Consider the following 115343-nt stretch of genomic DNA (forward strand, 5'->3'; position numbering starts at 1 on the left):
CCATCTCCTCGTTGAGCAGGTCGATCTCATCCGCCTGCCGCGCCAGCGCGTCCGCGTCGACCGACCGCCCGCCATGCCGCGCGTGATCGGTAACGCCGAGATAGGACAAGCCTCGCCGCCGCGCCGCCTCGGCCATCTCGCGCAAGGCGTCGCGCCCGTCGCTGGCCCGGGTGTGGGAATGCAAATCCCCTTTCAACTGTTTCACGGAAACGAGCACAGGCAGATGCCCTTCGCGCGCCGCCTCGATCTCGCCACGATTCTCGCGCAGCTCCGGTGCAATGAAGGGCAAACCGACCGACGCGAACACCGATTCCTCGGTCTCCCCGGCAATCCGTTCCTCGCCCGCGTATACGCCGTATTCGTTGATCTTGAGCCCGCGCTTCAGCGCCAGCGTGCGCACCTCGATGTTGTGCGCCTTTGACCCCGTGAAGTAATGCATCGCCGCGCCATAGCTGGCCGGTTCCACCACGCGCAGGTCCACCTGCATCGCCAGCTCGCCCAGCTCGACACTCGCGCGCGTCGGCCCGTGCGAGATCACCCGCCGCACCTCGCCATACGCCACGAAATGCGCGGTCACTTCCGCCATGCGCATCGAGGCCGCCACCACATCGCCGTCGCCGACGGTCTCCTTCATGCGCCGGAAGCTCCCCGCCGCCTCGACCCGGATGACCGCCGGGTGCCGCGCCAGGTAGGCCAGCAAGGGCTCGACGATCTGCGCGGCCGTTGCGATCGAATAGCGCTGGGTCTTCGACAGCTGCGCCTGCACCGCTTCCAGGATTTTCTGCTCGGCCTTTTCCCCCAGCCCGCGAATCGTCCGCAACTGCCCTTCCTGCGCCGCCCGCAGCAACTGCTCCGGCGTATGGATGCCCCGTTCGTCATACAGCAGCTTGACCCGTTTCGGCCCCAGCCCCGGAATGCGCAGCAGCTTTTCGATTTCGGGCGGCAGCTCGCCCCGCAATTGCTCGCGCAGCGCGCACGTGCCGCCGCCGTGCACGATCTCGCTGATCTTGCCGGCCAAGTCCTTGCCGATGCCTGGCAGCTCGTCCAGGTCGCGCCCCTCATCGAGCAGGTCCTCGATGTCCGGCCCCAGCGTCTCGACCGTGCGCGCCGCATTGCGGTAGGCGCGGATCTGAAACGGATTGCCGTTCTCAATTTCAAGCAGGTCGGCAATTTCGCCGAACACCCTTGCGATATCGCTGTTATGGATATGCATCACCCCTCCTCGACGGTGCACCTATGCACGCAGCACCGGTCCAAGCGATAATGCCCCTGGCGGCACGCACTTTCAACAGGAGAACGGCATGAGCAGCACCCAATTCGACCACGTCTCAGTCATCAAGAAGGCCAATATCTTTTTCGACGGCAAATGCATCTCGCACAGCCTCGTCTTCCCGGACCAGACCCGCAAGACCATCGGCGTGATCATGCCGAGCACCCTGACCTTCGGCACCGACAGCCCGGAAGTGATGGAAATCATCGAAGGCAAATGCCGCGCCCGTATCGGTTCGGACGGCGAATGGAAGGACTACGCTGCCGGCCAGCAATTCCGCGTCCCCGGCCAATCGAGCTTCGAGCTGGAAGCCTTCGAACCGGTCCACTACGTCTGCCACTTCTCGAACCAGTAAGCAGGCCTAGCGCACGCGCCGCACCGGCGGCCCCGCATCGAATTGAGCCGCCAGCCGATCGAGTGCCGCCCGGTCCACGGTTTCGTGTTCAAGCAGCTCCTGCGCCAGCGCATCCAGCAGCGGACGCCGGTCCACCAAGGTCTGGCGTACCCGCTCATGCGCCTCGCTCAGCAATTGCTCAATTTCCTGATCGATTCCCTGCGCCGTCCTTTCGCTGTACGGCAAGCGCTCGCCCATGCCCGCCGGATAGAGCGGCGAGGTACTGGCCTGTTCGAAGGTCGCCAGTCCCAGTCGTTCGCTCATGCCATATTGCGTCACCATATGGCGCGCCATATCGGTCGCCATTTGCAGGTCGTTCTGGGCGCCGGTCGACATGTCGCCAAACACGATTTCCTCCGCCACCCGGCCGCCAAGAAACACGTCGAGGCGATCCAGCAGTTCGGTCTTCTTGAGCAGGTAGCGGTCCTCGGTCGGCAGCTGCTGCGTATAGCCGAGGGCCGCCACGCCGCGCGGGATGATCGAGATCTTCGCCACCCGGTCGGCGTTCGCCCGATATTCCGCCGTCAGCGCATGCCCCGCCTCGTGGAACGCGACGGTCTGCTTTTCCATCGGATTCATCACCCGCGTCTTCTTCTCCAGGCCGGCCACCACGCGGTCGGCGGCCTCGTCGAAGTCCTTGTCGTCGACCGCCTGCTTGCCGCGCCGCGCCGCCAGCAGGGCCGCTTCATTGACGAGGTTGGCCAGGTCGGCGCCCGCTAGCCCCGCCGTGCGCGCGGCAATATCGCCCAGCTTGATGCCCGGCGCCAGCGTCACCTGGCGCGTGTGCACCTCAAGGATTTTTTCGCGCCCTTTCAGGTCCGGCCGGTCCAGCGCGATGTGGCGGTCGAAGCGCCCCGGCCGCAACAGGGCCGGGTCGAGGATCTCGGGCCTGTTGGTCGCGCCGAGGATGATCACGCCCTTGTTGGTATCGAAGCCATCCATCTCGACCAGCAACTGGTTGAGGGTCTGCTCCTGCTCGTTGTAGCCGGCCGCCATGCCCGACACGCCGCGCGCCCGGCCCAGCGCATCGAGCTCGTCGATGAAGATGATGCACGGCGCGCTCTTCTCCGCCTGGGTGAACAGGTCGCGCACCCGCGCCGCGCCCACGCCGACGAACATTTCCACGAATTCCGAGCCGCTGATCGAAAAGAAGGGCACGCCGGCCTCGCCCGCCAGCGCCTTGGCCAGCAAGGTCTTGCCGGTGCCCGGCGCGCCGACGATCAGCACGCCTTTCGGGATCTTGCCGCCCAGCCGCCGGTAGCGCTGCGGATTCTTCAGGAACTCGACGATTTCCATCAGCTCTTCCTTGGCCTCGTCGATGCCGGCCACATCGTTGAACGTGACCCCGGTCTTGCTCTGCACATAGACCCGCGCCTTGCTCTTGCCGATGTCAAACAGCCCGCCGGCCATCATGCCCCCGCCGCCACGCTTGAGCATGCTGCTCCACAGCCAGACCAGCAACAGCACCGGGAACACCCAGGCCAGCAGCGTGCCCATCCATTCGCTGCGCGCCTCGCCGGTGTAACGCACGTGCTCGGCTTCGAGATCGGAGATGAGGTCGGGATCGTTGACCCGCACCGTGCTGAACGGGCAGCCGCCGTCCGCCGAGCACTTGAGCGTGTCCACTTTTTCTTTCGGCAGTACCGTGGCCAGCCCGTCCTTCTTGAGCGCCCCGCTGATGCTCGTGTCGGAAATCTGGACCTCGTTGATCTTGCCCGCATACAACAGCTGCTTGAACTCGCTGTACGCGATCGGCGTGTTGGCCGAGATGCCGGCGAAGCCCTGGAACAAGGCGAACAAGGTCAGCCCCAGCACCCAGTACCACATCATCGGCCGCAGCGGATTGCCGGCGGTGTCGCCGGGCTTGTTGTCCTGAGGCGTGCCGTTCATGCGGCCTCCGCGGAACGGTGCACCAGCACCGGCACGCTGCTTTCCAGCAGCACCCGGATCGTCTCGCTGCCCGGAACCTTCGACCGCCTGCCTTTCCAGCCGTGCAGGGCCATCAGGATCAGATCGCAGCCCAGGTCCTCGGCCGCGCGCGCGATCGCCAGCCACGGATCGGGTGCATGGATTTTCATGACGGTGGACGGGACATGCTCGACGGTGGCGGCGGCGGTGATTTCATGCAGGTAGTCGTCGGCCAGCTTGTCGAACAGCGTGCGCCGCCGCTGTACCAGATGCGGGGCATGCGCCTGCCACGCCTGCGCCGTGCTCGCTTGCACGACGACATGGATGCCGACCACCTCGGCCCCGCACTCCTTCGCCAGCCGGATGCCGCTGAGCATCGCCTGCTTCGACAAGGCGGAGCCATCGGTCGGCAGCAGGATTCGCTTGAACATGGTGCCTCCGTGCCGACAGGCCTGTTCCGCGCGAACCGGCGCGGAATGTTCCCAGTATGTACTCTATTTCAGCAGGAGGTCGCGCGTTTGATGCCTTCCGTATCGCTCACTTCCACTCGCCGCGCAGGGCCAGCACCTGCTCGTACAAGTATTCCGGCGTGGCCGAGTCCGGCGCGACCGGCTCGCCCACCGCCAGCGCCAGGCGCGAGCGGATGCCGCGCGCGAAGGAGCGCTCGAACACATTGCCGCGGTCGCGCGTGAACAGGCTGCCCCACAGGCCGCGCAGCGCCATCGGGATCACCGGCACCTTGCTGCGCGCCGTGATCTTGGCGATGCCGCCGCGGAATTCGTTCATCTCGCCGGTCGAGGTCAGTTTTCCTTCCGGGAAGATGCAGACCAGGTCGCCCTCATGCAAGGCCTTGGCAATGTCCACGAAAGCCTTCTCCATCAGCCATGGATCTTCCTTGGCCGGCGCGATCGGGATCGCCTTGGCCGTGCGGAAGATCCAGCCGAGGAAGGGCGTGGCGAAGATCCGGTAGTCCATCACGAAGCGGATCGGACGCGGGCTGGCCGCGACGATCACCATCGCGTCGACATAGCTGACATGATTGCAGACCAGCACCGCCGGGCCTTCCGCCGGGATCCGCTCCGAATCCACGGTCTTGATGCGGTAGGCCGTGTGGATCAGCATCCACGCCAGGAAGCGCATCAGGAATTCCGGCACCAGCGAGAAAATATAGATCGCCACGACCGCATTCAGCAGCGCTGTGGTCAGGAACATTTCCGGAATCGTGAAGCCGCGTCCCAGCAGCAGGATCGCCAGCCCGGCCGCCGCCACCATGAACAGCGAGTTCAGGATATTGGTGCCGGCGATGGTGCGCGCCACATGCTTGGGATCGCAGCGCGACTGGATCAGCGCGAACAGCGGCACGATGAAAAAGCCGCCGAAGATGCCGAGCAGTAGCAGGTCCGCGAGGATGCGCGCCACGCCCGGCTGGGCCAGCAGGCCCAAGGCATCCACGGCCACCGTGTTCGTGTAATGCTGGCTCGCAAAGTACAAGTCGATGCCGAACAGGGACAGGCCGATCGAGCCGAACGGCACCAGGCCGATTTCGACCTTGCGGCCGGACAGCTTCTCGCATAGCAGCGAGCCGGCGCCGATGCCCAGCGAGAACACGGTCAGCAGCAGCACGAACACGCTGTGGTCGCCATGCAGGTAGTCCCTCGCATAGACGGGAAATTGCGACAGCACCAGGGCCCCGTAGAACCAGAACCAGGAATTGCCCAGCATCGACAGGAACACCGTGCGGTTCTTGGAAGAGTACGACAGGTTGCGCCACGACTCGGCAAGGAAGTTGCGGCTGATCTTGAGACGCGGTTCCGGCGCCGGCGACGTCGGGATGCGCCAGCTCGCCGCCAGCCCCAGCAAGGCGGTAAACAGCGTCCCGCCCGCGATCAGCGCGATCCCTTCCGGGCGCGACACCAGCACCGCCCCCATGATCTCGCCCAGCAGGATGCCAACGAAGGTCCCCATCTCGATCACGCCATTACCGCCGATCAGCTCCTCCTGCGACAGGTGCTGCGGCAAATAAGCGTATTTCACGGGCCCGAACAGGGTCGAATGCACGCCCATCCCGACCACGGCCGCCACCAGCAGCCACAGGTGGTGGCCCATCCAGCCGATGCCGGCGAGCAGCATGATGCCGATTTCCAGCAGCTTGACGCTGCGCGCCAACCGGCCCTTCTCGACCTTGTCCGCGACCTGGCCCGAGGTGCCCGACAGCAGCACGAAAGGCAGGATGAACAGGCCGGGGATCAGGTTGTTGAGCAGCGAAGACGGCAAGCTGGTCCAGCTGGCCGCGTCGTAAGTCAGCACCACGATCAGGGCCGTCTTGAACAGGTTGTCGTTGAAGGCGCCGAGGAACTGGGTCCAGAAAAACGGCGCGAAGCGGCGCTGCTTCAACAGGGTGAACTGGCTGGGTTTGCTCATGCTTCGGCTCGCGGAAAGTGATTAGGCCGTAATCTACCGCAGTCGCCTTAGGCAAACAACAATATTACCCAACAACATGGTCCTGTCGCCGTTTCCGATACGGCGGGTTGCGCCGGATGATACCGGCCGTGTTGCGGACGGCATGGCGGGCGCGGGCGTGCGGAGAGCGTCCTTAGAATGAGGGAAACATCGGGGAGAACGGACATGAGCGATACCACCACCGGCGGCAGGATCGGGCCCCGGCCCGGCCTGAAGGGACGGCGCGCCTGGCTCATCGTCCTGACCGGTGCCGTCATGCTGGCCTTCGCCGCCAACTCCTTCCTTGCCCGTTTGGCATTTCGAACGACTGCCATCGATGCCGCGTCCTACACCACGGTCAGGCTGGTCGCAGGCGCGCTCACCCTCGCTCTCATCCTGCGCCTGCAAAAGGCGGCTCTGTCGCCGCCACCGAGCGCCTGGCCTTCGGCCGTGCTCCTGTTCATCTACGCCGCAGCCTTCTCGTTTGCGTACCGGGATATCGGTACCGGGGCCGGCGCGCTGGTCCTGTTCGCCTCGGCCCAGCTGGTGATGATCTCGTATGGCTTGCACAAGGGAGAGCGGACCAGCCTGCCAGGCATGCTGCTGGCATGCGCCGGAATGCTCGCTTTCCTGGCCCCGTCCACCTCGGCCCCGCCAGCCTTGGCGGCTATCCTGATGGCCATCGCCGGGGCCGCCTGGGGCGGATTCTCGCTGCTGGGCAAAGCGGCGGACTCACCGATGGGCATGACCACGGCGAGCTTCCTGTGGACGGTGCCGCTCGCCCTCGCCCTATCGCTGGTGCAAGGGAGCCATCGCAACCTGGACTGGTCGGGCGCACAGTATGCCGTGGTCTCGGGCAGCATCACGTCCGCGCTTGGCTACGCGCTCTGGTACTGGGTGCGCGTCCGCATCACCGCCATCAGCGCGGGCGCGGTCCAACTCTGCGTGCCGCTGTTGAGCGCCATGCTCGGCTGGATCTTCCTCGGCGAAAAACTGGCGCCAGAACGCCTGGTTTCCGGCCTGGCCGTATTGAGCGGCATTGCGTGGGTCACCGTCGCGGCCAGGAAAGCCGGACCGCGCTGAGCCACTCCAGATCAGGCCTTGTGCACCATCAGCCGGTACATCGGCCCGATCGCCAGCACCACGACCACCATGCGCGCGACATGGAAAGCCGTCACCACCGGCACGCCCAGGTTCAGCACCCGCGCGGTCAGCGCCATCTCGGCGATGCCGCCCGGTGAAGTCGCCAGCACGGCGGTCGCCCACGGCAGGCCGGCAAGCCGCGCCACCACGAAGGCGAAGCCCGCAGCCAGCAGCAGCGCCAGCGCCGAACACAGCGCCACCGACGCCAGGAAACGCGGCGCCGTGTGCACGAAACGCGGCGTGAAGCGCGTGCCCAGCGAAATGCCGATCAGGAGCTGGCCGGTGCGGATCGCCCATTCCGGCAGGCGCGAAAGATGGACGCCGAACGCGGTCAGCACCAGCGCCACCGCCAGCGGCCCGATCACCCAGGCATTGGGAATGCCGCGCCGCTTGAGCAGCAGCGCACCGCAGGAGGTAAGAACAGCCAGCAGCGCCAGCCCCGGATACCACACTTCGCGCGCCGCCGGCACGAAGGGAATCAGGTCGCCGTGCGCATGCAGCGCCCGCACCGCGAACGGGATCGTCCCGGTAACGATCATGATGCGCAAGCTGTGGGCCGCGGCCACGCGCTCGACCAGCGCGCCGTGGCGCTCGCCCTGCACCGCCATCTCGGACGCGCCACCGGCTGCCATCGCGAAGAAGGCGGTGGCTTCGTCCGATCCGGTCAGGCGCCGCAGCAGCCAGGCCCCGGCCGCGCCCAGCGCCAGCGCGAACGCCACCGCCAGCGCGATCCAGCCGGCGTAATGCGCCAGCACCGCCAGCACCGGCCCGGAAAAATACAGGCCCAGCGCGGTGCCGATCGCCCACTGCCCCGCCTCGCGTGCCTGCACCGGCGCGGCCAGGCGCGCGCCCAGCATGCAGGCGATCGCGGTGCCGAACAAGGGCCCGATCAGCCAGGGCAGCGGCGTGTCGAGCCAGATGCAGGCCAGCGCCGCCGCCAATCCAAGCAGCAGCGCCGGTACGAAGTGACGCAGCATGAACTAACTCAGAATGCCCAGAGCTTCTCCGCCGGCATGCGCAGCCAGTAGCTGCCCGCGTCGAGGCGACGCGCCGAGTAAGCGCGCAGCTTGACGTCGCCGCGGCCAAACAGGCACTCCCAGCGGTCGCCGAGGTACATGCTGGTGATGAGCTCCATCTCCAGCGCGTTCTCGACCGCGGTGGCGCTGGCCGACACTTCCTCCAGGCGGATCAGCGCCGTGACATCGTCGCCCAGCTGCGCGCCGCGCGCGGTGCCCGCCAGCTCGGCGCCCTCCACCGCCAGGCGCACCTGATTGCCGTCGCGCCGCACCACACGCGCCTTGAGGCGGTTGTTGGAGCCCATGAACTCGGCGGTGAACAAGGTGTTCGGCGCCTGGTACATCTCCTGCGGCGTGCCCTGCTGCTCGATCTTGCCGTTGTTGAGCAGGAGGATGCGGTCCGAGATCGCCATCGCCTCGGCCTGGTCGTGGGTCACCATCAGCGCCGACAGGCCGAGCCGCACGATCAGCTCGCGCAGGAAGGCGCGCGCCTCCTCGCGCAGCTTGGCGTCGAGGTTGGACAGCGGTTCGTCCAGCAGGATCACCGGTGGGTTGTACACCAGCGCGCGGGCGATCGCCACGCGCTGCTGCTGGCCGCCGGACAGCTGGTGCGGGAAGCGCTGGCCGAGGTGGCCCAGGCCGAGCTGGGACAGCACGTCCTGCACTTTGGCCTCGATCTCGCGCGCCGCCACCTTGCGCAGGTTCAGGCCATAGGCCACGTTGTCGAACACGGTCTTGTGCGGCCACAGCGCGTAGGACTGGAACACCAGGCCCAGGTTGCGCTCCTCGGCCGGCAGCTCGCGCCCGGCGGAGCCGTCGAACACGCGGCGCTCGCCGATGTCGATGGTGCCGGCGCGCGGGCTTTCCAGGCCGGCCACCGCGCGCAGCAGCGTGGTCTTGCCGCTGCCCGAAGGGCCGAGCAGCGCCACCACTTCGCCGCGCTTCAGGTGCATCGACACACCTTTCAGGATCTGGTTGGCGCTCGGGCCGGTGCCGTAGTCGAGGTGCAGGTCGTTGACGGTTAAAACGTTCATATTGAGTCTCTTGATGTATTTAGTCGTGCAGCTTGACGCCAAAGCGCAGTGCGATGCCAAGGCCGATGGCCACCAGCGTGATGTTGATGAACGAGAGCGCCGCCACCAGGTCGGTCGAGCCGCCGGCCCACAGTGACACCAGCATCGCGCCGATCACTTCGGTGCCGGGCGAGAGCAGGTACACGCCGGTCGAATATTCGCGTTCGAAGATCAGGAAGATCATCAGCCAGCCACCCAGCATGCCGTACTTGATCAGCGGGAGCGTGATGTCGCGGGTGACGCGGCCGCGCCGTGCGCCGACCGCGCGCGCCGCCTCTTCCAGTTCCGGGCCGACCTGCAGCAGCGCGGTCGACACCATGCGCATGCCGTACGCCAGCCACACCACCGAATACGCCAGCCACAGCGCGAAGATGGTCGAGCGCAGTTCGCGCAGGGCCGGGATCAGGTGCGCCGACAGCCACAGGGCGAATGCGTTGTCGAGGCCTTTCAGGATGCCGTCCAGCCAGCTCGGCACGAACAGGAACACCCACAGGAAGGACAGGCCGGCCAGCAGGCCCGGAATCGCACGCGGCACCAGCACGCTGTAGTCCAGCAGGCGGGTCACGCCGTCGTTCTTGCGGTGCATCGCCAGCGCGATCGCGGTGTAGCACACCACGGCCAGCGCGCCGCCGACCACGCCGATCAGCACCGTGTTGAGGATGCCGCGCATCAGCGACGGCTGTTCCATGATGTCGCGGAAGTGCTGCAGCGTCAGCACGTCGGCCAGTTTCACGCCCTCGCCCCAATATTCGACAAAGGAGCGCAGCACGATGCCGGAGATCGGCACCACGATCGTGAACATCAGCCAGGCGCCGATCACGGCGAACGCCAGCCACTTCCAGCGGCCCAGCGGCAGCGGTTTCTGGCGCGCGCCCTTGCCCTTGATCGCCACGTATTTGTTGGCCGACTTGAGCAGCCAGCGCTGCATCATCACCAGCGGCATGGTCACCATCACCAGGCACACCGCCACGGCGGCCATCAGGTGGTAGGACGGGGTGCCCAGCTTGTTGGTCAGCTTGTACAGGTAGGTCGCCAGCACCAGGTGGCCTTCGGGGTCGCCCAGCACCAGCACCAGGCCGAACACCTCGAAGCCGAGGAAGAACACCAGCACGCCGGCATAGGCCAGCGCCGGCATGATCATCGGCAGCGACACGTTGAACATCACCTGCCACGGCGAGGCGCCGGTGACGCGCGCCGCTTCCTCCACGTCCGAGCCCAGGCTCTTCAGCGCCGACGAGGCGTACAGGTAGACGTGCGGCACGTGGGTCAGGCCGGCGATGATCACGATGGCCGGGAACGAGTACACGTTCCACGGGATGAAGCCGAGGATCTGCTTGGCCCAGGTGGAGTAGAAACCGACCGGTCCCATCGCCACCACGTAGCCGAAGCCCATCACCATCGGCGACACGAAGATCGGCACCAGCAAGAGCGGCGCGATCCAGCCGCGGCACGGAAGGTCGGTGCGGATCATCAGGAAGGCCAGCATGCCGCCCAGCGGCACCGCGATCGCGGCCAGGCCGGCGGCCAGGATCAGGCCATTGCGGAAGGCGACGCGGAAATCGGGGTCGTCGAAAATGAAGCGGTAGGCGTCCAGGCCGAGCTCCTTGTTCGGCATGAAGAACGGCGCCGACAGGAAGCTCTGGTAGAAAATCAGGAACAGCGGCAAGAAGATGGCCAGGCACGTAAGCGCGACAACCAGCCCGCGCGGCCAGTTCAGGCGGCGCGATAAAGACAGCGTAGACATGGGACTATCCGATGAGGGTTACTTCACAGCTTGCAGCCGGGGAGGCGCCAGCACCTCCCCTATCGTCATTCCCGCGCACGCGGGAATCCCGTTTCGCGCCGCAGCTACGCACGCAAAATGGGGCCCCGCGAGCGCGGGGACGACGGCAACATTACTTCTTGCCTGCCGTTTCCTTCCACTGCTTCAGGAAGGCCATGCGGTTGGCCGGCGCCAGGTACTGCAGCAGGCTCTCGTTGACCGGCAGCGGCTTGACGTTCTTCTCGCCGATCTCGTGGATCAGCTCAGCCGAGGTGGTCTCGCCCTTGACGTCCGCGCGGATCGCGTACAGCTTCGAGTCGTTGGCGATGATGGTCTGGCCGCGCGCCGACAGCATGTAGTCCAGCCACAGCTTGGCCGCGTTCGGGTTGCGCGCGTTCTTGTTGATGAACTGGACGCGCGACAGGATCAGCGTGTAATCCTTCGGCATCACCACGCCGACCGACGGATCGGTCTTGGCGCGCACCAGCGCGTAGGAGCCGAGCACGTTATAGCCGATCAGGTTCTCGCCCGACGAAATCCGCTCCAGCATGGTGCCGGTGGACGACTGCACGCGCACCTTGGCCACGCCGAACGCGTTCTCCAGCGCCGCGAACTGCGGGAAGTCATGGGCATCCTGGGCCATGAACATGAAGCCGACGCCCGACTTCTCGATGTCGTAGGTGGTGACCTTGTCGCGGAATTTTTCGGTGGTGATCAGCTTGGCGAAATCGGCGTGCGTCTTCGGCACTTCGGCGCCGGTGACCAGGCGCTTGTTGTACACGATCGCGGCCGGCTCGAAGGTGGTGCCGTAGGCCATATCCTTCCACATCGCCCAGCCCGGGATCTTCGGCGCTTCGACCGATTTGTAGGCCATCGCGTAGCCGTCGGCGGCCAGCTTCATCTGCAGGTCCATCGCGGACGACCACAGCACGTCGGCGGTGGCGCCGCCGGCGGCGGACTCGGAGATGAAGCGGTTGTACACCTCGGTCGAGTTCATGTCGTTGTACTCGACCGTGATGCCCGGGTACAGCGCGTTGAAGTCCTTGATCAGCGGCTGCGCGGCCTTGCTGTCGGTCGCGCCGTAGATCACCAGCTTGCCTTCCTTCTTGGCCGCGTCGACCATTTTCTGGTAGGTTGCCGGATAGCCGGCCGGCACCTGGGCCAGCGCGCCTGCGGCGGCGCCGGCGAATGCCACTGCCAGCGCGATGCGGGCGATTGCAAAATTCTTGTTCATGTCGTCTCCTTGGTTTTTTGGGGATACCGGTCAGCGCAGCAGGTTGAACTGCTTGGCCTGCCGGTTGTAATCGTTGATTGCCTTTTTTACGTATTGCGTCAGCGCGTCGCCGGTCACCGAGAACGGGTACAGCCCGGACTCGGCGCGCAGCTGCGCGAACTGCGGCGTGCCTTCCATCTGCTCGAATGCCTTCACCCAGCGGCGGTAGTCGGCGTCGGACACGCCCGGCCCCATCCACACGCCGCGGATCAGCGGCCACACCACGTCCACGCCCTGCTCGCGCGCGGTCGGGATATTCGCCAGCACGCCCGGCAGCCGGTGTTCGGCCAGCACCGCCAGCACCCGCACCTTGCCCGGGCCGGCGTACAGCGTGGCCTCCGAGGTGTCGCCCGAGATCACCTCGACGTAGCCGGCGGAGAGCGCGGTGAACTCCTCGCCACCGCCTTCCAGCGCGACGAAACGCAGCTGCTTGGGATCGACGCCCGCGTGCTGCGCCACCATCGCCACCTTCAGCCAGTCCTGGCTGCCGACCGTGCCGGACACCCCGATCAGCACCTGGTGCGGATCGGTGCGCAACGCCTGCATCAGGTCGGCCAGCGTGTGGAACGGCGAATCGGCGCGCACCGCGATCATGCCGTAGTCCGCGCCCAGCGCCGCCACCCAGCGCACGTCCTCGGCGCGCGCCTTGCCGAACTTGCCCTGCGCGAGGTTGAGCAGCGAGCCGCCCGAGAACGCGACCAGGGTGTCCGGCTCGGCGCGGCGCTGCCCGACCATCGTGTGCCAGGCCACCGCGCCGATCCCGCCCGGCATGTAGGTCAGCTTCATGTGCCCGCCGTGCCTGGCCTCCAGGCCCTTGCGGGCCAGCTTGCAGGTCAGGTCCATCGCGCCGCCCGGTTTCGACGGGACGACACATTCCGGCTCGCCGCCATGCGCGAGCGCGCAGGCGGCCAGCAGGGCCAGGGGGATATGTTTACGCAGCTTCATACCGGCCATGATAGACGGATCGGGCTGGACCGCGTGCTCAGAAGCGGTGCTGGATGCCGGTGGTGATGCCGGTCTGCGACGTGCCGAAGCCGGCGTCGTCGCGCGACAGGCCGACCAGCTGGCCGTTCTTGCCGCTCACGTGTGCCGCCGCCAGGTACAGGTCGGTGCGCTTGGACAGCGCGTACATCCCGCGCAGCACGTACATGGTCGGATCGGCATCCTTCCCGGCCGCGACGTTCTTCACGTTGACGTGGTAGACCGCGCCGGTCATGGTCCACGGGCCGATGTAGCGGCTCACGCCACCCCAGTAGGTATCGGCGCGCACGTCGGCGGTCGCGGCCTTGCCCGACACCAGCTTGTAGTCCCGCATGCCGAGGCTGAAGCGCCAGTCCGCGTTCTTGTAGTCGGCGGCCAGGTGGTAGGCGGTGGTCTCGTCGCGGTTGCCGGTGGCGACCACGGTGTTGCCGTTGATGCTCTCGTACGAGGCCATGATGCCCAGGCCATTCGACTCGTAGGCGCCGGCGACCGCGTATTTACGGCTGTCGGCCGCGCTGCCCTGCTGTTCGCCCAGGCCGACGGTCGCGCCATAGCTGAACGAGCCGGTCTTGCCCGAGTATTTGATCAGGTTGTCGAAGGCGGTGGTCATACCGTATTTCGACGGGCCGGTGGCCGAAGCCGAGGTGGCCCACGAGTAGTTCGGCGCGAAGCCCATCGGGTCGTACTTGATGACGTAGTCGTACACCGTGGTGAAGGAGCGTCCCAGCACCACGCGGCCGAACGAGCCATCGAGGCCGACGTAGGCCTGGCGCTTGAACAGCGCGCCGTCCTGCGCGCCGGTGTCGAGGAACACGCCGCCTTCGAGCCCGAACACCGCTTTCAGGCCGCCGCCCAGGTCTTCCTGGCCCTTGAAGCCCCAGCGCGAGGTGTTTTTGCCGCCCGAGATCACGCGCGTCATGCTGTTGCCCTTGGCGTCGGCATTGGTCAGGTACTCGACCCCGGCATCCATCAGGCCGTAGACCTGGACATTGGTTTGGGCGTGAGCGTAGCCGGTGGCGGAAAGTGCTGCCAAAACGGCAAGCGCAAGCGACTTGTGCTTCATAGTGTCTCCTGGTGTTGTGGTTATGGTTGTGTTGCTGCGTTATGAACTATATGGGCCGCTTCCTTTCAATCGGCTTTCAGCGGGTGGGCGGATGTGCAGCGGCAGGGGGCTGTGCGTACGGCCCGATTTCGTCTTACACTGCCGGGATGCGTATCCTGTTAGTCGAAGACCACCTCGAGCTGTCGCACTGGCTGGCCAAGGCCCTCCGTGACGCCAACCTCACCGTCGAATGTGCCCATACCGGCGCCGATGCCGATGCCCTGCTCCACACCCAGGACTACGGCCTGGTCATCCTCGACCTCACCCTGCCCCGCATGGACGGGCTGGACGTGCTGCGCCGCCTGCGCGCCCGCGGCGGCGCGCGTGGCCGCACGCCGGTGCTCATCCTCACCGCGCGCGGCGGGCTGGAAGAACGGGTGCAGGGACTGAACCTGGGCGCCGACGACTACCTGTCGAAGCCGTTCGAGCTGGCCGAGCTGGAAGCGCGCGTGAAAGCCCTGCTGCGGCGCAGCCAGGGCAGCGAGGCGCAGCCGGTGCAGCGCTGCGGCAAGCTCAGTTTCGATACCGTCTCGCGCATGTTCGAATACTGTGGCGAGCCGCTCGCTCTGACCCCGCGCGAACACGCGGTGCTGGAAGCGCTGATCTCGCGCCCGGGCCGCGCGCTGTCCAAGGAAAAGCTGTTCGACGAGGTGTTCGCGCTGGACGATGACGCCAACCTCGACGCCATCGAGCTGTACATCCACCGCGTGCGCAAGAAGCTCGACAAGCGTCCCGACGGCGGCGCCGCCATCGCCACGCTGCGCGGCATCGGCTACCTGCTGCAGGCGCGCGACGAGCCGAAATGACAGCCCCCGCCGTCCGCTGGTTCGCGCGCCCGGCGCAGGCCGCCCCGCTGGGCAGCCTGCGCAACCAGCTGCTGCGCTGGCTGCTTGGACCGCTGATCGTGCTGGTCGCGCTGAACACCTTCTCGCTCTACCACGACGCGGTGGAGGCGGCCGACATGGCCTATGACCGCTCGCTGCTGGCGTCCACCCGCGCGCTGGCCGAACGGGTCTCGGTCCACGACGGCAAAGTGGTGGCCGACGTGCCCTACGTCGCCCTCGACAGCTTCGAGACCGACACCCTCGGCCGCATCTATTACCGGGTCGGCGGCCTGCACGGCGAGACCGTGTCAGGCTACGACGACCTGCCGGCGGTGCCGCCCAACGTGCCGCGCTCGGAACTGTATCCGGCGCTGGTGCGCTTCTACCACGCCACCTACAACGGCGAGGAGCTGCGCATCGCGGCCCTGCTGCAGCCCGTGTACGACGATTCGATGCGCGGCATCGCCCTGATCCAGGTCGGCGAGACGCTGGACGCGCGGCGCGCGCTGTCACGGCGGATTTTGGTGAGCACGCTGGCGCGCCAGGCGATCCTGGTGCTGGCGGTGGCCACGCTGGTGTGGGTCGCCGTGCGGCTGGTGCTGCGCCCGCTGATGCGGCTGAAGGACGAATTCGGCACGCGCCCGCTGTCCGACCTGTCGAACGTCGACCAGGCGCTGGTGCACAAGGAAGTGCGGCCGCTGGTCGCCACGCTGAACGGCACCATGGCGCGCATGCAGAACCTGGTGGCCAGCCAGCGCCGCTTCATCGCCGACGCCTCGCATCAGCTGCGCACGCCGCTCACGGTGCTCAAGACCCAGGCCGAGCTGGCCCTGCGCGCCAACGATCCCGACGCGATGCGCGCCATCGTGCAGTCGATCGCCGGCACCACCGACTCCGCGGTCAATCTCGCCAACCGCCTGCTGACGCTGGCCCGCATCGAGCATGGCGGCCAGGGCGACATGGCGCCGGTCGACCTGCCGGCGGTGGCGCGCCAGGTCGGGCTCGAACTGGCGCTGCCGGCGGTGCAGAAGGATATCGATCTCGCGCTCGATGCGCCGGAGCCGCTGTCGGTGACCGGCCAGGCGATGATGCTGCACGAACTGGTCAGCAACCTGGTCGACAATGCGATCCGCTACACGCCGGCCGGCGGCAGCGTGCTGCTGGCGGTGCGCGCGGTGGCGGATGGGGTGCTGCTGGAAGTGACCGACTCCGGCCCCGGCATTCCGGCGGCCGAGCGCGACAAGGTGTTCACGCCCTTCTACCGCTCCGGCGCGACGATGGAGGCCAATCCCAACGGCACCGGCCTCGGGCTGGCGATCGTGCGCGACATCGCCACTTTGCACGGGGCGCACATCACGCTGGCGGAAGGCGATGGCGGACCCGGGCTGAAGGTGGGCGTGCTGTTTGCGACGTAGCTTCGGCCGATACCCTGCGCCGCACCTGCCGGTACGGGAATTCCCGGTCCTGCGCCAAAGGCGAGCTGGCGCAAAATGAACCAGGAACATTGCTCAATAGTCCGCCCGAAAAACCGCCTTGAGCCGCCTCAACCGAGGCCGCGAACAAGCTGATGGTGCAGTGCAGCGCGTATAGAATGCGCGCATGAATTCGCCCAACCTGCCCCCACTTCTCTACGGTACGGCGCCTGATGCGCTGTTCGACCAACAAGAGCGCGACTTGCTCGCGCACATTACTGCCGAACTGGACGAGGATGTGCTCGTGCCACAGCAGGTAGTGGATGAGTTTGCGACGGAATTTTTGCGGGAGTTGGCGAGACCCCCGAAGTAAGTGGGCTGCAAGCAAAATGGGGTTCCCGCCTGCGCGGGAACCCCATTTCTTCAACCGGAACCACAAGCCGGGAAATGATACAAAAACCGGGCCGAAGCCCGATTTTTTGAATCACATCAGCTCAAGCTCTCCAGCCTGATGCGCACCACCTTGCCCTCCACCGCAGGCATCTGCTCGAACTTGGCAATCGCCGCGTCGACCAACTTCTCGCTGGTCTGGTGGGTGATGATGATGATGTCGGTGCGCGTCTGCAGCTCGCCCGGCTCCTTCTGCAGCACGGCGTCGATCGAGATGCCGGCATCGGCCAGGATACGGGTCAGGTCCGCCATCACGCCCAGCTGGTCCTTCACGTACACCCGCAGATAGTAGCTCGAGCGGATCTCCGACATCGGCAGCACCGGCACGTCGTTCATCTCGTCCGGCTGGAACGCCAGGTGCGGCACGCGGCAGTACGGATCCACCGTGGCCAGGCGCGTCACGTCCACCAGGTCCGCGATCACCGCCGACGCCGTCGGCTCCGAGCCCGCGCCCTTGCCGTAGTAAAGCGTCGAGCCCACGGCATCGGCCTGCACCAGCACCGCGTTCATCGCGCCCTCGACGTTGGCGATCAGGCGCCCCGCCGGGATCAGGGTCGGGTGCACGCGCAGCTCGATCCCTTCGACGCCGTCCACCACCGAGCGCCGCGTGATGCCCAGCAGCTTGATGCGGTAGCCCAGCTGCTCGGCGTAGCGGATGTCCTGCGCCTGCAGGGTGCTGATGCCTTCCACGTAGGCTTTATCGAACTGCACCGGGATGCCGAACGCGATCGACGACATGATCGCCAGCTTGTGCGCCGCGTCCACGCCCTCGATGTCGAAAGTCGGGTCGGCCTCGGCATAGCCCAGCGCCTGCGCCTCCTTCAGCACGGTGGCGAAGTCCAGGCCCTTGTCGCGCATCTCGGACAGGATGAAGTTGGTGGTGCCGTTGATGATGCCGGCCACCGACTCGATGCGGTTGGCGGTCAGGCCCTCGCGCAGCGCCTTGATGATCGGGACGCCGCCCGCCACCGCCGCCTCGAACGCCACCATCACGCCCTTTTCGTGGGCGGCGGCGAAGATCTCGTTGCCGTGCTGCGCCAGCAGCGCCTTGTTGGCCGTGACCACGTGCTTGCCGTTGGCGATCGCGCGCAGCACCAGCTCGCGCGGCAGCTCGTAGCCGCCAATCAGCTCGACCACGATGTCGATCTCGGGGTTGTTCACCACGGCGAACGGATCGTTCACCACTTCCACGTTCGGGCCGACGATGCCGCGCGCGCGTTCCAGGTTGCGTGCCGCGACCATCGCGATTTCGATGCCGCGGCCAGCGCGGCGGCGGATGTCTTCCTGGTTGCGCTGCAGGACGTTGAAGGTGCCCGCGCCAACGGTGCCCGCGCCAAGCAGGCCTACTTTGATCGGTTTAATCATTTTCTCTATTCTTCACTCAGGCGCGCGTTCCGTGGCGGCGCCGGTAGCCATCGAGGAAGCGCGCGATGCGGCCGCAGGCGTCCACCAGGTCGTCCGAGTTCGGCAGGAACACGAGACGGAAGTGGTCCGGTGCGATCCAGTTGAAACCGGTTCCTTGCACCAGCAGCACCTTCTCCTCGGCCAGCATCTCGCAGATGAACTGCTGGTCGTCGGCGATCGGGTACACCTTCGGGTCGAGCCGCGGGAACATGTACAACGCGGCCTTGGGTTTGACGCAGCTAACACCCGGGATCTCGGTCAGCATCTGGTGCGCGAGGTCGCGCTGGCGGGTCAGGCGGCCGTTTGGCGCCACCAGATCCGCGATGCTTTGATAGCCGCCCAGGGCAGTCTGGATCGCAAACTGGCCGGGTACGTTGGCGCAAAGGCGCATCGAGGCCAGCATGTTCAGGCCCTCGATATAGTCTTTCGCGTGCTTCTTCTCCCCAGATACTACCATCCAGCCGGCCCGATAGCCGCAGGAGCGGTAATTTTTCGACAGGCCGTTCAGCGTCACGAACATCACGTCGTCCGCCAGCGAGGCCATCGAGACGTGGGTTTCGCCGTCGTACAGGGTCTTGTCGTAGATCTCGTCGGCGTACACGATCAGCTGGTGCTGGCGTGCCAGTTCGATAATCTCCAGCAGGATCTCGCGCGGGTACAGCGCGCCGGTCGGGTTGTTCGGGTTGATGACCACGATCGCGCGGGTGTTGGGCGTGATCTTCTTGCGCATGTCGGCGATGTCGGGCAGCCAGCCGGCCTGCTCGTCGCACACATAGTGCACCGGCGCGCCGCCGGCCAGGCTGACCGCCGCGGTCCACAGCGGGTAGTCCGGCGCCGGCACCAGCACCTCGTCGCCGCTGTTCAGCAAGCCCTGCATCGCCATCACGATCAGCTCCGAGGCGCCGTTGCCGAGGTAGATGTCGTCGATGGTCACGTTGGAGATGTTCTTCTCCTGCGTGTAGTGCATCACCGCCTTGCGCGGCGCGAACAGGCCCTTCGAGTCGGTGTAGCCGGCCGCGCCGCTCATATTGCGGATCATGTCGCGCACGATTTCGTCCGGCGGATCGAAGCCGAACACGGCCAGGTTGCCGATATTGAGCTTGATGATCTTGTTGCCATCCTCCTCCATCTTGCGCGCCAGGTCCATGGCCGGGCCACGGATTTCATAGCAGACGTCGTCGAGCTTGGAGGATTTGAGGATGGGGCGCACGGTCGGGTTCCTGTTTCGGTGGGGGATATGCTGCAATGCGAGAAAACCCATTCTGCCTAAACAGTCCAGTTTAAGCAACAGCCAAGCGCCCCAAACCCGGACCGGGTCTCCGTGCCCGACAGTGCGGACTCGGCCCATTTGTGGCATCCTAACGGCCTTCACACTAAGGCAAACCCGAATGAAGCTGCACTCACAGGACAACCCGTCGCTCCAGACGGTGACCGGCTACGACCAGGCAGGCGTCGAGATCAACGCCAAACGCTACGAATACAGCGTGCTGGTGCTGCCGGAGACCGCGCCGCGCCCATGGCCGGTGGCGCGCTTCGAAGACCTGACGGAAGAACACTTTGCCGCCATCGAGCACGACCAGCCGGACGTCGTCATCCTCGGCACCGGCGAGCGCCAGCGCTTCGTGCACCCGAAACTGATCAAGGCCCTGTCCGCGCGCCGCGTCGGCGTCGAGAGCATGGACAGCCACGCCGCCTGCCGCACCTACAACATCCTGATGGGCGAAGGCCGCAAGGTTACGCTGGCCCTGATCATTGAAGGCGCGAAGGCCGCATGAACGACCTGCACCGGAATAAAAAACTCCTCTGGGCCCTGCTGGCCGCTTTCATTCTTGTCATGCTGTGGGCGCTCGACGCCCGCACCCTGGTCCCGCCCGACGAGGGCCGCTACGCCGAAATGGCGCGCGAGATGTTCGCCAGCGGCGACTGGATCACCACCCGCCTGAACGGCATCAAGTACTTCGAGAAGCCGCCGCTGCAAACCTGGATGAACGCCCTCACCTTCGCCGTATTCGGCCTGGGCGACTGGCAGGCGCGCCTGTGGACTGGCCTGAACGGCATCCTCGGCGTGGTGCTGGCCTGGTACACCGGCCGCAAGCTGTTCGGCGAGCGCGTCGGCTTCTACGCCGGCCTGGTGCTGGGTTCCTGCTTCTACTGGGCGGCCTGCTCGCAGATCGATTCGCTCGACATGGGCGTCTCGGGCATGATGACCATCGCGCTGTGCTCCCTGCTGCTGGCGCAGCGCAACGACGCCACGCCGCCGGAGCGCCGCAACTGGATGCTTGTCTGCTGGGCCGGGATGGCGCTGGCGATGCTGGCCAAGGGCCTGATCGGCATCATGCTGCCCGGCGCGGTGCTGGTGCTGTACACCTTCATCGCACGCGACTGGAAGATCTGGACCCGCCTGCACATCGGCAAAGGCCTGCTGCTGTTCTTCCTGATCGCCGCGCCCTGGCATGTGCTGGTCGGCCTGCGCAACCCGGAGCAGCCGCACTTCTACTTCATCCACGAGCACTTCGAGCGCTTCTTCCTGAAGGAGCACCACCGCGAAGCGGCCTGGTACACCTTCTTCGTGCTGCTGGCCGCCGGCTCGGTGCCCTGGCTGGGCGTGCTGGCGCAAAGCCTGGTGCTGGGCGCGAAGCGCGACAGCGGCACCGACCTGGCGCCGGGCCCGTTCCGCCCGCGCCTGATGCTGCTGATCTGGCTGGTCTTCATCGTCCTGTTCTTCACCAAGTCGAACTCCAAGCTGCCCGGCTACATCCTGCCGGTGTTCCCGGCGGCCGCGCTGCTGATCGCGAATTACCTCGACGTCGGCAGCCGCCGCGGGCGCATGGCCACCAGCGGCCTGACCGCGCTGCTGGGCGTGGCCCTGCTGGCCACGGTGCCCTTCATGACGCGCTTCGCCAAGCACGCCGGCGAGGACGTGCTGTTCGGCGCCTACCAGCCCTGGGTGCTGGCGGCCGGCTTCGTCGCCACCCTGGGCGGCGTGCTAGGCATGGTCTACGCGCGCCAGATGAAGCGCGACCTGATGGTGCTGGTGCTGGCCGTGGCCAGCTTCGCCTCGACCGAGCTGCTGATGGCCGGCTTCGAGCCGATCGCCAGGGCCAGGGCCGGCGTCAACCTGATGCCGCAGATCGCCGCGGAACTCAAGCACGACGCGACGATCTATTCGGTCGGGATCTACGAACAGTCGCTGACCTTCTACCTGCGCCGCCCGGTGGTGCTGGTCGACTACTGGGACGAATTCACCTTCGGCCTGCAGCAGGAGCCGCAGCTGTCGATTCCGACAATCCCGCAATGGGTGGCCACATGGCGCGCCGACGCCGCCGCCGGCAAGCATGACCTGGCCATTATCCGCGACGACATCGTGGCCGACCTGAAGAAGCAGGGCGTTCCGCTGCGCGTGGTCGCCGCCGACTCGCGCCGCATGGTGATCGCAAACTATTAATACGATATGAATCTTTCCACTTTCGCTTTCATCATCACCGGCGTGCTGCTCAACGCGATGGCGCAGCTGCTGCTCAAGGCCGGCACCAACGCCCTCGGCGGCGCGATCCACCTCACGGCCGAGAACTGGTTCCAGACCGGTATCAAGGTCGCGACCCAGCTGCCCATCCTGGGCGGCCTGGCTTGCTACGCGATCTCGCTGGTGGTGTGGATCATCGGGCTGTCGCGCACCGACGTGACCATCGCCTACCCGATGTTGTCGTTGGGCTACGTCGTCAGTGCCTTCGGCGCCTGGATGTTCCTCGGCGAGGCGGTCTCGCCCCAGCGCCTGCTGGCGATCGCCGTCATCATGCTGGGCGTCGCCCTGCTGGCGCGGACCTGAATGGCAAGCCTGATAAAATGCGCGGTTAGCGTTGTGAAATTACAAAATTCCGACCAGAAAGCTTAAACACCGCGACCGACCAAACGAAAGAGAACCAATGACTGCCGAGCTGCCTTTCCTGCCCTTCTCGCGTCCCACGATTGACGAAGAAACCATCGCCGCGGTCGGCGAAGTCCTGCGTTCCGGCTGGATCACCACCGGCCCGAAGAACCAGGCCTTCGAGGCGCAGCTGTCCGAATACTTTGGCGGCCGCCCGGTCCGCACTTTCAACTCCGGCACCTGCACCATGGAGATCGCGCTGCGCATCGCCGGCATCGGCCCGGGCGACGAAGTGATCACCACGCCGATCTCCTGGGTCGCCACCGCCAACGTGATCATCGAATGCGGCGCCACCCCGGTGTTCGCCGACATCGACGAGCGCACCCGCAACATCGACCTCGACAAGCTGGAAGCCGCGATCACCCCGCGCACGAAAGCCATCATTCCGGTCTACCTGTCCGGCCTGCCGGTCGACATGGACCGCCTGTACGCCATCGCCGCCAAGTACAAGCTGCGCGTGGTCGAGGACGCGGCCCAGGCCATCGGCTCGCAGTGGAAGGGCAAGCGCATCGGCTCCTTCGGCGACTTCGTCTCGTTCAGCTTCCAGGCCAACAAGAACATCACCACCGCGGAAGGCGGCTGCCTGGTGCTCAACAACCTGGAAGAAGCTCGCCTGGCCGAAAAATACCGCCTGCAGGGCGTAACCCGCAGCGGCATGGACGGCATCGACGTCGACGTCCTCGGCGGCAAATACAATATGAGCGACATGATGGCCGCGATCGGCCTCGGCCAGATGAAGCGCCTGGCCGAGTTCACCGCCCACCGCGCCAAGGTCGCCGAGCACTACTTCAAGTGCTTCGGTCCCGATTTCGAAGCGCGCACCGGCGCCCAGCTGCCGATCCAGGCCTTCGGCACTTCGAACTGGCACCTGTTCCAGATCATCCTGCCGGACCGCGGCCCGGGCACGCGCGCCGAGTTCATGACCCGCATGCAGAAGGAATTCAACATCGGCACCGGCTACCACTACGCGCCGATCCACCTGTTCACCATGTACCGCGAACGCGGCTTCAAGGACGGGCAATTCCCGGTCGCCGAAAAGATCGGCCGCCTGACCGTGACCCTGCCGATGTTTAACACCATGACCAGCGCCGACGTCGAGCGCGTGGTCGCCGCCGTCAACGGAATCCTGGCCAAATGAACGTGCTTGCGATGAAACCGGAGCTGTCCGTCGTCATCCCGGTCTACAACGAAGAGAAGGGACTGGAAAAGCTGTTCGAACGGCTCTACCCGGCGCTCGACAAGATGGGCATCGAGTACGAGGTCGTGTTCATCAACGACGGCAGCCGTGACAACTCGGTCTCGATCCTGGCCGAACAGTACCGCAAGCGTCCGGACGTGACGCGCGTGATCCTCTTCAACGGCAACTACGGCCAGCACATGGCGATCCTGGCCGGCTTCGAGCAGACCCGCGGCGACATCGTCGTCACGCTCGACGCCGACCTGCAGAACCCGCCGGAAGAGATCCACAAGCTGGTCGAGAAGATGCGCGAGGGGCACGACTACGTCGGCTCGATCCGCCGCAAGCGCCAGGACAGCGCCTGGCGCACCGTCGCCTCGAAGGCGATGAACCACCTGCGCGAGCGCATCACCAACATCCACATCACGGACCAGGGCAATATGCTGCGCGCCTACGGCCGCAACGTGATCGAGCTGGTCAACCAGTGCGGCGAGGTGAACACCTTCGTGCCGGCGCTGGCCTACAAGTTCGCGCGCAAGCCGACCGAGATCACCGTCGAGCACGAGGAGCGCGCGGCGGGCGAATCGAAGTATTCGCTGTACAGCCTGATCCGCCTGAACTTCGACCTCGTCACCGGCTTTTCGCTGGTGCCGCTGCAGGTGTTCTCGCTGCTCGGCATGGCGCTGTCGTTCTGCTCGGCGCTGCTGGTCATGATCCTGCTGGTGCGCCGGTTCATCCTCGGCGCGGAAGCGGAAGGCGTGTTCACGCTGTTCGCGATCGCCTTCTTCTTCATGGGCGTGATCCTGTTCGGGATTGGCCTGGTCGGCGAGTACGTGGGGCGGATCTTCCAGCAGGTGCGTGCACGGCCGCGCTACGTGGTGCAGACCATCCTGCAAGGCCAGCCAAGGCGCGACGGGCTCGATCTCGACGAAGGCGAGCACGTGACGCTCGAAAAGCGCCAGGTGGGCCGATAGCACCACTAGCTTTTGAACGTCGTCCCCGCGCAGGCGGGGACCCATGCTGAGCGTCCTGTCACGCGGTCTATGGGGTGAACAGGGCCGGGGGCCCTGTTCACCCTGCGCGGGGACGACGGTTTTAAGGGTAACTAATGAACGATAAAAAACGCGCAGTCGTCTTCGCCTACCACAACGTCGGCGTGCGCTGCCTGAAGGTGCTGCTGGCCGGCGGCGTGGACGTCGCGCTGGTGGTCACGCACCAGGACAGCGCCACCGAGAACATCTGGTTCGAATCGGTGATCTCGGTCTGCGAAGCCGAGGGCATCCCCTACATCACGCCGGACAGCGCAAAAGGCGAGGGCCTGCTCGCGCAAGTGAAAGCCGCCCAGCCCGACCTGATCTTCAGCTTCTACTACCGCCACATGCTGCCGGCCGAGCTGCTCGAGATCGCGCCCGCCTATAACATGCACGGCTCGCTGTTGCCCAAATTCCGCGGCCGCGCTCCGGTCAACTGGGCGGTCCTGCACGGCGCCACCGAAATCGGCGCCACCCTGCACGAGATGACGGTCAAGCCGGACGCCGGCGCCATCATCGCCCAGACCGCGGTGCCGATCCTGCCCGACGACACCGCCCACGACGTTTTCGGCAAGGTCGAAGTGGCCGCCGAAATCACCTTGTGGCGCGTGTTGCCGGACCTGCTGGCCGGCGCCGCCCCGCGCACCATCAACGACCTGGCCAGCGGCAGCTACTTCAGCGGCCGCAAGCCGGAAGACGGCCGCATCGACTGGAGCAAGCCTGCCAGCGAGGTCTACAACCTGCACCGCGCCGTCGCCCCGCCCTACCCCGGCGCCTTCACCGATATCGGCGGCCACCGCTACATTATCGAAAGAGCAAGATTGGCGCGCCGCCCGCTGCCAAGTTTGCCACCGGGCTTGGCGGTGGTGGATAATGCTGTCTTTGGCGTTTGCGGCGACGGCCGCGCGCTGGCCATCACCAGCCTGCTGGCAGATGGCGCCCCGATCACCCCGAGCGAGCTGTCATCCCGGCTGGCCAAGGCCACGAATTCGTAAAGAGATCACACATGAAAAAAGTCCTCATCCTCGGCGTCAACGGCTTCATCGGCCACCACCTGTCCAAGCGCATCCTCGAGACCACCGACTGGCACGTGTACGGCATGGACATGCAGGCCGACCGCATCGAAGACCTGCTGGCCAACCCGGCCTACCAGTCGCGCATGCACTACTTCGAGGGCGACATCACGATCAACAAGGAATGGGTCGAGTACCACGTCAAGAAGTGCGACGTGATCCTGCCGCTGGTGGCGATCGCCACGCCGTCGACCTACGTCAAGCAGCCGCTGCGCGTGTTCGAACTGGACTTCGAAGCCAACCTGCCGATCGTCCGCTCGGCCGCCAAGTACGGCAAGCACCTGGTGTTCCCGTCGACCTCGGAAGTGTATGGCATGTGCCACGACGAGGAATTCGACCCGGAGAACTCGGAACTGATCTGCGGCCCGATCAACAAGCCGCGCTGGATCTACTCCTGCGCCAAGCAGCTGATGGACCGCGTGATCTGGGGCTACGGCATGGAAGGCCTGAACTTCACCCTGTTCCGTCCGTTTAACTGGATCGGCGCCGGCCTCGACTCGATCCACACGCCGAAGGAAGGCTCCTCGCGCGTGGTCACCCAGTTCTTCGGCCACATCGTGCGCGGCGAGCAGATCTCGCTGGTCGACGGCGGCCACCAGAAGCGCGCCTTCACCTACATCGACGACGGCATCGACGCGCTGATGAAGATCATCGAGAACAAGAACGGCGCGGCCACCGGCAAGATCTACAACATCGGCAACCCGACCAACAACTACTCGATCCGCGACCTGGCCGGCATGATGATCGACCTGGCCAAGGAGTACCCGGAGTACGCCGAAGGCGCGAACAAGGTCACCATCACCGAGACCACCTCGGGCGCCTACTACGGCCAGGGCTACCAGGACGTGCAGAACCGCGTGCCGAAGATCACCAACACCTGCGAAGAGCTGGGCTGGGCGCCGAAGACCACCATGGCCGATGCCCTGCGCGGCATCTTCGATGCGTACCGTGGCCAGGTCGCCGAAGCCAAAGCCCTGATGGACTAAGTTGGCGCCGCTCCTCGTCCTCAAGATCGACGTCGACACCTATCGCGGAACGAAGGAAGGCGTCTCCAATCTCGTGCGCATGCTCACGGCGCACGGGGCCCAGGCCACCTTCCTGTTCTCGCTCGGGCCCGACCACACCGGCTGGGCCCTGCGCCGGGCGCTGCGTCCCGGCTTCTTCAAGAAAGTCTCGCGCACTTCGGTGGTCGAGCACTACGGCTTCAAGACCCTCATGTACGGCACGCTGCTGCCGGGACCGGACATCGGCGTGCAGGCGGCAAGCGAGATGCGCGCCGCGCGCGACGCCGGCTTCGAATGCGGCATCCACACCTGGGACCACGTGCTGTGGCAGGACAATGTGCGCGGCCGCGACGACGCCTGGACCGTGCGCATGATGAGGAAGGCTTCGGCGCGCTACGCCCAGGTCTTCGGCGAAAAGCCGCACACCCACGGCGCCGCCGGCTGGCAGATGAACCTGCACGCCTTCGCCGAACACGAGGCCATGGGCTACGCCTACGCCTCCGACGGCCGCGCGCTGCTGAACGAGGATGGCTCGCTGGCGCAGGCCGGCGCCGGCCCCTACCGCTTCCCGGGCAGCCGCTGCGTCCAGATGCCGACCACCCTGCCGACGCTGGACGAGCTGCTCGGCCGCGAGATCAATGGCACGACCATCAGCACCCAGAACATCGCCGCCCACCTGCTCCGATTGACCGAAGGTGCGAGCCGCGATCACGTGTACACTTTGCACGCAGAGCTTGAAGGCCAAAAACTCGCCCCCATATTCGAACAGCTGTTGACAGGATGGAAAGCCCAAGGCTACCAGCTGGCGTCGATGGCGCAGTACTACGACAAGATCAAGAACGCCTCGCTGCCGGAGCATCCGGTGCGCTGGGGCGAAGTACCGGGCCGCTCAGGCGAACTGATCGTCCTGGATACGTCCAACTAGGCGCGGCCCGCGAGGCGCGCCTCGACAAGCTAGAGGAGTGTTCCGTGGCCGCACAAAGCCCAACCGCAACTGCCACCGCCGACATCGCCAATTTCAGCGCGCCGATGACCGGCGGCCAGACTTTCGAATTGCTCGGCCGTCCGGCCAGGTACACCGTCCTCTATTTCTACCCGAAGGACAACACGCCCGGCTGCACGACCGAGGCGATGTCTTTCCGCGACAACTATGATGCCTTCCGCGCCCTCGGCGTCGAGATCTACGGCATCAGCCGCGATTCGCTGCGCTCGCACGAAGGTTTCAAGAGCAAGCTGGGCCTGCCCTTCGCGCTGATTTCCGACCCGGACGAAACCGTGTGCAATCTCTTCGGCGTCATGAAGATGAAGAATATGTATGGTAAGCAAGTCCGCGGCATCGAACGGAGCACGTTTGTATTTGACGCTAGTGGCCGATTGGTGAAAGAATGGCGTGGCGTGAAAGTCAATGATCACGTCAGCGAAGTGCTGGAATTTTTGCAGGGCCAGCCCTGACACGGACGGCCCGTTTGGTTGCTTAACCTGTTGGTGCGTATCCGTCATTTTGAGTCGACACCTGCGTTTCACTGCATCTTTCCAATCTGGCAGCTTGCCGGTCCGGACATCGTCCGGCGCCGGCGCCGCCCCAACTTTTTTCCCAAGTAGCATCAAAACCGGCCAGCGGCGCCGTCGCTTTGCGTCGCCTTCAAAGACATTTTTAGATTGAGAAACTGATGCCACTGCCCAAAATGCCCAGCAAGCCAGCGACCCTGCTGGCAGTCAAGGATTATCCCAAGGCCGAGCCCGGCAAACCGAGGCTGACGGTCGCGTCCGCCAAGGCCGACAATGATGTGGAGGACCTGATCAGCGGCGAAGCGGTGCCCGCGCCCAAGGCGGGCGCGCGCAAGAAGGCCGCCCTGCTAGCCAGCCCGCCGGCTCAAGCGCCCGTTGCGCCGCCACCGGCGCCAGTCGCCAAGTCCACCCGCCCGGGCAAGGACGGCGTCGTCGCCAAGCTCAAGGACAACGACAACGGCCAGCCGCATCCGGCCAAGCACAAGCCGGTCGAGATCAACATCAAGTCCAGCGCCAGCCAGAAGGCCGACAAGGCCGGCGCGACCAAGGTCTTCGTGCTCGACACCAATGTGCTGATGCACGACCCGACCAGCCTGTTCCGCTTCGAGGAGCACGACGTCTACCTGCCGATGATGACGCTGGAGGAACTGGACAACCACAAGAAGGGCATGTCCGAGGTCGCCCGCAATGCGCGCCAGGTGTCGCGCACGCTGGACGCGCTGATCGCCAACGTCGGCGACCATGAAATCGAGTCGGGTATCCCGCTGGCCAAGCTGGGCAACAAGGACGCCAAGGGTCGGCTCTACTTCCAGACCAAGCTGAACGCCGCGGCGCTGCCGGAGGGCCTGCCCTCGGGCAAGGCCGACAACCAGATCCTGGGGGTGGTGCGCGCGCTCGAAGCGGACCAGCCGGGCCGCGCCATCGTGCTGGTGTCCAAGGACATCAACATGCGCATCAAGGCCCGTGCGCTGGGCCTTCCGGCGGAAGACTACTTCAACGACCATGTGCTCGAAGACACCGACCTGCTGTACTCGGGCATCGTGCAGCTGCCGGACGACTTCTGGGACAAGCACGGCAAGAACATGCAGTCGTGGCAGGAGAACCGCAACGGCACCTCGGCCACCTACTACCGCGTGACCGGGCCGCTGATCCCCTCGCTGCTGGTGAACCAGTTCGTGTACTTCGAGCCGCGCAACGGCGAGGCCCCGTTCTATGGCCAGATCAAGGAAATCAACGGCAAGACCGCCGTGTTCCAGACCCTGCGCGACTACAGCCACGCCAAGAACAGCGTGTGGGGCATCACGGCGCGCAACCGCGAGCAGAACTTCGCGCTGAACCTGCTGATGAACCCCGAGGTCGACTTCGTCACCCTGCTCGGCCAGGCCGGCACCGGCAAGACCCTGCTGGCGCTGGCGGCGGGCCTGGCGCAGGTACTGGAGACCAAGCTGTACAACGAGATCATCGTCACCCGCGTCACCGTGCCGGTGGGCGAGGACATCGGCTTCCTGCCGGGCACCGAGGAAGAGAAGATGTCGCCGTGGATGGGCGCATTCGACGACAACCTCGAAGTGCTGATGAAGTCCGACAGCGAGGCCGGCGACTGGGGCCGCGCCGCGACCCAGGACCTGATCCGCTCGCGGATCAAGATCAAGTCGCTCAACTTCATGCGCGGCCGCACCTTCGTCAACAAGTTCCTGATCATCGACGAGGCGCAGAACCTGACGCCGAAGCAGATGAAGACCCTGGTCACGCGCGCCGGTCCGGGCACCAAGATCCTCTGCCTGGGCAATATCGCGCAGATCGACACGCCCTACCTGACCGAAGGTTCGAGCGGCCTGACCTACGTGGTCGACCGCTTCAAGGGCTGGGACCACAGCGGCCACGTGACCCTGGCGCGCGGCGAACGCAGCCGCCTGGCGGATCACGCGAGCGACGTGCTGTAAGCATCGGCCGTTCAAACAAAAAGACCTGTGCGCCGCAAGGCCACAGGTCTTTTTTTTGTTGTGCGAACCACCACCGTTCGCAACACAAGAGAACGTCGTTCCAGCGTGCGCGGGAACGACGTTCAGGTATGAATCGGCGCGCGCCGATCAACGCACAATGCAATCCGTCGCCTGTCCCTGCCCCGGCCCGTTGCTCGCGGTCGGCCCGCCACTGCCCGTGTTGAACGACGGCGGCGGCACGAACTGGATATTCGGATTGGACGGCACGATCACCGGCGGCTGGTTCACGCTCGGCACATAACCGAACTGTCCGGCCTGGAAGCCCAGCGAGCCCCCCGAGTTGGTGACGATGATCGCGCCATCGGTCACCTGCAGGTGCAAGCCCGGCGCCAGCGGCGGCGGCGAGGAGAGAGGCGGCGTCGGCAAGGCTGCGCCTACGCTGCCCGGCTTGGGCGTCGAAGCATCGGCGCCAGGATTGTTGAACAAGCCCGTGGACGCACTCGCCGGCGGCGGCGGCACATACTGCGCGATGAAGGTCGTGCCGCGGATACCGATCGTCGCGTTCGGCGTCTTGAGCGCGAACTTCTCCTTGTTGCGCTTGCCCAGCAGGCCGGTCACCGAGCGCACCCCGCCCGCGACCAGCTCCAGGTGCTCGGCGTCGTCATCCGGCTTGCCCTCGTCGTAGGCGTAGTGCTCGATCTTGAAGGTCGTCCCCGGCCGCAGCGTGATCTGGCCGTTGTCGACGAACTTGATCTGCGCGTAGGTGTTCTTCTCGGCCACCAGCGTGTCGCCGTTCTCGACTTCCGACTTCACGGCCAGCACCTTCACCGCGCCGTTGGCCTTCTTCGCCACCAGCGGACCTGACAGGTGCGTCACCGTGCCCACCGCCTGGGCCCAGGCCAGGCTCGCAAAGCCCAGCAGCGCGGCGAACAGGAGCGCCTTAATTGCAGTACATTTTGGTCGCTGGCTTCTCATTCTTCGCTCCGTTGTTCTCGCTGGTCGCCGGGCCGGTCTGCTTATCGGACTTCTTGTCGGCCGCCGCGTTGTCGCTGCTGCTGGTCCCGCCGCCACCGCCGCTGCTGCTCGATGACGTCACTTGCGAGACGCTGGAGTTCACCAGCGTCACCGTGGTCTGCGTCGCCTGCGTCACCGGGGTGGTCTTGCTGTCGGCGCCGCCGGACGGCGCCGGGTTGAAGACCTGGCAGGTCGGGTCGCTCGGGTGCGTGCTGCAGAAGTCGGGCTTGGGCAGCACCGCCGAGCAGCCTTCCAGGTTCGGGTTGGCCGCGCATTGCTCGAGCTTCGGCAGCACCACCGCGCAGCCCTGCAGGGTCGGGCTGGCCGTGCACTGCGCCAGCGTCGGCAGCACCACCTGGCAGCCGCTCACCGACTTGTCGGCGACGCACTGCGACAGGGTCGGCAGGATGCCCACGCAGCGCGCGTCGTTCGGGCTGCCCAGGCAGAAGTTGAAGGTCTTGCCGATCACGGCCGAGCAGCCCTCCAGCGACGGCGTGGCCTTGCACACGGCCAGCGCCGGCAGGATCGAATCGCAGCTCGGAGACGACGGATTCGCCACGCAGGCCAGGAACTGCTCGCGCGCCAGCACCGGCGCGCAGCCGAACACGCTGGCGTCGGCGTGGCACACCGCCAGCGCCGGCAGCACCGATCCGCAAGTTGCGCCGCTCGGGTTGGCGATGCAGGCGGCGATGGCGTCATGGCGCTGGGTCACCGGAGCGCAGCCGAAGGTCGACGGATTCGCCTGGCACACTTCGTACTTCGGCAGGATGGTGTCGAAGCAGGTCGCGCTCGGGTTGGCGACGCAGGCCGCCACCCGGTCGTGCTGGGCGATCGCCGGGCCGCAACCGTACACGCCGGACTGCGCCTGGCATTGATCGTAGGTCGGCAGGATCGTGCCGCAGCCGGCCGCCGACGGGTTGGCCAGGCAGGCGTCGACCTTGGCGCGCTGCGCCAGCACGGTGTCGCACCCAAGCTGGGTGCCGTTGGCCTTGCAGCTGTCGACGGTCGGCAGCACCGCGCCGCAATTCGGGCCCTGCGGGTTCGCCACGCAAGCCAGCAAGGCGTTGTGCGCGATCACGGCGGAGCAGCCGAGCGCGGTCGGCGTCGCCGTGCACACGGCCAGGGACGGCATCACCTGGTCGCAGTGGCCGGCGTTCCAGTCGGCCGAGCAGGCGGTCTTCGCCGCGTCCAGCACGCTGCCGCAGCCAGTCGTCGACGGCGATGCGATGCACTGGTCGAGCGTCGGCGCCGGCGGTGGCGGCGTCGGGGTGGTGTTCGGGAGGTGCACCTTGCCCGGCGCGCCGGTCACGGTGCCGTTCGCGATCGCGGTCGATCCGGCCGTGACGTTGATGTCGCCGGAACTTGAAGTCACGCTGGCGCCGCTCAGCACGGACAGCTTGCCGCCGCTGGACAGGGCCAGGTTGCCGCTGCCGCTGGTCACGCTGCCGGAGACGGTCATGTCGCCGGCCGCGGCCAGGCCGATATTGCCGCTGGTGCTGGATACGCTGCCGTTGACGGTCATGCGGCCGCCGGCGGCCAGGTCGATGGCGCCGGCGCCGGTGCGCACGCCGTTCAGCGCGTATGCCGAGACATTCGGCGCGCTGGTCGCCAGCACGGGCGCCGCCGCCACCGTCAGGTCGCCGGTGGTGTGCACGGTGAGCGCGCCGGTGTTCGCGCCAGAAGTGCCGTCGGTCTGCTGCGCGGCGTACAAGGTGGCGTCGCCGGTGTTGCTGACGTTGACCGGCTTGGCGCCGGACTGCTGGTTGAACAGCATCAGCGAGCTGGCCACGGTGTTCACCGGCGCGCTGGCCGACCCGATGCCGTCGGTCGACTGCAGCTGGACCATATTGGCGCTGACGGTGCCGCTGCCGCTGATGCCCTTGGCCACCAGGGTCACCTGGTCGCTGGCGGCGCCGACGTTGCCACCCAGCGCCAGCGGGCCGGTGGTGATCACGCGCAGGCCGCCTTGCGAGGCGCTCAGGCCGGACGAGCCGATCGCCAGCGGACCCGCCGCGTTGATGTCGATGTAGCCGGCGCTGCCCGTCACATTGCCGATGGTGTTGGCGCCGTTGAAGTGCAGCGCGCCGCCGGCGTTGAACGCCAGTTGGCCCACATTCAGGCCGCCCACGATGCTTTGCACGATGTCGCCGCCACTCTTCAGGTTCAGCACACCGCTCGGCATGGTGAACAGGCTGTCGATCGACACGCCGGGAGCGCCGGCGTCGATGACCAGTTTGCCGAACGGGTGGCTGGTGAGGTCGATCGGGCCCTCGATCTGGGTCCCGCCCACCTGACCCGGCTGGCCGCCGATGGTCAGTGTGCTTGCGTTCACGCGCTTGAGCATGGTCTCGTCCAACGCGAACGTGCCTTCGCCCAGCTTGCCCAGCACAATCGGCGTGGTCGCGCTGTGCGGCGCCAGCACCACGCTGGTCGCGGCCACCGGTGCGCTGATACGCAGGCCGTCGCCCTTGAGCTGCAGCAGCTGGCCCGCGTTGATCGCCGCGTTCACGTCGAGCAGGGTGCCGGGCGCGCCGTGCAGGGTGGCGACCACGCTGCCGGATGAAGAAGTGACCGGCGCGTTGAATGCGATCGAACCGGCGCTGTCAAGCACGACGCTGGCGGCCTGGCTCACGCCGCCGTTGACCGAAATGCCGCCGGTGTTGGCGCTGCTGCCAAGGTTGATCTCGAAGGCCGAGAAGCGCGACAGCGCGCCGCTGTCCAGCCACAGCACGCCGGTGTTGGGGTTGCCGCCGACCGCGATCGGGCGGCTGTCGCTGGCCGGATTGAAGGTGATGACCGGAAGCGCTCCCCCTGCCGAGCCGATATTCCCGTTGAGGCTCATGGAATCCGCGATCAGGTCGACGTAGCGGTTGCTCTTCAGGCTGGCGCCGCTGGCCAGGTTCAAGCTGTTGTTGGCTAACAGGGTCAGGCTGCCGCCGCTGCTGGACACGTCCGCGTTGACGTTGATGTCGTGGCCCGCGCTGGCGGTCACGTTGCCGCTCGCGTTGAGGGCATCGGTGACGGTGATGTCGTGCTGAGCCTGAAGCAGGATGTCGGCGCCGCCCGCGGTCAGCGTGGCCGGCGCGATCTTCGTCACGCCGGTGCCGAGGCCGGCGTTGGGCGAGGAGACGTCGCCCACCTTGGCCGTGCCGCTGGCGCTGACTTCGATGTCGTAGGGATCGAGCAGCCAGCTGCCGCCCTTGCCCGCGTCGACACGGATACCGTCGATGGCCAGGCTATGGCCGGAGGTCTCGACCTTGCCGCCCTTGCCGCCGCCGGCGCCGTGCGCCGAGATGCTGCCGTAGGCCGCGGTCGAGTCGTTCGACCACAGCACCACCTTGCCGCCTTCGCCGCTCACCAAAGCATCGGCCTTGATGCTGGCTGCGCCGGACATGGTGGTGGTGCGGGCATTGGCCAGCGCCGCATTCGCGCCCTGCCAGTCGCCGCCCACCAGCACGGCGCCGCCGCCCTGCGCACCGCTCGCGTCCACTGCGGCGTCGCCGTTCAGGGCCACGCTCTCGCCTAGCACGTGCACGGTGCCGCCCTTGCCGGCGCCAGTGGCGCTGGTGACGCTGCCCGCTTCCAGCTGCGCGGCGCGGCTGGCCTTGAACAAGATCTTGCCGTTCTCGCCCACGACCGCGCTGTCGGCGTTGATGATTCCCCGCTGGCTCACCAGCGCGCCGTAGATACCGATGCGGCCGCCCTGCGCCACCACCGAACCGAGGTTGATGGACTGGTCGGCGGGCGCGGACACCACCACGTTCAGGTCCGGGTCGCGCGCGTCGACCAGCTGCACGCTGTGGCCTGCGGCCAGCACCACCTCGCCCTGCGGCGACCTGATGATGCCGCTGTTGCCGACCTTCGGCGCAATCAGGTAGACCTGGCCGCCGTTCGGCGTCGTGATCGCGCCCTCGTTGCGGACCTCGCCCGCCACCGCGCCGGCCTGGAAGTTCTTTTTCCCGGCCAGGAAGTCGGCATTGGACAGGTTCAGGCTCGACGCCACCAGCCCGTTGACGTCGACCCGCGCGTCACGGCCGAACACGATGCCGTTCGGGTTGATCAGGAAGACCTTGCCGTTCGACTGCAGCGCGCCGAGGATGCGGCTCGGGTCCTGGCCGACGATGCGGTTCAGGACCGCGCTGTCCGCGCTTTGCTGGATGAAGCGCGTGACCTCGCCGGCGCCAATCGAGAAGCTCTGCCAGTTGATGATGGTGCCGGGCGTGTTCGTGATCGAGAACACATTGCCCTGCTGGTTGAAGGTGGCCTGTCCGGCCACCACTTGCTGGCCGGTCGGCGCCGCCACCGCCGCGCCGACACTGGCGGCGAGCAGCAGCGGGAGCAGCCTGCGCTTGAAGATTGTCGTCGTCATCTCTCGGTCCTTCAGTAGGCCAGGCCCAGGCGGAAGTGAAGCTTGTTCTTGCTGGTCGGCGTGATCGCGCCGGTGCGCACCGCGTGGCCGTAATCGAGCTGCATGCTGACCGCGCTGCCGAGGGCAAAGCGCAGGCCGACGCCCACGCTGGCAATCACGGTCTTGTCCAGTTCTCCCGGCAGGATGTGGTTGCGCTTGCCGAAAGCGGTGTCGTAGAAGCCGAGCAGGCGGCACGAAGTGTCCGCCCTCTGGCACAGGTCAGGCGTGTACAGCTCGTAGTTCAGGACCACGCCGGAATCGGTCGACAGGTCGCGCTCGCCGAAGCCGCGCACCGTGGTGCTGCCGCCGGCGCCGAACTGCTCGCCGGGGACCAGCGCATCGCCAGTCAGCTGGCCGTTCGCCACCAGGCGCGCCTGCCAGTCGCCGCTGAGCGCCGCGCCGATCGTGCCGCCGAAGCGCAGCGCGCGAAAGGACGCGGCCGCGCCCGCGCGCGCCGCCGCGAAATCGGCGCTGCCGCCGCGCGAGCCGCCCGGCACGTTCTGCACGAACGAGACCGAGAAGCCCGATTCGCCGCCCGGCTGCGGCAGCGTGCCGACGTAGGTCACGCTGAGCGGATGGGTGGTCACGTTGTTGCCGAAATCGAGGCCGTTGAACACCACGCTGTTGCGGAAGGCCTTGTAGTCAAGGCCCCAGCTCAGGCGCGATTCGTACTCGCCGCGGCGCGCCAGGATGTTGTTGTAGCGCGCGCCGTACATCGCGCCCTTGCCGCTCACCGCCACGCTGAACAGGCCGGCATTGACGGTGCCCGAATCGACGTTCGAATAGCTGGCGAACAGGTCGATCGAGTCGCCCGCGCCGTACAGGGGGATGTGGTAGCCCGCGCCCCACACCGCAACCTTGCTGGGATGTTCCGCGGTGGTGGTGTACTGCAGGCTGGCCACGTGGTCCAGCCCGAACAGGTTGGCGTTCTGGAGCACCGCGCCGACGTGGGTCTTGCCGGTGGCGTCGGTGCCGGTGTTGTCGACGTTGGCCATCACCTTCCACGGCGACTCGTCGGTGACTTCCACCTTGGCGTCGACCTCCTCGTCGGCGGCGCCTTCCGACAGCGACAGCTTGACCTTCTTGGCCGGGTTCTCGTTGGCCAGCTTCAGGTTGGCCGACACCTGCTTCAGGTTGGGCGTGCGGCCCGGCTGCAGCGTCGGCAGGCTGGCGCGGATATTCGCTTCCGAGAACGCCTGGTTGCCGCTGACGATCACCTTGCCGATCCGCGTCTGCACCACGCGCAGGCGCACCACGCCGCCATTGAGCTCCTGCTCCGGCAGCTGCACCGTCACCACGTTGTAGCCACGCTGGTGGTACAGCTCTTCCAGCGCCTCCAGCGCGCGCTGGACGTCGCCGAAGTCGCGGCCACGGCCCGCGAACGGGGCCACCGTGCGCTCGACGTCCGCGGACGGCAGCAGCGTGTTGCCGTCCACCTCGAAGCGGGTGATATCGAAGCGGATCGCCTCGCCGGCCTGCGGATCGTCCGCGGCCCACGCCATACTCACCGCCGCTGCCAGCATCGAACCCGCAAGCAGGCGTGCTAAACGTCGTTTCATAGTCTTGGCTCTACGTCTTTTTGTTGTTGATATCCTGGCCGCGCGCCACCGTCCGGCGCGGGATAGAAAAATGGAAACTTGAGTAAGTTTATCGGCATTTTTCTTGCCAGTGAGAAAATAATGACCAACATCAAGTAACTTCCCCCACTTGTGAGGGGGAAGCCGGCAATGTTGTTGTAAGCAGAAGACGCTACTTGGTCTCGAAACTGATCACGCCGTCCCAGCCGGCACCCGGCGGATGCTGGCGGTAGCGGTCGATCCGCGCCAGGTACAGGGCGTACAGGCCACGGTCGGGATGGGCGGCCCGCAGTGCGGCGATACGGCCTTGCGCCGCGTCCCAGTCCTGCGCGCGCACCAGCGCCAGCGCTTCGTCCCAGGCGGCGATTTCGGCGCGTTCGGCCGGCCCCACTTCGGCGGCCGGGCCGACCGGCTCGAAGATCGCGACCGGCTCGTTCTTGCCCTTCACGCGCACCAGGTCCAGTTCACGGTAGACGAAATCGGGCGCGGCCCGGCGGGTGGCCTCGCCCACGCAGATGCCCACGCCATAGACCTTGGTGATGCCCTCCAGCCTCGAGCCCAGGTTCACCGCATCGCCCATCACGGTGTAGGCGCGGCGGATGGCCGATCCCATGTCGCCGACGTGCATCGGGCCGGAATTGAGGCCGATGCCGATCTTCAGTTCCGGCCAGCCGCGCTTGACGAAGTCGCGGTTCAGGCGCGCCGCGCTTTGCTGCATCAGCAGCGAGGTCGCCACCGCGCGGCTGGCGTGGTCGGGGAAGGCGACCGGGGCGCCCCAGAATGCCATCACCGCGTCGCCGATGTACTTATCGAGGGTGCCCTGGTGGCTGGAGCGGATGTCCTCGGACATCGCCGTCAGGTAGAGGTTGATGTACTCGCGCAGCTCCTTCGGGCTCAGGCCCTCGGAGATCGTGGTGAAGCCGCGCACGTCGACGAACATCACGGTCAGCTCGCGGCTCTCGCCTTCCATATTGTAGGCCTCGGGATTCTCGGCCATCTGCGCGACCAGCTCCGGCGCCACGTATTCGCCGAAGCGCGACACCAGCGCCCGGCCCTTGCGGAACTCGGCGAAGTAGCCCCAGGCGAGGTTCATCAGGAACAGCACCGCCACCAGCAGCAGGCAGGGGAATACGTCGAGCACGAGGTCGCGCTGGCTGTACATGGCGTAGTTGAAGCCAAGGCTGCCCGCCAGCGCGGCGCCGGCCAGCAGCACCTGGTAGACCGGCGCCAGCACGGCCAGCGCCACGGCCAGCGCCACGCCGACGACGGCGATCTGCTCGGCCTCCGTAAGGAAGCCGTCGATGGGCCGCCGCTTGAAGTGCCCGTCGAGGATGGACTTGATCAGGTTGGCGTGCGCCTCCACGCCGGGATACTGGGGGTTCACCGGCGTGGCGCGCAGGTCCTGCAAGCCGGGCGCGGTGGTCCCGACCAGCACGATGGCGTTGCGCAGCACCGATGCCGGCGCCGCACCGGACAGCACGTCGCTGGCCGACACGTAGCGGAACGCCTCGCCGGCCGGGCCGCCGCTGCCGCGGTACTGGATGATGGTGGTGAGGGCGCTGCCCATCGGGACCTCCGAAGCGCCGCTTTCGCCGAACAGGACCACGGCTTCGACCTCATCGTCCTTGACGTTGGGGGTGATCGCTTCCGCCTTTTTGTAGGCGGCCACGGTGGCGAGCGACAGCGCGGGATAGTAGCCCTCGCCGATCCGGTACAGCAGCGGCGCCGAACGCACGACGCCATCGGAATCCGGTTCGACAGTGAAGAACCCGGCGCCGGCGGCGGCATCCTGCAGCCGGGCGACGTTCGCCTCGTAACCTTTGGACCGGTAGGAGGTGACGTCGGCGCCGTTCAGGTCGGCCAGCGTGAAGGCGGGCGCGGGCAGCTTGCCCTTCTGCTGGTCGGCGGCGACGTTATAGCCCAGCACCACGGGATGGCCGCGCATCGCCTGCGCGAACAGGCCGTCGTAATCGAGCGCGCCTTTGAGTTCGCCCAGCCTGGCGCGCAAGGCCGGGTCCTGCTCGCCCAGTTTTTCGAGCACCGCATAGCCCGAGCTGTTGTCCGGCTCAGGGAAGGAGATATCGAAGCCCACTGCGCCGGCGTGGTAGTGGTCGGTGAGCTGGCTGACCAGCCGGGCCAGGATGTTGCGGCTCCAAGGGAAGCGGCCGATCCTGGTCAGGCTCTTGCTGTCGATGTCGACGATGACGATGCGCGGATCGAGCACCGGCGGTTCGAGGCGCATGCGCAGGTCGGACAGCACGGTGTCCTGGCGTTCGATGAAGGAGCTGGACCAGAAGCCGAGTGGATAAAGCGCGGCGACGATGGTCAGCGCGAGGCCAAGCGCCCAGCGCAGCCCATATTTTTTCCCCCATTCCGAAAACCGTCGTCCCGGCGAAGGCCGGGACCCATGCCGAGTGTGCGGCAACGCGGCCTGTCTATGGGTCCCGGCCTCCGCCGGGACGACGGTTTTCAGGATGGTAGTCATGGCACGTAGCCGGGAATCCTGGACTCGTCGATCTCATCGATCTGGTTCTCATCCATATGCTCTCGCGCGTACTCCAGGTACACCTTGCGCCGGATGAAAACGTCGAACAGGTCCGGATCGATATGCCCGTTGACCGCGAAGTTGCCGAGTATGCGCAGCGACTCCGACAGCGGCTTGCCCTTCTTGTACGGCCGGTCGCGCGCGGTCAGCGCCTCGAAGATGTCGGCGATCGCCATCACCCGCGCCTGTACCGGCATCTGCTCGCGCGTCAGCCCGCGCGGGTAGCCCTTGCCATCCATGCGCTCGTGGTGGCCGCCCGCGTAGTCGGGCACGTTCTTCAGGTGCTTCGGCCACGGCAGCGACTCCAGCATGCGGATCGTCACCACGATGTGGTTGTTGATGATCGTGCGCTCTTCCTCGGTCAGGGTACCGAAGCGCACCGTCAGGTTGGCCACTTCGTCCGCTCCCAGCAGCTCGCGGTCCACACCGTCCGGCCCGGTCCAGCGGTAGCGCGCGATCGCGCGCACGCGCTCCTGGTCGGCCGCCGACATGCCCTCCCCGCCCACGTTGGCGCGGCGCAGGAAGTCGCGATCGTCGCGCAGCCGCGCCAGTTCCTCCGCCAGCCGCGCGTCGATGGCGGCGCCGCCTGCGTCCCCTTCACACTTCGCGCGCAGGGCCCGGATCTCGGCGTCGCGCATCAGCACCTCGAAGCGCGTGTCGACCAGCTCGATGCGGTCGAAGATGGTTTCCAGCTTGGTCGCCTTGTCCACCACGTGCACCGGCGTGACCAGCTTGCCGCAGTCGTGCAGCAGCCCGGACAGCCACAACTCCTTGCGGTCGGACTCGCTCATGCGGAATCCGGCCATCGGCCCGGCGTCCGTGTCGTGCACCGCCTCGGCCAGCATCATGGTCAGGCGCGGCACGGCCTGGCAGTGGCGCCCGGTGTAAGGGCTCTTTTCGTCGATGCAGATGTTGATCAGGCTGACCAACGACTCGAACAGCCGCTCAAGCTGGACGATCAGCTGCTGGTTGGTCAGCGCCACCGCGGCCTGCGCCGCCAGCGCCTCGATGAAGCGCTGGTCGGTGGCCGAGAACGGCCGGATCGCGCCGCTCGCGGGATCGAGCGCGTTGATCAGCTGGAGCACGCCGACCAGCTCGCCCTCGTGGTTCGTCATCGGCACCGTCAGGAAGGACTGCGAGTGGTAGCCGAACTGCGCATCGAAGCTGCGCATGCCCGAAAAGTTGAACAGGCTGGTCTCGTACACGTCCTCGATATTCACCGAGGTGCGCGTGTTGGCCGCGTACGCCGCTACCGAAGCCAGGTTCGGCTGGCCATCCGGATCGAACAGCGGCACCGGCCCGATGTCGATCGGGCGCCCACTGGCCCCACCCTGGTAGATGTCGAGCGATTCGTTGACCGTGATGTGGAAGCACAGGCTGCGGCCGTCGGCGCTCGGCCGGTACAGGGTGCCGCCGTCGGCGTCGGTCATGCTGCGCGCGGCCTGCAGGATGCGGTCGAGCAGCTCGCCGGTGTCGAGGCCATTCCCAAGCGCGACGCTGAGCTCGGTAAGCAGGTGCAGGCGCTGCGCCAGTTGCGCGGGAGTCGGCTCGAACATGGTCAGGGTTGAAAGAACATTGCTTTAATGTAATTTCTGCAGTGTAGCCGCCTTGATAAAAAAACGCACTATTTTTTGCCGCAGAGCCAAGCAAACCAGCTATCATCGCGCTGCTGTGACCGGCCGGAGCTGCCGGACGCCGCGATAAAAACGAACCATACTGTTTTCAGCCCAGGGGACGACTGAATGAGATTCCGTTTCTGGGGAGTGCGGGGCTCGATCCCCTCCCCCGGTCCGCGTACCGTGCGCTACGGCGGCAACACGACATGCATCGAGGTCAACACGGACGGCGGCGCGCTCATCATCCTCGATGGCGGCACCGGCCTGTTCGCGCTGGCCCAGCACCTGCTGCCACGCCTGCCGCTGAAGGCCAACATCTTCATCACCCACAGCCACTGGGACCACATCCACGGGCTGCCCTTCTTCACGCCGCTGTTCGTCAAGGGCTGCGAAGTACGCCTGCACGGCGCGCACGATCCGGTCACCGGCCACGGCATCGAACATGTGATGGGCGTGCAGCTGCAGAACAGCTACTTCCCGGTCAGCGAGACCCAGCTCTCGGCCACCCTCGACTACCGCACGCTGTCCCCGGGCGTGGCCATCAAGGTGGCCGATGCCGTGGTCGACAACGTCGTCATGAACCATCCCGTCATCAATCTGGGCTACCGCATCACCTGCGGCGGCAAGTCGCTGTTCTTCACCGGCGACCATGAGCCCTTCTTCCACAACCCGCACGCGGCGGGCAGCGAGGAGCATCGCCAGTTCGAGGCCGCGGCCGCCGAGCGCTCGCGCGACATCGATGCCGCCATGCAGGGCGTGGACGCGCTGGTGGTCGACTGTTCGTACACGGTCGACGAATACCCGGCCCATCAGGGCTGGGGCCACGGCACTTTCGACGCCGCGATCGCGATGGCGATGCGCACCGGCGCCCGGACCCTGTACTGCACCCACCACGAGCCGACCCGCGGCGACGACGAGCTGGAAGCCGTGTTCGCGGCCGCACTCGCGCGCAACCCGCTGCCGCCGGGCCTGCGCGTGGTCCTCGCTTACGAAGGATTGGAGGTGGAGCTATGAACGCGCCCGTCGCCACCATGCAGGAGGCCGATACCGACCAGCGCCTGGTCTTCCTGCGCAAGCTGCAGGAGGTCACCACCCGCATCCACGCCACCGGCAACCTCGACGAGATCATGCTCGACCTCGGGCGCGACTTCTGCGACCTGTTCAGCTGCGACCGCTTCACGCTGTACGCGGTGACGCCGGAGCGCGACCACATCGTCTCCAAGGTCAAGACCGGGCTGTCCTCGTTCCGCGACCTGCGCCTGCCGATTTCGTCGAGCTCGATCGCCGGTTACGTCGGCCAGTCGCTCAAGACCATCAACATCGCCGACGTCTACGACGACGCGGAGCTCAAGCGCATCTCGCCCGAGCTGCAGTTCCAGCGCGGCGTCGACCAGCGCACCGGCTACCGCACGCGCGAGATGCTGGTGGCACCGCTGGTCGGCCAGCCTTCCGGCGAGTTGCTGGGCGTGGTCCAGTTCATCAACCACCTGGGCAGCGGCCCGTTCCCGCCGCTGGCGACCGAAGGCCTGAAGCAGCTGTGCGAGACGCTGTCGGTCGCGCTCAACCAGCGCATGAAGCCGCAGAGGGTGCGCAGCAAATACGACGCGCTGGTGCTCGATTCCGTGCTGTCGGCCGCCGAGCTGGAACAGGCCACCCGCGTCGCGCGCGACCACGACCGCGACATCGAGGATGTGCTGGTGACGGACTACCACGTCAAGCAGGCCGCCATCGGCCACTCGCTGTCCAAGTTTTTCATGGTGCCGTACGAGCCCTTCCGCGCCGACCGCGTCAAGCCGGTCGACCTGCTGCGCAACCTGAAGGCGCAGTACGTCGAGGAGAACCAGTGGCTGCCGCTGGAAGACGGCAAGGACGGCCTGGTGGTGATGGCCCTCGATCCCGGCGCCAGCCGCATCGTCAGCCAGATCTTCCCGCGCTCCAAAGCCAGCATGCGCGTCACCACCCGCGCCGAGTTCGTCCAGACCATGGAGCAGTTCTTCGGCGCCGGCCTCGGTGACGGCAGCTCGGTCGGCGAACTGCTGTCGGGGCTTGAGGACGATGACGTCGAAGGCGAGGCCGCGGACGTGTCGGAGGCGGTCGAGAACGAGCTGGTCAAGCTGCTCAACAAGGTGATCATGGACGCCCACCGCCAGGGCGTGTCGGACATCCACATCGAGCCGCTGCCGGGCAAGGGCAAGACCGGCATCCGCTTCCGCAAGGACGGCTCGCTGGTGCCCTATATCGAGATCCCGGCCAGCTACCGCAGCGCGCTGGTGGCGCGCGTGAAGATCATGTGCGACCTCGACATCTCCGAGCGCCGCAAGCCGCAGGACGGCAAGATCAAGTTCAAGAAGTACGGCCCGCTCGACATCGAACTGCGCGTCGCGACCATCCCGTCGGCCGGCGGGGTCGAGGATGTGGTCATGCGCATCCTCGCGGCCGGCGAGCCGATCCCGCTCGACAAGCTGGGCGTCCTGCCCTACAACCTGGAGCGGCTGAAGGCGACGATCGAAAAACCGTATGGCCTGTTTTTCGTGTGCGGGCCGACCGGCTCGGGCAAGACCACCACGCTGCATTCGATCCTGAATTACCTGAACACGCCGGAGACCAAGATCTGGACCGCCGAGGACCCGGTCGAGATCACGCAGAAGGGCCTGCGCCAGGTGCAGGTGAACCGCAAGGCGGGCCTCGATTTCGCGACCGTGATGCGGGCCTTCCTGCGCGCGGACCCGGACATCATCATGGTCGGTGAGATGCGCGACAAGGAGACCGTCAGCACCGGCATCGAAGCCTCGCTGACCGGCCACCTGGTGTTCGCGACGCTGCACACCAACAGCGCGCCGGAATCGATCGTGCGCCTGCTGGACATGGGCATGGACCCGTTCAACTTCGCCGACGCCCTGCTCGGCATCTTGGCGCAGCGCCTGGCCAAGCGCCTGTGCGCGTCGTGCAAGCAGTCCTACCATCCGGACGACGAGGAAGTGAAGCTGCTGCTGGCGGAATTCTGCGAGGAGCTCAGGGCCACCGAGGCCTTCAAGGCCGACCCGCAGGCGGCGCGCGCGCGGGTATTGGCTGAATGGAAGGAGCGCTATGCGGACGGCGACGGCAAGTTCACGCTGTACCGCGCGGTCGGCTGCCCGGAGTGCAACAAGGGCTACCGCGGCCGCATCGGCCTGCACGAGCTGATGATCGGCACCGAGCGCGTGAAAAAGCTGCTGGTCGAGCACTCGCGCGTGGCCGCCCTGCTCGGCGCGGCGCTCGAAGACGGCATGCTGACCTTGAAGATGGACGGCATCGAGAAGGTGCTCGGCGGCTTCACCGACATCAAGATGGTGCGGCAGGTCTGCATCAAATAAGGAGGCTCCATGGGCTGGAATCTGGAAGGCGTCGTCGTCGACAACGCAGGACTGGTCTTGCTGCAGGGCTGGTATCCGATGCTGTTCGATCGCCTGGGCCTGGTTGAAAGCCACGGCTTCGCCAGCGACGCCGCGCGGTGGCGCGCAGTGCATGCCCTCCAGTTCGTGGCCAGCGGCCGGGAGGACGCTCCGGAATTTGCGCTGCCCCTGAACAAAGTCCTGTGCGGCCTGGCACTGGACGCGGAGCCGGAAGATACCGGGCCGATGTCGGAGCACGACAGGACACTATGCAAGGACATGATCACCGCCGCCGCGGACCGTTGGCCGGCCATCAGGAACTCCTCTGTGGACGGCTTCCGCGGCAACTGGCTGGCGCGGCCCGGAGTTTTGGGTGAAATGGACGGCCGATGGAAATTGACGGTGGAGCGACGCGCCTACGACATCCTGATAGGCGTCTCGCCCTTCACTTTCTCGATCGTCCGGTATCCATGGATGGCCAGGCCCCTTGATGTGACGTGGCCATACTGACCCGACATGCGAGGGGTAGCGATAAAAAACCGGGCGCGCAGCCCGGTTTTTTTCATTCAAGCCAATCGGCTTACAGCACGTGCTTGCCGATCCACCACGCGATCGCCGCCATGAAGGCCGACGCCGGGATGGTGAAGATCCACGCCCACACGATATTGCCGGCCACGCCCCAGCGCACCGCCGACGCGCGCTGCGCCGAGCCGACGCCGACGATGGCGCCGGTGATGGTGTGGGTGGTCGACACCGGCGCGCCCATCGCGCTGGCGATGAACAGCGTGATCGCGCCGCCCGCCTCCGCGCAGAAGCCGCCCACCGGCTTGAGCTTGGTGATCTTCTGGCCCATGGTCTTGACGATGCGCCAGCCGCCGAACATGGTGCCGAAGCTCATCGCCAGGTAGCAGCAAATCGCGACCCAGGCCGGAGGCGCCGTCGCGGTGGCAGCGGTGGAACCGGCCGCGATCAGCAGCATCCAGATGATGCCGATGGTCTTCTGCGCGTCGTTGCCGCCGTGGCCAAGGCTGTAGGCCGCGGCCGAGAACAGCTGCAGGCGGCGGAACCAGTTGTCCACCTTGCGCGGCGGCGTTCGCACGAAAATCCAGGACACGATCAGCATCACGATCGACCCGAGCACGAAGCCGAGCAGCGGCGACAGCACGATGAACTCGACCGTCTTCTGCAGGCCGTCACCCTTGAGCGCGCCGGTGCCGCCCTTGGCGACCGCGGCGCCCACCAGGCCGCCGATCAGCGCATGCGAGGACGACGACGGAATGCCGTAGTACCAGGTGATGACGTTCCAGACGATCGCCCCGACCAGCGCTCCGAAGATCACGTAGTGGTCCACCAGCGCCGGATCGATCGTGTTCTTGCCGACCGTGGACGCGACGTGCAGGCCGACCGTGAAGTAGGCGACGAAGTTGAAGGCCGCCGACATCAGCACCGCGGTCTGCGGGCGCAGCACGCCGGTCGAGACCACCGTCGCGATCGCGTTGGCGGCATCGTGGAAGCCGTTCATGAAGTCGAAGATGAGCGCGAGGCCGATCAGCAGACCGAGCACCCACAGACTGATTTGGAGGGTGTGCATAGATCCTTCCGCTTACGCGTTTTCGACGATGATGCCTTCGATGATGTTGGCAACATCCTCGCAGCGGTCGGTCACGGTTTCCAGGATCTCGTAGATCGCCTTCATCTTGATCAGGTTGCGCACGTCCGGCTCGTCGCGGAACAACTTGGACATGGCGGCGCGCATCACGTGGTCGGCGTCCGACTCCAGGCGGTCGATCTCTTCGCAGATGGCGACGATCTTGGGCGCGTTGTCCATATTGTTCAGCATATTCACCGCCGCTTGCACCTTCTCGCAGCAGGCCAGGCACAGCTCGGCCAGGCGCTTGGCTTCCGGCGTCACAGCGTGCAGGTCGTACAGCGAGATGGTCTGGGCCGCGTCTTCCATCATGTCGAGGATGTCGTCCATGCGGGTGATCAGCTTGTGGATGTCGTCGCGGTCGATCGGGGTGATGAAGGTCTTGTGCAGCAGGTCCACGCAAGCGTAGGTGATCTTGTCCGCCTGCTTCTCGACGCTTTCGACCGCGTGGGTGCGGTTTTCGAGGTCGTCGAAGTTGGTCATCAGGCCAACCATCTCCTGCGCACCCTTCACGCACAAGGCGGCGTGCTGGTTGAACAGGTCAAAGAACTTGCCCTCACTGGGCATCAGGCGTCCAAACATCGTTTTTCTCCGTTGGTGAATCTCTTGGGACTTCGAACCCCCGGGACTGGCCGCGAAGGTCTGGTATCGGCTTAGTCGCCCTGGTAGATGGCGAGGTTGCCGCTGTAATTGCCGAACTTGGTGTACATGCCCATCCATGTCAGGCGCACCGCGCCGATCGGGCCGTTACGCTGCTTGCCGATGATGATCTCGGCCGTTCCCTTATCCGGCGAGTCCGGGTTGTAGACCTCGTCGCGATACAGGAAGATGATGACGTCCGCGTCCTGCTCGATAGCGCCGGATTCGCGCAGGTCGGACATGACGGGACGCTTGTTGGGACGCTGTTCCAGCGAGCGGTTCAGCTGCGACAGCGCGATCACCGGGCAGCCCAGCTCTTTGGCCAGGCCCTTCAGGCTACGCGAGATCTCCGAAATCTCGGAGGCGCGGTTGTCGCCCGGCTTACTGCCCTGCATCAGCTGCAGGTAGTCGACGATGATCAGGCCCAGCTTGCCGCATTGGCGGGCCAGGCGGCGCGAGCGGGCGCGCATTTCGATCGGGTTCAGTGCCGGCGTCTCGTCGATGAAGATCTGGCACTCGTTCATTTTCTGGATCGCGTGCGTCAGGCGCGGCCAGTCTTCGTCGTTCAGTTTGCCGGTACGCAGGCGGTGCTGGTCGAGCTGGCCGATCGAGCCGAGCATACGCATGGCCAGCTGGGCGCCGCCCATCTCCATCGAGAAGATCGCCACCGGCAGGCCGGCTTCGACCGCCACGCTCTCGCCGATGTTGACCGAGAACGCGGTCTTGCCCATCGACGGACGGCCGGCCACGATGACCAGGTCGCCCGGCTGCAGGCCGGAGGTCATGCGGTCGAGGTCGATGAAGCCGGTGGGCACGCCGGTGATCTCGCCCTGGTTCTCGCGCGAATACAGCTCGTCGATGCGCTCGACCACCTGGGTCAGCAGCGGCTGCACCGGGATCCAGCCCTGGGCGCCACGGGCGCCCTGTTCTGCGATCGCGAAGATGCGCGACTCGGCTTCGTCGAGGATCTGCTTGACCTCGGCGCCCTGCGGGTTGAAGGCTTTCGCCGAGACCTCGTCGGCCACGGTGATCAGCTGGCGCAGCACGCCGCGGTCGCGGATGATCTCGGCGTAGCGGCGGATGTTGGCGGCAGACGGCGTGTTCTGCGCCATCGCGTTCAGGTATTGGAGGCCGCCCACTTCCTCGGCCTTGCCGAGCTGGACCAGCGCTTCGTACACGGTGATCACGTCGGCCGGTTTGCCGGAGTTGATCAGGCGGACCATCTGTTCGAAGATGATCCGGTGGTCGTAGCGGTAGAAGTCTTCCGCATGCATGAAGTCGGCAATGCGGTCCCACGCAGCGTTATCGCGCAGCAAGCCGCCGATGACGGATTGTTCTGCTTCGATGGAGTGCGGCGGGACGCGGATCGCTTCGATTTGCGGGTCGGATGCGGGGGCGTTCATGGTGGCGGCATTATACCCGCTTCGGCTCGCCGCCTGAACGTGGGGTACATTTTTTTCAGCAATAAAATTGCTGAAAACAACAGGAACTTTGGAGAAGACACTCTAAGTTGCCGCGAACGTTTAGCGCATCGCTAAACTCCCCAGCACCAATATTGTCGTTCCCGGCACTGCCGGAAACGACTTCCCGCGCAAGCGGGAATCCCATTCTCCAGGCGCTGCCGTGCTGCACGCAAAATGCCCCCCCCTTTCGCGGGGATGACGTCCTCTCTTATTGACGCAAAATGGTAACGCGCCAAAAAACAAAAAGCCGGGCGAACCCGGCTTTTTGCTTGAAGCGTGAAGCTAAGACTTAGGCAGCTTCGCCCACCACCGAGATGGTGATCTCGGCGACGACGTCGGTGTGCAGGGCGACTGCAACCGGGTGCTCGCCGGTGGTCTTCAGCGGGCCGGTCGGCAGGCGCACGGCAGCTTTCTCGACCGGGAAACCTTGCTTGCTCAGGGCTTCGGCGATGTCGAAGTTGGTGACCGAACCGAACAGGCGGCCGTCCACGCCGGCTTTCTGGGCGATGGTGACGGTCATGCCGTTCAGCTTCTCGCCTTGTGCCTGGGCAGCTGCCAGCTTTTCAGCGGCGGCTTTTTCCAGTTCAGCGCGACGGGTTTCGAACTCGGCCACTGCGGACTCGGTCGCGCGGCGTGCCATCTTTTGCGGGATCAGGAAGTTACGTGCGTAACCGTCCTTGACCTTGACCACGTCGCCCAGGTTGCCGACGTTAACAACTTTTTCCAACAGAATGACTTGCATATTTTTCTCCAGGATTATCTAGTCGACGACCGATCAGGCGTGGTGCAGGTCGGTGTACGGCAGCAGGGCCAGGTAACGGGCGCGCTTGATCGCGGTGTCCACTTGGCGCTGGTAGTGCGCCTTGGTGCCGGTCAGGCGTGCCGGCATGATCTTGCCGTTTTCCTGGATGAAGTCCTTCAGGGTGTCGACATCCTTGTAATCCACTTGCTCAACGCCAGCGGCGGTGAAGCGGCAGAACTTCTTGCGCTTGAACAGCGGGTTCTGCTGTTTGCGCTTCATCTTTTCTTTAGCTTTGTTTTTGTCGAACTTTTTACCGAATGCCATTTTGAGGCTCCTGTATCTAAAATGTGCCGGCCTTAGGCCGCTGCACTGAAATCAATGATGTGAAACACCAAGGCTTTGCTGTTGCGGTTCTTCCGCGCCAGGAATCCAGTGAATTGCAGCGATGCGCCCAGTTCCGCCCTGCTGAACCGGCCCGAGATCTCGCCCGCGGCCAGCGCGGGGACTTCGAACTCGACCTTCCTCATTCCGCCCGCTTCGGCCTGCTCCGATGCGTGCGCCAGGATGGCTGACACGATCGGCACGCCGGCCGGGGTGTAGCGCAGTATGTCGCGCTCGAGGATGGTGCCGGTGAGCTGTAACTGGTTCACTGCCCTTCGTCGGTTTCCTTGACCGGATTACTGCGCTGCGGCGGCCGGCGCGGCGGCAGCTTGCTCGCGGTGGCTCTTGGCGGCGTCTTCGCGCTGGACCGATTTCATCATCGGCGACGGTGCGGTTTCGGCCTTCTTCATTTGAACGGTCAGGTGACGCAGCACGGCATCATTGAACTTGAATGCGGTTTCCAGCTCGACCAGGGTGTCATTGTCGCACTCGATGTTCAGGCAGATGTAGTGTGCCTTCGGCAGCTTCTGGATCGGGTAGGCCATCTGGCGGCGGCCCCAGTCCTCGACGCGATGGATGTTACCGCCGCGGCTGGTCACCGTGGCCTTGTAACGCTCGATCATCGCCGGAACTTGCTCGCTCTGGTCCGGGTGGACGATAAAAACGATTTCATAATGACGCATGAAACACTCCTTATGGACGTTTAAACAAAAGCCCACCTCGGCGTCAGGACGAGTGTGGGAAGGGGTAAGCCGGCGATTATAGCCTGAAAACGCCGCCGAGGTCTACATCCGGTTTTCTGGGGCAGCCGAGCAAGAATATTTGAGGAATATTCCATTTTCCCCTTGCGAAAGCATGAATACTGTATAAAAATCCAGTTTGTTTATACAACCCGGCCGCACACCCATGCTCAAGCTCACCGCAAGGCAAGAACAGATCCTGAACCTGATCCGCGAGGCGATCGAAAACACCGGCTTCCCGCCGACCCGCGCCGAGATCGCAGCCGAACTGGGCTTCAAGTCGGCCAACGCCGCCGAAGAGCACCTGCAGGCGCTGGCGCGCAAGGGCGCGATCGAGATTTCGCCCGGCACCTCGCGCGGCATCCGCCTGGTCGGCGTGCCGGAGTCAAGCCCGGTGCCGCCGGCGGTGATGATGATGTCGCTGCCGCTGGTCGGCCGCGTGGCTGCCGGTTCGCCGATCCTGGCGCAGGAGCACGTCGAAACCACCTACAGCGTCGACCCCGCCATGTTCTCGTCCAAGCCGGATTACCTGCTCAAGGTGCGCGGCTGGTCGATGCGCGATGCCGGCATCAACGACGGCGACCTGCTGGCGGTGAAGAAGGTGGATGCGGCCAAGAACGGCCAGATCGTGGTCGCGCGCCTGGGCGACGACGTCACCGTCAAGCGCTACCGCAAGAGCGGCGAGCTGATCGAGCTGCTGCCGGAGAACCCGGACTTCAAGATCATCCGTGTCACGCCGGAAGACGGGTTCGCGCTGGAAGGACTGGCCGTGGGGCTGATGCGGACGTTTAACTAAGAGATTTCGTCATTCCCGGCACTGCCGGAAATGACTTCCCGCGCACGCGGGAACCCCATTTTTGCAAGTACGCCACTTAGTTAAGCGAAGTGGTCTGCGGGGGAAATGGGATTCCCGCCTTCGCGGGAATGGCGATTCAAAGGGAAGCGGTCAAGCCGAAGGCGCGCGATCAGTTCTTGCTCACGCCACCGTAATTATTCTTGCGCGCGTCGATATCGCGCTGGCGCTCTTCCGACGGCGCCTGCTTCACCAGCTTGTTGTGTTCGGTGACCCAGGCTTCGGTCGCATCGCGCCACGCGCCGAAGTCGGCCAGCACCAGCCGCGACGACACTTTCAGGTCTTCGGAGACATTGTCCTGCACCTGCTTCAGATGCGCGGCCGCAGCCTCGGTCTCCTGCTTGTTCATCAGCTTGGCGATATCGGCCGGAATCAGCTTGGTCAGTGGCGACACCTGGTTCAGGTGCTCGACCGCATGGTTGTAGCAATCCTGCCACTCCTTCATCTTGGCGCCGATGCGGTCGATCTCCACGTTCTCCTTCGACATCGAGGGGAAGCGCGGCTCCTTGCAGCGGTATTCGCCCGAGCGCAGCTCGGAACCGTCGTATTTGCTGACCCAGTAATCGATGTCGGCGCGCCGCACGCCACGCTGCTTGATCATCTCCAGCGAAGCGATCGCCACCTTGTTGCCCTTGGCCGCCGCCTTCTGGAACCAGGCCTGGGCCTTGGCCTCGTCGACCTCGCCGGCCTCGCCATACCAGTACAGCTCACCCAGGTGCTGCTGCGCCTCGACATTGCCGGCATTGGCCAGCTTGCTGTACTTGGCCAGCGCTTCCGGATAGGCCTTCTTGGCGAACAGGGCGTTGGCGTCGGCCAGCTCGTCGGCCAGGGCCGAACCGCACAACAGCAGGGACAGGCAGATCAGGACAGTCTTCTTCACGATGCTTACGGAAATGGTCAACGATCTGGCGATGATAACCGGATTGCCGCGCCAAGCTCAACCGACAGCCCGCCGCGGGCATGCAAAAAAAAGAAAAGCCGCCCGGTAAAGGCGGCCTTCGTCAATACCCGGGGCCTCACTTGCCGCCGGGCGCCATCTTGATCGTCGGCGCCACCACCTGGCGGCTATAGTTCTGCTGCATGATCTCCTCGTCGCGCACAACGCGTTCCGCCTCGATGTTCTTCTGGCGCATGTACGTCATGGTCTCGTTATGCCAGCTGTCGTAGGCCGCCAGCGTCTTGTCGGCGCCAGCCTTGGAACTGGCGGCAACCCGGCTGTAGACCTGGTCCAGGTGCGTACGCGCCTGGTTCATCTCCTGGTCCGTCATCAGGTCCGCGATTTCGACAGGAATGCGCTTCCCGGCCGGCATGGCGTCGTCCAGGTTGCGGACGAAACCGTTGTAGCAGTTCCTCCACTCGCTCATCGCCTTGCTGTTGGCCAGCACCTCGCCACGCGTGATCGATTTCGCAGGGAACTCCGGCGCCTTGCAGGCATACTGGCCGGCGGTCAGGTCGCTGCCATCGTACTTCGTGGTCCAGTACTCGATGTCGGACAGGTGCTTGCCGCGCGCGGCGGTCATGCCCAGCGCGACCTTCGCGTCCGCGTTGCCGCTCGCCGCGGCCTTGGCGAACAGCGCGTCGCCGCGGGCGCGGTCGACCGGCACGCCTTCGCCGTACCAGTAGACCTGGCCCAGCCGCAGCTGGGCATTGGTGTTGCCACCATCAGACAATTTGGTGAGCAGCGCTATCCCTTGCGCGTACGATTTGGCGTCGATCAGTTTATTTGCATCTTCAAGCTCATCTGCGGCGGCCGCCGTGCACACGGCCAACAGCAGACAGCAAACGAAATGGCGCATGAGTCCCCCTCCGGTGTGTTCGTTTATTTGCGCATCGACGCCGGCAGGATCGAGTACAGGCCCTTCTGCTCGCCGTAGATCCGCTGTTCGGTTTCAATTTGCTGCTTGGACGCCTTCTGGCTCGCCGCGACCTTGTCGTTATGTTCCTTGGCGTAGGCGGCGGTCGCCTTTTCCCAGCTGTCGTAGCGGGCGATGACGGTCTTGGCGCTGGCGCCGGCCTTGCTGGCGGCGGCTCCGGTGGACTTGGCGATGTGGGCCATCGCATCGTCCTGCTCGGCCTCGCTCATCAGCGCGAACAGGTCGGCGGGAATGCGCTTGGCGGGAGCGAGCGGCCCTTGCAGGTCGGCCACGAAGCCGTTGTAGCAGGCCGACCAGGCCTTGTAGCCCTCGGTGGTGGCCTTGATCTCGGCATTGGTCTTGGACAGCTCGCCGATCGCAGGCTCGGCGCAGGCGTATTTCCCGGAGGTCAGGTCGGCGCCGTCGTAGGCGGCCCACTTGCCGATCTCGGCGGCGTGCGCCTCGCGCCGGCTGGACAGGCTCAGCGCATCCTTCGCTTCGGCGTTGCCGGCGGCGGCGGCCTCGGCGAACAGCTTGTCGGCCTTGGCGCGGTCCGCCGGCAGGCCTTTGCCATACCAATACATCTGGCCCAGGCGCAACTTGGCCTCCGGATTGCCGGTATTGGCCAGCATCTGGAACACAGGGAAGGCTTCGCCGTAGGAACCCTTGGCGAGCAGCTGGTTGGCTTCGGACAGCACGTCGGCGGCGGCGCTGCCGCTGACGGTCAAGAACAATACGAAGAGAAATCGTTTCATGATGCCCCCGGAAAGTTAAACCGGAGACATCATTACATGGAAACGAGTGTTACTCAATAGTCACTACAATTTGCTGACAAAATTTAGCGCATCCCCAAAGTCGGCCAGCAAATCTTCGGTATCCTCGATGCCCACCGAGACCCGGACCAGCGATTCGGCGATGCCCATGCTGGCGCGGCGCTCGGGGCCCATCTCGAAGAAGATGGTGTGCGCGACCGGAATCACCAGGGTGCGCGTGTCGCCCAGGTTGGAGGCCGGGATGGCCAGCTTGAGCTCATTGAGGTAGTCGAAGCAGTCGATGCCGTCCTTCAGTTCGAAACTGAACAGCGAGCCCGGCGCGCGGAACAGTTCTGTGGCCAAGGCGTGCTGCGGGTGCGACACCAGACCCGGGTAATGGACCTTGGCCACGCGCGGATCGGCCTCCAGCATGCTGGCCAGCGCCAGCGCGTTGGCGCAGGTACGCTCCATGCGCAGCGCCAGCGTCTCGGCGCCGACCGCGATGTGGTGCGCCGCTTCCGGGCCGAGCGTGGCGCCGAAATCGCGCAGCGCCTTGGCACGCACCTGGGCCATGCCCTGCGCGCTTGGTGCCAGCTTGCGGAAGTTCGGAGCGATGTTCGGATAGGCCGCCCAGTCGAACAGGCCGGTGTCGGTCAGCGCGCCGCCCAGCGCGATGCCGTGGCCGCCGATCGATTTGGTCAGCGCATTGACCACCAAGCCGGCGCCGACCTTCTTCGGACGGAACAGGTAAGGCGTGGTCATCGTGTTATCGACCACGTACAGGATCCCGTGCTTGCGGCACAAGTCGCCGATGCGCGCCAGGTCGGCGACCTGGGTACGCGGATTGGCGATGGTCTCGACGAACACCATGCGGGTGTTGGGCTTGAGCGCTTGCTCGACATTGGCGACGTCGGTGGCGTCCACAAAAGCCACGTCCACGCCCTGCCCCGCCGTCGTGTTCCACAGGCTGTTGGTGTTCCCGAACAGGAAGGACGAGGACACCACGTGGTCGCCGGCCTTGAGCAGCGCCTGGAACAGCGCGCCGATCGCGCCCATGCCGGTGGCGAAGCAGATCGTCGCCACGCCGTCTTCCATCTTGCTAACCTTGTCCTCGAGCGCGGACACGGTCGGATTGCCCTGGCGGCCGTAGCGGAAGCCGGGCTCCTTGCCCTGGAAGACCGAGGCCAGCTGGCGCGCATCCTCGTAGCCGAAGGTGACCGAGGTGTGCACCGGCTTGTGCAGCGAACCATGCTCGATCGGCTTGCGGCGGTCGTTGTGCAGGACCGTCGTGGTGAAACCGTAGTTCTTGTTATCGCTCATGATGCTTACTCGGCTGCCACCGGCGGGTTCAGGTTGAGCTGGGTGCGCACCGCGTCCTCGGCCGGGGCGGCCTTCGGGTTGTGGCGTGCGGTCTCGAGCTGGTCGAGGTAGGCCGGGGTGACGTCGCCGGTGATGTAGACGCCGTCGAAGCACGAGGCCTCGAAGCTTTGCAGCGCCGGGTTGACGTCCGAGATCGAGCGCTTGAGCGCGTCCAGGTCCTGGTACACCAGGTGGTCGGCGGTGATCTCCTTGCACACTTCATCCACCGTGCGGCCGTAGGCGATCAGCTCGTCGCGGGTCGGCATGTCGATGCCGTACACGTTGGGGAACACCACCGGCGGCGCGGCCGAGGCGAAGAACACCTTGCGCGCGCCGGCTTCGCGCGCCATCTGCACGATCTCGCGGCTGGTGGTGCCGCGCACGATCGAGTCGTCCACCAGCAGCACGTTCTTGTCCTTGAATTCGGACGGGATCGCGTTCAGCTTCTGGCGCACCGACTTCTTGCGCATGCCCTGGCCCGGCATGATGAAGGTGCGGCCGATGTAGCGGTTCTTGATGAACCCTTCGCGGTACTCGACGCCGAGCTTGAGCGCGAGCTGGATCGCGGCCGGGCGCGAGGAATCCGGGATCGGCATCACGACGTCGATCTGCTCGAGCGGGATCTCCTTGCGGATCTTGTCGGCCAGGTATTCGCCCATGCGCAGGCGGGTCGCGTAGACCGAGGCGCCGTCAATCACCGAGTCCGGGCGCGCCAGGTACACGTATTCGAACACGCAGGGATTCAGCGAGGGGTTGTCGGCGCACTGGCGCTCGTGCAGCTTGCCTTCGGTGTCGATGAAGATCGCTTCGCCCGGCGCGATGTCGCGCACGAAGCGGAATCCCAGGCCCTCCAGTGCCACGGATTCGCTGGCCACCAGGTATTCGGTGCCGCCTTCCGATTCCGAAATGCCCAGGCACAGCGGGCGGATGCCGTAAGGGTCGCGGAAGGCCAGCAGGCCGTGACCGGCGATCTGGGCCACCACCGCGTAGGCGCCGCGGGCGCGGCGGTGCACCATCGCGACCGCCTTGAACACGGCGTCCACGTCGAGCGTGTGGCCGAAGGCTGCTTCCTGCAGCTCGTGCGCCAGCACGTTGAGCAGCACTTCGGAGTCGGAATTGGTGTTGATGTGGCGGCGGTCCTTGCGGAACATCTCTTCCTTCAGTTCCGCCTGGTTGGTCAGGTTGCCGTTGTGCGCCAGCGTGATGCCGAACGGCGCGTTGACGTAGAACGGCTGGGCTTCTTCCTCGCTGGACGAACCGGCGGTCGGATAACGGCAGTGCCCGATGCCCGAATTGCCTTGCAGGGAACGCATATTACGGGTGCGGAACACGTCGCGCACCAGGCCGTTGGCCTTGTACATGGAGAAAGTATTGCTCTGGTCCGTTGCGATGCCGGCGGCATCCTGGCCGCGGTGCTGCAACAGCAGCAATGCGTCATATAACAACTGGTTGACGGGGGAATGCGAAACGACGCCGACAATGCCACACATGGTGCGCTCCTAAAAACGAAGGCTGATTTTCAAAACTGTACATGCTGCGCGAGGGCAGCAGGAAGGAAAGGCTTGACGGTGCGCGCCCCGGTTTCCGCCATCGGCGAAAGCAGCGCGTTCTTCCAGAAAGCCTGTTGCGGAATGGAAGTCATCCCACACAATATGACGCCGGCCAGCACGATTACAATACCGCGCGCCAGGCCGAACAGGCCGCCGAGGCCGCGGTCGGCCAGCGACAGGCCGCTCGCCGTGACCAGCGCGCCGATCGCCAGCGCCAGCAGGCCCATCAAGATTCGTACGCCGATGAACAGCGCGATGAAGGCCACGATCAGGCGCGCCACCGCGCCCGGTATCATGTCCGGCAACATCGGCGCCAGCTTGGCGCCATAGGCATTGGCGACCACGAAGGCGACGATCCAGCCCAGCAGGGACAATATCTCTTTCACAAGGCCGCGCAGGGTGCTGATGATCACGGACGACACCAGCACGAACAACACCACATAGTCGAAAATCGTCACGCCGTGCCAATCAGTACATCACGCCGGCTGCAGCTTGCCGGACAGGCCGAGCTTGGACAGCTGTGCGCGCACCTTCTCCGCTTCGTCGCGGCTGTAAGGGCCGACCTTCACGCGGATCAGGTTCTGGTATTTTTCGGTGAACGAGCGGATTCCTGCCTCGCGCAGCTTGGCCTGCAGCTCGGCCACTTTTTCGGGCGTGCCCAGCGCGGCGACCTGCAGCACCACCTTGTCGCCGGCGGCCTCGTGCGGCTTGGCGGCTTCCTTGCCTTCCAGGATGGCCATGGCGCGCGCCGCATCCTCGACGTGGGGCTTTTCTTCCTTCTTCGGCGCCGCTTTCGGCTCGGGCTTCGGCTTGTCCTTGTGCTCGGGCTTGGGCGCTTCGACGCGGGCCAGCTCGGCCTTGTGTTCGACCGGCTTGGGCGGCTCGATCTTCTCGGGCGCGGCCTGCACCGCGACCACCTTGCGCGCGCTGTCGGCGGGGCTCGGTGCGGCCGGTCTGGCGGGCGGCGGCGCGATGATTTCCTCGCCCTTGTCGACGCTCTGGCTGGCGGCGACGCTGGCGGGCGCGGCGGCGGGGGCCGCGGCCGGCACGGATTCAGGGGCGGATCCCGGCGCCGCCGGCATCGGCAGCGGGCCGGCCTTGTCCTTGGCGGGAATCTGGATGTCGACGTCGCCGGCCAGCGGCTTGGGCTCGGAATCGAGCAGCATCGGCAGGCCGATCGCGGCGGCCAGCGCCAGCGCGACCGCGCCTACCAGGCGGCGCCGGGCGCGCTTCTTCTCGGGAAGCATGGGATCGTCGGGACGGCGCGCACCGCCACCGCCCGCATGTGAGGCACGCTTGGCGCGCGCGCGTTCGGCGAACTCGTCGTCCGGGCGGGAAAAACGGCCACTAACGTTGGCGCTGCTGTCTTGCTTGTTTTTACTGAGGAACGAGAACAAGCCCATGCGAGTGTTGTGTCAGTGTAGAGAGTTTTTTCGGGCCGCCATCACGCCGGCGACGGTGTAGAACGATCCAAAGACCACAATTCTATCACTCTCTCCAGCCCGGCTGATGGCTGAGGCAAAAGCTTCGCCCGGATTGGCGAAGGCGGTCGCCGAAAACTCCTCCGACTGGGCGCCGGCCGGGCGCAGCGTTGCCAGTTTCGCCACCAGGTCGGTGGCCTTGGCCGAACGCGGCGACGGCAGGTCGGCCACGCACCAGTGGTCGATCAGCTCGGCCAGCGGCGCGATCACGGCGTCGATGTCCTTGTCTTCCATGATGCCGAACACCGCGTAGGTGAACGGGTGGTAGCCCATATTCCCCAGGTTCTGCGCCAGCGTGGCCGCGGCGTGCGGGTTGTGGGCGACGTCGTAGATGACGGTGGGACGGCCCGCCAGCACCTGGAAGCGGCCCGGCAGCTCGACCAGCGCCAGCCCCGCCCTCACCTCTTGCGCGCCGCACGGCAGCACCATGCGCAGCGCTTCCAGCGCGGCCAGCGCGGCCGAGGCGTTGAGCAGCTGGTTGGCGCCGCGCAGGGCCGGATACGCCAGCGAATTGCGGCGCACCTCGCGGCCGCCGTAGCTCCACTGCTGCTTGTCGCCCTGGTAGTTGAAGTCGCGCCCCAACAGCCACAGGTCGGCGCCGATGTCCTCGGCATGCTTGATCAGCGACTGCGGCGGCATCGGGTCGCTGCAGATCGCGGCCTTGCCGGGCCTGAAGATGCCGGCCTTTTCGAAGCCGATCTCCTCGCGCGTGTCGCCGAGGTATTCCTTGTGGTCGATGTCGATGCTGGTCACGATCGACACATCGGCGTCGACCACGTTGACCGCATCCAGCCTGCCGCCCAGGCCCACCTCGAGGATCGCGACATCGATGCGGCTCTTCGACAGCAGGTGCATGATGGCCAGCGTGGTGAATTCGAAGTAGGTCAGCGAGATCTCGCCGCGCACGCTTTCGACGGCATTGAAGGCCTCGACCAGCGCTTCATCGCTGGCGTTCTCGCCGTTCAGGCGGGCGCGCTCGTTAAACGCCAGGAAGTGCGGCTTGATGTACAGGCCGACGCGGTAGCCGGATTGCAGCAGCATCGCTTCCAGCATCGAGCAGGTCGAGCCCTTGCCGTTGGTGCCCGCCACCATGATCACCGGGCACTTGAACTGCAAGGCCATGCGCTCCTTCACGGCGCGCACGCGGTCCAGGCCCATGTCGATGTGGGTTTCAGCATGGCGCGACTCGAGCAGCGCCAGCCAGTCGGGCAAGGTGGTCGGAAGGTTTGGCATGGGATGTCTGGTGGATGCAAATGCCCGGACGAAGGGCATCGCGTACTGAAGAGAGAACGTCATCCCCGCGCAGGCGGGGATCCCATTTTGCGTGCACGGCTATGGTGCGGAATGGGATTCCCGCGTGCGCGGGAATGACGGTTTTTAAGCTGACTTATAAACGAATTAAGCGACCACTTCAGCCGACTGGTTCTGCAGCAGCGCCAGCAGGCGAGCGATTTCCTCGCGCATCTTGCGGCGGTCGACGATCATGTCGATCGCGCCCTTCTGCAGCAGGAACTCGGCGCGCTGGAAGCCTTCCGGCAGTTTCTCGCGCACGGTGTTTTCGATCACGCGCTGGCCGGCGAAGCCGATCAGTGCCTTCGGCTCGGCGATCACGACGTCGCCCAGGAACACGAAGGAAGCGGACACGCCGCCCATGGTCGGGTCGGTCGCGACGCTGATGAAGGGCAGCTTTTTCTCGGCCAGCTTGGTCAGCATCGAGGTGGTCTTCGCCATCTGCATCAGCGACAGCAGGCCTTCCTGCATGCGCGCGCCGCCGGTGGCGGAGAAGCAGATGAACGGCACCTTCTGCTCGATCGCGGTCTGCACGCCGCGCACGAAGCGCTCGCCGACCACGGAGCCCATCGAGCCGCCCATGAATTCGAATTCGAAACAGGCCGTCACCACCGGCAGGCTCATGATCGAGCCGCCCATGACGATCAGCGCATCGGTTTCGCCGGTGGCGTCCATCGCCTGCTTGAGGCGGTCCGGGTATTTCTTGCTGTCCTTGAACTTGAGCGTATCGACCGGCAGGATCTCCTGGCCGATATCGTAGCGGCCCCCTTCGTCCAGCAGTGCGTCGAGGCGGTCACGCGCGCGGATGCGCATGTGATGGCTGCATTTCGGGCACACGTGCAGGTTGGACTCGAGGTCGGCGCGGTACAGCACCGCTTCGCACGATGGGCACTTGACCCACAGGCCCTCGGGCATGGACTTGCGGTGAGCAGCATCGGAGCGCTGGATCCGGGGTGGTAGCAGCTTTTCCAACCAACTCATCTTTTCTCCTTTGCGGCATTCTGAAGTTGGCGGTAGTTTAGCCGCTCGGGCCTTGCTTGTCGAATTCTTGCGAACTTCCAATTAGCAATTTGACACTAGCGAGAGGGCGGTCCGCCTTTAATCGCGATTGACTTCGACGGTCGAAAACTCGATCCCGCCGACGAAGCGCGCGATGAAGTTATAGAGCCAGGCGCCGATCACCGTGAAGACGAACCCGGTCAGTGCATAGAGCACGGGAGTGAGCACGAAGAAGATCAGCGCGCCACCTGCGGGCATTTGTCCGGTCATCAGCATCGGAACCATGGTAATCGCCATCACAAGCAGGGACATCACCACATACAGCACGGCCATGACCTTGGCGTTTTGCAGTACCGAAAAACGAATAATTTGCTTTTTCATTGTTATATCTCGCTCAGTTCTGACCGATTTCCGCAATGGTGAATTCGAAACCGCCAATGCGCGCGGCGATGATGTTGTAGACCCACGCACCGATCAGGCAGAACAAGGATCCGACTACGATGAAGGCCACCGCTACTGCCAGGATAAAGAGCCAGAGATGCTCCTTCACCCACGGCTCTGGCATGGAATACTGCAAAAGAAAAGCGTAAGGCACGGCGATGATGACATTCACCGCCGCCGCAACCTTTGCATACTGCAGCGCCGAAATATTAACCACTTGTTTAGTTATCATAATGAGGTGGCTTTCGCAAAAAAATAAAGAGCAGGGCCCAGTGCCGCGGCAATTGCCGTAAACACTGTAGCCCTGCTCATTCTTTTGTGCAACTATATTTGTGCGACTGTTATTGCTGGTCCAGCGCCGCGCGGATGCCGGCGCAGAAGGCCTGCACCGCCGCCGGCGCCTGCTCCTTCGGCGTGTTCTCCAGCTCCTGGATGATGCGGCTACCGATCACCACGGCGTCGGCCACGCTGGCCACTGTCTTGGCGGTCTGGGCGTCGCGGATGCCGAAGCCAACGCCGATCGGCAGCTTGACGTGCGCGCGGATCGCGGCCACGCGGCGCGCCACGTCCTCGGTATCGATGCCGCCGGCGCCGGTCACGCCTTTCAGCGAAACGTAGTACGAGAAGCCGCCGCCGTGGCGCGCCACCTGCTTCACGCGCTCGGTGGTCGAAGTGGGCGCGAGCAGGAAGATCATGTCGAGTCCATTCGCCTTCATCTCGGCCGCGAAGGCTTCGCACTCCTCCGGCGGATAGTCGACCACGATGGCGCCATCGGCGCCCGCCTCTTTCGCGGCCTTGATGAATGCGGATTGCCCCATCCGTTCGATCGGATTGGCGTAGCCCATCAGGACCACCGGCGTGGTCTCGTCCGTCTTGCGGAATTCGCGCACGTAGCCGAGGACGTCCTTCATCCCGACGTTGAACTTGAGCGCCCGCTCGCAGGCGCGCTGGATCACCGGGCCCTCGGCCATCGGGTCCGAAAACGGGACGCCGAGTTCGAGGACGTCGGCGCCGCCCGCGACCAGCGCGTGCATCAGCGGCACCGTCATTTCGGGTCCCGGGTCGCCGGCGGTGATGAAGGTGACGAGGCCGGTCTTGTGCTGCGACTTGAGCGCAGCGAAGGTTTGTTCGATTCTGGACATGCTGTTCTCTCTGGTTGGTGGTTGGCTGCGCGGGCTCAGTTGAAGTTCAGGCCCATTCGCTGCACCACCGTGTGCATATCCTTGTCGCCGCGGCCGGACAGGTTGACCAGCACCACTTTGTCCTTGGCCAGCGTGCCCGCCAGCTTGGCCGCGTACGCGAGCGCGTGCGACGACTCCAGCGCCGGGATGATCCCCTCGATGCGGCAGCAGTCGTGGAACGCGGCCAGCGCCTCGTCATCGGTGATTGACACGTACTGCGCACGGCCGCTGTCCTTCAGCCACGCGTGCTCCGGGCCGACGCCCGGATAATCCAGGCCCGCCGACACCGAATGCGTCTCGATGATCTGGCCGTTCTCGTCCTGCAGCAGGTAGGTGCGGTTGCCATGCAGGACGCCCGGGAAGCCGGCGGTCAGCGAGGCCGCATGCTTGCCGCTGTCGATGCCCTCGCCCGCCGCCTCGACGCCGACCAGCTTCACGCCCTTCTCGTCGATGTAGGGATAGAAAATGCCCATCGCATTGGAGCCGCCGCCGATACAGGCGACCACGTAGTCGGGCTGGCGCCCGGCCATCTCCGGCATCTGCACGCGGCACTCCTCGCCGATCACGGACTGGAAGTCGCGCACCATCATCGGGTAGGGATGCGGGCCGGCCACGGTGCCGATGATGTAGAAGGTGTTTTCGATGTTGGTGACCCAGTCGCGCATCGCTTCGTTGAGCGCGTCCTTGAGGGTCTTGGAGCCCGATTCCACCGGCACCACGGTCGCGCCGAGGAGCTTCATGCGGTACACGTTCTGGGCCTGGCGCTTGACGTCCTCGCTGCCCATGTAGACCACGCACTCCAGCCCGAAACGGGCGCAGATGGTGGCAGTGGCCACGCCGTGCTGGCCGGCGCCGGTTTCGGCGATGATGCGCTTCTTGCCCATGCGGCGCGCCAGCAGGGCCTGCCCGATCACGTTGTTGATCTTGTGCGCGCCGGTGTGGTTCAGGTCTTCGCGCTTCAGGTAGATCTGCGCGCCGCCGGCCAGCCCGGACCAGCGCTTGGCGTGGTAGATCGGCGAGGGGCGGCCGACGAAGTGCTTGAGCTCATAGCGGAACTCTTCGAGGAACGCTGTATCCTGCGAAAAGCGCGCATAGGCTTCGTTCAGTTCGGCGAGGGCGTGGCTGAGGGTCTCGGCCACGAAGCTGCCGCCGTACTGGCCAAAGTGGCCGCTGGCGTCGGGCAGTGCGTAATCAGGCGTGTGGAACAGCGCGGCGGCGCTGCGGTCAGGGGCTTCTTTCATGTTGGGCTTCGCTTTCAATGATGGCATCGGCGGCCCGCACACCGGCGATAAACGCGGCGATCTTGCGGGCGTCCTTGATGCCCTTATGCTGTTCGACACCGCTGCTGATGTCGACCGCATAGGGGCGTACGCGTACCACCGCGTCAGTCGCGTTTTGTACGCTCAAGCCACCACTCAAAACGACCCGAGGCGCGAGCTCTTTTGGAATGAGAGACCAATCGAAGACCTTTCCTGCGCCGCCGTAGGCATCGACGTAAGCGTCGAGCAGCAGGCCCGAGAACCACGGGCTGGCGGCGCGGTATGCAAGCTCACATGATAGCAAATCGGACGCCGAAGTGTCCGGTTTGACGCGGTAGGCGCGCACGAAGGGCCGCTGCACGCGGGCCGCGATCGCGGCGCACTGCCCGGCCGTTTCGTCGCCGTGGAACTGCAGCAGCGCGACCTGGCCGGCGGCCAGCACCGCCTCGACCTCGTCCAGCGTCGGGTTGACGAACAGCGCGACCGTGCTGACGAAGGGGGGCGCCGCGCGTGCCAGCGGCCCAAACTGTTCGGGCGCGACGTAGCGCGGGCTCTTCGGGTAGAACACGAAGCCGAGGGCGTCCGCGCCGGCGCCGACTGCGGCGTGCAGGTCTTCAAGGCGGGTGATGCCGCAGATTTTGATACGGGTACGGTGCATGGAAAGCTCCTACAGCCAGGGCAGCGGCAGCGCGTCTTCCTGCGGCAGGCCCCATTTGGGATCGTACCCGATCTTGGCCAGGTACAGGCCGTCCGGCATGAAGGTCGGCGCGGCGGCGTCGCGGTCGCGGCTGTTGAGCACATGCTCGATCCAGTCCGGCTCATTGCGGCCGGTGCCCACGTAGACCAGCGCCCCGACGATGTTGCGCACCATGTGGTGCAGGAAGGCGCTGGCGCGCAGCGTGAACACGATGATGTCGCCGTGGCGCTCGATCGAGACTTCCTGCATGTCCTTGACCGGGGTCTTGGCCTGGCAGCCGGAGGCGCGGAAGGAACTGAAGTCGTGGGTGCCGATCAGGTGCCGCGCGCCCTGGCGCATGCGCTCGACGTCCAGCGGGCGGAACACCCAGCCGGCGCGGCCGGCCAGCAGCGCGGACGGGTTCGGGTGGTTGTACAGCACGTAGTGGTAGGTGCGCGAACGGGCCGAGAAACGCGCATGGAACTCGTTGCCCTCCGCATCAGGCGCCACTTCGGCGGCCCAGCGCACCACGATCGATTCGGGCAGGAAGGCGTTCACGCCGCGGATCCACGAGGTGGTGGCGCGCGACAGGCCGGTATCGAAATGGACCACCTGCTCGATCGCGTGCACGCCGGCGTCGGTGCGGCCGGCGCAGGTCGTCGCGATCGGCGCGCAGGCGAATTTTTCGAGGGCGATTTCGAGCTGGTCCTGCACGGTATCGCGCGAGGGCTGCTTCTGGTACCCGTTCCAGGCGGTGCCCACATACTGGACACCAAGTGCTATCCGTTTCACACCAACTTTTCTCGCAGCGCTTGTGCCTTGCTCACCTGTTCGCCGTCGCCGCCCCTGATCACCTCGTCCAGCAGCTCGCGCGCGCCGTCCTTGTCGCCGATCTCATGGTAGGCGATCGCCAGGTCAAGCTTGGTTTCCATTTCCATGTGGTCGGCCGACATTTCGCCGGCGTCGGCCAGCGCGACTTCCGCCATCGGCGCTTCGCCGGCCGGCAGGTCGAGGTCGATGTCGGACAGGTCGAACTCCGGCGCGGCGGCCGGCGTCGCGGCGGTCATCTCGGGCAGTGCGAACGGGTCGTCCTCGGCGGCCGGCTTGGCGGCAGGCGCAGGCTCGATGCCGAAGTCCATGTTGTCGAGGTCGAACAGCGGTTCTTTCTGCTCGTGCGCCGCCGCTTCGGTAGCTTGCGGCAGTTCCGGCAGGTCGAATTCCTTGGCCAGGTCGGCGATGTCGAGCGCCGGCGCGGCCGCCGCGGCGCGGTCGAAGGCCAGCGGGTCTTCTTCGGCCTGGGCTGCGGCAGCTTCGCCGGCCGGGGTGTCGAAGTCCATGTCGAAGGCCAGGTCGAAAGCCTTGTCCTCTGCCGCTTCGGCCGGTTGCACATCTTCGACCGCGGTGCTCGGTTCTGTGGCGGCCAGCGGCTCGATATTGAATTCGAGGTCGTGGATCGCGAGCGCTTCGGCGGCCGGCTTTTCGGCTTCATCCAGCGTCAGTTCTGGCAGTTCCGGCGCGGCGGTGGCGTCCGGTCCCGGCATCGCGATCGGCTCGCCGCTGGAGACCGGCTCGAACGACAGCCCGCCAAGGTCGAAGTCGAGCACGTGCTCTTCCTCTTCCCTGGCCGCTTCCTTCGCGCTTTCCTGCGGCAGCGCCGTGGCGTCTTCCATCGGCGAGTGGAAGACGGTGTCGAGGGCCGCGTGCGGCTCGTTATCGCTGATCATGCCGTGGCTGAATTCCTGCGACAGCAGCGCGTGCTGGGCCAGTTCCTCGTGGCTCGGCGCGTGCGCACCGCCGCCGGCGCCGGCGTACGTCGGGTTGAGCGGATCGATCGACAGGCCGAGCGCGGCGGCCTGCGCCCACTCGTCGCCCTCGCCGCGGGTCATGCCGTACAGCTCGGAGGCCTGGCTTTCGAAGGCGCGCTGGTCCTTGCGGGCGGCGTAGATCTCGAGCAGCTTCAGGCGCACCGGATGGCGGTCCGGATTGGCGCGCAGGGCTTCCTTCAGGATCTCCTCGGCCTGCACGTCGCGGCCGTAGGCGATGTAGACGTCGGCTTCCGCGACCGGGTCGACCTCATTGGTGTCGAGCTGGCTGGCGGACGGCGCGAAGCTGGAGTTGAACACGCTGTTGGTGGTATCCACGCTCTGGCCGCCCGCTTCGGCGAACATCGTGACCGCATGCTCGGTCGGCACGCCCAGCAGCGACGGCTCGGCGCCCGGATCTTCCTTTTCCTTCTCCTGGCGTTTCTTGCGCTGGGACAGGCCAAGCGCTGCCAGCGCCAGCACCAGCAGGCCGCCGCCGATGTAGCTGATGTTGTTCATCAGCGTGTCGACCAGGCCCGGCTCCGGCGGCGCGGCCTTGACCGCGGGCTTCGGCTGGACCGGCTTGGCAGCGGAAGGCTTGGCGGCTGCGGCCACTGCGGCAGGCTTGGGCGGCACGGGGGCCGGGGCGCTGGCGGCGGGCTTGGGCGCTTCCGGCTTGGCGTTGGCGGTCGCGGCGGCGCCGGCCTGGTTCTTCACCGTGACCAGCTTTTCGAGGTCGGTGACGTTCTTTTCCAGCTCGCGCACGCGCGCCTGGGCGTCGGCCAGCGCCTTTTCCTTGGCGATCACGTCTTCCGACGCGGCGGTCGAACCCTTGCCGCCGCCAGCCTTGGCCGGCGCGGCCTTGGACAGGTGCAGCTGGTCCTGCGATTCGTTGGCCGCGGTCGGGCGTTCCTCGACCTTGGCGCCGATCTTGCCGCTGGCGCTCTGGCCGGCCTGCGGCACCTTCAGCGCTTCGCTCGAGGCGACCTGGCCGGCGAGCTTGTTGCGGTAGGAGTTGAAGTCGGCGGCGTGGGCCACCACCATGCTGCGCGCTTCCACCGGGTTGGTGGCGCGGATCGCGTCGGTGTCGGGCACCGACAGGATCTGGCCCGAGCGCAGGCGGTTCATGTTATGGCCGAAGAAGGCGTCCGGATTGGCGCGGTACAGCGCCACCAGCATCATGTCGAGCGAGATGCCTTCCGGCTTGACCTTGGCGGCGATGCGGCCCAGGGTGTCGCCCGGCTTCACGCGATAGCCGTCTTCCGCGCGCTGCCGGTCGGCGGCCGGCTGGGCGGCGCGGGCGCGGGCCGGCGCGGCGTCGACCGCCGCAGCCTGCTGCTGCGCCGGGCGCGCGCGGGTCGGCACTTCGGTCGGCGCCACCTGGGCCGACTGGGTCGTGCGCAGCTCGGCCGGGTCGAGCAGGAAGGTGTATTCCCGCACCAGCTTGCCGTTGTTCCAGGCCAGCTCCAGCAGCATGTCGACGAAGGGCTCGTTCAGCGGCTGGGTCGAGGTGATGCGGATGAACTGGCGGCCATTGCGCTGCTCGACATTGAAACGGAGCGACAGCAGCGCCGGATTGAAATCGATGTTCGCAACCCGGAAAGCTTCCGGCGAAGCCAGCTTGGCGGCGAGGCCCGAGGCTTCGTCGTCCGCCACCGCGGTCAGTTCGATCTCGGCGCGCAGCGGCTGGCCGAGGGCGGACAGCACCGTGAGCTTGCCGAGACCGGCGGCCTGCGCGCTGGATGCCATGAGCACGGCACTGGCCACCGCTGCGGTGAGCGTTTTCAGCGCGGACGACATGAGCGGGGGGCGACGGTTGAATTGCATAGTAGAGACTAGTAGGTTTAGCAGGGACAAATGTTTCCCATACAGGTCTCCAGAACATAACATCATGCTCTAGAGCACGCAAGTTTTCTGGTCTACTAACAGCGGGGTTTGCGGCGCTTTGTTGACGCGTTCGCGGTGGGATGCGCGCGATTCAATATCAAGTTCGCCATTGTGCTTGGTGAAATGACATTCACTCTAGATAAATCACAAATGCAAATGGGGTTCCCTCTTGCGCGGGAACCCCATGTCGCTGGCGCGGTGCGAGCGCGTATTTACTTGTCAAGCACGATGCGCAGCATGCGGCGCAGCGGCTCGGCCGCGCCCCACAGCAGCTGGTCGCCGACCGTGAAGGCCGACAGGTACTCCGGACCCATCGACATCTTGCGCAGGCGGCCCACCGGAATGGTCAGGCTGCCGGTGACGGCGGCCGGGGTCAGGTCGTGCATCGACGCTTCGCGGTTGTTCGGCACCACCTTCACCCACTGGTTGTGGGAGGCGATGATGTCGTTGATCTCGTCCAGCGGCGCATCCTTCTTCAGCTTGATGGTCAGCGCCTGCGAGTGGCAGCGCATCGCGCCGATGCGCACACACAGGCCGTCGACCGGGGTCGCCGCCGTGCCGAAGGCGTCGCCGCGGCCGAGGATCTTGTTGGTCTCGGCGCCGGCCTTCCACTCTTCGCGCGACTGGCCGTTGCCCAGGTCCTTGTCGATCCAGGGGATCAGGTTGCCGGCCAGCGGCACGCCGAACTGCCTGGTCTCGTCAGCCGACATGCCATGCTGGGTGGCCAGCACGCCGCGGTCGATTTCGAGGATGGCCGACGCCGGGTCGTCCAGCAGGCCCTTGACGGCGCTGTTGATGGTGCCGAACTGGGTCAGCAGCTCGCGCATGTGCTGGGCGCCGCCGCCCGACGCGGCCTGGTAGGTCATGGAGGTCATCCAGTCGACCAGGTCGTGCTGGAACAGGCCGCCCAGGCCCATCAGCATGCAGGACACCGTGCAGTTGCCGCCGATGTAGTTCTTGACGCCCTTGGCCATCGCGTTCTTGATGACGTCGCGGTTGACCGGATCGAGCACGATCACGGCGTCGTCATTCATGCGCAGGGTCGAAGCGGCGTCGATCCAGTAGCCGTTCCAGCCGGCCGCGCGCAGCTTCGGGAACACCTCGGTGGTGTAGTCGCCGCCCTGGCAGGAAATGATGATCTCGCACTTGGACAGCTCGGCGATGTCGGTCGCGCTTTTCAGCCTGGTCTCGTTCTTCGCCATCTTCGGCGCATCACCACCCGGATTCGAGGTCGTGAAGAACACCGGCTCGATATGGTCGAAATCGCCCTCGTCCTGCATGCGCTTCATCAGGACCGAGCCAACCATGCCACGCCAACCAACCAGGCCTACTAATTTCATCATCGTCTTTCAGTATGTGTATGTGAATATTATGCGAGCGCCCTGACCACGGCGTCGCCCATTTGGGAGGTGCCGACGCGGGTGGTGCCCTGCTCGTAGATGTCCGGCGTGCGCAGGCCCTGGGCCAGCACGCTCTTGACGGCGTTCTCGATGCGGTCGGCCTGTTCGGCGCGATCGAGCGAGAAGCGCAGCATCATCGCCGCGGACAGAATGGTCGCGAGCGGGTTGGCGACGCCCTGCCCCGCGATGTCGGGCGCCGAACCGTGCGAGGGTTCGTACAGGCCCTTGTTGTTGGCGTCGAGCGAAGCCGACGGCAGCATGCCGATCGAGCCGGTCAGCATCGCCGCCGCATCCGACAGGATGTCGCCGAACATATTGCCGGTGACGACCACGTCGAATTTCTTCGGCGCGCGCACCAGCTGCATGGCGGCGTTGTCGACGTACATGTGGTCCAGCTCGATGTCCGGGTATTCCTTGTGCACGTCGATCATCACGTCGCGCCAGAACTGGAAGGTCTCCAGCACATTGGCCTTGTCGACGCTGGTCACGCGCTTGCCGCGCTTGCGGGCGGCCTGGAAAGCCACGTGCGCGATGCGGCGGATTTCGCCCTCGGCATAGCGCATCGTGTCGAAGCCCTCGCGCTGGCCCTTGAACGGACCGTCCGGGCATTCGCGCACGCCGCGCGGCTTGCCGAAGTAGATGTCGCCGGTGAGCTCGCGCACGATGAGAATATCCAGTCCGGACACCACTTCCGGCTTGAGCGTGGAAGCACCGGCCAGCTCCGGATACAGGATCGCGGGACGCAGGTTGGCGAACAGGCCGAGCTCCTTGCGCAGGCCGAGGATGGCTTGTTCAGGGCGCAGCGCGCGCTCCAGGTTGTCGTACTTGAAGTCGCCGACGGCGCCGAACAGGACGGCATCGGCTTCCTTGGCCAGCGCCAGCGTGTGGGCCGGCAGCGGATGGCCGTGCGCGGCATAGCCGGCGCCGCCGACGTCGGCGGTCTCGGTCTCGAATTTTTCGCCCAGCGCGTCCAGCACCTTGACGGCCTGCGCCGTGATTTCCGGGCCGATGCCGTCGCCCGGCAGGATTGCAATCTTCATGGATTCTTTCAGATGACGTTGGCGAGCCACGGCTGGCTGGCCAGGTGGCGCTCTTCGAACGCGTGGATCGCGTCGGCGTGGCGCAGGGTCAGGCCGATGTCGTCGAGGCCGTTCAGCAGGCAGTACTTGCGGAATTCGTCGATGTCGAACTTGAACGCTTCACCGCCGCTGCCCGTTGACACGGCCTGCTGGGGCAGGTCGATCACCAGCTTGAAGCCGGGGAAGGCCTTGACCTGGTCGAACAGGCGGTCCACCACGCTTTCCGGCAGCACGATCGGCAGCAGGCCGATCTTGAAGCAGTTGTTGAAGAAGATGTCGGCGAAGCTCGGCGCGATCACCGCGCGGAAGCCGAACTGCTGCAGCGCCCACGGCGCGTGCTCGCGCGAGGAGCCGCAGCCGAAGTTCTTGCGGGTCAGCAGGACCGAGGCGCCCTGGTAGCGCGGCTGGTTCAGCACGAAGTCCGGATTCAGCGGGCGCCGCGTGTTGTCCATGCCCGGCTCGCCGTGGTCGAGATAGCGCCACTCGTCGAACAGGTTGGGGCCGAAACCGGTGCGCCGGATCGACTTCAGGAACTGCTTGGGGATGATGGCGTCGGTGTCGACGTTGGCGCGATCGAGCGGCGCCACCAGGCCTTCGTGTACCGTGAATTTATCCATGTTGCCGCCCCACTCTGGGGCTCTCCTTCGATTATTTGCCGCCGGCGCCGGTGATCACCTGGCCAGCACGCTGGACGTCCTTGCCGACGCCGGAAATGGTGTTGCAGCCTGCGAGGGTCACTGCCACTAGCGCGAATACGAACAGCTTTTTCATGTATATCCCTATGTTTTGTTTATCAGTTAAGCCGGCCGCTTGTGCCGGCCTTTTTAGCTTACAACAAGATCAAACGGATGCAGGTCCTTGCTTTCGTTTGATTACAAACCGCGGACGTCGACGAAGTGGCCCGCGATACCGGCTGCCGCGGCCATCGCCGGCGACACCAGGTGGGTGCGGCCGCCCTGGCCCTGGCGGCCCTCGAAGTTGCGGTTCGAGGTCGAGGCGCAGCGCTCGCCCGGCTCCAGCCGGTCGGCGTTCATCGCCAGGCACATCGAGCAGCCAGGCTCGCGCCATTCGAAGCCGGCGGCCTTGAAGATCTGGTCGAGGCCTTCGCGCTCGGCCTGTTCCTTGACCAGGCCGGAGCCCGGCACCACCATCGCCAGCTTGACGTTGGCCGCGCGGTGGCGGCCACGCACCACCTGCGCCGCGGCGCGCAAGTCTTCGATGCGCGAGTTGGTGCAGGAGCCGATGAAGACCTTGTCGATCTTGATGTCTTCGATGCGGGTGTTGGGCGCCAGGTTCATGTAGACCAGCGCCTTTTCCATCGCGTCGCGGCGCACCGGGTCCTTTTCGGTTTCCGGATCGGGCACGCGGCCGTCGATGGTGGTCACCATTTCGGGCGAGGTGCCCCAGGTGACTTGCGGGCGGATCTCGGCGGCGTTGAGCGTGACCACCAGGTCGAACTTCGCGCCCGGGTCGGTGTGCAGGGTGCGCCAGTAGGCGACCGCCTTGTCCCAATCGTCGCCTTTCGGCGCGAACGGGCGGCCCTTGATGTAGTCGATGGTGGTCTCGTCGACGCCGACCATGCCGGCGCGCGCGCCCGCTTCGATCGCCATATTACAGACCGTCATCCGGCCTTCCATCGACAGCGAACGGATGGTCGAGCCGCCGAATTCGATCGCATAGCCGGTGCCGCCGGCGGTGCCGATCTTGCCGATCACGGCCAGCACGATGTCCTTGGCGGTGACGCCGGCCGGCAGCGCGCCGTCGACCTGCACCAGCATCGATTTCGATTTCTTGGCCAGCAGCGTCTGGGTCGCCAGCACGTGCTCCACTTCCGAGGTGCCGATGCCGTGCGCCAGCGCGCCAAAAGCGCCGTGGGTCGAGGTGTGCGAGTCGCCGCAGACCACGGTCATGCCCGGCAGCGTGGCGCCCTGCTCCGGCCCGATCACGTGCACGATGCCCTGGCGCTTGTCGTTCATGTCGAAGTAGGTCAGGCCGAAGCTCTTGGCGTTGGCGTCGAGCGTCTCGACCTGCAGGCGCGAAGTCGGGTCGGCGATGCCCTCGGCGCGGCTGGTGGTGGGGACGTTGTGGTCGGCCACGGCCAGGTTGGCGGAGGTGCGCCATAGCGGACGATGCGCCTCGCGCAGGCCCTCGAAGGCCTGCGGGCTGGTCACTTCATGGACCAGGTGACGGTCGATGTACAGCAGCGTGGTGCCGTCCGTGTCGGCACGGACGACGTGGGAATCCCAGAGTTTGTCGTAGAGCGTCTTTAACATGATCGATTTCGTATCCTTCGGCGGTCTGCGCAGGCAGACTCGTTCGATTATGCCATATTTGTGCATTGCGGTAGGGATGGGCATTTGCACGATTATTTCAATTCAACTCGGCTGTGGTGAATTAGATTTTCTTATGCATGGGGTTTTACAAATAAAAAAAGCCTGCAGTTCAAAAACGCAGGCTTTCTCACTAAAAATCATCGTCCCGGCGAAGACCGGGATCCATGGCAAGGCCGCGCCAACTAGGCCGCCAGGCGCACGCTGCTGCGGCAGCCATCCATCAGGAAGGACAGGCCGACCACCAGCACCAGCTCGCCCTCGGCCGAACGGGCGGTGCCGGTGATGCCTTCGACGTTCAGCGCCGTCATCGGCTTGATCACCAGGTCGGCGGTGCCATCCACCGCTTCCACCGCCAGGATGTAGGGCTGCGGCGCGTTGACCACGATGCCGACCCGTTCCGAGCAGTCCTCGTAGCACAGCGAACTGGCCAGCGAACGCACCGGCAGCGGGATGCCCTGGTCCTTCAGCACCGGGGCGCTGCCGACCGACATGAAGGTTTCCGGCAGCTCGACCACGCGCTGCACCGCGGCCATCGGCAGCGCCAGCAGCGCGCCCGAGGTCGAGACCAGCATGGTCGGCACGATCGACAGTTCGATCGGCAGGCGGATCGCGAACTTGGTGCCCTTGCCCAGCGTCGATTCGATGCGCACCACGCCGCGGTTCTTCTCGACCGCCGTCTTCACCACGTCCATGCCGACGCCGCGCCCGGACACCGACGACGCCACTTCCTTGGTCGAGAAGCCCGGCAGGAACACCAGCTGGTAGGCCTCCTCGTCCGACATCACGGCGGTCTCGGAGATCAGGCCCTTCTCGGCCGCTTTCTTCTTGAGCCGTGCCGGATCCATGCCGCGGCCATCGTCGGACAGCACGATCATCACGCTGTTCGCTTCCTGCCAGGCCTTGAGCGAGATGGTGGCCTTGACCGGCTTGCCGATCGCGCCACGGTCATCCGGCGACTCGACGCCGTGGTCGAGCGCGTTGCGCAGCATGTGCACCAGCGGGTCGTACAGGCTGTCGACCACCACGCGGTCGACTTCGGTCTCGGCGCCTTCGATGTTCAGCTCGACGTCCTTGCCCAGGTCCTTGGCCAGCTCGCGCACCAGGCGCGGGAATTTCTGGAACAGGCGGCCCACTGGCTGCATGCGGGTCGCCAGCGTGGCGCGCTGCAGTTCGGCCGAGTAGCGCGAAGCGCGCTCCAGGGTTTCGGTCAGCGTCGCCATCAGGGTCGCGGCCTGGCCTTCGAACTTGAACTGCTGCAGGCGTTCGAGCAGCACGGCGGCCTGGTTCGCGGCCTGCACCGATTCGCCCGCCACTTCGAGCAGCGCGTCCAGCTTGACCGCGTCGATGCGGATGCTTTCGTCCTTGGCGTTGCCGCCCGCCGCGGCCTGCTGGGCCTGGCGGCGGTCGACGCCGTCCCAGCCCGGCTTGGCGACGGCGTCAAGCTGCGCCGGCGCGGCCGCTGCCAGCGCCGGGGCGGCGTCGGACGAGGCCTCGACCATGCTGTCTTCCGGGACCACGGCGTTGAAATAGGCGACCCAGTCGATGTCTTCATCGGCGTCGTTCCGGGCAGGCGCCGGCGATGCCACGGCGGCCGGCTGGGCAGCGGGCGCCGGCGCGGCGGCGGGCGCTTCACCCTTGCCGTCGATCGCGTCGCGCAGGATGCGTTCGAGTTCCGGCGGCATCGGCGCCAGCTGCTCCGGCGGCGTGCCGCCGTTGAGCGCGGTGAGCTGGTCGGCCACGAAGCCGGACGCCTGCAGCGAGGCCTCGATCGCCGACGGCGTGACCGGCGCGGCGCCGGTGCGCAGCGCGTCGAACAGGTTTTCCGTCAGGTGGCAGGCCGTGACCAGGGCCGGCAAGCCCATGAAGCCGGCGCCGCCCTTGATCGTGTGGAAGGAACGGAACACCGCGTTCAGCGTTTCCTTGTTGTCCGGATCGCGTTCGAGGCGCAACAGATGTTCTTCGACATTGACCGCCAGGTCCATCGCCTCGACGACGAACTCCTTGAGCATATCGTCCATTAGAATCCCAGCTCGGCTAAGAGGTCGTCGACATTGTCCTGGTCCAGCGCCACGTCAGGTACGGACGGGCCCTGCATCAGCGGCTGCGTCGGCGCGTGCTGTTTCTGCGCCAGCTTTTCCTTCATCTCGGCGGGCGCGTTGTCGCGCAGGATCTGGGCCAGCCCGGTCTCGACCGTCTTGGTGATGGTGACCACCTTCTTGATCAGCTGGCCGGTGATGTCCTGGAAGTCCTGCGCCATCATGATGTCGAGCAGGCGCGCCTTTTCCTTTTCGGTGGCGGCCGACACCAGCTGGGCGAAGGCGCGCGAGTCGCCGGCCAGCTCCTTGAATTCCTCGACGCTCAGGCGGCCGGCGAACAGCTCGTCCCAGCGCTCCTCCATCGACTTCGACTGGCGCTGCAGGTCATCCTGCTCGGGCATGCCGGCATCCAGGGTGTTGAGCACTTTGTTGGCGGCCTGCTCGGTCAGGGTGGCCACGTATTCCAGCCGGTCCTGGGCGTCGACGATCTGGACCGAAGCCTCCGACAATGCACGATCGTAGCCCAGCTCGCGCAGCGAATCGTGCAGCAGGCGCACGATGCCGCCGATGCGCTCGAAAATCGGCTTGCCGGATTCGTCTTCGACCGGCGCGGCGGCTGCTTCGGCGGCTTCGGCAGCGGCCGCGGGGGACGCTTCTCCGGCGCGGCCGGAGGCGACCTGGTCGAACAGCGCTTCCAGCTCGTCTTCTTCGGCGGCGGGCGCAGGGGCTTCGGCAACGGGCGCGGGCGCCGGCGCCGCTTCGGCCTGGGTGCTGGCGCGCTGTGCCGCGACCTCCTCGAACAGTGCGTCGAAATCCTCTGCGGCGTCGCTCATCATCCCTGCTTCTCCATGTTCTGTATTACGTCTTGCAATGCGGTGTCGGGCTGCGGAACACGCGCCACAGCGGTGCGGCGGGGCATGTACCAGGTTTTACACGAGTGTAGCAGCGGCGTTGCCGTAGGTAAATCTCCGTTCCGCCAGCGTCGCGCATTGGACAAGAAAACTTAATTTGGAGACAATGTATTCGGGCTGATATCGCAGTTTTCCGCCCGGTAAGTGTTGTATTTTGATGCGCCCTCGCCAATAGATGTTGCTGACGTGCAATTGCCCTAAGGCTGAGCGGACTCTGGTTTGAGCGAGGTCAACGGACCGCGTCCCGTCCCCGGGCGGGATGCGCACTACAATGCCAATGTAGCTTGTGTGTGGGAGGACTGACCATGTACCGGAAAATTCTGATCACCACGGACGGATCGGCCGTGTCGCAGCACACCGCCTGCGCCGGTGTCAAATTCGCCCAGCAAATGCAGGCCGAGGTGCTGGCGCTGTTCGTGGCGCCCAGCTACCAATACCCCGTGTATGTCGAAATCGTCCCGCCGGCCTACCCCAGCGAGGAGGAATACCTGGCCCAGATGCGGCGCATGGGCGAGGAATACATGGGCTCGATCATGCGGGCGGCTGAAAAAGCCGGGCTCCAGCACAGCTGCATGACGGCGTTTTCCGACACCGCCGCGCTCAAGATCGTCGACGTGGCCGAGCAACAGGGTTGCGACCTCATCTTCATGGGCTCGCACGGGCGCAGCGGCTGGGGCCAGTTGCTGCTCGGCTCGGTCACCAACAAGGTGCTGTCGCACACGAGCAAGCCGGTGCTGGTGCACCGCCTGATCCGCGAGCCGGGCACCTGAAGCGACGCCAGAAAAGCAACATGCTGCATAAAACGTGGTAAAAATTGCATGACTTTTTGATACAATTTAAATGCATTGATAACACTTGTGTCGGCAGCCGTCGTTTGCAGTCCAGCCAGGGGATATCAACATGATCAGAATTGTCATTGCGGATGACCACACCATCATGCGCGAAGGCCTCAAGCGCATCCTCGACGGCGCGCTCGACATCGAGATCGTCGGCGAGGCCATCAACGGCTTCGAGGTCCTGTCGCATGTGCGCCAGGGCGGCTTCGACATGCTGCTGCTGGACCTGTCCATGCCCGGCCGCAGCGGCGTCGACCTGATCCGCCAGGTGCGCGCCGAATCGCCCAAGCTCGCCATCCTCATCCTCACCATGCACGAGGAGGAACAGTACGCGGTGCGGGCGATCCGGGCCGGCGCCCAGGGCTACCTGACCAAGGAAAGCGCCGGCACCCAGCTGGTCGGCGCGATCCGCAAGGTGGCGTCCGGGCGGCCTTACATCAGCACGGAGGTGGCCGAGCAGCTGGCCCTGAACATCATGGCGCCCAATGAGCAGTTGCTGCACAAGCAGCTCTCGGACCGCGAATTCGAGGTGTTTTCACTACTCGTGGGCGGCAAATCCATCACCGAGATTGCCAACAACCTGCATTTGTCGGTAAAAACGGTCAGTACCCACAAAACCCGCATCATGCAGAAGATGGGCATGACGTCCCTGTCCGAAATGGTGCAGTACGCGGTGGCCCACCGCCTGCTGTCGCCCATGAAAGCCTGAGGCGGCGTTTTAGACACCCGCGCCACGTTTTTTGTCCCACTCCTGTCGGCCAGCCCCTTGCCACCCGGCTGCGCCGACGCGCTTTTACGCAATACCCGCCTGATTCCCTTCCTCTGTAAGCGGCGCTTCACGTAAGACAAATCCGACAGATCCCTCCGGCCTCCTACCGACATATTCAGCCCTTGCTGATATCAATGCCGAACTCGTGTTGGCATACTAAATTCAGCGGTTCGACTTGCTTGCGGTTCACATTTCCCTGTGTGCAGCGTTCCCCGCAATCGCGCCCATTGCAGAAGCCTTCATTCCTACAACTGGAGATGAGCATGCAGTCCCAGACCACCCCAGAACAACGCACCCCCAACCCGTCGACCATGCATTCCTCGCCGATGGAAGCCGGCCGCCAACGCCAGGGCCGCCTCTGGTCCAACCTGAAGGAAGTCTGCGACCTGCTGCACATCCCGGCCGCCATCTCCGTCAACAACGAAGAGCTGCTGTTCCAGCACGTGCAGTTCAAGACCGGCCAGCGCGTGCACACCATCGGCCAAGCCTTCGACACGCTGTACATCGTCAACTCGGGCTTCCTCAAAACCGTGCTCATCGACGAGTTCGGCAACGAGCAGGTGCTCAGCTTCCCCATGAAGGGCGACATGCTCGGCGTGGACGGCATCCACACCCGGCACTACGCCTCGGAGGCGGTGGCGCTGTCCGACTGCGACCTGATCCTGCTTCCGTTCAAGAAGCTGACCGCGCTCGGGCGCGTGCACAGCGAGCTGGAAAACGTGATGTACGGCGTCATGAGCCGCGAGCTGGTGCGCGAACAAGCCATGATCGGCATGCTGGGCGCGCTGTCGGCCGAAGCCCGCGTGGCGCGCTTCCTGGTCTCGCTGGCCGACCGCTTTGCCGCCATGGGTTATTCGAGCAAGCTGTTCAACCTGCGCATGACGCGCCATGAAATCGGCAGCTATCTGGGGCTGACGCTGGAAACGGTCAGCCGCACCTTGTCCGCGTTCAACGAGATCGGCCTGATCACGGTCGACCAGCGCACCATCGGCATCAAGGACGCCGAAGCGCTCAAGACCCTGCGCCGCCTGCCGCCCTCGCGCTCGCGCGCCAAGCAGACCACCAAACAGCAAAAGGCCGAAGCCGACCAGTCGGGCGACGACCAGGTGTTGGCCGCGGTGTAGCGAAGGCGCCCCGCGCATCAATTCGATCGTCGTTCCCGCGCAGGCGGGAACCCCATTTCTCAAGCAGTCCACCTAAGCCAAGCGCAGTGGCCGGCGCAAAAAATCGGATTCCCGCCTCCGCGGGAATGACGGATCTGCTTTCACCACTTAACGCAGACAAGGCCAATAACAAAGCCGGCCTCCCTTGCGAGAGCCGGCTTTGTCGTTTCCAGCGTGCGCGGCGCGCTTATTGGCGAATCACCCTGCCATTGTCCACGCGCACGCGGTCGCCCACGCGGATGCCCGGATCATCGCCGTAGCTGACCGTCTGCGTCGCGCCATTGGCGTAGCGGACCACGACGTCATAGCGCACGCGGTTGCGGCCCGAGTTGCGCGCGATGTTGTTGCCGACCACGGCACCGCCGACGGCGCCGGCCAGTTCGGCCGCAGTACGCCCGCTGCCGCTGCCCACCGCGCTGCCCAGCAAGCCGCCGACCACGGCGCCGCCCACCGTGCCCAGCGCATTGCCATTGCTGTCCAGCTCGACCACATTCACGGCCTCGACGGTCGCACAATCCGGGCAGTAGCGGTCGCCGCGCGGTGACGGCGGCGGCGCAAAGCGGCCGCCACCTGCCAGCAGCGGCTCGCCCAGCAGCGCCGTGGTGTAGCGGCCCTGCGAGCGGATCGTCGCCGTCACCTGGCTGTTCGGGTCGAGGTTATCGCTGCGGCGCACGGTGTACACGCCGCTGTACTCGCCCGGCCGCACTTCCGGCAGGAAGAACACACCCTGCGTGCCGGCGATCGCGATGCTGACCTTGGCGCCCGGGGTGCCGCGCACGGTGAAGGTCAGGCCGCTGCCCGGCCGGATGTCGTCATTGTTGCGCACGCTGAAGCGCTCGATGCGCGGCGCGTTGGCGAGGTCGCCGCGGCGCGGCCCGTCGCGATCACGCATGGCATCGCCCACCAGCGATTCGGTCAGGATATTGCTGGCGACACGGTCGCCGACGCGCAGGTTGGCCGTGACCGAGCTGCCCGGCCGGATGCGGTCGTGCTCGCCGATGGTGTAGGTACCTTCGTACAAGCCGGGCTGGATCTCGGTCAGGCGCAAGTTGCGCGTGGCGCCGTCGATGCGGATCTCGGCGCGGCCGCCGGGAGTGCCATACACGTCGAAATTGAGGTCGGTTCCCGGGGTCAGGCGATGCACTTCGTTCACGTTGAAGCCGCGGATGACAGGACCGTAATAGCGCTCGGACTGGGCCATGGCCGGCGCCGCCGCCAGCGTCATCGAACCAAGCGGCACGAGGGCGACCAGGGCCGCACAGAAAGTTTTCCTTGCGTTCATCGTGTTCTCCTCGAAAATGGGGCTGCATTCCGACTGTTGCGTCGGTCTGAGGGCAATGTACGCCGGGCCATGTACCGGGTCGGTTCGTTAGCGAACGCTATGGATGGACTCGCCCGAGCTCACGAATACGCGCTCGTCCGGCTCGGGCGCGATGATGTATCCGCCCGTAAAGGCACCGAAAGAAGGCAGGATCATGCGGCGCGGCCCGACGAGGAAACACGGCAGCCGCAGTGCATCGAAGCGCGTCGCCAGCACGTACACCGGATGCACATGCCCCGCCAGGACATAGCCTGGCGCATCAAGGTCGGGATGGTGGCAGCAGGCGAACGGCCCGGCCATGTAGGGCTCATCGACCATCGTGATCGCCAGCGCCCCGGCGGGGTCGCCCGCGTGGCGGTCGTGGTTGCCGCGCACGAGGATGAGGCCCAGCTCCGGATGGCGTGCGCGCCATTCCTGCAGCGCCTTCTGCGTGGCACGCGCGTGCGCAGCCCGGGAGTGCAGGAAGTCGCCGAGGAAAACGATTTGCCGCGCGCCGTAAGCCGCCACCAGTGTATCCAGCTGGCCCAGGTTTTCGCTGGTGGTCCCCGCCGGCACCGGCACGCCCAGCGCACGGAACGCGGCCGCTTTCCCGAAGTGGATGTCGGCCACCACCAGCATGCGCTCGCGCGGCCAGTACAGCGCCTTTTGCGCGAGCAGCAGCACGCGCTCGCCCGCCAGTTGGATCGCCAGGTCGTTCATGCCGCCGCCGCTTTCTCCAGTTCGCGCACCATGCGCGCCACCCGGTCCGACAGCTTCTCGGTGCTGACCTTTTCGCGGAAGCGCTCGACCATCAGCGGGAACGCGAACGGCGTCGCGCGCCGCACCTCGCGCAAGGCGACACGCCGCGCATGCAGCTCGTCCAGCGTATCGCGCAGGCGCCCGAGTTCGAGCTCCTGCTCCAGCACCTCGCGCTGCGCCTGCGTCAGCAGCAAGTTGCCGGCGTCGTGCTTGCTGAAGACTTCGAAGAACAGCGAGCTCGATGCCTGCAGCTGGCGCGTCGATTTCGGCTGGCCCGGATAGCCCTGGAACACCAGGCCTGCGATACGCGCCACTTCGCGAAAGCGCTGGCGCGACAGCTGGCCCGCGTTCAGGCTGCCCAGCACGTCCTCGAGCAAGGTGGCGGTATCGAACAGGCCGACCTCGGCCCCGGTCGCGCCGCCGAACAGCCGCGCCCAGTCCACGGCTTCGGGCGCCAGCAGCTCGAAGCCGTAGTCGTTGATGGCGATCGAGAAGGTGATCGGCTGGACGCGCCCGACACGGTAGGCCACCAGCGATGCGAGGCCGATGTGCACGGAACGTCCCGCGAACGGATAGACGAACAGGTGCCAGCCCTCGCGGCTCTTCATGCTCTCCACCACCAGCGTCTCGCTGTCGGGCAGCGCCGACCAGCGCTGCTGGATCTCCAGCAGCGGCCGCAGCGCCTGCATCTCCGGTCCCTCGAACACGCCCTGCGCCGCCAAGCGCAGCTCTTCCAGCGCCGCGTGCGCAAGCTCCGAGGACAGCGGCATCTTCGCACCTTGCCAGCGCGTGACCGCGCCCTGGCGGCCGGCGGCGCGCTTCACGTAGGCCGTCATCTCATGCACGCGCACGAACTCCAGGATGCGGCCGCCGAACAGGAAATGGTCGCCGGGCTTCAGGCGCGCGACGAAGGATTCTTCGACGCTGCCGATGCGCGCGCCGCTCATGTACTTCACCTGGATCGACGCGTCCGACACGATGGTGCCGATGCCCATGCGGTGGCGCCGCCCGATCGCCGGATCGGGCACGCGGTACACGCCCTCCTCGTCCGGCAGCACGCGCCGGTATTCGGGATACACCGTCAGGCTCTGGCCGCCGCGCGCGACGAAATCGAGGGCCCACTGCCACTCCTCGTCGGTCAAGCCACGGTAGGACCATGCGCCGCGCACCTCGGCCAGGAGCTCCTCCGATCGGAAACCGCCGCCCAGCGCCACCGTCACCAGGTGCTGCACCAGCACGTCGAATGGTTTGTTCGGCACCTGGCGCGGCTCGATGCGGCGCGCCGCCACCGCGCGCCGGGCGCCGGCGGCCTCCAGCAGCTCCAGGCTGTTGGTCGGCACCAGCGTCACGCGCGACACGCGGCCGGGCGCGTGTCCACTGCGGCCCGCGCGCTGGAGCAGGCGCGCGATGCCCTTGGCGCTGCCCACCTGCAGCACGCGCTCGACCGGCAGGAAGTCCACGCCCAGGTCCAGGCTGGCGGTGCACACCACCGCTTTCAGCTCGCCCTTCTTCAATCCAAGCTCGACCCACTCGCGCACCTCGCGGTCGAGCGAGCCGTGGTGCAGCGCGACCAGCCCCGCCCAGTCGGGCCGCGCCTCGATGATGTTCTGGTACCAGAGCTCCGACTGCGAGCGCGTGTTGGTGAACACCAGCGTCGCCGCGTGCTTGTCGATCTCGTCGACCACAGCCGGCAGCATCTGGATGCCGAGATGCCCGCCCCAAGGGAAGCGTGCCACGTTCCCGGGGATCAGGGTGTCGACCACGATCTGCTTGCGCTGGTCGCCCTCGACCAGTACGCCCTGCCCCTCGCCCAGCAGCACGTCGCGCGCCAGCGCCAGGTTGCCCATCGTCGCCGACAGTCCCCACACCAGCAGGCCGGGACGCCAGCGCCGCAAGCGCGCCAGCGCCAGCTGCACCTGCACGCCGCGCTTGCTGCCCATGAGTTCATGCCACTCGTCGACGATCACCATCTCGAGGTGCTTGAACTGCTCGGCGGCAGTCGGATGGCTGAGCAGCAGCGACAGACTTTCCGGCGTCGTGATCAGGCACGATGGCAGCGTGCGCGACTGGCGCGCGCGCTCGGCCGAGCTGGTGTCGCCGGTGCGGGCGCCGATGGTCCAGCCTGGCGCCAGCTCCGCCGCCGACTGTTCAAGCGCGCGCTGGGTGTCTGCCGCCAGCGCGCGCATCGGCGTCAGCCACAGCACGCGCAGCCCGCCGGCGCGGCGCTTGCCGCTTTCGGATCGCAGCAGCGCGGCGAACCACACCGCATAGGTCTTGCCCGCGCCGGTGTTCGCGTGCAACAGCCCGGATTGCCCCGCCAGCGCCGCATTCCAGACCGCGCGCTGGAACGGGAATACTTCCCAGCCACGCGACGCGAACCAGGCGTCGATGCCGCCGGCGTTCATGGCGCCACGGCCGCCAGCAGGCCCTTGAGCGTATCGAGTGTGTCCGCTTCCTCCACCGCCTTGTCGTCGCGCCGACGCAGGATGCGCGGGAATCGCACCGCGACGCCGGCCTTGTGCCGGGTCGACTTCTGGATGCCCTCGAAGCCGATCTCGAATACCATCGTCGGCCGCACCACCCGCACCGGGCCGAATTTTTCCAGCGTGGTCCTGCGGATCGTCGCATCGACCTGCGCGATCTCGGCATCCGTCAGGCCCGAATACGCTTTCGCGAACGGCACCAGCTTGCGCTCGCCCTCGCCTTCATCCCACACGCCGAAGGTGTAGTCCGTGTACAGCGAAGCACGACGCCCGCTGCCCGGCTGGGCGTAGATCAGCACCGCGTCCACCGAATAGGGATCGATCTTCCACTTCCACCACGTGCCCACGTCCTTGGTGCGGCCCACGCCGTACCGCGCGCCGCGCGCCTTGAGCATCATGCCTTCCACGCAGCGCTCGCGCGATGCCTCGCGCAGCGCGGCCAGCTCGTCCCAGCTGCCGGACCGCACCAGTGGCGAAATCTTCAGCATCGGCTGGGCCGCCTGCGCCACGGCCGTTTCCAGCAGCACGCGCCGCTCGTGCTGCGGCAGCGCGCGCGTGTCGACGCCGTCCAGCTCCAGCAGATCGTAGGCCACCAGCACCGCCGGCAGCTCTGCCAGCAGTTTGGCCGACAGGTTCTTGCGGCCGATCCGCTTCTGCAGGTCGGCGAACGGCGCCGGCGCGTCGCGCTCCGCGCTCCAGACCAGCACCTCGCCATCGATCACAGTCCCTTCCGGCAGCCGGATCGCGGCCAGCTCGGGAAAGCGTTCGGTGATCAGGTCTTCGCCGCGCGACCACAGGTAATTCCGGCCGCCGCGCCGCACCAGCTGCGAGCGGATGCCGTCGTACTTCCACTCGACCAGCCACTCGTGGACATCGCCCAGCGCGGAAGGCTCCCCCTGCAGCTGGTGCGCGAGGAAGAAGGGATAGGGCTGGCCTCCACGCAGTTTATGTTCCTCGTCCGACTGCGGCGCGATCAGTTTCAGGAAGCCGGCCGCGGTCGGGCGCACCGTGCCGTCGGTCCAGCCCATCAGCCGCTGCGCGATCAGCTTGCTGTCGACCGCCGCGATATTGGCCAGGGCGCGCGTGACCAGCAGTTTCGACACGCCGACCCGGAAGCCGCCGCCGATCAGCTTCACCAGCAGGAAGCGCTCGCGCCAATCGAGTTCGTTCCAGTAGCCGAACAAGGCCTCGCGGATGGCGCCCGGATCGGCGCCGCGCAGGGGACCGATGCGCTGCTCCATCCATTCCGCGAGACCGACGTCGCTGCGCAGTTGCGGCGGCGGCAGGATGTGGGCGATGGTCTCGGCCATATCGCCCACCGCCTGGTAGCACTCGTCGAACAGCCACTCGTCCAGGCCCGAATACTCGATCGCGTACTGCCACAGCAGGCGGCTCGGCACCGCCTGGCGCGGCTTGCCGCCGGCGAGGAAGTACACCGCCCATGCCGCGTTCTCCGGCGCCGCGCTGGCGAAGTAGTTCTGCAGCGCTTCCAGCTTGCGGTTGGTGGCCGTGGTTTCATCCAGCTCCGCATACAGGCGCGCGAACTCACGCATCGCTCGCCTCCGCGCTCACCGCCTCGTCCTCGTCGCCGTACTCGGTCTCGAACCCGGCCGCATCCAGGCCCTGCTCACACAGCCAGCGCACCATCACGGGAATCGAACCGTGCGTGACGATGATGCGCTGCGCCTCGGTGGCGCGGATCGCCGTCATCAGGCCGGGCCAGTCGGCGTGGTCGGACAGGACGAAGCCGCGGTCCACGCTGCGCCGCCGGCGCGCGCCACGCAGCAGCATCCAGCCGCTCGCGAAGGCATCGCTGTAGTCGCCGAAACGCCGCATCCACGTGGAGCCAGCGGCGGATGGCGGCGCAATCACCAGCGCGCGCCGCAGCGCGGCCTTGTCGATGTCCGTGACCATCACGGTCGGCGGCAGCGGCACGCCCTCGGCGCGATACGCCCGGCTGAGCGGTTCGACTGCGCCATGGCAGACCACCGGCCCGATCGAGGGATCGATGCCCGACAGGATGCGCTGCGCCTTGCCGAAGGCGTAGGCAAAGACGACGCTGCAGCGGCCTTGTTCCGCGTTCTTGCGCCACCAGCCGTTGATGTCGTCGAAGATGTCCTGCTCCGGCTCCCAGCGGTAAATCGGCAGGCCGAAAGTGGATTCGGTGATGAAGCTATGGCAGCGCACCGGCTCGAACGGCGTGCAGGTCTTGTCCGCTTCGACCTTGTAGTCGCCCGACGCGACCCAGACCTCGCCACCGCACTCCATGCGCACCTGGCTCGACCCGAGCACATGCCCGGCCGGATGCAGCGACACCGTCACGCCGTTATGCACCACCTTCTCGCCGTACGCGAGGCCGTCGATGGCCGCGTCCTCGCCCATGCGCGCGCGCAGCACGCCGACGCCCGGCGCCGCAGTCAGGTAGCGCTGGCTGCCGTAGCGCGCGTGGTCGCCGTGCGCATGGGTGATGACGGCCCGCTCCACCGGCCGCCAGGGGTCGATGTAGAAGTCGCCGGGCACGCAGTACAGGCCCTCCTTGCGAACGACGACCATGTCCCCCATGCGATCCTTTCCCGTGCTAGGCCGGCTCCACGAAGTCCGCCACGAAGGTGCGCTTCTCCTCGTCGGGGAATTCAATCGTTACCTGGTCGCCCGCCAGCGCGGCCACCACGCCTTCGCCATACTTCGCGACCCTGACGCGGGCACCGACCTCGAACGGCGGTGGCGGCGGCGCATGCTCGTCCGGCTGCGTATCGAATTCGTCGTCGCGGATTTCGATGTCCTCCGTGAGCGACTGCGACGGCGGGTTCAGGCAGTTATCGCAGCGGCAGCACTTCTCGAAGCCGGGCACCTCGTCCTTGAAGTAATCGAGCAGCAGCTTCCAGCGGCAGAAGCCACTCACGGCGTAGCCGACCATCTGGTCGAGCGCTTCGCGGTCGCGCTCCTGCTTCTGCACGTAGACCTCGGCCAGTCCGTCGAAGACCGCGGCCTTCGGCTCCTGCGCGGTGACGAGGTATTCGAGCTTGCGGTTCTGGCGCAGCAGCTTGCCGTCCTTGAGCAGCTTGAGGCACACCTTCAGCTTCGAATCATGCTCCGCGATCTCTTCCTCGATGCGGGCCGTGGTCACGGGGCCGGTTTCGGCCAGCTCCCTCACCGCGTCGTACACGGCGCGCAGGTCGTTCGCGGCCGGGTAGTGCTTCACGAGGAAGAACTGCTGCACGCGCTTGTCGTCTTGCAGGAACAGCAGCGTGCAGGTGGCGTCCTTGCCGTCGCGCCCGGCGCGGCCGGACTCCTGGTAGTACGCTTCGAGATTGGCCGGGATCTGCAGGTGGACCACGAAGCGCGTGTCCGGCTTGTCGATGCCCATGCCGAAGGCGTTGGTGGCGACCATGACGCGCCGCTCGCCATCCATGAACATGTCCTGGTTGGCCTTGCGCTCGGCCGCGCGCAACTGGCCGTGGTAGATCGTGACCGATTCGGCGGCCTCCTCCAGGATCCTGTGCATCTCCTCGGCGGCCTTGACGGTGGCGGCGTAGACGATGCCGACGCCCTCCGCCTCGCGCACCAGCTTGAGCGCCTCGGCATACTTCTCGTCGGCGTTGGTCACTTGCAGCACGCGGTACTGCAGGTTGGGCCGGTAGATGCCGGTGTTGATCACCTTGATGCGCGGGCGATTCAGCTGGCGCCCGATGTCCTCGACCACGTCCTCGGTCGCGGTGGCGGTCAGCGCCAGCACTGGCGGGCTGCCCAGCGCCTGGATCGAAGCCACCATGTCGATATAGGCTGGGCGGAAGTCGTGGCCCCATTGCGAGATGCAGTGCGCTTCATCGACCACCACCAGGCCGATATTCACTTCCCGGAGCACTTCGACGAAGTCCGCCATCGCCAGCCGCTCCGGTGTGCAGAACACAATCTCGCATTGTCCGGCCGCGATGGCGTCAAGGGCGGTGCGCTCCTCCTCGGCGGACAGGGTACTGTTGAGCTGCACCGCGCGGATGCCGAGCTCGGTCAGCTTGCCCAACTGGTCCTTCATCAGCGAAATGAGCGGCGAGACAACGATCGTCATGCCGCCCAGGATGCGGGCGGGAATCTGGTAGCACAGGGATTTGCCACTGCCGGTCGGCATGATGGCGAGCGTGTCCTCGCCGTCCAGCACGCTGTCGATGACGCGCTGCTGGCCGTCGCGCAAGTGCTCGATCCCGAAGACCGTATGCAGCAGTTTGCGGATCGTGTTGCGTCGGATCGCGAGCAAGCCGCGATGCATCAGTTTGGGGTCGTGTCGGGTCATGCCAGGAACTGTAAGCGCAGCGCGAGGCCAGCGGTATAGGACGCGGCCTACCCTCGTCGTAGGATGGGGGCGAAGGTATTTTCCTACAGGATCACGGAGTTGCCGCTGATACCTAAAGGGCGCCGGGGCAACTAATATGAAACCGTCACGCAGCCCCCTCGCCGGAGGACATCATGAACCGCTCGCTCTTCATCGCCTTGACGGCATTTCAACTGGCACTGGCCAGCGCGGCGGCCTGGCTGCTGTATGAGAGCGAAGCGCTCAGCGGGGCGGCGGCGTTGGTTGCATTGCATTGAATGCAAACGAACATTGGATTTCATTGACAGCACGTCGTCCCCGCGTAGCTGCGCGGGGACGACGTTCTACCTTATATCAGGTGCAGGTGATAACTATTAAGCCGCAGCCGCAACCGGCTCCTCCTCCACCGACGAGCGGACGAGGTAGTCGAATGCGGACAGCGACGCCTTCGCGCCCTCGCCCACCGCGATCACGATCTGCTTGAAGGGCACGGTGGTGACGTCGCCGGCGGCGAAAATCCCCGGCACCGAGGTCTCGCCGCGCGCATTGACTTCGATCTCGCCAAAGCGCGACAGTTCCACCGTCCCTTTCAGGAACTCGGTATTCGGCACCAAGCCGATCTGCACGAACACGCCTTCCAGCTCCAGCTTGCGCGAGGCGCCGCTGTTGCGGTCGGTGTAGCTCAGGCCGTTGACCTTCTTGCCGTCGCCATGGATCCCGGTGGTCTGCGCCGAAGTGATGATGTCCACATTGGCCAGGCTCTTCAGCTTTTTCACCAGGATCGCGTCGGCACGCAGCGCGTCGCCGAATTCGATCAGCGTCACGTGCGCCACGATGCCGGCCAGGTCGATCGCCGCTTCCACACCCGAGTTGCCGCCGCCGACCACCGCCACGCGCTTGCCCTTGAACAGCGGACCGTCGCAGTGCGGGCAGTAGGCCACGCCGTGGTTGCGGTATTCCTTTTCGCCCGGCACATTGATCTCGCGCCAACGGGCGCCGGTCGCGAGGATCACGGACTTAGTCTTGAGCACCGCGCCGCTCTCGGTCTGCACCTCGATCATCTTGCCCGGCACCAGCTTGCTGGCGCGCTGGGTGTTCATGATCTCGACCTCGTAGTGCTTGACGTGCTCTTCCAGCGCGATCGCGAAGCGCGGGCCGTCGGTTTCCTTCATCGACACGAAGTTCTCGATCGCCAGCGTGTCCAGCACCTGGCCGCCGAAGCGGTCCGCCACCACGCCGGTACGGATGCCCTTGCGCGCGGCATAGATGGCTGCCGCCGCGCCGGCCGGACCGCCGCCGACGATCAGCACGTCGAACGGTTCCTGCTTCGACAGTTCGGCCGCCCTGCGCGCGCCGCCGGCGGTGTCCAGCTTGGCGAGGATTTCCTCGACGCTGGCGCGGCCCTGGCCGAAATATTCGCCGTTCAGGAACAGCATCGGCACCGCCAGGATCTGGCGCGCTTCCACTTCGTCCGGGAACACGCCGCCGTCGATCGAAGTGATCTTGATGCGCGGGTTGATGATGGACATCGAATTCAGTGCCTGCACCACTTCCGGGCAGTTGTGGCAGGACAGCGAGATATATGCCTCGAACTCGAAGTCGCCGTCGAGGTTCTTGATCTGCTCGATGACGGCGTCGTCGAACTTGATCGGATGGCCGCCGACCTGCAGCAGCGCCAGTACCAGCGAGGTGAATTCATGGCCCATCGGAATGCCGGCGAAACGGACCGCAACATCGGAACCGGCGCGCTTGATCGCGAACGAAGGCTTGCGCAGCGTGTCGTCGTTGCTTTCCAGCACGGTGATCTTGTCGGACAGTGCCGCGATCTCGTGCAGGAGTTCCTTCATCTCGGCCGCTTTGGGCGATGCATCAAGCGAGGCGACGAGCTCAATCGGCTGCACCACGCGTTGCAAATAGGCTTGCAGTTGCTCTTTGAGACTTGCGTCCAGCATGATGGGTTCCTTTGATTCGAGGAGAAATAAGAAGGGCTACCGCCCTGCGGCCAATGGCTGGCCACGAATCGAACACGGGGACAGGCAGGCGCTGCCGCCTGTCCGCGTCGCCGCGCGGCTGCAGCCACGCGGTGTTGATACCTTGCCGCCGCGCTAGCGGCAACGCTGGGGAGACTGCTTAGATCTTGCCGACCAGGTCCAGCGAGGGCTTCAGGGTTTCGGCGCCTTCGGTCCATTTCGCCGGGCACACTTCGCCCGGGTGCGATGCGACGTACTGGGCTGCCTTCACTTTGCGCAGCAGTTCCGATGCGTCACGGCCGATGCCGAGGTCGTGCACTTCCATCACTTTGATGGTGCCGCTCGGGTCGATCACGAAGGTGCCGCGCAGGGCCAGGCCTTCTTCTTCGATCATCACGCCGAAGTTGCGGGTCAGGGTGCCGGTCGGGTCGCCGATCAGGGCGTAGTTGACTTTCTTGATGGCATCCGAGGTGTCGTGCCATGCCTTGTGCGAGAAGTGGGTGTCGGTCGATGCGCCGTACAGCTTCACGCCGATCTTGTCGAATTCCGCTTGCAGGCTTGCCAGGTCTTCCAGTTCCGTCGGGCACACGAAGGTGAAGTCGGCCGGGTAGAACATGATCACGGACCAGGTGCCTTTGAAGTTCTCTTCGCTGAGGTCGACGAACTTGCCGTTGTGGTAGGCGGTTGCTTTGAACGGTTTGATCTGGGTGTTGATAAGGGACATGACATCTCCTGTTTGGGTGGTGAAAAACGCTAGCCGGTACGTAGTGTAATCGGCCATATCGAAACTGTAAAATGAATTGAACAGATGCTGTCGATTGATTTTAGCTATCAAAGCGCCGTCGTCCCGGCGGAGGCCGGGACCATAGACCGCGTGCGTGTACGCTCAGCATGGGTCCCGGCCTGCGCCGGGACGACGCTCAGGGGTGGTGGTCTGTTGTCTCCGCAGCAGGCTGCTCGGGGGCGGCACCGCTTGATTCACACCGCGGCAGGGTCAGCGTGAAGACCGAGCCCTCGCCCGGCGTGCTCACCACCGACAGCTCGCCGCCATGCGACTGCGCCAGCTGGCGCGAAATGTAGAGGCCCAGCCCCAGGCCCTTCGGCTCACCGTTCCTGGCCACCCGCTCGAACGGCTCGAAAATGCGCAGCATGTCCTCCGGCGCGATGCCACGCCCCTGGTCGCGCACTTCGATACGCACCTGGTCGCTGTCGGCGTTGACACTGACCTCCACCGGTTTGCCGCCGCCATAGCGCAGCGCATTGGTCAGCAGGTTGACGATCACCTGCTCGATGCGAAACTCGTCCCAGCAGCCGCCCACGTCCTCATGCGGCCGCAGCGCGATGCTGCCGCCCGCCGCCGAGGCATGCACCGACAGGTCGCTGACCACGCGGTCGAGCAGCGCCATCAGCTCGACCTGCGCCGGCCGGATCGACAGCTTGCCGCTGCGGATGCGCGACACGTCCAGCATGTCGTCGATCAGCCGGATCATCGCCTTGATCTGGCGCTCGTCGCGGCGCACCATCGCGTCCAGCTTGTCCGGCGCGAAGGCGGCCAGGTTGCCGCGCTTGATCTGCAGGCTGCGCATCTGCGATTCGAGGAACAGGGTGTTGAGCGGCGTGCGCAGCTCATGCGCCACCAGCGACATGAACTCGTCGCGCATGTTCAGTGACCGCTGCAGTTCTTCCTGCGTCGCGTTCAGCTGGCACAGCAGCGCTTCCTGCTCGCGGCGGCTGCGTTCCAGCTCCTCGATATGGCGGCGCGCCTCGCGCCGCTGGCGGTCGAGCGTGACGAACACCTTCACCTTGCCGCGCACCGCGTCCGGGTCGAGCGGCTTGTGCAGGAAGTCCACGGCCCCGCTCTCGTAACCCTTGAACGCATAATTGAGCTCCTTGCCGGCCGCGCTGACGAACACGATCGGGATGTCCCGCGTGCGCTCGGTCCCGCGCATCAGCTCCGCCAGCTCGAAGCCGTCCATGCCCGGCATCTGCACGTCCAGGATGGCCAGCGCGAACTCGTGATCGAGCAGCAGCGCCAGCGCCTCCTCGCCCGACTGGGCGCGGTAGATGACGCGCTGGTCGTCGCGGATCAGGGCGTCGAGCGCCTGCAGGTTCTCCGGCAGGTCGTCGACGATCAGCACATTGCTGGGTTCTAGCTGGCTCATTGTTCCTCCAACTTCGGCAACAGCGCGGCAATTGCGGCGAGCCGCAACACCAGGTGCGGCGCGCTGCGCGCGATGGCCTGCTCGGGCATCGTCGACGCCTGCGCTTCAAGCGGGTCCTGCACAATCGTCAGGCCGCCGCAGGCCCTGATGCGGGCCATGCCGGCGGCGCCATCCTGGTTCGCGCCGGTCAGCAGGATGCCGGCCAGCGCCGGGCCATACGCGTCGGCGGCCGATTCCATCAGCACGTCGATCGCGGGGCGCGCGTAATTCACCGGCGGCTCGCAGCTCAGGGAAAAACTGCGGTCCTCCTCGACCGACAGGTGATAAGCCGGCGCCGCAAAATAAATGGTGCCGCCGGCGATGGCTTCCTTGTCGGCGGCCTCGCGCACCGGCAGATGCACGCGCGATGCGAACAGCTCCGCCAGGCGGCTTTCACGGTCGGGCGGCATGTGCAGGATGCACACTACCGCCAGCTTCAGCGAAGCCGGCAGCGCCGGCAGCAGCATGAGCAGCGCTTCGATGCCGCCGGCCGACGCGCCGATCACCAGCGCCTCGATGTGGCGCCCGGCCAGCAGCTGCCCGACCTGTTCGTTGGTCGTCATGCGCCCGCCTTCCGGTACAGCTTCTCGCGCCGCGCCAGCACCTCGAAACGGCTGGCCCAGGCCGAGAACTCGATGCTCTCCTTGCTGCCCAGCCCGAGGAAGCCGCGGTGGCACAGCGACTCGTGGAACAGCCCAAGCACGCGGTCCTGCAGGCGCCGGTTAAAGTAGATCATCACGTTGCGGCAGCTGATGAAATGGGTCTCGGAGAACACGCTGTCGGTGGCCAGGCTGTGGTCGGCAAAGGTCACGTTCTCGACCAGCGCACGGTCGAAGCGCGCCCCGCCGTACGCGGCCGTGTAGTAGTCCGAGAATGCGCGCCGGCCGCCCGCCTTCTGGTAGTTTTCGGTGTACAGCTGCATGCGGTCGAGCGCGAACACCCCGCGCCGCGCCGCTTCCAGCGACTCCGGGTTGATATCGGTCGCGTAGATCATGGCCCGCTCCAGCAGCCCTTCTTCGTGCAGGACGATCGCAAGCGAATACACCTCCTCGCCGGTGCTGCAGCCCGCCACCCAGACCTTCACCGAAGGATAGGTCTTCAGCAGCGGCGCCACCTGCGTGCGCAACGCGGCGTAATAGTCCGGGTCGCGAAACATTTCGGTCACCGGAATGGTCAGGTATTGCAGCAGCCGCGCGAACGCGGCCGGGTCATGCATCACGCGCTCCTGCAGGGCCGACACGGTGTTACAGCCCAGCTCACGCAACGCGACCAGCACGCGGCGCTTCTGCGAGGCCCCGGTGTAATCGCGAAAGTCATAGTTATACTTCAGATAGACCGCTTCCACCAGCATCTTGATTTCGATATCGATGTCGCTGTGCGGCTTCAAATGCGCTCCATCGTCGGCATCCACACCCGCAGCAGCGAGTACAGTCGGGTCAGGTCGATCGGCTTGGACAGGTAGTCGTTGGCGCCGGCCGCCAGGCACTGCTCCTGGTCATCCTTCATTGCCTTGGCGGTGATGGCGATGATCGGCAGGCGGCCGAAACGGCCGTCCGCGCGGATGCGGCGGGTCGCTTCCAGCCCGTCCATACCGGGCATCATCACGTCCATCAGCACCAGATCGAGGTCCTGCACCTCGTCCAGCCTGGCCAGCGCCTCGAAGCCATTGCGCGCCACTTCCACCCGCGCGCCGCGCTGCTCCAGCGCGCTGGTCAGGGCGAACACATTGCGCACGTCGTCGTCCACCAGAAGGATGGTGCGGCCCTCGAACACGCGGTCGCGGCCACGCACGGCCTTGAGCATGTGCTGGCGTTCGGACGACAGCTGCGACTCGACCTTGTGCAGGAACAGCGTCACCTCGTCCAGCAGGCGCTCCGGCGAGCGCGCGCCCTTGATGATAATCGAGCGAGAATACTTGAGCAGCTCGGACTCCTCGTCGCGCGTCAGGTTGCGGCCGGTGTACACGATCACCGGCGGGAAGCTGCACATCTCCCCGTGCGACATCTGCTCCAGCAGCTCGCGGCCCTGCATGTCGGGCAGCTTGAGGTCGATGATCATGCAATCGAAGATTTCGCTGCGCAGCAGGGCCAGCGCCTCGGCGCCGGTGCCGACCGCCGAGATGTGCACGTCGGCGTCGGCAATCAGCTGCACCACGCTGTCGCGCTGGCGTTCGTCGTCCTCGACCAGCAGCACGCGCTTGATCTGCTGGGCCGACTTGTCCTGCAGCTTGCGGAACACCTGCTCCAGCTGCTCGCGCGAGGTGGGCTTGAGTGCGTAGCCGATCGCGCCCAGGTGCAGGGCCTCGCCGCCGTTGTCCATGCTCGACACCACATGCACCGGGATGTGGCGTGTGGCCGGGTCGTCCTTGAGGAGCTGCAGCAGCGAAAGGCCGGAGCGGTCCGGAAGGCGGATGTCGAGCAGGATCGCATCGGGCTTCTCGCCCGCGGCCAGCTCCAGCCCCTCGCCGGCGGTAAGCGCGACCAGGCAGCGGAAATCGAGGTCATGCGCGAGGTCGAACAGGATGCGCGCGAAGCCCGGATCATCTTCGATCACCAGCACCGTGCGCGCCCCGTCGGCCGGGCGTGCGCGGTCGTCGGCGAAGGCCGGCGCGGGGCGCTCCTCGCTTCGGACGGCTTCCGGCTCCGGCGCCGCTATTGGTGCGGGGGGCGGCGGCGTGGCCGCCACCGCGCCGTTCTTCGGCAGGCTCAGGACGAAGGTGCTGCCCTGCCCCGGCGTGCTGCTCAGCGTCAGGGTGCCGCCCAGCAGCGCGGTGAGGTCGCGCGAGATCGACAGCCCCAAGCCGGTGCCGCCGAAGCGCCGGCTGGTGGTGCCGTCGGCCTGTTGGAAGGCTTCGAAGATGCGCTCCTGCTGCTCGGGGGCGATGCCGATGCCGGAATCGCGCACCGCGAACTGCACCCAGCCGGCGTCAGTCACCGACACCGTCAGCTCGACGCTGCCGCGCTCCGTGAACTTGATCGCGTTCGACAGCATATTCTTCAGCACCTGCTCCAGGCGCTGGCGGTCGGTGTGGAGGGTGGCCGGCACATTCGGCTCCACCGTCACCGAGAACGCGAGCTCCTTCTGCTGCGCCAGCGGCTCGAACACGCGCGCCAGGCCATCCACCGCGCGCCGCAGCGGCAGGTCTTCCGGCGCCAGCTCCAGCTTGCCCGCTTCGACCTTCGAGATGTCGAGGATGTCGTTGATCAGGCTGAGAAGATCGTTCCCGGCCGAGTAGATGGTCTGGGCGAAGCGCACCTGCTCTTCGTTGAGGTTGCCGGCCGCGTTGTCGGCCAGGAGCTTGGCCAGGATCAGCGAACTGTTGAGCGGCGTGCGCAACTCGTGCGACATATTGGCCAGGAACTCGGACTTGTAGCGGCTGGCGCGCTCCAGGTCCAGCGCGCGCTGGCGCAGCTGTTCCTGCGCTTCCACCAGCTGGCTATTCTTGAGGTCGAGGTTGGCGGCCTGCTCGGCCAGCTGGTCGTTGGTCTGTTCGAGTTCGGCCTGCTGGTTCTCCAGGTTGGACTGCGATTCTTCCAGCGCGCGCGATTGCTCTTCCAGCTCCTCGTTCGCGGTGCGCAGCTCTTCCTGCTGGACTTGCAGCTCCTCGTTCAGCGCCTGGGTCTCGGTCAGCGCCTCCTGCAGCCGCTGGCGGTACACCACCGCCGCCACCGCCGCGCCGATCGCGTCGCTGACCATCTTGACGAATTCCAGCTCCCGCTCTGCCACCGGGTGCAGGAAGCCGATCTCCAGCACGCCCTTGACCTTGCCGTAATTGGAGAACGGCGCGATCAGGAGTTCGCGCGGCGCGGACTCGCCCAGCGCCGAGCCAACCTTGATGTAATCGGGCGGCAGGTCCTTCAGCACCATCACGCGGTTTTCGGCGGCGGCCTGGCTGGCCAGCGATTCGCCCGGCTGGATCAGCGCGGCGTGGCCGGCGGTGTCGTGGGCGAAGCCGAAGGCGCCGATGCGGCGCAGGATGCCGTCGTCGGTGCGGAAGTACATCGCGCCCACCACGCCGTCGACATAGCGCACCACATAGTCGAGCACTGCGGCGGCCAGCGGTTCGAGCGCATGGATACCGGCCGCGTGGCGCGCCAGTTCGACCTGCCCGGTACGCAGCCAGCCCAGGCGCCGCAGCTCGGCATTGTTCCGGCCCTCGTGGCGCAGCACGTCGGCATAGGAGGCCGACAAATGGGTCAGCTCGCGCCTGCCGAACATCGCGAGGAAGCCGCCGATCACGAGGGTGAGCAAGAGGAAGCCGGCGACCGACATCGTGGTCACGTTGCGCGCGGCGGTATTACGGTCCTGGAGCATGCGCTGCTCGTTGTCGAGCAGTTCGGCGAACTGGCCGCGGATCTCTTCCATGAGTATTCTGCCGCGCCCGGCCTTGACCATGTCCTCGTAGGGCTCGCCCTTGCGCTTCCGGGCGATGATCTCGGCGGCGTATTTTTGCCATGCCTCGTGCGCGCCAAGGATGCGCTGCAAGCGCTCGAGCTGCATCGGCCGCTTGTCCAGCATGCGCTCCAGCGTGTAGACCTCGGCGGTCAGGCGCGGCGCGGCCAGCTGGTAGGGCTGCAGGAAGGCTTCGTCCCCGGACAGCAGGAAGCCGCGCATGCCGCTTTCCATGTCGACCGCCAGCTTGCTGCTCTGGTAGGCCTTGCCGATCACCTGCTCGCTGCGTTCGATCCCGCTCAGCACATTGAGCAGGTACGCGATGATGCCGATGAAGACCGCGGCGCTCATCACGCTCAAGAACAGCGGCAGCGCGACGTTGCGCGCCAGGATGCGGCGGAACAGCTGCGTGTTATCGATTGTCTCTTGGGCCATCGTCGGGCTTTTTTTGTAATGAAAAATATCCAAAGTGTAACTCAGTGCTCAAATAGGCCGCGCGCGCTTGGTTTCCCCTGTTACATAGTGCTTAGACCACGCAATTGGATTAAAATTGCCGCCAGTCTTTTTTGGAGGATTCCACCCATGCGCCTGTGATGCCCGCTGCCTCACGCAGCCCGACCTTCCCTTGCCCTCGCGGCAGGTGTTCGAACGCATCCACAGGAATTACCATGGCGAATTCTTTCTTCGCGGCCCTGCACGGGGTCCATTTTCAACTGCCCGACGGCACCCAGCTGTTCAGCGGCATCGACGAGACCTTCAGCGCCGAAACGGTCGGCATCATTGGGCACAACGGCAGTGGCAAGTCTACGCTTGGCAAACTGCTGAGCGGCGATCTGGCGCCCGGCAGCGGCCGGATCGAACGCGCGACTCGCGTGCGCCGCGTCAGCCAGGAATCCGGATCGCTGGTGGCGGCCAGCCTCGCGGAAGTTGCTGGCCTCGACCGCCAGCTCGCGGCGCTGGCCCGGCTGCAGGGCGGCGAGGCGCTGGCCGACGATTTCGACATCATCGGCGACCAATGGGATATCGAGGCGCGCTGGCTGGCGATGCTGGAGCGCGCCGGCCTGCATGCCTCGATGGCGCCGGCTTCGCTGAGCGGAGGCCAGCGCATGCTGCTCGCATTGGCAGGCGGCTTTTGCAGCGATGCGGGACTGCTGGTGCTGGACGAGCCGAGCAACCACCTCGACGCGGTGCGGCGCGCTTGGCTGCTCGGGGAAATCGTACGCTGGCGCGCGCAGGGACGCGGCCTGGTACTGGTCTCGCACGACCGCGCCCTGCTCGCGCACGTCGACCGCATCATCGAAACACGCCCGCCCGGCTTGCGGCGCTACGGCGGCGCGTGGGCGCAGGTGGAAGCGCATCGCGAATCCGAGCTGCAGGCCGCCGGAGCAAAGCTGGAGCGCGCGCGCACGGTGCGCGACCGCGAGCAGTCGGCGCTGCGCGATCAGGCCGAACGCGCGGCGCGGCGCGATGCGCGTGGCGCGCGCGACGCCAGGCAGGCCAACCAGGCCAAGCTGCTGCTGGGTCTCAGGCAGGACAAGGCTGAGCAATCCAGCGGTGCGCGCATGGCGCGCCAGGCGCAGCGCGAGCAGGAACTGCGCGCCGAGGTGGCGGACGCCTTCGCCGCGCTGCAGGGCGCCGCGCAGCAGCCGGAGTTTCCGGAGCTGGTCGAAACGCTGGTGGCGCAGGGGCAGGAGTCGCTGGTGCTGGAAGAGCTGCTGGCGCCGTGGGGCTGGAGCAAGCCGCTGACGTGGGCAGCGCGCGGGCCGGTGCGGGTCGCGATCACGGGGCCGAACGGCTGCGGCAAGAGCACGCTGCTGCGCATCGTCGCAGGCGAGCTCGCGCCCGCGTCGGGATCCTGCCGACGGCTGCATGCCACGCTGCTAGACCAGTCGCTGCGCGGGCTCGATCCCGCCCTGCCCCTGCTTGAGCAATTCGAACGGCGCGTGCAAGGCATCAGCGAAGGCAGGCTGCGCCAGCATCTGGCCAAGGCCGGCATCGGCAGCGAACACCTTCGCAAACCCTGCGGCGAATTGAGCGGTGGGGAGCAGATGCGCGCGGCGCTGCTGCTGGCGATGCTGGGCCAGCCGCCGGCGCGCATGCTGCTGCTCGATGAGCCGACCAATCATCTCGACCTCGCGGCGATCGAAGCGCTGGAGCATATGCTGCGCTCGTGGACCGGCGCGCTGGTGGTCGTGTCGCATGATGACCGCTTCCTGGGACGGCTGGATCTCACGCACAGGATCAGGCGGGATGGCGAGGGTTGGATGTGCGAGGACGCGGACGGTCCATGGGTCCCCGCCTGCGCGGGGACGACGGGAGGAGCTGAGGTTTACGCAGGCTTGCGTGCGTAACTCACGGTGAGCATTTCCCACTGGTGGCCATCGGGCTCGTTCCAGTAGATGCCGCGCCCGCCGTAATCCGTGCTGATCTTCATGTCGACCGGGCCGCGCACCTGGCTGCGGTACTCGATGCCGGCGGTCTGGATGCGGTGAAGGATGGCGTCGAAGTCCTCGTCGCTGACGCGGAAGCAGTAGTGATGGACGGGGTAGCTTTCCTCGGTCTCGATGAAGTCGAGCGTGAGGCCGTTGTTGAGGTAGACCGGCGAGAAGATGCCGAAGATGGTCTCCTGCCAGTCAACGCCCAGCAGTTCCGCCAGCTTCCGCGCCGAGGCGGCCCGATTATGGCTGGGCACGATGAAGTGATCGAGTTCGACGGACATGACGGTTCTCCCGAAGTCGAACAAATGATACTCCTACCCGCCTAAAAAAACGTCGCTCCCGCCTGCGCGGGAACGACGATCTCTATATTTTGAAGACGCGATTACAGGAAGCGGTCGAGAATCTTGCGGCTGTGCTTATCGATGCGGTACATATCGCGCACCAGGAAGTGGATGCCGTGGCTGTCTGCAATCAGCAGCGAGGCGTCGCCGATGCGGCGGATGTCCTCGTCGACTTTCAGCACGAACTCGGTCGCGCCACGGTCGGTGTCGACATACCAGGTGCAGGGCGTAGCGAAGCTCGACACGTCCTTGATGCGAGAGATCTCGGGCATGAACTCGCGGCCCTGCAGTTCATCGGTGATCAGGGCGCGCACTTGCTCCGGCAGGTCGGCCAGGTCGTCGATCCACGCGACTTCCTTGCCGCCTTCGCGCACCATCGAAATGCCTTTGTCGGGCGACTGGATCGGGAACGAGCGCACCGGCGCCACGCCGGCGATGTCCTCGCCCTCGCTCGTGGTCAGGACCAGTTTGCCGAAGCTGTCGCGGCGCAGCTGGAATGGGGTGGTCGCCATTTCTTATTCTTCCTTGTTGCCGTCGTCCAGGTCCTGGTCGACGTTGCGCGCCTGCGCTTCGTACAGGCGGCGGTAGGCGCCGTCTTCCTTCTCCATCAGCACGTCGTGCGAGCCCTCTTCCACTACCTGGCCGCGGTCCAGCACCACCAGCCGGTCGGCGCGGTGCAGGGTCGACAGGCGGTGCGCGATCGCGATCGTGGTGCGGCCCTGCACCAGGTTGTCGAGCGCCTTCTGGATTTCCTTTTCGGTCTCGGAGTCGACCGAGGAAGTGGCCTCGTCGAGGATCAGGATCGGCGGATTGATCAGCAGCGCCCGCGCGATCGAGATGCGCTGGCGCTCGCCGCCTGACAGGCCCTGCCCGCGTTCGCCCACCATCGAGTCGTAGCCATGCGGCAGGCGCAGGATGAATTCGTGCGCGTGCGCGGCGCGGGCGGCGGCGATGATCTCCTCGCGCGTCGCATCCGGTTTGCCGTAGGCGATGTTCTCGGCGATGGTGCCGAAGAACAGGAAAGGCTCCTGCAGCACCAGGCCGATGTGGCGCCGGTAGTCCGACACGGCGAAGGCGCGGATGTCAGTGCCGTCCAGCAGGATCGCCCCCTCGGCCACGTCGTAGAAGCGGCAGATCAGGTTCACCAGGGTCGATTTGCCGGAGCCGCTGTGCCCGACCAGGCCGACCATTTCACCGGCGCGGATGTTGAGCGAGATGCCGCGGTTGACGGCGCGGGTGCCGTAGCGGAAGCCCACTTCGCGCAGCTCGATATTGCCCTCGACCTTGGCCAGCTTGACCGGGTTGACCGGGTCCGGCACGCTCGACACGTGGTCGAGGATGTCGAAGATGCGCTTGGCCGCCGACGCCGATTTCTGCGTCACCGAGACGATCCGGCTCATCGAATCGAGGCGGGTGTAGAAGCGCCCGCTGTAGGCGATGAAGGAGGTCAGCGTGCCGACCGTGATCTCGCCGCGCGAGACCTGCCAGATACCGAAGATCCAGATGACCAGCAGGCCCAGTTCGGTGAGCAGCGAGACGGTCGGCGAAAACAGCGACCACACCTTGTTCAGGCGGTCGTTGACCGCGAGGTTGTGGCGGTTGGCTTCCTTGAAGCGCAGCGCCTCGCGCTTCTCCTGCGCGAAGGCCTTGACCACGCGAATGCCGGGAATGGTATCGGCCAGCACATTGGTCACCTCGCCCCACACGCGGTCGATCTTCTCGAAGCCGGTGCGCAGCTTGTCGCGCACGATGTGGATCATCCAGGCGATGATCGGCAGCGGCAGCAGCGTGACCAGCGCCAGCTTGGGGTTCATGCCGAACAGGATCACGCCGGTCATGATGATCATCAGGACGTCGGACAGGAAGTCCAGAAGGTGCAGCGACAGGAACACGCAGATGCGGTCGGAGCCGCTGCCGATGCGGCTCATCAGGTCGCCGGTGCGCTTCCCGCCGAAGAATTCGAGCGACAGCCGCAGCAGGTGTTCGTAGGTCGCGGTGCGCATGTCGGCGCCCATGCGCTCGGAGATCAGCGCCAGGATCCAGGTCTTGGCCCAGCCCAGCGCCCATGCCAGCATGGCCGAAGCGAACAGGCCACCCATGTACAGGTAGACCAGGTGCGGGTCGATGTGCTTGCCGTTCTGGTAGGGGATCAGGACGTTGTCCATCAAGGGCATCGTCAGGTAGGGCGGAATCATGTGCGCGGCCGTCGAGGCCAGCATCAGCAGGAAGCCGGCCAGCAGCGAACCCTGGTAGGGCTTGGCGAAACGCCACAGGCGGAACAGGGTCCAGGTCGACGGCGGGGTGTGCAGCACCTTGGTGCAGATCGGGCACTCCTCCTCGTCCGGCGCGAGCGGCGCCTTGCAGCTCGGGCAGGTGTGCTGCTCGGGCGGCTGCACCGGGATGCCGCTGGCGGCGCTCTCGATCCGGTCCTGGAACTGGTCGAGCACGCGGATCGCCTGCAGGTTCTGGCCCAGCGTGAAGCGCCACGCGGCCAGCAGCCCGCTGGCGTCGACCAGTTCGAGGTGGCCGACGCCGGCGTGGTCGTAGTGGCGCAGTTCCAGCCCTTGCCGGAATGGCCAGTCGCGCCACTCGGCCTCGCCCGGCGAGCGCGCCATCAGGCGGTGTTGCGTGACAACCAACAGGCCTTTCGTGAAGTGGAGGCGCGCATCGAGGTCAACCTCGACGCTGTTTAAAACGTTTTCCCCCGGTGCAAGTCTCTTTCCCACCTCGCCCTGCCAGTGATCGGGCAGCATGCTGGCGGCAGGCGTGGTAGAGACGAGTTGTTGAGTTGTCATTGTGGCGCTGCCTGTTGTTCAGGCTAAGTATTCTGGTAACACCGCGAGCAATACGCACTCGGCAGCGCCGCCCCACGTCGGACGCCGGAGCAATCTACGGTATTCTATCGGGAGGGACGAGACTGGCAGAAATCGGTGCGGCGCGGTAAGCTTCCGTGCCGGCGAGTATATTACAACAAACCAAGCGCCCGGCGGGCGTCCACAGGGCAGGAAAACATAGGCAAGCCGGGCGGTGCGGATAAGGTCGCACGCCCGCGAAGACATTTTTGATGACAAAGAAGAAAGATATCAAGTTTCTCCGTGTATCCCACCTGCGCGGCCCGAACATCTGGACATACCGCCCCGTGATCGAAGCCTGGCTCGACATCGGCGAGCTGGAAGACTCCCCCTCCAACACCATCCCCGGCCTGTTCGAACGGCTGACCGCCTGGCTGCCCGGGCTGGTCGAGCACCGCTGCGGCGTCGGCACCCACGGCGGCTTCCTCGAGCGCCTGCAGGAAGGCACCTGGGCCGGCCACATTCTCGAGCACGTGGTGCTGGAACTGCAAAACCTGGCCGGCATGAAGACCGGTTTCGGCAAGACCCGCGGCGCCGGCCAGCCGGGGATCTACAAGATGGCCTTCCGCACGCGCGAGGAAACCGTGGGCCGCGCCGCGCTGGACACCGGCCGTGAACTGCTGCTGGCCGCGATCAACGACGAGCCTTTCGACGTCAAGGCCGCCATCGCCGCCCTGACCGACCTGGCCGACCGCCGCCTGCTGGGCCCGTCGACCGGCCACATCGTCGAGGCCGCGGTCGAGCGCCGCATCCCGCAGATCCGCCTCACCGAAGGCAACCTGGTGCAGCTCGGCTACGGCTCGGCACAACGCCGCATCTGGACCGCCGAGACCGACCGCACCGGCGCCATCGCCGAAGGCATCGCCAGCGACAAGGACCTGGCCAAGGGCCTGCTGGCCTCGTGCGGCGTGCCGGTGCCGGAAGGCGCGGTGGTGCGCAGCCCGGCCGAAGCCTGGGACGAGGCGCAGGACATCGGCCTGCCGGTGGTGATCAAGCCGGTCGACGGCAACCACGGCCGCGGCGTGTCGCTGAACCTGATGACCGAGGCCGACATCCACGCCGCCTACGAGATCGCCTCGAAGGAAGGTGACAGCCGCTCGGTGCTGGTCGAGCGCTACATTGCCGGCAACGAGCACCGGCTGCTGGTGGTCGGCACCAAGGTGGTGGCGGCCGCGCGCGGCGAGTCGCTGTTCGTCACCGGCGACGGCAAGTCGACCATCATCGAACTGTGCGACAGCCAGATCAACACCGACCCGCGCCGCGGGCCGACCGAAGACTTTCCGCTCAATCCGGTCACGCCGACCGACAGCGAGATCATGCTCGACCTGAAGCGCCAGGGCCTGACGCCGCGATCGATCCCGCCGGCCGGCCAGAAGGTCCTGATCCAGCTGAACGGCAACGTGTCCGACGACGTCACCGACATCGTGCACCCGGAAGTGGCGCACGCCGCCGCGTTGGCCGCGCGCATCGTCGGCCTGGACATCGCCGGCATCGACCTGGTGTGCGAGGACATCACCCGCCCGCTGGAAGAACAACGCGGCGCGATCATCGAAGTCAATTCGAGCCCGGGCCTGCTGGCCCACATCAAGCCGGCCAGCGGCACCCCGCGCAACGTCGGCAAGGCCATCGTGGATCACCTGTTCGCGGCAGGCGAAAACGGCCGCATCCCGGTGGTGGGCGTGACCGGCCTCCTGGGCGCGAGCCTGGTGTCGCGCCTGGCCGGCTGCCTGTTGCACCTGACCGGCAAGCACGTCGGCGTGGCCAATGGCGAGGGCCTGTACCTGGACGCGCGCCAGGTGACGGCGGGCGACTGCATGACATTCGAGGCCGGCGAGCGCGTGCTGATCAACCGCTGGGTGCAGGCTGCCGTGTTCGAGTCGAACGCGCAGTCGATCCTGGCCGAGGGCCTGCCCTACGACCGCTGCGCGGTGGGCGTGGTGACCGACATGTGCGACGCCAGCGACCTGTCCGCGTACTACATCGGCGCCGGCGACTCGCGCTACAACGTGGTGCGCAGCCAGGTCGACGTGATCCTGCCGGAAGGGACGGCCGTGCTGAACGCGGCCGATGCGCAGGTGGCGGAACTGGCCGAGCTGTGCGACGGCGGCGTGATCTTCTACGCGCTGGATGAACACAATGAAGTACTGGCGGCGCACCGCGCGCAGGGCAAGCGCGTGGCCTTCGTGCGCGAAGGGCTGATGATCCTGGCCGAGGGCGCGGAAGAAACGCCGCTGCTGCAGGTGGCCAAGCTGAAGCCGGCCACCGCCAAGCATCCGGACAGCCTGCTGGCGGCCGTGTGCGCGGCGTGGGCGCTGGAGGTGCCGGCGGAGCTGATCTGCGCAGGCCTGCGCAGCTTCGACGCCACTCCGCCCGGCAAGAACTGAATATTAGAATCGACGTGGCCCGCCGACGCAGCGGGCCCGCCTCGGCGCCGCGTGTGCGGCGGCGCCGCCCACTCAAAGGATTGAAGGTTTATGGAAGTATCACGCGTACGCGCCCTGCGGGGCCCCAACCTGTGGAGCCACCATACGTCGGTGGAAGCGATCGTCAAGATCACGCCCGACGAGGAATCCATCGCGACCTTGCCCGGCTTCGAGACACGGTTGCGCACGCGCTTCCCCCAGATCAGCCAGCTGGCCCCGATGGGCCATGACGAAACGGTGCCGATGGCGCAGGTGCTGGAGATCGTCGCACTGGACCTGCAGGCGCAGGCCGGCTGCCCGGTGACCTTCAGCCGCACCACCGCCACCATCGAGCCCGGCGTGTACCAGGTGGTGGTCGAATACACCGAGGAAGACGTCGGCCGCCTCGCGCTGGAGCTGGCGGAACAGCTGATCGCGGCCGCCCGCGACGACGCGCCGTTCGACCTCGCCGCCGCGCTGGCCAGGCTGCGCGAAGTGGACGAGGACGTGCGCCTGGGGCCGTCGACCGGTTCGATCGTGGCCGCCGCCGTGGCGCGCGGCATCCCGTTCCGCCGCCTGACCGAGGGCAGCCTGGTGATGTTCGGCTGGGGCAGCCGCCAGCGCCGCATCCAGGCCGCCGAAATGGACTGCACCGGCGCCATCGCCGAATCGATCGCGCAGGACAAGGAACTGACCAAGAAGCTGCTGGACGCGGCCGGCGTGCCGGTGCCGCTGGGCCGCACCGTGAGCGACCCGGACGACGCCTGGGCCGCCGCGCAGGAGATCGGCCTGCCGGTGGTGATCAAGCCGAAGGACGGCAACCAGGGCAAGGGCGTGACGGTCAACGTGACCACCCGCGAGCAGCTGACCGCTGGCTTCCAGACCGCCTCCGAATTCCGCGACGACGTGATGGTCGAGCGCTACCTGCCCGGCCACGACTTCCGCCTGCTGGTGGTCGGCGACAAGCTGGTCGCGGCCGCGCGCCGCGATCCGCCGTCGGTGGTGGGCGACGGCGAGCACACCGTGCGCGAGCTGGTCGACATCGTCAACCGCGACCCGCGCCGCGGCGACGGCCACGCCACTTCGCTGACCAAGATCCGCTTCGACGACATCGCGCTGGCCAGCCTGGCCAAGCAGGGCTACGGCGCCGATTCGGTGCCGCCCAAGGGCCAGCGGGTCCGCCTGCGCAACAACGCCAACCTGTCGACCGGCGGCGCGGCCACCGACGTCACCGACGACGTCCATCCGGAAGTGGCGGCGCGCGCGATCGCGGCGGCCACCATGGTCGGGCTGGACATCTGCGGCGTCGACCTGGTGTGCGACAGCGTGCTGAAACCGATCGAGGAACAAGGCGGCGGCATCGTCGAAGTCAACGCCGCTCCCGGCCTGCGCATGCACATCTCGCCCTCGTTCGGCAAGGGCCGCGCGGTGGGCGACGCGATCGTGTCGGCCATGTTCAAGGACGGCGACGACGGCCGCATCCCGGTGATCGCGGTCACCGGCACCAACGGCAAGACCACCACGGTGCGCCTGATCGCGCACCTGACCACGGCCGCCGGCCTGCGCACCGGCATGACCAACACCGACGGCGTCTACATCGAAGGCCGCCGCATCGACAGCGGCGACTGCAGCGGCCCGCGCAGCGCGCGCAATGTGCTGCTGCACCCGGACGTCGACGCCGCCGTGTTCGAGACCGCGCGCGGCGGCATGCTGCGCGAGGGCCTGGCCTTTGACCGCTGCCAGGTCGCGGTGGTGACCAATATCGGCGCCGGCGACCACCTCGGCCTGAACTACATCACCACGCTGGAGGACCTGAAGGTGCTCAAGCGCGTGATCGTGATGAACGTGGCGCCCAGCGGCATGGCGGTGCTCAACGCGGCCGACCCGATGGTGGCCAGCATGGCCGAGAAGACCAAGGGCGACGTCACCTTTTTCGCGCAGGACGGCACCCATCCGCTGATGTCGATGCACCGCGCCAAGGGCAAGCGCGTGGTGTTCGTCGAGGACGGCATGCTGGTGGCGGCGCAGGGCAAGAACGTAACCCGCATCCCGCTGGCGGAAGTGCCGATCACGCGCGGCGGCACCATCGGCTTCCAGGTCGAGAACGTGATGGCCGCGGTGGCGGCGGCGTGGGCGGTGGACCTGCCGTGGGACGCGATCCGCGTCGGCCTGGCCACTTTCCGCAGCGAGACCAGCAACGCGCCGGGCCGCTTCAATGTGTTCGACTATCGCGGCGCCACCGTGATCGCCGACTACGGCCACAATCCGGACGCGATGCAGGCGCTGGTGGGCGCGGTGGAAGGCATGCCGGCCAAGCGCCGCATGGTGCTGATCAGCGGCGCCGGCGACCGCCGCGACGAGGACATCCGCCAGCAGACCCGCATCCTCGGCGCCGCCTTCGACGAGGTGCTGCTGTACCAGGACCAGTGCCAGCGCGGCCGCGCCGACGGCGAGGTGGTGGCGCTGCTGCGCGAGGGCCTGCAGGGCGCCACGCGCACCAGCCACGTCGAGGAAATCAACGGCGAATTCGTCGCGATCGACCGCGCCCTGTCGCGCCTGTCCAAGGGCGACCTGGCGCTGATCCTGATCGACCAGGTGGACGAGGCGCTGGCCCACATCGCCCAGCGCGTGGCCGAAGCCTGAAAGGCAGAGGCCCGCGGTGAAGCGGGCCCCTGCCTCCCCCGACAAGCCGACGGCATTGCACCGCCGGCCTGAACGCTTCAGCGCGCCCTGCCGCGCTTGCGGCGCACCGCCGCCAATCCAGCCAGTCCCAGTCCGATGATGGCCACGCTGCCCGGCTCCGGCACGCCGGCCGGCGGCGGATCGCCGCCGTCGTTGCCATCGCCGCTCAGCACCAGGCGCGCGCCGAAATATTCGAGCGGGTCGCCGAAATCCGTGTCCTGCAAGGTCAGGGTCCAGGTGCCGAACATGTCCAGTCCGGCGAACTCCGAAAACGAATCCAGCGGCAGGCTGTAGGTGCCGCTTTGCATGGTCGTATCGAGGACCGGGGCCGCGTCCTGGAAATTGACCGTTACGCGGCCGCCGCTGTTGACGTCATAGTAGCCGACCGGGACCAGGCGCACCGTGGTCCCGTCGGGACCTGTGAGCCACATGCCGATCTCGTTCGCGTAGGGCGTGCCCTGGCCGATGCACTGCGTGCCATCCGGCCCGATCTGCGGGTCGTCGCATTTCGAGAAGTCGACGCTGATACTGACGCCGCTCAGCGTGCCGTGCCGGGTGACGTCGAGGTAGCGCGCGATGACGATGCCATCGCTGTCGCCGTACTGCGAATCGGTGACCACGACCCCGGCCTGGGCCGCGCCTGCCAGCGCCAGGGCGGCGCACATCACCGCATGTTTAATCGAGCTGAACCGCATATTTCCCCCTCGTTCTTTGCCGAATACTGAGCAGGTTTCATGCCATGTTGCGAAAACCAAGGAAAATCATGGAGTTGGCAAGTGCGGCGCGGAGGTGGTGTAAAAAATGCCGACAAATGGCCGCCGCCCCGGCTGCGGCTGTCGCCAGCGCGAGCGATCGCGGTAGAATGGCGGTCTTGGCGCAGCAAGCCGGCACGAACAAGAAATGACCACAGTCCCGAACGAGATCAACCCCGCAGCGGCCAAGAGCAGCGCGACGGAAAAACAGACGCCGATGATGCAGCAGTACCTGCGCATCAAATCGGACTACCCGACCATGCTGGTGTTCTACCGCATGGGCGACTTCTACGAGCTGTTCTTCGACGACGCCGAGAAGGCGGCGCGCATCCTCGGCATCACGCTGACCGCGCGCGGCTCCTCAGGCGGGGTGCCGATCAAGATGGCCGGGGTGCCCTTCCACGCGCTCGATCCCTACCTGGCCAAGCTGGTCAAGATGGGCGAATCGTGCGCGATCGCCGAGCAGTTCGGCGACCCGGCGCTGTCCAAGGGCCCGGTCGAGCGCAAGGTGGTGCGGGTGGTCACGCCGGGCACCCTGACCGACGCCGACCTGCTGCCGGAAAAGGCCGAGCGCCCGCTGCTGGCCGTATGCACGCTCACCCAGCGCAAGGTGGTCACCACGGGCCTGGCCTGGCTGTCGCTGGCATCGGGCGCGCTGCGCCTGATGGAATTCTCGGGCGATGCGCGCACCGTCGGCGCGCGCCTGGCGCAGGAGCTGGAGCGCATCGCGCCGGCCGAGGTGCTGCGCGCGGACGACAACAGCGACCTGTTCGAGGAAGCCGCGATCGGCCACACCCAGCACGTGCCGGAGTGGCACTTCGACGTGGTCAAGGGCCACAAGGCGCTGCTGGACCAGCTGGCCGTGGCCACGCTGTCCGGCTTCGGCGCCGACGGCCTGGGCGCGGCGTTCGGCGCGGCCGGCGCGCTGCTGCGCTACGCCCACTCGACCCAGGGCCGCGGCCTGCAGCACGTGCAGACGCTGGCGGTCGAAAGCGAGAACGAATTCATCGGCCTGGACGCGGCCACGCGCCGCAACCTGGAGCTGACCGAGACCATCCGCGGGCAGGAGTCGCCGACCCTGTTCTCGCTGCTCGACCACTGCCGCACGGCGATGGGCTCGCGCCTGTTGCGCCACTGGCTGCATCATCCAAAACGCAACCAAATGGTTGCACGTTCCCGGCACCAGGCGATCGAGGCGCTGCTCGGTCGCGACGCCGCCGGCGCGCTGCTGGCGACGCTGGGCCAGGTGCCCGACATCGAGCGCATCACCACCCGCATCGCCCTGCTGTCGGCGCGCCCGCGCGACCTGGCCAGCCTGCGCGACGGCCTGAAGCAGCTGCCGGCCCTGCGCGAGCAGGTGGCGCGCTGCTTCATCCCGGGCGACACCTGCCTGCTGCACGAGATCCACGCCGCGCTGGCCACGCCCGAAGCCTGCCTCGACCTGCTGGTGCGCGCGGTGGCCGAGGAGCCGGCCGCGATGGTGCGCGACGGCGGCGTGTTCGCGCGCGGCTTCGACGCCGAACTGGACGAACTGCGCGCGCTGTCCGAGAACGCCGGCCAGTTCCTGGTCGACCTCGAGACGCGCGAGCGCGCCCGCACCGGCATCGCCAACCTGCGGGTCGAATACAACAAGGTGCACGGCTTCTACATCGAGGTCACCAACGGCCAGGCCGACAAGGTGCCAGACGACTACCGCCGCCGCCAGACCCTGAAGAACTGCGAACGCTACATCACGCCGGAGCTGAAGGCCTTCGAGGACAAGGCGCTGTCGGCGCAAGACAAGGCGCTGGCGCGCGAGAAGATGCTGTACGACGAGCTGCTCGGCAGCCTCGCGCCCTTCATCGGCCAGCTGCAGGCGATCGCCCGGGCGCTGGCCCAGATCGACACGCTGGCGGCGCTGGCCACGCACGCGGTGCGCCACAACTGGTGCGCGCCGCAGCTGGTGGACGAGCCCTGCCTGGACATTGCGGAAGGCCGCCACCCGGTGGTCGAGAACCAGATCGAGCGCTTCATCGCCAACGACTGCCGGCTGCGCGACGACAAGCGCCTGCTCTTGATCACCGGCCCGAACATGGGCGGTAAATCGACCTTCATGCGCCAGGTCGCGCTGATCACGCTGCTGGCCTACGTGGGCAGCTACGTGCCCGCGGCCAGCGCCAGCATCGGCCCGATCGACCGCATCTTCACCCGCATCGGCGCTTCCGACGACCTGGCCAACGGCCGCTCGACCTTCATGGTGGAAATGACCGAATCGGCCGCGATCCTGAACGGCGCCACGCCGCAGTCGCTGGTGCTGATGGACGAAGTCGGACGCGGCACCTCGACCTTCGACGGCCTGGCGCTGGCGTGGGCGATCGCGCGCCACCTGATCGAGACCAGCCGCAGCTTCACGCTGTTCGCGACCCACTACTTCGAGCTCACCCAGCTGCCGGAAGCGCATCCGAGCGCGGCCAACGTGCACCTGTCGGCGGTCGAGCACAAGGACAGCATCGTGTTCCTGCACGCGGTGCAGGACGGCCCGGCCTCGCAGAGCTACGGCCTGCAGGTGGCGCAGCTGGCGGGTGTGCCGGCAGGCGTGATCCGCGCCGCGCGGCGCCACCTGGCGCGGCTGGAAGCACAGGCGGTGGACGGCACGGCGCAGCTCGACCTGTTTGCGCCGGCGCCGTGCGCGGAGCCGGAAGACGAGGCCGCGCCGGCCGCCGTCGCAGCAGCACCGAACGACGCGCTGCGCGAGCTGATCGACCAGATCGACCCGGACGCGCTGTCGCCGCGCGAAGCGCTGGAACGGCTGTACGAACTGAAGCACGCGGCCGGCTGATGCGGCGCGCGCGACGCTTCCTGCTGCTCCCCGCCCTGCTGGCGGCAGCGTGCGCATTCGCCGCGCCCAAGGCGGACGAGCCGCAGCGCTTCGCCATCATCGGCCACAGCTTCATCGCCGGCGGCGAGGACAAGCTGCAAGAAGCGATCGCCGCGACCAGCGATGCTTCGCTGTCGTTCGTGGTCCTCACCGGGATCAAGGCGGCGTCGGAGACCTGCGCGGACAAGCTGTACCAGCGGCGGCGCGACCTGATCGACGACGCGAAGCGGCCGATGATCGTGGCGCCGGCCGGCAGCGACTGGACCGACTGCAAGAACTCGGCCGGGCGCAGCGATGCGATCGAAAGGCTGGCGCGCCTGCGCGAGCTGTTCTTCGCCGAGCCGCGCTCGATGGGCGCGAAGAAGATCCCGCTGACGCGCCAGTCGGCGAGCCCGCGCTTTCGCAGCTATGCCGAGAACGCGCACTGGGAAGTGGGCAAGGTGCTGTATTCGACGGTAAACCTCCCGTCGAACAACAACCACTACGTATCGGCCGCGGGACGCAACAGCGAGTACGAAGACCGGCTGGTGGCCACGCGCTTCTGGCTGAACCGGCTGCTGGCGATCGCCAAGAGCGACCACATGGACGCGATCGTGCTGTTCTCGGAAGGCGACATCAAGCCGTTCCCGGAACCGGCCGGGCTGCGCGCCCTGCTGCCGCGCGCCGCCTCCGGCCACGACGGCTTCGCGGAGCCGCGCAAGCTGGTGCTGGCGATGGCCAGGAAGTACGGCGGGAAGGTGCTGCTGGTCGATGCGGCCGGGCTGCCGAAAGGCGCGAAGCCGGCGATCGAGTGGAAGGGAAATGTCGGGCACCTGAGCGTGGGGCCGGGAGTGCTGGAGGTGGGCGTGGCGACGGAGGGTGGGCCGACGTTCACGATCAAGGACGCGGCGACCGACTAAAGTGGACGTCGTTCCCGCGCACGCGGGAACCCCATTTTGCAGCGCATCGTCAGCGCATGCGCTAGCCGCTTCGTTCGAAGAAATGGGATTCCCGCGTTCGCGGGAATGACGATTCCTGATACTGACGCGTCAGCAGCGATCACTGCAGCGGATGGCTGCGGAAATGGTCGCCCTCTTCGCTGTCTTCCAGCTCGTCGTGGCCGTGGTGGTGGCCGTGCGCGCCGTGCACGTGCTCGTGCGCGATCTCTTCGGCCGTGGCCGGACGCACATCAATCACCGACAGCTCGAAGCGCAGCGCCATGCCCGCCAGCGGGTGATTGCCATCCAGCACAACCTTGTCTTCCGCCACTTCGGTCACGGTGAAGATGGTCGGCTCCTCGTCATCGCCGGCGCCTTCGGCCATGCCTTCGAACTGCATGCCGACTTCGATCGGTTCCGGCAGGCGCTTGCGCTCCTCGACCTTGATCAGGGCCGGATCATAATCGCCGAACGCGTCTTCCGGCTCGATCTGGATGGTCGAGGAATAGCCGACGTCCTTGCCATCCAGCTCTTCCTCGATCTTGGGCAGGGTGTTCTCGTACCCGCCGTGCAGGTACACCATCGGCTGGGTGCCCTCTTCGATCAGGTTGTTCTGGGCGTCCGACAGCCGGTAGTTGACGGACACCACAGTGTTCTTGGCAATTTTCATCGCACATCCTTTCGTTGTAAGGAGCGGATTATAACTCCAGCCCTGCTTTGCCTCCCGTCCAGCGACGTTATAATTGCGGCATGCAAAAAACACCGCTCCTCGGCGGCCTCACGCCCGCCCAATTCCTGCGCGACTACTGGCAGAAGAAACCGCTGCTGATCCGCCAGGCGATCCCCGGTTTCAAGCCGCTGCTCAAGTTCGAGCAGCTGGCCGCGCTGGCGCGCGCGAACCACGTCGAATCGCGCCTGATCACGCATGCGGACGGCAGCTGGAACCTCCAGCACGGCCCGCTGTCCGATCTGCCTGCGCGCGAACAGCGCGAGTGGACCATGCTGGTGCAGGGTGTGAACCTGTACGACGAACGTGCCGACGCCCTGCTGCGCCAGTTCCGCTTCGTGCCGGACGCGCGCCTGGACGACCTGATGATCAGCTACGCCACCGATGGCGGCGGGGTCGGGCCGCACATGGATTCCTACGACGTGTTCCTGCTGCAGGCGCAGGGCACGCGGCGCTGGCGCATCTCGGCCCAGGAAGACCGCGAACTGGTCGACGGCCTGCCGCTGAAGATCCTGGCCAACTTCGAACCGGAAGACGAATACGTGCTGGAGCCGGGCGACATGCTGTACCTGCCGCCGCAGTACTGCCACGACGGCATTGCCGAGGGCGAGTGCATGACCTATTCGATCGGCTTCCGGGTGCCGAACTTCCAGGAGATGGGCGAAGGCTTCCTGCAGTTCATGGCCGACTCGATCGAGCTGCCCGGCCTGTATGCGGACCCCGCGCTGAAGCCGGCCGACAAGCCGGCCGAGATCCCGCGCGACATGCTGGCCACCGTGGCCGACCAGCTGAACAAGATTTGCTGGGACGAGGACGACGTCGCCATCTTCCTCGGCGAATACCTGTCCGAGCCGAAGCACAATGTGTTCTTCACGGCGCCGGCCAAGCCGCTGCCGCAGGGCCGCTTCTTCGAGAGCGCGGCCAAGCGCGGCGTCAAGCTGTCGCTGAAGACGCTGATGCTCTATCGCGGCAAGCACGTGTTCATCAACGGCGAATCGTTCGAGACGGGGCGCGCCGACAAGGCGGTGCTGGCGCAGCTGGCCAACGACCGCAAACTGGATGGCGAGGCGCTGGCCGTGGCCACCGAGGACGTGCGCGAAGCGATCTATACCTGGTACCACGACGGCTGGCTGGAGCTGGCCTGAGCGAGGAGGCGATGAGCGATACGATCCTGCTACCGTTTTCCTCGCGCGCCGATTGCCAGGCGCAGTTCGCCGCGGTGCTGGCGCGGGCCAGGTCGACGCTGCAGCTGTTCGATCCCGACTGCGCCATCTTCCCGCTCGGCGACAGCAGCACTGACGCCGCGCTGCGCGCCGTCCTGGCCGGCGGCGGCAGGCTGCAGCTGGCGGTGCATACCACCAGTTACATCGAGCGCCACTATCCGCGCTTCCTGCGCCTGCTGCGCGACTATGCGCACCGCATCGAATGCCGCGTCACCAGCCGTTCGCTCCACCAATTGACCGATTCTTTTTGTGTCGCGGACGGGATCCACATCGTGCGCCGCTTCCATAGCGAGCACTTCCGCGGCGAGGCCGCGTTCGACGCGCCGGAGGCCACCGAGCTCCCCTTGGAGCGTTTCGCAGCGATCTGGGAGGAGTCAAATGTTGCACTGCACACAAGCACTACAGGCCTCTGAGTAAGCGGTTTCTTTTTCCGCACCGCATCGTTGGTAGCATCTTGTAACAATATGAACGTTGCAAGGCCACCAAAGAGGCGCACACTTGTATTTTTCCCTATTGCGATTCAGTAAATTTGGTTATAACATATCCTGTTAGGAACGTTTCGTTGTCTGTCAGGCACTACTCAGCGTTTTGAAAGCCTTCGAAATTCCTGACGAGCGATAATTACCGGTAATTATTCATCGCACCAAGAAGTACTTACTTTTGAATTAATTAAGGAAAACCCATGAAAAAATCCCTGCTGATCGTCTCCCTGATGGCTGTTGCCCTGGCTGCTTGCTCGAAGAAAGAAGAAGCTCCGGCCGCTGCTCCGGCACCGGTGGTTGAGTCGGCACCGGCTCCGGCTGCTGCTCCGGCTGACGCTGCTGCTCCGGCCGCTTCGGCTGCTGCTGACGCTGCTGCTGCCGCTTCGGCTGCTGCTTCGGCTGCTTCGGAAGCCGCTTCGGCTGCTGCTGCTGCTGCTCCGGCTGCTTCGAAGTAATCAGTTTTTCCTGATTAAGAAAACCGGCCTGCGGGCCGGTTTTTTTTCGCCTGTACTCCGGCCGCTGCTGAAAGAAGAAGGAAGGTCATTCCCGCGAACGCGGGAATCCCATTTCTCCGAGCGGAGCGGCAACAGCAAGCGCCCGTAATCCGCACACAAAATAGGGTCCCCCGCGTCCGCGGGGACGACGTGCAGGCAATAAAAAACCGGCCACCAGGGCCGGTTTTTATTGCCTGCACGTCGCTTATTTCAGCTCGTCGTTCAGGATCTTGAGGATCTTGGCGCCGGTCGGGGTGGTCACAGGCTTGCCGTCGTTGGTCTGCACCGTGACCTCGCTGGCGTTGGTCGTGCCCTTGACCAGCACGCGGTAGCGCTGCGCTTCCTTCTCCTTGTCGTCGTTGCCGAAGGAGAGCAGCTTGGCGAAGAAGCCTTTCTTGTCGGCCGCGTCCGGATCGACGTAGCGCACGAAGTAGATGCCCTGCACGCGGTCGCGGTCTTCGACGGTGAAGCCGACGCGGTCCAGCGCCAGGCCGACACGGCGCCAGGCGCGGTCGAAGCCCTCGTCCACTTCCACCTTGTCGCCCGCCAGCTTGGCGTGCTGCGGCTGCGCCACGGCGTTGTCGACGATGGTCTCGGCGCCCTTGGCGTTGGTGCTGCCGGTCAGGCGCGCCATCAGGCGGGCCACGAACATCGATTCCAGCGAAGGATCGTTGGCGCGCGTGGTCCAGTGGCCGGCGCCGTCCTTGTCGACGACTTCCTCGGCGCCGCGGTGGATGATGAAGATGTCGGTGCTGCCGTCCGGATTGCGCTCCAGGCGGGTGCGGTACTTGTCACGCTCGCCGGTGGAATAGGCAAAGTCGATCACCTTGCCGATGGTGCGGCGGATGAAGTCCTGCGGGATCTTGGCGCGGTTCTCGGCCCAGTTGGTTTCCATGGTGCCGGCCGCGGCGTTCTCGGTTTCGACCGTGAAGCCGGAGTCATGCCAGAATTCCTTCAGCTGCGGCCACAGCTGCTCCGGGGTCTCCTTGACCACCAGCCAGCGCTGGTTGCCGGCGCGCTCGATGCGCACCTTGTCGTTCGACACCGGGGCCACCTGCTCGCCGGTGACGGCGGTGCCCGGGCCCTGCTGCTGCATGCCGGACGCGGTGGCGACGCCACGGCCATCCGGGATGGCGTAACGATTGTCCTTTTGCAGCTGGGTCAGGTCCGGCGGGATGTCCAGCGGCGGCGCCTTGGTGGCGGCCCGGTAGTCCACCTTGTCCGACTCGAACACGGTGGTGCAGGCAGCCAGGCTCATCGCGATGGCGGACAGCGCCAGCGCGCGCACTGCGGGGTGGGAGGCCAGGGGCTTGATCTTTCGAATAGTCATATCGTTACACGGTTGTGAACCCGAGGGCTCAGGACTTCAGGGAAACGCCGGCTTCGCGCAAGGCGCCGCGCACCGTTTCGTGGAACTGCGCCGACAGCGGCGCCAGCGGCAGGCGCAAACCGGCCGGCATCAGGCCCATTTCTGCCAGTGCCCACTTGACCGGAACCGGGTTCGGCTCAACGAAGAGCTTCGAGTTCAGGCCCAGCAGGCGGTTGTTGATCTCGACCGCACGGGCGATGTTGCCGTCCATCGCCGCCACGCACATATC

97 protein-coding genes (2 of these 97 cut by a window edge) are annotated in these 115343 nt (G+C 66.0%); 31 read left to right on the forward strand and 66 right to left on the reverse strand.

What is annotated here, in order from left to right; all coding sequences use genetic code 11:
• Positions 1-1213, reverse strand: the 5' portion of a protein-coding gene (polX, locus tag NX778_RS07545; RefSeq protein ID WP_258811109.1) for a DNA polymerase/3'-5' exonuclease PolX. 521 nt of this gene lie to the left of the window's left edge; the window shows 1213 of its 1734 coding nt (coding positions 1-1213); the start codon lies at positions 1211-1213; its stop codon lies off the left edge, out of view.
• Positions 1214-1301: 88 nt separating this feature from the next.
• Between polX and ppnP the strand changes: the two genes are divergently transcribed.
• On the forward strand, positions 1302-1625 hold the full coding sequence (ppnP, locus tag NX778_RS07550) for a pyrimidine/purine nucleoside phosphorylase (RefSeq protein ID WP_258811110.1): 324 nt from the start codon (positions 1302-1304) through the stop codon (positions 1623-1625).
• Between the two features lie 6 nt (positions 1626-1631).
• Here the strand turns inward: ppnP and ftsH are convergent, their stop codons facing one another.
• From ftsH to NX778_RS07565, 3 genes are all read right to left on the reverse strand, one after another.
• Complete coding sequence (gene ftsH / locus NX778_RS07555) at positions 1632-3494, reverse strand: ATP-dependent zinc metalloprotease FtsH (protein ID WP_370661324.1); 1863 nt, start codon at positions 3492-3494, stop codon at positions 1632-1634.
• A 56-nt stretch (positions 3495-3550) separates the two neighbouring features.
• Entirely contained in the window at positions 3551-4003 is a 453-nt protein-coding gene (locus tag NX778_RS07560; RefSeq protein ID WP_258811112.1) for a universal stress protein, read from the reverse strand.
• A gap of 106 nt (positions 4004-4109) precedes the next feature.
• Positions 4110-5993 (reverse strand): MFS transporter, encoded by a 1884-nt coding sequence (locus tag NX778_RS07565; protein ID WP_258811113.1) that lies wholly within the window; start codon positions 5991-5993, stop codon positions 4110-4112.
• Positions 5994-6197: 204 nt separating this feature from the next.
• On the opposite strand from NX778_RS07565, the gene NX778_RS07570 reads away from it, so the two are divergent.
• On the forward strand, positions 6198-7094 hold the full coding sequence (locus NX778_RS07570) for a DMT family transporter (RefSeq protein ID WP_258811114.1): 897 nt from the start codon (positions 6198-6200) through the stop codon (positions 7092-7094).
• Between the two features lie 11 nt (positions 7095-7105).
• On the opposite strand, the gene NX778_RS07575 is transcribed toward NX778_RS07570, so the two are convergent.
• The 6 genes from NX778_RS07575 to NX778_RS07600 all read right to left on the reverse strand — a co-directional run bounded on the left by NX778_RS07575 (position 7106) and on the right by NX778_RS07600 (position 14322).
• Positions 7106-8131 (reverse strand): AbrB family transcriptional regulator, encoded by a 1026-nt coding sequence (locus tag NX778_RS07575; RefSeq protein ID WP_258811115.1) that lies wholly within the window; start codon positions 8129-8131, stop codon positions 7106-7108.
• An 8-nt stretch (positions 8132-8139) separates the two neighbouring features.
• Entirely contained in the window at positions 8140-9204 is a 1065-nt protein-coding gene (locus tag NX778_RS07580; RefSeq protein WP_258811116.1) for an ABC transporter ATP-binding protein, read from the reverse strand.
• Between the two features lie 19 nt (positions 9205-9223).
• Positions 9224-10987, reverse strand: a complete 1764-nt coding sequence (locus tag NX778_RS07585) for an ABC transporter permease (protein ID WP_258811117.1) — start codon at positions 10985-10987, stop codon at positions 9224-9226.
• A 151-nt stretch (positions 10988-11138) separates the two neighbouring features.
• Positions 11139-12239: an ABC transporter substrate-binding protein gene (locus tag NX778_RS07590; RefSeq protein ID WP_258811118.1), complete on the reverse strand. Its 1101-nt coding sequence runs from the start codon at positions 12237-12239 to the stop codon at positions 11139-11141.
• A 30-nt stretch (positions 12240-12269) separates the two neighbouring features.
• Positions 12270-13223: a tripartite tricarboxylate transporter substrate binding protein gene (locus NX778_RS07595; RefSeq protein WP_258811119.1), complete on the reverse strand. Its 954-nt coding sequence runs from the start codon at positions 13221-13223 to the stop codon at positions 12270-12272.
• Positions 13224-13260: 37 nt separating this feature from the next.
• The gene (locus NX778_RS07600; protein ID WP_258811120.1) at positions 13261-14322 is read right to left on the reverse strand and encodes a porin; all 1062 of its coding nucleotides are present in this window, start codon (positions 14320-14322) and stop codon (positions 13261-13263) included.
• Between the two features lie 146 nt (positions 14323-14468).
• On the opposite strand from NX778_RS07600, the gene NX778_RS07605 reads away from it, so the two are divergent.
• The 3 genes from NX778_RS07605 to NX778_RS07615 all read left to right on the forward strand — a co-directional run bounded on the left by NX778_RS07605 (position 14469) and on the right by NX778_RS07615 (position 16970).
• A complete protein-coding gene (locus NX778_RS07605; RefSeq protein WP_258811121.1) occupies positions 14469-15167 on the forward strand; it encodes a response regulator in 699 nt (232 codons plus the stop codon).
• Positions 15164-16600 carry a sensor histidine kinase gene (locus tag NX778_RS07610; protein ID WP_258811122.1) on the forward strand — a complete coding sequence of 479 codons (1437 nt, stop codon included), beginning with the start codon at positions 15164-15166 and terminating at the stop codon, positions 16598-16600. Before NX778_RS07605 ends, NX778_RS07610 begins: the two co-directional genes overlap by 4 nt.
• 184 nt (positions 16601-16784) lie before the next feature.
• Positions 16785-16970: a hypothetical protein gene (locus NX778_RS07615; protein ID WP_258811123.1), complete on the forward strand. Its 186-nt coding sequence runs from the start codon at positions 16785-16787 to the stop codon at positions 16968-16970.
• Between the two features lie 116 nt (positions 16971-17086).
• Here the strand turns inward: NX778_RS07615 and NX778_RS07620 are convergent, their stop codons facing one another.
• Both NX778_RS07620 and NX778_RS07625 read right to left on the reverse strand, forming a co-directional pair.
• Positions 17087-18409 carry a homoserine dehydrogenase gene (locus NX778_RS07620; RefSeq protein WP_258811748.1) on the reverse strand — a complete coding sequence of 441 codons (1323 nt, stop codon included), beginning with the start codon at positions 18407-18409 and terminating at the stop codon, positions 17087-17089.
• A 19-nt stretch (positions 18410-18428) separates the two neighbouring features.
• Complete coding sequence (locus tag NX778_RS07625; protein ID WP_258811124.1) at positions 18429-19661, reverse strand: pyridoxal phosphate-dependent aminotransferase; 1233 nt, start codon at positions 19659-19661, stop codon at positions 18429-18431.
• A gap of 178 nt (positions 19662-19839) precedes the next feature.
• On the opposite strand from NX778_RS07625, the gene NX778_RS07630 reads away from it, so the two are divergent.
• From NX778_RS07630 to NX778_RS07675, 10 genes are all read left to right on the forward strand, one after another.
• Entirely contained in the window at positions 19840-20226 is a 387-nt protein-coding gene (locus NX778_RS07630) for an Mth938-like domain-containing protein (protein WP_258811125.1), read from the forward strand.
• Positions 20223-21896, forward strand: a complete 1674-nt coding sequence (locus NX778_RS07635) for a glycosyltransferase family 39 protein (RefSeq protein ID WP_258811126.1) — start codon at positions 20223-20225, stop codon at positions 21894-21896. Before NX778_RS07630 ends, NX778_RS07635 begins: the two co-directional genes overlap by 4 nt.
• A 6-nt stretch (positions 21897-21902) precedes the next feature.
• A complete protein-coding gene (locus NX778_RS07640; RefSeq protein WP_258811127.1) occupies positions 21903-22277 on the forward strand; it encodes an EamA family transporter in 375 nt (124 codons plus the stop codon).
• 97 nt (positions 22278-22374) lie between these two features.
• Positions 22375-23514 carry a DegT/DnrJ/EryC1/StrS family aminotransferase gene (locus NX778_RS07645; RefSeq protein ID WP_258811128.1) on the forward strand — a complete coding sequence of 380 codons (1140 nt, stop codon included), beginning with the start codon at positions 22375-22377 and terminating at the stop codon, positions 23512-23514.
• An 11-nt stretch (positions 23515-23525) separates the two neighbouring features.
• Positions 23526-24527, forward strand: coding sequence for a glycosyltransferase (locus NX778_RS07650; protein WP_258811749.1), 1002 nt, complete (start codon positions 23526-23528; stop codon positions 24525-24527).
• Positions 24528-24661: 134 nt separating this feature from the next.
• The gene (locus NX778_RS07655; protein WP_258811129.1) at positions 24662-25579 is read left to right on the forward strand and encodes a formyltransferase; all 918 of its coding nucleotides are present in this window, start codon (positions 24662-24664) and stop codon (positions 25577-25579) included.
• 11 nt (positions 25580-25590) lie between these two features.
• Complete coding sequence (locus NX778_RS07660) at positions 25591-26643, forward strand: bifunctional UDP-4-keto-pentose/UDP-xylose synthase (RefSeq protein ID WP_258811130.1); 1053 nt, start codon at positions 25591-25593, stop codon at positions 26641-26643.
• Position 26644: 1 nt separating this feature from the next.
• The gene (locus NX778_RS07665; protein WP_258811131.1) at positions 26645-27586 is read left to right on the forward strand and encodes a polysaccharide deacetylase family protein; all 942 of its coding nucleotides are present in this window, start codon (positions 26645-26647) and stop codon (positions 27584-27586) included.
• A gap of 44 nt (positions 27587-27630) precedes the next feature.
• A complete protein-coding gene (locus NX778_RS07670; protein WP_370661319.1) occupies positions 27631-28113 on the forward strand; it encodes a peroxiredoxin in 483 nt (160 codons plus the stop codon).
• A gap of 218 nt (positions 28114-28331) precedes the next feature.
• Positions 28332-30113 carry a PhoH family protein gene (locus NX778_RS07675; RefSeq protein ID WP_258811132.1) on the forward strand — a complete coding sequence of 594 codons (1782 nt, stop codon included), beginning with the start codon at positions 28332-28334 and terminating at the stop codon, positions 30111-30113.
• A gap of 147 nt (positions 30114-30260) precedes the next feature.
• On the opposite strand, the gene NX778_RS07680 is transcribed toward NX778_RS07675, so the two are convergent.
• From NX778_RS07680 to NX778_RS07700, 5 genes are all read right to left on the reverse strand, one after another.
• Positions 30261-31088, reverse strand: coding sequence for a FecR family protein (locus NX778_RS07680; protein ID WP_258811133.1), 828 nt, complete (start codon positions 31086-31088; stop codon positions 30261-30263).
• Complete coding sequence (locus NX778_RS07685) at positions 31054-35496, reverse strand: two-partner secretion domain-containing protein (RefSeq protein WP_258811134.1); 4443 nt, start codon at positions 35494-35496, stop codon at positions 31054-31056. Before NX778_RS07685 ends, NX778_RS07680 begins: the two co-directional genes overlap by 35 nt.
• 11 nt (positions 35497-35507) lie before the next feature.
• The gene (locus NX778_RS07690; protein ID WP_258811135.1) at positions 35508-37094 is read right to left on the reverse strand and encodes a ShlB/FhaC/HecB family hemolysin secretion/activation protein; all 1587 of its coding nucleotides are present in this window, start codon (positions 37092-37094) and stop codon (positions 35508-35510) included.
• Between the two features lie 190 nt (positions 37095-37284).
• Positions 37285-39597 carry a CHASE2 domain-containing protein gene (locus NX778_RS07695; RefSeq protein ID WP_258811136.1) on the reverse strand — a complete coding sequence of 771 codons (2313 nt, stop codon included), beginning with the start codon at positions 39595-39597 and terminating at the stop codon, positions 37285-37287.
• Positions 39594-41213 (reverse strand): HD domain-containing phosphohydrolase, encoded by a 1620-nt coding sequence (locus NX778_RS07700; RefSeq protein ID WP_258811137.1) that lies wholly within the window; start codon positions 41211-41213, stop codon positions 39594-39596. The genes NX778_RS07695 and NX778_RS07700 overlap by 4 nt, the downstream gene beginning before the upstream one ends.
• A 186-nt stretch (positions 41214-41399) precedes the next feature.
• On the opposite strand from NX778_RS07700, the gene NX778_RS07705 reads away from it, so the two are divergent.
• Genes NX778_RS07705 through NX778_RS07715 form a run of 3 tightly spaced genes read left to right on the forward strand, consistent with a single transcriptional unit; the run spans position 41400 to position 45154 of the window.
• Positions 41400-42287, forward strand: a complete 888-nt coding sequence (locus NX778_RS07705; protein ID WP_258811138.1) for an MBL fold metallo-hydrolase — start codon at positions 41400-41402, stop codon at positions 42285-42287.
• Positions 42284-44626: a GspE/PulE family protein gene (locus NX778_RS07710; RefSeq protein WP_258811139.1), complete on the forward strand. Its 2343-nt coding sequence runs from the start codon at positions 42284-42286 to the stop codon at positions 44624-44626. Before NX778_RS07705 ends, NX778_RS07710 begins: the two co-directional genes overlap by 4 nt.
• 9 nt (positions 44627-44635) lie before the next feature.
• Positions 44636-45154, forward strand: a complete 519-nt coding sequence (locus NX778_RS07715; RefSeq protein WP_258811140.1) for a contractile injection system tape measure protein — start codon at positions 44636-44638, stop codon at positions 45152-45154.
• Positions 45155-45224: 70 nt separating this feature from the next.
• Here NX778_RS07715 and NX778_RS07720 read toward each other — a convergent pair whose 3' ends face one another.
• From NX778_RS07720 to rpsF, 7 genes are all read right to left on the reverse strand, one after another.
• Positions 45225-46235 (reverse strand): inorganic phosphate transporter, encoded by a 1011-nt coding sequence (locus NX778_RS07720; protein ID WP_258811141.1) that lies wholly within the window; start codon positions 46233-46235, stop codon positions 45225-45227.
• A 12-nt stretch (positions 46236-46247) separates the two neighbouring features.
• Positions 46248-46874 (reverse strand): DUF47 domain-containing protein, encoded by a 627-nt coding sequence (locus tag NX778_RS07725; RefSeq protein ID WP_258811142.1) that lies wholly within the window; start codon positions 46872-46874, stop codon positions 46248-46250.
• A gap of 71 nt (positions 46875-46945) precedes the next feature.
• Positions 46946-48334, reverse strand: coding sequence for a replicative DNA helicase (locus NX778_RS07730; RefSeq protein WP_258811143.1), 1389 nt, complete (start codon positions 48332-48334; stop codon positions 46946-46948).
• 349 nt (positions 48335-48683) lie between these two features.
• Complete coding sequence (gene rplI / locus NX778_RS07735) at positions 48684-49136, reverse strand: 50S ribosomal protein L9 (protein WP_258811144.1); 453 nt, start codon at positions 49134-49136, stop codon at positions 48684-48686.
• Between the two features lie 33 nt (positions 49137-49169).
• Complete coding sequence (gene rpsR / locus NX778_RS07740) at positions 49170-49460, reverse strand: 30S ribosomal protein S18 (protein ID WP_258811145.1); 291 nt, start codon at positions 49458-49460, stop codon at positions 49170-49172.
• Between the two features lie 32 nt (positions 49461-49492).
• On the reverse strand, positions 49493-49786 hold the full coding sequence (priB, locus tag NX778_RS07745; RefSeq protein WP_258811146.1) for a primosomal replication protein N: 294 nt from the start codon (positions 49784-49786) through the stop codon (positions 49493-49495).
• 27 nt (positions 49787-49813) lie between these two features.
• Entirely contained in the window at positions 49814-50200 is a 387-nt protein-coding gene (gene rpsF / locus NX778_RS07750; protein ID WP_258811147.1) for a 30S ribosomal protein S6, read from the reverse strand.
• A gap of 223 nt (positions 50201-50423) precedes the next feature.
• On the opposite strand from rpsF, the gene lexA reads away from it, so the two are divergent.
• Positions 50424-51053 carry a transcriptional repressor LexA gene (gene lexA, locus NX778_RS07755; RefSeq protein WP_258811148.1) on the forward strand — a complete coding sequence of 210 codons (630 nt, stop codon included), beginning with the start codon at positions 50424-50426 and terminating at the stop codon, positions 51051-51053.
• A 169-nt stretch (positions 51054-51222) separates the two neighbouring features.
• On the opposite strand, the gene NX778_RS07760 is transcribed toward lexA, so the two are convergent.
• The 23 genes from NX778_RS07760 to NX778_RS07870 form a co-directional block, all read right to left on the reverse strand.
• Positions 51223-51990, reverse strand: coding sequence for a tetratricopeptide repeat protein (locus tag NX778_RS07760; protein ID WP_258811149.1), 768 nt, complete (start codon positions 51988-51990; stop codon positions 51223-51225).
• 136 nt (positions 51991-52126) lie between these two features.
• Positions 52127-52906: a tetratricopeptide repeat protein gene (locus tag NX778_RS07765; protein WP_258811150.1), complete on the reverse strand. Its 780-nt coding sequence runs from the start codon at positions 52904-52906 to the stop codon at positions 52127-52129.
• 23 nt (positions 52907-52929) lie between these two features.
• On the reverse strand, positions 52930-53718 hold the full coding sequence (locus tag NX778_RS07770; RefSeq protein WP_258811151.1) for a sel1 repeat family protein: 789 nt from the start codon (positions 53716-53718) through the stop codon (positions 52930-52932).
• Between the two features lie 63 nt (positions 53719-53781).
• Positions 53782-55035 carry a cystathionine gamma-synthase family protein gene (locus NX778_RS07775; protein WP_258811152.1) on the reverse strand — a complete coding sequence of 418 codons (1254 nt, stop codon included), beginning with the start codon at positions 55033-55035 and terminating at the stop codon, positions 53782-53784.
• A gap of 5 nt (positions 55036-55040) precedes the next feature.
• The gene (gene purF, locus NX778_RS07780) at positions 55041-56564 is read right to left on the reverse strand and encodes an amidophosphoribosyltransferase (RefSeq protein ID WP_258811153.1); all 1524 of its coding nucleotides are present in this window, start codon (positions 56562-56564) and stop codon (positions 55041-55043) included.
• 29 nt (positions 56565-56593) lie between these two features.
• Entirely contained in the window at positions 56594-57082 is a 489-nt protein-coding gene (locus tag NX778_RS07785) for a CvpA family protein (RefSeq protein ID WP_258811154.1), read from the reverse strand.
• Positions 57083-57100: 18 nt separating this feature from the next.
• Positions 57101-58027 (reverse strand): SPOR domain-containing protein, encoded by a 927-nt coding sequence (locus tag NX778_RS07790; RefSeq protein WP_258811155.1) that lies wholly within the window; start codon positions 58025-58027, stop codon positions 57101-57103.
• Between the two features lie 12 nt (positions 58028-58039).
• Positions 58040-59338, reverse strand: coding sequence for a bifunctional tetrahydrofolate synthase/dihydrofolate synthase (gene folC / locus NX778_RS07795; protein ID WP_258811156.1), 1299 nt, complete (start codon positions 59336-59338; stop codon positions 58040-58042).
• Positions 59339-59503: 165 nt separating this feature from the next.
• On the reverse strand, positions 59504-60376 hold the full coding sequence (accD, locus tag NX778_RS07800) for an acetyl-CoA carboxylase, carboxyltransferase subunit beta (protein WP_258811157.1): 873 nt from the start codon (positions 60374-60376) through the stop codon (positions 59504-59506).
• A 117-nt stretch (positions 60377-60493) separates the two neighbouring features.
• Positions 60494-60775, reverse strand: coding sequence for a hypothetical protein (locus tag NX778_RS07805; protein WP_258811158.1), 282 nt, complete (start codon positions 60773-60775; stop codon positions 60494-60496).
• Between the two features lie 13 nt (positions 60776-60788).
• Positions 60789-61067, reverse strand: coding sequence for a DUF3566 domain-containing protein (locus NX778_RS07810; RefSeq protein ID WP_258811159.1), 279 nt, complete (start codon positions 61065-61067; stop codon positions 60789-60791).
• A 109-nt stretch (positions 61068-61176) separates the two neighbouring features.
• A complete protein-coding gene (gene trpA, locus NX778_RS07815; protein WP_258811160.1) occupies positions 61177-61977 on the reverse strand; it encodes a tryptophan synthase subunit alpha in 801 nt (266 codons plus the stop codon).
• Positions 61978-62012: 35 nt separating this feature from the next.
• Positions 62013-63257, reverse strand: coding sequence for a tryptophan synthase subunit beta (gene trpB / locus NX778_RS07820; protein WP_258811161.1), 1245 nt, complete (start codon positions 63255-63257; stop codon positions 62013-62015).
• A complete protein-coding gene (locus NX778_RS07825; protein WP_258811162.1) occupies positions 63241-63933 on the reverse strand; it encodes a phosphoribosylanthranilate isomerase in 693 nt (230 codons plus the stop codon). Before NX778_RS07825 ends, trpB begins: the two co-directional genes overlap by 17 nt.
• 9 nt (positions 63934-63942) lie before the next feature.
• Entirely contained in the window at positions 63943-64743 is an 801-nt protein-coding gene (gene truA / locus NX778_RS07830) for a tRNA pseudouridine(38-40) synthase TruA (RefSeq protein ID WP_258811163.1), read from the reverse strand.
• Positions 64740-67502 (reverse strand): motility hub landmark protein FimV, encoded by a 2763-nt coding sequence (locus NX778_RS07835; RefSeq protein ID WP_258811164.1) that lies wholly within the window; start codon positions 67500-67502, stop codon positions 64740-64742. Before NX778_RS07835 ends, truA begins: the two co-directional genes overlap by 4 nt.
• Positions 67503-67852: 350 nt before the next feature.
• Entirely contained in the window at positions 67853-68980 is a 1128-nt protein-coding gene (asd, locus tag NX778_RS07840) for an aspartate-semialdehyde dehydrogenase (RefSeq protein WP_258811751.1), read from the reverse strand.
• A gap of 29 nt (positions 68981-69009) precedes the next feature.
• Positions 69010-70080 carry a 3-isopropylmalate dehydrogenase gene (gene leuB, locus NX778_RS07845; RefSeq protein WP_258811165.1) on the reverse strand — a complete coding sequence of 357 codons (1071 nt, stop codon included), beginning with the start codon at positions 70078-70080 and terminating at the stop codon, positions 69010-69012.
• Positions 70081-70088: 8 nt separating this feature from the next.
• Positions 70089-70736: a 3-isopropylmalate dehydratase small subunit gene (leuD, locus tag NX778_RS07850; protein ID WP_258811166.1), complete on the reverse strand. Its 648-nt coding sequence runs from the start codon at positions 70734-70736 to the stop codon at positions 70089-70091.
• 31 nt (positions 70737-70767) lie between these two features.
• Positions 70768-70890, reverse strand: a complete 123-nt coding sequence (locus NX778_RS07855) for an entericidin A/B family lipoprotein (protein WP_258811167.1) — start codon at positions 70888-70890, stop codon at positions 70768-70770.
• A gap of 101 nt (positions 70891-70991) precedes the next feature.
• Positions 70992-72392 (reverse strand): 3-isopropylmalate dehydratase large subunit, encoded by a 1401-nt coding sequence (gene leuC / locus NX778_RS07860; protein WP_258811168.1) that lies wholly within the window; start codon positions 72390-72392, stop codon positions 70992-70994.
• Between the two features lie 242 nt (positions 72393-72634).
• Positions 72635-74470 (reverse strand): chemotaxis protein CheA, encoded by a 1836-nt coding sequence (locus NX778_RS07865; protein WP_258811169.1) that lies wholly within the window; start codon positions 74468-74470, stop codon positions 72635-72637.
• Positions 74470-75321: a protein phosphatase CheZ gene (locus NX778_RS07870; RefSeq protein WP_258811170.1), complete on the reverse strand. Its 852-nt coding sequence runs from the start codon at positions 75319-75321 to the stop codon at positions 74470-74472. The genes NX778_RS07865 and NX778_RS07870 overlap by 1 nt, the downstream gene beginning before the upstream one ends.
• 383 nt (positions 75322-75704) lie before the next feature.
• Between NX778_RS07870 and NX778_RS07875 the strand changes: the two genes are divergently transcribed.
• The 3 genes from NX778_RS07875 to NX778_RS07885 all read left to right on the forward strand — a co-directional run bounded on the left by NX778_RS07875 (position 75705) and on the right by NX778_RS07885 (position 78128).
• Positions 75705-76169: a universal stress protein gene (locus NX778_RS07875; RefSeq protein ID WP_258811171.1), complete on the forward strand. Its 465-nt coding sequence runs from the start codon at positions 75705-75707 to the stop codon at positions 76167-76169.
• Between the two features lie 130 nt (positions 76170-76299).
• On the forward strand, positions 76300-76944 hold the full coding sequence (locus tag NX778_RS07880; protein WP_258811172.1) for a response regulator: 645 nt from the start codon (positions 76300-76302) through the stop codon (positions 76942-76944).
• Positions 76945-77330: 386 nt separating this feature from the next.
• Positions 77331-78128 (forward strand): Crp/Fnr family transcriptional regulator, encoded by a 798-nt coding sequence (locus NX778_RS07885; protein WP_258811752.1) that lies wholly within the window; start codon positions 77331-77333, stop codon positions 78126-78128.
• Positions 78129-78354: 226 nt separating this feature from the next.
• Here the strand turns inward: NX778_RS07885 and NX778_RS07890 are convergent, their stop codons facing one another.
• The 6 genes from NX778_RS07890 to NX778_RS07915 all read right to left on the reverse strand — a co-directional run bounded on the left by NX778_RS07890 (position 78355) and on the right by NX778_RS07915 (position 86997).
• Positions 78355-79449: a glycine zipper 2TM domain-containing protein gene (locus tag NX778_RS07890; protein ID WP_258811173.1), complete on the reverse strand. Its 1095-nt coding sequence runs from the start codon at positions 79447-79449 to the stop codon at positions 78355-78357.
• Between the two features lie 87 nt (positions 79450-79536).
• Positions 79537-80187 carry a ligase-associated DNA damage response endonuclease PdeM gene (pdeM, locus tag NX778_RS07895; protein WP_258811174.1) on the reverse strand — a complete coding sequence of 217 codons (651 nt, stop codon included), beginning with the start codon at positions 80185-80187 and terminating at the stop codon, positions 79537-79539.
• Positions 80184-82631, reverse strand: a complete 2448-nt coding sequence (locus NX778_RS07900; protein ID WP_258811175.1) for a ligase-associated DNA damage response DEXH box helicase — start codon at positions 82629-82631, stop codon at positions 80184-80186. Before NX778_RS07900 ends, pdeM begins: the two co-directional genes overlap by 4 nt.
• Positions 82628-84262 (reverse strand): ATP-dependent DNA ligase, encoded by a 1635-nt coding sequence (locus tag NX778_RS07905; protein ID WP_258811176.1) that lies wholly within the window; start codon positions 84260-84262, stop codon positions 82628-82630. The genes NX778_RS07900 and NX778_RS07905 overlap by 4 nt, the downstream gene beginning before the upstream one ends.
• Complete coding sequence (locus NX778_RS07910) at positions 84255-85271, reverse strand: ligase-associated DNA damage response exonuclease (RefSeq protein WP_258811177.1); 1017 nt, start codon at positions 85269-85271, stop codon at positions 84255-84257. The genes NX778_RS07905 and NX778_RS07910 overlap by 8 nt, the downstream gene beginning before the upstream one ends.
• A 16-nt stretch (positions 85272-85287) precedes the next feature.
• Positions 85288-86997, reverse strand: coding sequence for a RecQ family ATP-dependent DNA helicase (locus NX778_RS07915; RefSeq protein ID WP_258811178.1), 1710 nt, complete (start codon positions 86995-86997; stop codon positions 85288-85290).
• Between the two features lie 173 nt (positions 86998-87170).
• Between NX778_RS07915 and NX778_RS07920 the strand changes: the two genes are divergently transcribed.
• Positions 87171-87293, forward strand: coding sequence for a hypothetical protein (locus NX778_RS07920; protein WP_258811179.1), 123 nt, complete (start codon positions 87171-87173; stop codon positions 87291-87293).
• Between the two features lie 96 nt (positions 87294-87389).
• Here NX778_RS07920 and ahpF read toward each other — a convergent pair whose 3' ends face one another.
• From ahpF to NX778_RS07950, 6 genes are all read right to left on the reverse strand, one after another.
• Entirely contained in the window at positions 87390-88967 is a 1578-nt protein-coding gene (gene ahpF / locus NX778_RS07925; protein WP_258811180.1) for an alkyl hydroperoxide reductase subunit F, read from the reverse strand.
• Positions 88968-89145: 178 nt separating this feature from the next.
• The gene (gene ahpC / locus NX778_RS07930; RefSeq protein WP_258811181.1) at positions 89146-89709 is read right to left on the reverse strand and encodes an alkyl hydroperoxide reductase subunit C; all 564 of its coding nucleotides are present in this window, start codon (positions 89707-89709) and stop codon (positions 89146-89148) included.
• A 196-nt stretch (positions 89710-89905) separates the two neighbouring features.
• Positions 89906-91147, reverse strand: coding sequence for a hybrid sensor histidine kinase/response regulator (locus tag NX778_RS07935; protein ID WP_258811182.1), 1242 nt, complete (start codon positions 91145-91147; stop codon positions 89906-89908).
• Positions 91144-91749 carry a chemotaxis protein CheB gene (locus NX778_RS07940; RefSeq protein WP_258811183.1) on the reverse strand — a complete coding sequence of 202 codons (606 nt, stop codon included), beginning with the start codon at positions 91747-91749 and terminating at the stop codon, positions 91144-91146. The genes NX778_RS07935 and NX778_RS07940 overlap by 4 nt, the downstream gene beginning before the upstream one ends.
• Complete coding sequence (locus NX778_RS07945) at positions 91746-92537, reverse strand: CheR family methyltransferase (RefSeq protein ID WP_258811753.1); 792 nt, start codon at positions 92535-92537, stop codon at positions 91746-91748. Before NX778_RS07945 ends, NX778_RS07940 begins: the two co-directional genes overlap by 4 nt.
• A 32-nt stretch (positions 92538-92569) precedes the next feature.
• Positions 92570-96013, reverse strand: a complete 3444-nt coding sequence (locus NX778_RS07950) for a response regulator (RefSeq protein WP_258811184.1) — start codon at positions 96011-96013, stop codon at positions 92570-92572.
• 233 nt (positions 96014-96246) lie between these two features.
• Between NX778_RS07950 and NX778_RS07955 the strand changes: the two genes are divergently transcribed.
• Positions 96247-97929 carry an ATP-binding cassette domain-containing protein gene (locus tag NX778_RS07955; RefSeq protein ID WP_258811185.1) on the forward strand — a complete coding sequence of 561 codons (1683 nt, stop codon included), beginning with the start codon at positions 96247-96249 and terminating at the stop codon, positions 97927-97929.
• Here the strand turns inward: NX778_RS07955 and NX778_RS07960 are convergent.
• The 3 genes from NX778_RS07960 to NX778_RS07970 all read right to left on the reverse strand — a co-directional run bounded on the left by NX778_RS07960 (position 97908) and on the right by NX778_RS07970 (position 101152).
• On the reverse strand, positions 97908-98297 hold the full coding sequence (locus NX778_RS07960) for a VOC family protein (RefSeq protein ID WP_258811186.1): 390 nt from the start codon (positions 98295-98297) through the stop codon (positions 97908-97910). The genes NX778_RS07955 and NX778_RS07960 overlap by 22 nt on opposite strands.
• Before the next feature lie 101 nt (positions 98298-98398).
• Positions 98399-98869: a cyanophycin metabolism-associated DUF1854 family protein gene (locus NX778_RS07965; protein WP_258811187.1), complete on the reverse strand. Its 471-nt coding sequence runs from the start codon at positions 98867-98869 to the stop codon at positions 98399-98401.
• A 3-nt stretch (positions 98870-98872) separates the two neighbouring features.
• On the reverse strand, positions 98873-101152 hold the full coding sequence (locus NX778_RS07970; RefSeq protein ID WP_258811188.1) for a cyanophycin metabolism-associated ABC transporter: 2280 nt from the start codon (positions 101150-101152) through the stop codon (positions 98873-98875).
• Between the two features lie 269 nt (positions 101153-101421).
• Here NX778_RS07970 and NX778_RS07975 point away from each other — a divergent pair, with 269 nt between their 5' ends.
• Together NX778_RS07975 and cphA are read left to right on the forward strand one after the other, a co-directional pair.
• Positions 101422-103593: a cyanophycin synthetase gene (locus tag NX778_RS07975; protein ID WP_258811189.1), complete on the forward strand. Its 2172-nt coding sequence runs from the start codon at positions 101422-101424 to the stop codon at positions 103591-103593.
• A gap of 90 nt (positions 103594-103683) precedes the next feature.
• Positions 103684-106254 carry a cyanophycin synthetase gene (gene cphA, locus NX778_RS07980; protein WP_258811190.1) on the forward strand — a complete coding sequence of 857 codons (2571 nt, stop codon included), beginning with the start codon at positions 103684-103686 and terminating at the stop codon, positions 106252-106254.
• Positions 106255-106331: 77 nt separating this feature from the next.
• On the opposite strand, the gene NX778_RS07985 is transcribed toward cphA, so the two are convergent.
• Positions 106332-106988, reverse strand: a complete 657-nt coding sequence (locus NX778_RS07985; RefSeq protein ID WP_258811191.1) for a PEP-CTERM sorting domain-containing protein — start codon at positions 106986-106988, stop codon at positions 106332-106334.
• A 205-nt stretch (positions 106989-107193) separates the two neighbouring features.
• Between NX778_RS07985 and mutS the strand changes: the two genes are divergently transcribed.
• A complete protein-coding gene (mutS, locus tag NX778_RS07990; RefSeq protein ID WP_258811192.1) occupies positions 107194-109863 on the forward strand; it encodes a DNA mismatch repair protein MutS in 2670 nt (889 codons plus the stop codon).
• Positions 109863-110801 (forward strand): hypothetical protein, encoded by a 939-nt coding sequence (locus NX778_RS07995; protein WP_258811193.1) that lies wholly within the window; start codon positions 109863-109865, stop codon positions 110799-110801. The genes mutS and NX778_RS07995 overlap by 1 nt, the downstream gene beginning before the upstream one ends.
• Before the next feature lie 139 nt (positions 110802-110940).
• Here the strand turns inward: NX778_RS07995 and NX778_RS08000 are convergent, their stop codons facing one another.
• A complete protein-coding gene (locus NX778_RS08000) occupies positions 110941-111489 on the reverse strand; it encodes an FKBP-type peptidyl-prolyl cis-trans isomerase (protein ID WP_258811194.1) in 549 nt (182 codons plus the stop codon).
• A gap of 80 nt (positions 111490-111569) precedes the next feature.
• On the opposite strand from NX778_RS08000, the gene NX778_RS08005 reads away from it, so the two are divergent.
• The 3 genes from NX778_RS08005 to NX778_RS08015 all read left to right on the forward strand — a co-directional run bounded on the left by NX778_RS08005 (position 111570) and on the right by NX778_RS08015 (position 113706).
• Positions 111570-112691: a ribosomal protein uL16 3-hydroxylase gene (locus tag NX778_RS08005; RefSeq protein WP_258811195.1), complete on the forward strand. Its 1122-nt coding sequence runs from the start codon at positions 111570-111572 to the stop codon at positions 112689-112691.
• A gap of 11 nt (positions 112692-112702) precedes the next feature.
• On the forward strand, positions 112703-113182 hold the full coding sequence (locus NX778_RS08010; protein ID WP_258811196.1) for a DUF7931 domain-containing protein: 480 nt from the start codon (positions 112703-112705) through the stop codon (positions 113180-113182).
• Positions 113183-113451: 269 nt separating this feature from the next.
• A complete protein-coding gene (locus NX778_RS08015) occupies positions 113452-113706 on the forward strand; it encodes a hypothetical protein (protein WP_258811197.1) in 255 nt (84 codons plus the stop codon).
• Between the two features lie 244 nt (positions 113707-113950).
• Here the strand turns inward: NX778_RS08015 and bamC are convergent, their stop codons facing one another.
• Both bamC and dapA read right to left on the reverse strand, forming a co-directional pair.
• Complete coding sequence (gene bamC, locus NX778_RS08020) at positions 113951-115075, reverse strand: NlpB/DapX family lipoprotein (protein ID WP_258811198.1); 1125 nt, start codon at positions 115073-115075, stop codon at positions 113951-113953.
• Between the two features lie 28 nt (positions 115076-115103).
• Positions 115104-115343 carry the final stretch of a 4-hydroxy-tetrahydrodipicolinate synthase gene (gene dapA, locus NX778_RS08025; protein WP_258811199.1) on the reverse strand. The gene runs 645 nt beyond the window's last position, so 240 of the gene's 885 nt are visible here — the last part of the coding sequence; its start codon lies beyond the right edge, outside the window; the stop codon is at positions 115104-115106.

Source organism: Massilia terrae, from assembly GCF_024753145.1.
GTDB lineage: Bacteria > Pseudomonadota > Gammaproteobacteria > Burkholderiales > Burkholderiaceae_D > Telluria > Telluria terrae.

Coding starts and splice junctions, on each gene's coding strand:
- ppnP (WP_258811110.1), top strand. CDS start 1,302: ATGAGCAGCACCCAATTCGACCACGTCTCAGTCATCAAGAAGGCCAAT.
- ftsH (WP_370661324.1), bottom strand. CDS start 3,494: ATGATGTGGTACTGGGTGCTGGGGCTGACCTTGTTCGCCTTGTTCCAG.
- NX778_RS07560 (WP_258811112.1), bottom strand. CDS start 4,003: ATGTTCAAGCGAATCCTGCTGCCGACCGATGGCTCCGCCTTGTCGAAG.
- NX778_RS07565 (WP_258811113.1), bottom strand. CDS start 5,993: ATGAGCAAACCCAGCCAGTTCACCCTGTTGAAGCAGCGCCGCTTCGCG.
- NX778_RS07570 (WP_258811114.1), top strand. CDS start 6,198: ATGAGCGATACCACCACCGGCGGCAGGATCGGGCCCCGGCCCGGCCTG.
- NX778_RS07575 (WP_258811115.1), bottom strand. CDS start 8,131: ATGCTGCGTCACTTCGTACCGGCGCTGCTGCTTGGATTGGCGGCGGCG.
- NX778_RS07580 (WP_258811116.1), bottom strand. CDS start 9,204: ATGAACGTTTTAACCGTCAACGACCTGCACCTCGACTACGGCACCGGC.
- NX778_RS07585 (WP_258811117.1), bottom strand. CDS start 10,987: ATGTCTACGCTGTCTTTATCGCGCCGCCTGAACTGGCCGCGCGGGCTG.
- NX778_RS07590 (WP_258811118.1), bottom strand. CDS start 12,239: ATGAACAAGAATTTTGCAATCGCCCGCATCGCGCTGGCAGTGGCATTC.
- NX778_RS07595 (WP_258811119.1), bottom strand. CDS start 13,223: ATGAAGCTGCGTAAACATATCCCCCTGGCCCTGCTGGCCGCCTGCGCG.
- NX778_RS07600 (WP_258811120.1), bottom strand. CDS start 14,322: ATGAAGCACAAGTCGCTTGCGCTTGCCGTTTTGGCAGCACTTTCCGCC.
- NX778_RS07605 (WP_258811121.1), top strand. CDS start 14,469: ATGCGTATCCTGTTAGTCGAAGACCACCTCGAGCTGTCGCACTGGCTG.
- NX778_RS07610 (WP_258811122.1), top strand. CDS start 15,164: ATGACAGCCCCCGCCGTCCGCTGGTTCGCGCGCCCGGCGCAGGCCGCC.
- NX778_RS07615 (WP_258811123.1), top strand. CDS start 16,785: ATGAATTCGCCCAACCTGCCCCCACTTCTCTACGGTACGGCGCCTGAT.
- NX778_RS07630 (WP_258811125.1), top strand. CDS start 19,840: ATGAAGCTGCACTCACAGGACAACCCGTCGCTCCAGACGGTGACCGGC.
- NX778_RS07635 (WP_258811126.1), top strand. CDS start 20,223: ATGAACGACCTGCACCGGAATAAAAAACTCCTCTGGGCCCTGCTGGCC.
- NX778_RS07640 (WP_258811127.1), top strand. CDS start 21,903: ATGAATCTTTCCACTTTCGCTTTCATCATCACCGGCGTGCTGCTCAAC.
- NX778_RS07645 (WP_258811128.1), top strand. CDS start 22,375: ATGACTGCCGAGCTGCCTTTCCTGCCCTTCTCGCGTCCCACGATTGAC.
- NX778_RS07650 (WP_258811749.1), top strand. CDS start 23,526: ATGAAACCGGAGCTGTCCGTCGTCATCCCGGTCTACAACGAAGAGAAG.
- NX778_RS07655 (WP_258811129.1), top strand. CDS start 24,662: ATGAACGATAAAAAACGCGCAGTCGTCTTCGCCTACCACAACGTCGGC.
- NX778_RS07660 (WP_258811130.1), top strand. CDS start 25,591: ATGAAAAAAGTCCTCATCCTCGGCGTCAACGGCTTCATCGGCCACCAC.
- NX778_RS07675 (WP_258811132.1), top strand. CDS start 28,332: ATGCCACTGCCCAAAATGCCCAGCAAGCCAGCGACCCTGCTGGCAGTC.
- NX778_RS07680 (WP_258811133.1), bottom strand. CDS start 31,088: ATGAGAAGCCAGCGACCAAAATGTACTGCAATTAAGGCGCTCCTGTTC.
- NX778_RS07685 (WP_258811134.1), bottom strand. CDS start 35,496: ATGACGACGACAATCTTCAAGCGCAGGCTGCTCCCGCTGCTGCTCGCC.
- NX778_RS07690 (WP_258811135.1), bottom strand. CDS start 37,094: ATGAAACGACGTTTAGCACGCCTGCTTGCGGGTTCGATGCTGGCAGCG.
- NX778_RS07695 (WP_258811136.1), bottom strand. CDS start 39,597: ATGACTACCATCCTGAAAACCGTCGTCCCGGCGGAGGCCGGGACCCAT.
- NX778_RS07700 (WP_258811137.1), bottom strand. CDS start 41,213: ATGTTCGAGCCGACTCCCGCGCAACTGGCGCAGCGCCTGCACCTGCTT.
- NX778_RS07705 (WP_258811138.1), top strand. CDS start 41,400: ATGAGATTCCGTTTCTGGGGAGTGCGGGGCTCGATCCCCTCCCCCGGT.
- NX778_RS07710 (WP_258811139.1), top strand. CDS start 42,284: ATGAACGCGCCCGTCGCCACCATGCAGGAGGCCGATACCGACCAGCGC.
- NX778_RS07715 (WP_258811140.1), top strand. CDS start 44,636: ATGGGCTGGAATCTGGAAGGCGTCGTCGTCGACAACGCAGGACTGGTC.
- NX778_RS07720 (WP_258811141.1), bottom strand. CDS start 46,235: ATGCACACCCTCCAAATCAGTCTGTGGGTGCTCGGTCTGCTGATCGGC.
- NX778_RS07725 (WP_258811142.1), bottom strand. CDS start 46,874: ATGTTTGGACGCCTGATGCCCAGTGAGGGCAAGTTCTTTGACCTGTTC.
- NX778_RS07730 (WP_258811143.1), bottom strand. CDS start 48,334: ATGAACGCCCCCGCATCCGACCCGCAAATCGAAGCGATCCGCGTCCCG.
- rplI (WP_258811144.1), bottom strand. CDS start 49,136: ATGCAAGTCATTCTGTTGGAAAAAGTTGTTAACGTCGGCAACCTGGGC.
- rpsR (WP_258811145.1), bottom strand. CDS start 49,460: ATGGCATTCGGTAAAAAGTTCGACAAAAACAAAGCTAAAGAAAAGATG.
- rpsF (WP_258811147.1), bottom strand. CDS start 50,200: ATGCGTCATTATGAAATCGTTTTTATCGTCCACCCGGACCAGAGCGAG.
- lexA (WP_258811148.1), top strand. CDS start 50,424: ATGCTCAAGCTCACCGCAAGGCAAGAACAGATCCTGAACCTGATCCGC.
- NX778_RS07765 (WP_258811150.1), bottom strand. CDS start 52,906: ATGCGCCATTTCGTTTGCTGTCTGCTGTTGGCCGTGTGCACGGCGGCC.
- NX778_RS07770 (WP_258811151.1), bottom strand. CDS start 53,718: ATGAAACGATTTCTCTTCGTATTGTTCTTGACCGTCAGCGGCAGCGCC.
- NX778_RS07775 (WP_258811152.1), bottom strand. CDS start 55,035: ATGAGCGATAACAAGAACTACGGTTTCACCACGACGGTCCTGCACAAC.
- purF (WP_258811153.1), bottom strand. CDS start 56,564: ATGTGTGGCATTGTCGGCGTCGTTTCGCATTCCCCCGTCAACCAGTTG.
- NX778_RS07790 (WP_258811155.1), bottom strand. CDS start 58,027: ATGGGCTTGTTCTCGTTCCTCAGTAAAAACAAGCAAGACAGCAGCGCC.
- folC (WP_258811156.1), bottom strand. CDS start 59,338: ATGCCAAACCTTCCGACCACCTTGCCCGACTGGCTGGCGCTGCTCGAG.
- accD (WP_258811157.1), bottom strand. CDS start 60,376: ATGAGTTGGTTGGAAAAGCTGCTACCACCCCGGATCCAGCGCTCCGAT.
- NX778_RS07805 (WP_258811158.1), bottom strand. CDS start 60,775: ATGAAAAAGCAAATTATTCGTTTTTCGGTACTGCAAAACGCCAAGGTC.
- NX778_RS07810 (WP_258811159.1), bottom strand. CDS start 61,067: ATGATAACTAAACAAGTGGTTAATATTTCGGCGCTGCAGTATGCAAAG.
- trpA (WP_258811160.1), bottom strand. CDS start 61,977: ATGTCCAGAATCGAACAAACCTTCGCTGCGCTCAAGTCGCAGCACAAG.
- trpB (WP_258811161.1), bottom strand. CDS start 63,257: ATGAAAGAAGCCCCTGACCGCAGCGCCGCCGCGCTGTTCCACACGCCT.
- NX778_RS07825 (WP_258811162.1), bottom strand. CDS start 63,933: ATGCACCGTACCCGTATCAAAATCTGCGGCATCACCCGCCTTGAAGAC.
- NX778_RS07835 (WP_258811164.1), bottom strand. CDS start 67,502: ATGGCATCCAGCGCGCAGGCCGCCGGTCTCGGCAAGCTCACGGTGCTG.
- asd (WP_258811751.1), bottom strand. CDS start 68,980: ATGAAATTAGTAGGCCTGGTTGGTTGGCGTGGCATGGTTGGCTCGGTC.
- leuB (WP_258811165.1), bottom strand. CDS start 70,080: ATGAAGATTGCAATCCTGCCGGGCGACGGCATCGGCCCGGAAATCACG.
- leuD (WP_258811166.1), bottom strand. CDS start 70,736: ATGGATAAATTCACGGTACACGAAGGCCTGGTGGCGCCGCTCGATCGC.
- NX778_RS07855 (WP_258811167.1), bottom strand. CDS start 70,890: ATGAAAAAGCTGTTCGTATTCGCGCTAGTGGCAGTGACCCTCGCAGGC.
- leuC (WP_258811168.1), bottom strand. CDS start 72,392: ATGTTAAAGACGCTCTACGACAAACTCTGGGATTCCCACGTCGTCCGT.
- NX778_RS07865 (WP_258811169.1), bottom strand. CDS start 74,470: ATGGACGATATGCTCAAGGAGTTCGTCGTCGAGGCGATGGACCTGGCG.
- NX778_RS07870 (WP_258811170.1), bottom strand. CDS start 75,321: ATGAGCGACGCCGCAGAGGATTTCGACGCACTGTTCGAGGAGGTCGCG.
- NX778_RS07875 (WP_258811171.1), top strand. CDS start 75,705: ATGTACCGGAAAATTCTGATCACCACGGACGGATCGGCCGTGTCGCAG.
- NX778_RS07880 (WP_258811172.1), top strand. CDS start 76,300: ATGATCAGAATTGTCATTGCGGATGACCACACCATCATGCGCGAAGGC.
- NX778_RS07885 (WP_258811752.1), top strand. CDS start 77,331: ATGGAAGCCGGCCGCCAACGCCAGGGCCGCCTCTGGTCCAACCTGAAG.
- NX778_RS07890 (WP_258811173.1), bottom strand. CDS start 79,449: ATGAACGCAAGGAAAACTTTCTGTGCGGCCCTGGTCGCCCTCGTGCCG.
- pdeM (WP_258811174.1), bottom strand. CDS start 80,187: ATGAACGACCTGGCGATCCAACTGGCGGGCGAGCGCGTGCTGCTGCTC.
- NX778_RS07900 (WP_258811175.1), bottom strand. CDS start 82,631: ATGAACGCCGGCGGCATCGACGCCTGGTTCGCGTCGCGTGGCTGGGAA.
- NX778_RS07905 (WP_258811176.1), bottom strand. CDS start 84,262: ATGCGTGAGTTCGCGCGCCTGTATGCGGAGCTGGATGAAACCACGGCC.
- NX778_RS07910 (WP_258811177.1), bottom strand. CDS start 85,271: ATGGGGGACATGGTCGTCGTTCGCAAGGAGGGCCTGTACTGCGTGCCC.
- NX778_RS07915 (WP_258811178.1), bottom strand. CDS start 86,997: ATGACCCGACACGACCCCAAACTGATGCATCGCGGCTTGCTCGCGATC.
- NX778_RS07920 (WP_258811179.1), top strand. CDS start 87,171: ATGAACCGCTCGCTCTTCATCGCCTTGACGGCATTTCAACTGGCACTG.
- ahpF (WP_258811180.1), bottom strand. CDS start 88,967: ATGCTGGACGCAAGTCTCAAAGAGCAACTGCAAGCCTATTTGCAACGC.
- ahpC (WP_258811181.1), bottom strand. CDS start 89,709: ATGTCCCTTATCAACACCCAGATCAAACCGTTCAAAGCAACCGCCTAC.
- NX778_RS07935 (WP_258811182.1), bottom strand. CDS start 91,147: ATGAGCCAGCTAGAACCCAGCAATGTGCTGATCGTCGACGACCTGCCG.
- NX778_RS07940 (WP_258811183.1), bottom strand. CDS start 91,749: ATGACGACCAACGAACAGGTCGGGCAGCTGCTGGCCGGGCGCCACATC.
- NX778_RS07945 (WP_258811753.1), bottom strand. CDS start 92,537: ATGCTGGTGGAAGCGGTCTATCTGAAGTATAACTATGACTTTCGCGAT.
- NX778_RS07950 (WP_258811184.1), bottom strand. CDS start 96,013: ATGGCCCAAGAGACAATCGATAACACGCAGCTGTTCCGCCGCATCCTG.
- NX778_RS07955 (WP_258811185.1), top strand. CDS start 96,247: ATGGCGAATTCTTTCTTCGCGGCCCTGCACGGGGTCCATTTTCAACTG.
- NX778_RS07960 (WP_258811186.1), bottom strand. CDS start 98,297: ATGTCCGTCGAACTCGATCACTTCATCGTGCCCAGCCATAATCGGGCC.
- NX778_RS07965 (WP_258811187.1), bottom strand. CDS start 98,869: ATGGCGACCACCCCATTCCAGCTGCGCCGCGACAGCTTCGGCAAACTG.
- NX778_RS07970 (WP_258811188.1), bottom strand. CDS start 101,152: ATGACAACTCAACAACTCGTCTCTACCACGCCTGCCGCCAGCATGCTG.
- NX778_RS07975 (WP_258811189.1), top strand. CDS start 101,422: ATGACAAAGAAGAAAGATATCAAGTTTCTCCGTGTATCCCACCTGCGC.
- cphA (WP_258811190.1), top strand. CDS start 103,684: ATGGAAGTATCACGCGTACGCGCCCTGCGGGGCCCCAACCTGTGGAGC.
- NX778_RS07985 (WP_258811191.1), bottom strand. CDS start 106,988: ATGCGGTTCAGCTCGATTAAACATGCGGTGATGTGCGCCGCCCTGGCG.
- mutS (WP_258811192.1), top strand. CDS start 107,194: ATGACCACAGTCCCGAACGAGATCAACCCCGCAGCGGCCAAGAGCAGC.
- NX778_RS07995 (WP_258811193.1), top strand. CDS start 109,863: ATGCGGCGCGCGCGACGCTTCCTGCTGCTCCCCGCCCTGCTGGCGGCA.
- NX778_RS08000 (WP_258811194.1), bottom strand. CDS start 111,489: ATGAAAATTGCCAAGAACACTGTGGTGTCCGTCAACTACCGGCTGTCG.
- NX778_RS08005 (WP_258811195.1), top strand. CDS start 111,570: ATGCAAAAAACACCGCTCCTCGGCGGCCTCACGCCCGCCCAATTCCTG.
- NX778_RS08010 (WP_258811196.1), top strand. CDS start 112,703: ATGAGCGATACGATCCTGCTACCGTTTTCCTCGCGCGCCGATTGCCAG.
- NX778_RS08015 (WP_258811197.1), top strand. CDS start 113,452: ATGAAAAAATCCCTGCTGATCGTCTCCCTGATGGCTGTTGCCCTGGCT.
- bamC (WP_258811198.1), bottom strand. CDS start 115,075: ATGACTATTCGAAAGATCAAGCCCCTGGCCTCCCACCCCGCAGTGCGC.